The 88,873-nt window shown below is 70.8% G+C and carries 91 protein-coding genes and 8 pseudogenes (1 of these 99 running past the window's edge); 39 read left to right on the top strand and 60 right to left on the bottom strand.

Annotated elements, in window-relative coordinates:
- From D1J60_RS36150 to D1J60_RS36140, 3 genes are all read right to left on the bottom strand, one after another.
- Positions 1-536 (bottom strand): NAD(P)-binding domain-containing protein (locus tag D1J60_RS36150; RefSeq protein WP_164721122.1); only part of this gene is annotated, 536 nt, incomplete at its 3' end.
- Between the two features lie 84 nt (positions 537-620).
- Positions 621-1,865: a hypothetical protein gene (locus tag D1J60_RS36145; RefSeq protein ID WP_125824712.1), complete on the bottom strand. Its 1,245-nt coding sequence runs from the start codon at positions 1,863-1,865 to the stop codon at positions 621-623.
- A 54-nt stretch (positions 1,866-1,919) separates the two neighbouring features.
- Entirely contained in the window at positions 1,920-3,188 is a 1,269-nt protein-coding gene (locus tag D1J60_RS36140) for an aminotransferase class III-fold pyridoxal phosphate-dependent enzyme (RefSeq protein ID WP_164721121.1), read from the bottom strand.
- Between the two features lie 246 nt (positions 3,189-3,434).
- Between D1J60_RS36140 and D1J60_RS36135 the strand changes: the two genes are divergently transcribed.
- On the top strand, positions 3,435-4,817 hold the full coding sequence (locus tag D1J60_RS36135) for a helix-turn-helix transcriptional regulator (protein ID WP_125824710.1): 1,383 nt from the start codon (positions 3,435-3,437) through the stop codon (positions 4,815-4,817).
- Between the two features lie 410 nt (positions 4,818-5,227).
- Here the strand turns inward: D1J60_RS36135 and D1J60_RS36130 are convergent, their stop codons facing one another.
- The 3 genes and pseudogenes from D1J60_RS36130 to D1J60_RS36120 form a co-directional block, all read right to left on the bottom strand.
- On the bottom strand, positions 5,228-5,791 hold the full coding sequence (locus D1J60_RS36130; protein ID WP_125824709.1) for a hypothetical protein: 564 nt from the start codon (positions 5,789-5,791) through the stop codon (positions 5,228-5,230).
- Between the two features lie 88 nt (positions 5,792-5,879).
- A pseudogene (locus tag D1J60_RS36125) lies at positions 5,880-6,128 on the bottom strand (DNA cytosine methyltransferase); the annotation flags it as partial.
- A gap of 577 nt (positions 6,129-6,705) precedes the next feature.
- A complete protein-coding gene (locus D1J60_RS36120) occupies positions 6,706-6,954 on the bottom strand; it encodes a hypothetical protein (protein WP_125824708.1) in 249 nt (82 codons plus the stop codon).
- A 354-nt stretch (positions 6,955-7,308) separates the two neighbouring features.
- Between D1J60_RS36120 and D1J60_RS36115 the strand changes: the two genes are divergently transcribed.
- Positions 7,309-8,724 (top strand): ice-binding family protein, encoded by a 1,416-nt coding sequence (locus tag D1J60_RS36115; RefSeq protein WP_241253698.1) that lies wholly within the window; start codon positions 7,309-7,311, stop codon positions 8,722-8,724.
- 128 nt (positions 8,725-8,852) lie between these two features.
- Here D1J60_RS36115 and D1J60_RS36110 read toward each other — a convergent pair whose 3' ends face one another.
- Positions 8,853-9,755 (bottom strand): helix-turn-helix transcriptional regulator, encoded by a 903-nt coding sequence (locus D1J60_RS36110; RefSeq protein WP_125824706.1) that lies wholly within the window; start codon positions 9,753-9,755, stop codon positions 8,853-8,855.
- Positions 9,756-10,075: 320 nt separating this feature from the next.
- On the bottom strand, positions 10,076-10,657 hold the full coding sequence (locus tag D1J60_RS36105; protein WP_241253697.1) for an HNH endonuclease family protein: 582 nt from the start codon (positions 10,655-10,657) through the stop codon (positions 10,076-10,078).
- On the opposite strand from D1J60_RS36105, the gene D1J60_RS36100 reads away from it, so the two are divergent.
- Positions 10,637-12,043, top strand: coding sequence for an oxidoreductase (locus D1J60_RS36100; protein ID WP_241253696.1), 1,407 nt, complete (start codon positions 10,637-10,639; stop codon positions 12,041-12,043). The two genes, D1J60_RS36105 and D1J60_RS36100, sit on opposite strands and share 21 nt — an antisense overlap.
- Here the strand turns inward: D1J60_RS36100 and D1J60_RS36095 are convergent.
- Both D1J60_RS36095 and D1J60_RS36090 read right to left on the bottom strand, forming a co-directional pair.
- Positions 12,040-12,878 (bottom strand): IS5 family transposase gene (locus D1J60_RS36095; protein WP_241253695.1). Its coding sequence is split into 2 segments (ribosomal slippage): positions 12,040-12,515 and positions 12,515-12,878, totalling 840 coding nucleotides; the frame shifts between segments, so codons are not numbered across the junction. The two genes, D1J60_RS36100 and D1J60_RS36095, sit on opposite strands and share 4 nt — an antisense overlap.
- Before the next feature lie 117 nt (positions 12,879-12,995).
- A complete protein-coding gene (locus D1J60_RS36090) occupies positions 12,996-13,763 on the bottom strand; it encodes a transposase (RefSeq protein WP_125824704.1) in 768 nt (255 codons plus the stop codon).
- Positions 13,764-13,829: 66 nt separating this feature from the next.
- On the opposite strand from D1J60_RS36090, the gene D1J60_RS36085 reads away from it, so the two are divergent.
- Positions 13,830-14,432, top strand: a complete 603-nt coding sequence (locus tag D1J60_RS36085; protein WP_125824703.1) for a hypothetical protein — start codon at positions 13,830-13,832, stop codon at positions 14,430-14,432.
- Between the two features lie 162 nt (positions 14,433-14,594).
- On the opposite strand, the gene D1J60_RS36080 is transcribed toward D1J60_RS36085, so the two are convergent.
- From D1J60_RS36080 to D1J60_RS36035, 11 genes are all read right to left on the bottom strand, one after another.
- Entirely contained in the window at positions 14,595-15,335 is a 741-nt protein-coding gene (locus tag D1J60_RS36080; protein WP_125824702.1) for a DUF6193 family natural product biosynthesis protein, read from the bottom strand.
- A 336-nt stretch (positions 15,336-15,671) separates the two neighbouring features.
- On the bottom strand, positions 15,672-16,190 hold the full coding sequence (locus D1J60_RS36075) for a hypothetical protein (RefSeq protein WP_125824701.1): 519 nt from the start codon (positions 16,188-16,190) through the stop codon (positions 15,672-15,674).
- Positions 16,191-16,385: 195 nt separating this feature from the next.
- A complete protein-coding gene (locus tag D1J60_RS37615; protein WP_241253712.1) occupies positions 16,386-16,688 on the bottom strand; it encodes a transposase family protein in 303 nt (100 codons plus the stop codon).
- Complete coding sequence (locus tag D1J60_RS38495; RefSeq protein WP_241253694.1) at positions 16,601-17,047, bottom strand: hypothetical protein; 447 nt, start codon at positions 17,045-17,047, stop codon at positions 16,601-16,603. The genes D1J60_RS37615 and D1J60_RS38495 overlap by 88 nt, the downstream gene beginning before the upstream one ends.
- Before the next feature lie 122 nt (positions 17,048-17,169).
- Positions 17,170-17,625, bottom strand: coding sequence for a hypothetical protein (locus tag D1J60_RS36065; RefSeq protein ID WP_206436696.1), 456 nt, complete (start codon positions 17,623-17,625; stop codon positions 17,170-17,172).
- A gap of 173 nt (positions 17,626-17,798) precedes the next feature.
- On the bottom strand, positions 17,799-18,434 hold the full coding sequence (locus tag D1J60_RS36060; protein ID WP_241253693.1) for a hypothetical protein: 636 nt from the start codon (positions 18,432-18,434) through the stop codon (positions 17,799-17,801).
- Positions 18,435-18,720: 286 nt separating this feature from the next.
- Positions 18,721-19,323: an alkaline shock response membrane anchor protein AmaP gene (locus tag D1J60_RS36055; protein WP_125824700.1), complete on the bottom strand. Its 603-nt coding sequence runs from the start codon at positions 19,321-19,323 to the stop codon at positions 18,721-18,723.
- A 65-nt stretch (positions 19,324-19,388) separates the two neighbouring features.
- Positions 19,389-20,090, bottom strand: coding sequence for a DUF6286 domain-containing protein (locus D1J60_RS36050; protein WP_241253692.1), 702 nt, complete (start codon positions 20,088-20,090; stop codon positions 19,389-19,391).
- 27 nt (positions 20,091-20,117) lie between these two features.
- A complete protein-coding gene (locus D1J60_RS36045; protein WP_241253691.1) occupies positions 20,118-20,522 on the bottom strand; it encodes a hypothetical protein in 405 nt (134 codons plus the stop codon).
- Positions 20,519-20,698 (bottom strand): hypothetical protein, encoded by a 180-nt coding sequence (locus D1J60_RS36040; RefSeq protein ID WP_125824699.1) that lies wholly within the window; start codon positions 20,696-20,698, stop codon positions 20,519-20,521. The genes D1J60_RS36045 and D1J60_RS36040 overlap by 4 nt, the downstream gene beginning before the upstream one ends.
- 60 nt (positions 20,699-20,758) lie before the next feature.
- Positions 20,759-21,238: an Asp23/Gls24 family envelope stress response protein gene (locus D1J60_RS36035; RefSeq protein WP_125824698.1), complete on the bottom strand. Its 480-nt coding sequence runs from the start codon at positions 21,236-21,238 to the stop codon at positions 20,759-20,761.
- Positions 21,239-21,426: 188 nt separating this feature from the next.
- Between D1J60_RS36035 and D1J60_RS36030 the strand changes: the two genes are divergently transcribed.
- From D1J60_RS36030 to D1J60_RS36010, 5 genes are all read left to right on the top strand, one after another.
- The gene (locus D1J60_RS36030) at positions 21,427-22,068 is read left to right on the top strand and encodes a sigma-70 family RNA polymerase sigma factor (RefSeq protein WP_125824697.1); all 642 of its coding nucleotides are present in this window, start codon (positions 21,427-21,429) and stop codon (positions 22,066-22,068) included.
- Entirely contained in the window at positions 22,059-22,715 is a 657-nt protein-coding gene (locus tag D1J60_RS36025) for a hypothetical protein (RefSeq protein ID WP_125824696.1), read from the top strand. The genes D1J60_RS36030 and D1J60_RS36025 overlap by 10 nt, the downstream gene beginning before the upstream one ends.
- Before the next feature lie 7 nt (positions 22,716-22,722).
- On the top strand, positions 22,723-23,085 hold the full coding sequence (locus tag D1J60_RS36020; RefSeq protein ID WP_125824695.1) for a hypothetical protein: 363 nt from the start codon (positions 22,723-22,725) through the stop codon (positions 23,083-23,085).
- A gap of 720 nt (positions 23,086-23,805) precedes the next feature.
- The gene (locus tag D1J60_RS36015) at positions 23,806-24,081 is read left to right on the top strand and encodes an isoamylase early set domain-containing protein (protein ID WP_125824694.1); all 276 of its coding nucleotides are present in this window, start codon (positions 23,806-23,808) and stop codon (positions 24,079-24,081) included.
- A 163-nt stretch (positions 24,082-24,244) separates the two neighbouring features.
- Entirely contained in the window at positions 24,245-25,207 is a 963-nt protein-coding gene (locus D1J60_RS36010; RefSeq protein ID WP_164721120.1) for an IS481 family transposase, read from the top strand.
- 68 nt (positions 25,208-25,275) lie between these two features.
- Here the strand turns inward: D1J60_RS36010 and D1J60_RS36005 are convergent, their stop codons facing one another.
- From D1J60_RS36005 to D1J60_RS35995, 3 genes are all read right to left on the bottom strand, one after another.
- Positions 25,276-26,256 carry a follicular epithelium yolk protein subunit gene (locus D1J60_RS36005; RefSeq protein WP_125824692.1) on the bottom strand — a complete coding sequence of 327 codons (981 nt, stop codon included), beginning with the start codon at positions 26,254-26,256 and terminating at the stop codon, positions 25,276-25,278.
- A 452-nt stretch (positions 26,257-26,708) separates the two neighbouring features.
- Positions 26,709-27,332 (bottom strand): peptidase inhibitor family I36 protein, encoded by a 624-nt coding sequence (locus tag D1J60_RS36000; RefSeq protein ID WP_125824691.1) that lies wholly within the window; start codon positions 27,330-27,332, stop codon positions 26,709-26,711.
- A 210-nt stretch (positions 27,333-27,542) separates the two neighbouring features.
- Entirely contained in the window at positions 27,543-28,031 is a 489-nt protein-coding gene (locus D1J60_RS35995; protein ID WP_125824690.1) for a DUF4265 domain-containing protein, read from the bottom strand.
- A gap of 188 nt (positions 28,032-28,219) precedes the next feature.
- On the opposite strand from D1J60_RS35995, the gene D1J60_RS35990 reads away from it, so the two are divergent.
- On the top strand, positions 28,220-28,471 hold the full coding sequence (locus D1J60_RS35990; RefSeq protein WP_125824689.1) for a hypothetical protein: 252 nt from the start codon (positions 28,220-28,222) through the stop codon (positions 28,469-28,471).
- Between the two features lie 499 nt (positions 28,472-28,970).
- On the top strand, positions 28,971-30,236 hold the full coding sequence (locus tag D1J60_RS35985; RefSeq protein WP_125824688.1) for a tetratricopeptide repeat protein: 1,266 nt from the start codon (positions 28,971-28,973) through the stop codon (positions 30,234-30,236).
- Positions 30,237-30,320: 84 nt separating this feature from the next.
- On the opposite strand, the gene D1J60_RS35980 is transcribed toward D1J60_RS35985, so the two are convergent.
- Positions 30,321-31,483 (bottom strand): IS3 family transposase gene (locus D1J60_RS35980; RefSeq protein WP_125824687.1). Its coding sequence is split into 2 segments (ribosomal slippage): positions 30,321-31,196 and positions 31,199-31,483, totalling 1,161 coding nucleotides; the frame shifts between segments, so codons are not numbered across the junction.
- A gap of 234 nt (positions 31,484-31,717) precedes the next feature.
- On the opposite strand from D1J60_RS35980, the gene D1J60_RS35975 reads away from it, so the two are divergent.
- The gene (locus tag D1J60_RS35975) at positions 31,718-32,116 is read left to right on the top strand and encodes a hypothetical protein (protein WP_125824686.1); all 399 of its coding nucleotides are present in this window, start codon (positions 31,718-31,720) and stop codon (positions 32,114-32,116) included.
- Between the two features lie 253 nt (positions 32,117-32,369).
- On the opposite strand, the pseudogene D1J60_RS38490 reads toward D1J60_RS35975, so the two are convergent.
- Positions 32,370-32,635, bottom strand: a pseudogene (locus D1J60_RS38490) (hypothetical protein).
- A gap of 566 nt (positions 32,636-33,201) precedes the next feature.
- Positions 33,202-33,375 carry a hypothetical protein gene (locus D1J60_RS37605; RefSeq protein WP_164721119.1) on the bottom strand — a complete coding sequence of 58 codons (174 nt, stop codon included), beginning with the start codon at positions 33,373-33,375 and terminating at the stop codon, positions 33,202-33,204.
- A 95-nt stretch (positions 33,376-33,470) separates the two neighbouring features.
- On the opposite strand from D1J60_RS37605, the gene D1J60_RS35965 reads away from it, so the two are divergent.
- Entirely contained in the window at positions 33,471-33,818 is a 348-nt protein-coding gene (locus D1J60_RS35965) for a VOC family protein (protein WP_125824685.1), read from the top strand.
- A 323-nt stretch (positions 33,819-34,141) separates the two neighbouring features.
- Here the strand turns inward: D1J60_RS35965 and D1J60_RS35960 are convergent, their stop codons facing one another.
- The 3 genes from D1J60_RS35960 to D1J60_RS35950 are packed head-to-tail and all read right to left on the bottom strand — an operon-like array spanning position 34,142 to position 36,783.
- Complete coding sequence (locus tag D1J60_RS35960; RefSeq protein WP_347147218.1) at positions 34,142-35,359, bottom strand: multidrug effflux MFS transporter; 1,218 nt, start codon at positions 35,357-35,359, stop codon at positions 34,142-34,144.
- Between the two features lie 3 nt (positions 35,360-35,362).
- The gene (locus D1J60_RS35955; protein ID WP_125824684.1) at positions 35,363-36,007 is read right to left on the bottom strand and encodes an NAD(P)H-binding protein; all 645 of its coding nucleotides are present in this window, start codon (positions 36,005-36,007) and stop codon (positions 35,363-35,365) included.
- Positions 36,008-36,030: 23 nt separating this feature from the next.
- Positions 36,031-36,783, bottom strand: a complete 753-nt coding sequence (locus D1J60_RS35950; RefSeq protein ID WP_125824683.1) for an MBL fold metallo-hydrolase — start codon at positions 36,781-36,783, stop codon at positions 36,031-36,033.
- 81 nt (positions 36,784-36,864) lie between these two features.
- Here D1J60_RS35950 and D1J60_RS35945 point away from each other — a divergent pair, with 81 nt between their 5' ends.
- The 3 genes from D1J60_RS35945 (at position 36,865) to D1J60_RS35935 (ending at position 39,830) form a co-directional block, all read left to right on the top strand.
- The gene (locus tag D1J60_RS35945) at positions 36,865-37,494 is read left to right on the top strand and encodes a winged helix-turn-helix transcriptional regulator (protein ID WP_125824682.1); all 630 of its coding nucleotides are present in this window, start codon (positions 36,865-36,867) and stop codon (positions 37,492-37,494) included.
- Between the two features lie 1,257 nt (positions 37,495-38,751).
- On the top strand, positions 38,752-39,294 hold the full coding sequence (locus D1J60_RS35940) for a matrixin family metalloprotease (RefSeq protein ID WP_125824681.1): 543 nt from the start codon (positions 38,752-38,754) through the stop codon (positions 39,292-39,294).
- A 14-nt stretch (positions 39,295-39,308) separates the two neighbouring features.
- Entirely contained in the window at positions 39,309-39,830 is a 522-nt protein-coding gene (locus tag D1J60_RS35935) for a hypothetical protein (protein WP_125824680.1), read from the top strand.
- Between the two features lie 392 nt (positions 39,831-40,222).
- On the opposite strand, the pseudogene D1J60_RS38485 reads toward D1J60_RS35935, so the two are convergent.
- Positions 40,223-40,483: pseudogene (locus D1J60_RS38485) on the bottom strand (ATP-binding protein); the annotation flags it as partial.
- A gap of 71 nt (positions 40,484-40,554) precedes the next feature.
- Here D1J60_RS38485 and D1J60_RS38935 point away from each other — a divergent pair.
- A pseudogene (locus D1J60_RS38935) lies at positions 40,555-40,959 on the top strand (hypothetical protein); the annotation flags it as partial.
- A 371-nt stretch (positions 40,960-41,330) separates the two neighbouring features.
- On the opposite strand, the gene D1J60_RS35925 reads toward D1J60_RS38935, so the two are convergent.
- Entirely contained in the window at positions 41,331-41,786 is a 456-nt protein-coding gene (locus D1J60_RS35925) for a DUF3592 domain-containing protein (RefSeq protein WP_164721118.1), read from the bottom strand.
- A gap of 214 nt (positions 41,787-42,000) precedes the next feature.
- Between D1J60_RS35925 and D1J60_RS35920 the strand changes: the two genes are divergently transcribed.
- The gene (locus D1J60_RS35920) at positions 42,001-43,572 is read left to right on the top strand and encodes an alpha/beta hydrolase (protein ID WP_125824678.1); all 1,572 of its coding nucleotides are present in this window, start codon (positions 42,001-42,003) and stop codon (positions 43,570-43,572) included.
- A 147-nt stretch (positions 43,573-43,719) separates the two neighbouring features.
- On the opposite strand, the gene D1J60_RS35915 is transcribed toward D1J60_RS35920, so the two are convergent.
- The 4 genes from D1J60_RS35915 to D1J60_RS35900 all read right to left on the bottom strand — a co-directional run bounded on the left by D1J60_RS35915 (position 43,720) and on the right by D1J60_RS35900 (position 45,503).
- Positions 43,720-43,923, bottom strand: coding sequence for an EF-hand domain-containing protein (locus D1J60_RS35915; protein ID WP_125824677.1), 204 nt, complete (start codon positions 43,921-43,923; stop codon positions 43,720-43,722).
- Positions 43,924-44,062: 139 nt separating this feature from the next.
- Complete coding sequence (locus tag D1J60_RS38930; protein WP_347147217.1) at positions 44,063-44,863, bottom strand: arylamine N-acetyltransferase; 801 nt, start codon at positions 44,861-44,863, stop codon at positions 44,063-44,065.
- Positions 44,860-45,231: a DUF6247 family protein gene (locus tag D1J60_RS35905; RefSeq protein ID WP_125824676.1), complete on the bottom strand. Its 372-nt coding sequence runs from the start codon at positions 45,229-45,231 to the stop codon at positions 44,860-44,862. The genes D1J60_RS38930 and D1J60_RS35905 overlap by 4 nt, the downstream gene beginning before the upstream one ends.
- A complete protein-coding gene (locus tag D1J60_RS35900; RefSeq protein ID WP_125824675.1) occupies positions 45,228-45,503 on the bottom strand; it encodes a hypothetical protein in 276 nt (91 codons plus the stop codon). The genes D1J60_RS35905 and D1J60_RS35900 overlap by 4 nt, the downstream gene beginning before the upstream one ends.
- Positions 45,504-47,206: 1,703 nt before the next feature.
- Here D1J60_RS35900 and D1J60_RS35895 point away from each other — a divergent pair.
- Positions 47,207-47,841 (top strand): annotated as a pseudogene (locus tag D1J60_RS35895) (response regulator transcription factor).
- Positions 47,842-48,412: 571 nt separating this feature from the next.
- On the opposite strand, the gene D1J60_RS35890 reads toward D1J60_RS35895, so the two are convergent.
- Together D1J60_RS35890 and D1J60_RS35885 are read right to left on the bottom strand one after the other, a co-directional pair.
- On the bottom strand, positions 48,413-49,168 hold the full coding sequence (locus tag D1J60_RS35890) for a hypothetical protein (protein ID WP_206436695.1): 756 nt from the start codon (positions 49,166-49,168) through the stop codon (positions 48,413-48,415).
- 484 nt (positions 49,169-49,652) lie between these two features.
- Positions 49,653-50,180 (bottom strand): YcxB family protein, encoded by a 528-nt coding sequence (locus D1J60_RS35885; RefSeq protein ID WP_125824674.1) that lies wholly within the window; start codon positions 50,178-50,180, stop codon positions 49,653-49,655.
- A gap of 565 nt (positions 50,181-50,745) precedes the next feature.
- On the opposite strand from D1J60_RS35885, the gene D1J60_RS35880 reads away from it, so the two are divergent.
- Both D1J60_RS35880 and D1J60_RS35870 read left to right on the top strand, forming a co-directional pair.
- The gene (locus D1J60_RS35880) at positions 50,746-51,054 is read left to right on the top strand and encodes a hypothetical protein (protein ID WP_125824673.1); all 309 of its coding nucleotides are present in this window, start codon (positions 50,746-50,748) and stop codon (positions 51,052-51,054) included.
- Between the two features lie 1,751 nt (positions 51,055-52,805).
- On the top strand, positions 52,806-53,249 hold the full coding sequence (locus D1J60_RS35870) for a hypothetical protein (RefSeq protein ID WP_241253690.1): 444 nt from the start codon (positions 52,806-52,808) through the stop codon (positions 53,247-53,249).
- Positions 53,250-53,329: 80 nt separating this feature from the next.
- On the opposite strand, the gene D1J60_RS35865 is transcribed toward D1J60_RS35870, so the two are convergent.
- Together D1J60_RS35865 and D1J60_RS35860 are read right to left on the bottom strand one after the other, a co-directional pair.
- Positions 53,330-53,611: a hypothetical protein gene (locus tag D1J60_RS35865; protein ID WP_125824670.1), complete on the bottom strand. Its 282-nt coding sequence runs from the start codon at positions 53,609-53,611 to the stop codon at positions 53,330-53,332.
- Positions 53,612-53,629: 18 nt separating this feature from the next.
- The gene (locus D1J60_RS35860; RefSeq protein ID WP_125824669.1) at positions 53,630-53,926 is read right to left on the bottom strand and encodes a hypothetical protein; all 297 of its coding nucleotides are present in this window, start codon (positions 53,924-53,926) and stop codon (positions 53,630-53,632) included.
- Between the two features lie 764 nt (positions 53,927-54,690).
- On the opposite strand from D1J60_RS35860, the gene D1J60_RS35855 reads away from it, so the two are divergent.
- Positions 54,691-55,578, top strand: a complete 888-nt coding sequence (locus D1J60_RS35855; RefSeq protein ID WP_125824668.1) for a LysR family transcriptional regulator — start codon at positions 54,691-54,693, stop codon at positions 55,576-55,578.
- Between the two features lie 87 nt (positions 55,579-55,665).
- Positions 55,666-57,252, top strand: coding sequence for an AMP-binding protein (locus D1J60_RS35850; protein ID WP_125824667.1), 1,587 nt, complete (start codon positions 55,666-55,668; stop codon positions 57,250-57,252).
- 311 nt (positions 57,253-57,563) lie between these two features.
- On the opposite strand, the pseudogene D1J60_RS38475 reads toward D1J60_RS35850, so the two are convergent.
- From D1J60_RS38475 to D1J60_RS35805, 10 genes and pseudogenes are all read right to left on the bottom strand, one after another.
- Positions 57,564-57,719: pseudogene (locus D1J60_RS38475) on the bottom strand (GNAT family N-acetyltransferase); the annotation flags it as partial.
- A gap of 670 nt (positions 57,720-58,389) precedes the next feature.
- A complete protein-coding gene (locus D1J60_RS35840; RefSeq protein WP_125824666.1) occupies positions 58,390-58,707 on the bottom strand; it encodes an SCO5918 family protein in 318 nt (105 codons plus the stop codon).
- Positions 58,708-58,756: 49 nt separating this feature from the next.
- Complete coding sequence (locus tag D1J60_RS35835; RefSeq protein ID WP_125824665.1) at positions 58,757-59,161, bottom strand: CBS domain-containing protein; 405 nt, start codon at positions 59,159-59,161, stop codon at positions 58,757-58,759.
- Between the two features lie 46 nt (positions 59,162-59,207).
- On the bottom strand, positions 59,208-60,728 hold the full coding sequence (locus tag D1J60_RS35830) for a DEAD/DEAH box helicase (RefSeq protein ID WP_125824664.1): 1,521 nt from the start codon (positions 60,726-60,728) through the stop codon (positions 59,208-59,210).
- A 319-nt stretch (positions 60,729-61,047) separates the two neighbouring features.
- Positions 61,048-61,251 (bottom strand): cold-shock protein, encoded by a 204-nt coding sequence (locus tag D1J60_RS35825; RefSeq protein WP_007261735.1) that lies wholly within the window; start codon positions 61,249-61,251, stop codon positions 61,048-61,050.
- 695 nt (positions 61,252-61,946) lie between these two features.
- Entirely contained in the window at positions 61,947-62,339 is a 393-nt protein-coding gene (locus tag D1J60_RS35820; RefSeq protein ID WP_007261737.1) for a hypothetical protein, read from the bottom strand.
- Positions 62,340-62,667: 328 nt separating this feature from the next.
- Positions 62,668-63,324: a hypothetical protein gene (locus D1J60_RS38925; RefSeq protein WP_347147221.1), complete on the bottom strand. Its 657-nt coding sequence runs from the start codon at positions 63,322-63,324 to the stop codon at positions 62,668-62,670.
- Positions 63,273-63,977, bottom strand: coding sequence for a BTAD domain-containing putative transcriptional regulator (locus D1J60_RS38470; protein ID WP_241253689.1), 705 nt, complete (start codon positions 63,975-63,977; stop codon positions 63,273-63,275). Before D1J60_RS38470 ends, D1J60_RS38925 begins: the two co-directional genes overlap by 52 nt.
- A gap of 150 nt (positions 63,978-64,127) precedes the next feature.
- The gene (locus tag D1J60_RS35810; protein WP_241253688.1) at positions 64,128-64,340 is read right to left on the bottom strand and encodes an LPXTG cell wall anchor domain-containing protein; all 213 of its coding nucleotides are present in this window, start codon (positions 64,338-64,340) and stop codon (positions 64,128-64,130) included.
- 347 nt (positions 64,341-64,687) lie between these two features.
- Entirely contained in the window at positions 64,688-65,413 is a 726-nt protein-coding gene (locus D1J60_RS35805; RefSeq protein WP_125824663.1) for a peptidylprolyl isomerase, read from the bottom strand.
- A 161-nt stretch (positions 65,414-65,574) separates the two neighbouring features.
- Here D1J60_RS35805 and D1J60_RS35800 point away from each other — a divergent pair, with 161 nt between their 5' ends.
- Positions 65,575-65,952, top strand: a complete 378-nt coding sequence (locus tag D1J60_RS35800) for a PadR family transcriptional regulator (protein WP_125824662.1) — start codon at positions 65,575-65,577, stop codon at positions 65,950-65,952.
- Positions 65,949-66,506, top strand: coding sequence for a hypothetical protein (locus D1J60_RS35795; RefSeq protein WP_125824661.1), 558 nt, complete (start codon positions 65,949-65,951; stop codon positions 66,504-66,506). Before D1J60_RS35800 ends, D1J60_RS35795 begins: the two co-directional genes overlap by 4 nt.
- A 67-nt stretch (positions 66,507-66,573) precedes the next feature.
- On the opposite strand, the gene D1J60_RS35790 is transcribed toward D1J60_RS35795, so the two are convergent.
- Both D1J60_RS35790 and D1J60_RS35785 read right to left on the bottom strand, forming a co-directional pair.
- On the bottom strand, positions 66,574-66,972 hold the full coding sequence (locus D1J60_RS35790) for a hypothetical protein (RefSeq protein ID WP_241253687.1): 399 nt from the start codon (positions 66,970-66,972) through the stop codon (positions 66,574-66,576).
- Positions 66,969-67,826, bottom strand: coding sequence for an alpha/beta hydrolase (locus D1J60_RS35785; RefSeq protein ID WP_125824660.1), 858 nt, complete (start codon positions 67,824-67,826; stop codon positions 66,969-66,971). Before D1J60_RS35785 ends, D1J60_RS35790 begins: the two co-directional genes overlap by 4 nt.
- Positions 67,827-67,987: 161 nt before the next feature.
- Here D1J60_RS35785 and D1J60_RS35780 point away from each other — a divergent pair, with 161 nt between their 5' ends.
- The 6 genes and pseudogenes from D1J60_RS35780 to D1J60_RS35745 all read left to right on the top strand — a co-directional run bounded on the left by D1J60_RS35780 (position 67,988) and on the right by D1J60_RS35745 (position 74,343).
- Positions 67,988-68,596, top strand: a complete 609-nt coding sequence (locus D1J60_RS35780) for a TetR/AcrR family transcriptional regulator (RefSeq protein WP_125824659.1) — start codon at positions 67,988-67,990, stop codon at positions 68,594-68,596.
- Between the two features lie 1,919 nt (positions 68,597-70,515).
- On the top strand, positions 70,516-71,334 hold the full coding sequence (locus tag D1J60_RS35765) for a glutamate ABC transporter substrate-binding protein (protein WP_125824658.1): 819 nt from the start codon (positions 70,516-70,518) through the stop codon (positions 71,332-71,334).
- Positions 71,335-71,757: 423 nt separating this feature from the next.
- Positions 71,758-71,928 (top strand): annotated as a pseudogene (locus D1J60_RS38465) (LysE family translocator); the annotation flags it as partial.
- Positions 71,929-72,285: 357 nt separating this feature from the next.
- Complete coding sequence (locus D1J60_RS35755; protein ID WP_125824656.1) at positions 72,286-72,879, top strand: NAD(P)H-dependent oxidoreductase; 594 nt, start codon at positions 72,286-72,288, stop codon at positions 72,877-72,879.
- Positions 72,880-73,072: 193 nt separating this feature from the next.
- Entirely contained in the window at positions 73,073-73,960 is an 888-nt protein-coding gene (locus tag D1J60_RS35750) for a DUF429 domain-containing protein (protein ID WP_347147216.1), read from the top strand.
- Positions 73,927-74,343, top strand: coding sequence for a hypothetical protein (locus D1J60_RS35745; protein ID WP_241253686.1), 417 nt, complete (start codon positions 73,927-73,929; stop codon positions 74,341-74,343). The genes D1J60_RS35750 and D1J60_RS35745 overlap by 34 nt, the downstream gene beginning before the upstream one ends.
- 130 nt (positions 74,344-74,473) lie before the next feature.
- On the opposite strand, the gene D1J60_RS35740 is transcribed toward D1J60_RS35745, so the two are convergent.
- Positions 74,474-75,253, bottom strand: a complete 780-nt coding sequence (locus tag D1J60_RS35740) for an SDR family oxidoreductase (RefSeq protein ID WP_125824655.1) — start codon at positions 75,251-75,253, stop codon at positions 74,474-74,476.
- Positions 75,254-75,478: 225 nt separating this feature from the next.
- Here D1J60_RS35740 and D1J60_RS35735 point away from each other — a divergent pair, with 225 nt between their 5' ends.
- From D1J60_RS35735 to D1J60_RS35725, 3 genes are all read left to right on the top strand, one after another.
- Positions 75,479-76,405 (top strand): hypothetical protein, encoded by a 927-nt coding sequence (locus D1J60_RS35735; protein ID WP_125824654.1) that lies wholly within the window; start codon positions 75,479-75,481, stop codon positions 76,403-76,405.
- A 275-nt stretch (positions 76,406-76,680) separates the two neighbouring features.
- Complete coding sequence (locus D1J60_RS35730; protein WP_125824653.1) at positions 76,681-77,931, top strand: Vps62-related protein; 1,251 nt, start codon at positions 76,681-76,683, stop codon at positions 77,929-77,931.
- A gap of 303 nt (positions 77,932-78,234) precedes the next feature.
- The gene (locus D1J60_RS35725) at positions 78,235-79,062 is read left to right on the top strand and encodes a HEAT repeat domain-containing protein (protein WP_125824652.1); all 828 of its coding nucleotides are present in this window, start codon (positions 78,235-78,237) and stop codon (positions 79,060-79,062) included.
- 228 nt (positions 79,063-79,290) lie between these two features.
- Here the strand turns inward: D1J60_RS35725 and D1J60_RS35720 are convergent.
- Positions 79,291-79,737: pseudogene (locus D1J60_RS35720) on the bottom strand (IS110 family transposase); the annotation flags it as partial.
- 327 nt (positions 79,738-80,064) lie between these two features.
- Here D1J60_RS35720 and D1J60_RS35715 point away from each other — a divergent pair.
- The gene (locus tag D1J60_RS35715; protein ID WP_125824650.1) at positions 80,065-80,673 is read left to right on the top strand and encodes a hypothetical protein; all 609 of its coding nucleotides are present in this window, start codon (positions 80,065-80,067) and stop codon (positions 80,671-80,673) included.
- Positions 80,674-80,758: 85 nt separating this feature from the next.
- Here the strand turns inward: D1J60_RS35715 and D1J60_RS35710 are convergent, their stop codons facing one another.
- On the bottom strand, positions 80,759-81,142 hold the full coding sequence (locus D1J60_RS35710; RefSeq protein WP_241253685.1) for a peptidoglycan-binding domain-containing protein: 384 nt from the start codon (positions 81,140-81,142) through the stop codon (positions 80,759-80,761).
- A 337-nt stretch (positions 81,143-81,479) separates the two neighbouring features.
- On the bottom strand, positions 81,480-82,346 hold the full coding sequence (locus D1J60_RS35705) for a hypothetical protein (protein ID WP_241253684.1): 867 nt from the start codon (positions 82,344-82,346) through the stop codon (positions 81,480-81,482).
- Positions 82,347-83,348: 1,002 nt separating this feature from the next.
- On the opposite strand from D1J60_RS35705, the gene D1J60_RS35695 reads away from it, so the two are divergent.
- Together D1J60_RS35695 and D1J60_RS35690 are read left to right on the top strand one after the other, a co-directional pair.
- On the top strand, positions 83,349-83,600 hold the full coding sequence (locus D1J60_RS35695; protein WP_241253683.1) for a hypothetical protein: 252 nt from the start codon (positions 83,349-83,351) through the stop codon (positions 83,598-83,600).
- On the top strand, positions 83,597-84,625 hold the full coding sequence (locus tag D1J60_RS35690) for a hypothetical protein (protein ID WP_241253682.1): 1,029 nt from the start codon (positions 83,597-83,599) through the stop codon (positions 84,623-84,625). The genes D1J60_RS35695 and D1J60_RS35690 overlap by 4 nt, the downstream gene beginning before the upstream one ends.
- A 441-nt stretch (positions 84,626-85,066) precedes the next feature.
- Here the strand turns inward: D1J60_RS35690 and D1J60_RS35685 are convergent, their stop codons facing one another.
- From D1J60_RS35685 to D1J60_RS35675, 4 genes are all read right to left on the bottom strand, one after another.
- The gene (locus D1J60_RS35685; protein WP_125824648.1) at positions 85,067-85,624 is read right to left on the bottom strand and encodes a hypothetical protein; all 558 of its coding nucleotides are present in this window, start codon (positions 85,622-85,624) and stop codon (positions 85,067-85,069) included.
- Positions 85,621-86,580, bottom strand: coding sequence for an alpha/beta fold hydrolase (locus D1J60_RS35680; protein ID WP_164721115.1), 960 nt, complete (start codon positions 86,578-86,580; stop codon positions 85,621-85,623). Before D1J60_RS35680 ends, D1J60_RS35685 begins: the two co-directional genes overlap by 4 nt.
- Positions 86,570-87,436: a hypothetical protein gene (locus D1J60_RS37595; RefSeq protein ID WP_164721114.1), complete on the bottom strand. Its 867-nt coding sequence runs from the start codon at positions 87,434-87,436 to the stop codon at positions 86,570-86,572. Before D1J60_RS37595 ends, D1J60_RS35680 begins: the two co-directional genes overlap by 11 nt.
- A gap of 91 nt (positions 87,437-87,527) precedes the next feature.
- Positions 87,528-87,716, bottom strand: a complete 189-nt coding sequence (locus D1J60_RS35675; protein WP_125594457.1) for a hypothetical protein — start codon at positions 87,714-87,716, stop codon at positions 87,528-87,530.
- A gap of 475 nt (positions 87,717-88,191) precedes the next feature.
- Between D1J60_RS35675 and D1J60_RS35670 the strand changes: the two genes are divergently transcribed.
- Positions 88,192-88,392, top strand: coding sequence for a hypothetical protein (locus D1J60_RS35670; protein ID WP_125594456.1), 201 nt, complete (start codon positions 88,192-88,194; stop codon positions 88,390-88,392).
- A 103-nt stretch (positions 88,393-88,495) separates the two neighbouring features.
- A protein-coding gene (locus tag D1J60_RS35665; protein WP_125824646.1) for a lantibiotic dehydratase crosses the window boundary here: on the top strand, positions 88,496-88,873 show its start. The gene runs 2,706 nt beyond the window's last position; only the first 378 of its 3,084 coding nucleotides appear in the window; it begins with the start codon at positions 88,496-88,498; the stop codon falls past the right edge of the window.

The raw sequence follows: 88,873 nt of genomic DNA, 5'->3' as shown, positions 1-88,873 counted from the left end.
CCCCCAGCAGTGGTGGTCAGGCCCGCGATGAGGCGGTCCGGGCGCAGGGTGTCTTCCACGGCGTGGCCCTCGCGCAGGAACTCCGGGTTCCAGACGACATCGACGGCTTCGCCGGCGGGTGCCAGGCGCTGGGCGAGGGCGGTGACCTGGGCCGTGGTGCCGACGGTGACGGTCGACTTCCCGACGATCGTGCACGGCCGGTCGAGGTGGGGGGCGAGCTGGCGGATGGCGCCGTAGACCTGCCCGGTGTCGTAGGAGCGGCCGTCGGCGTCGATGGGGGTGCCGACGCCGATGAAGTGCAGCTCGGCGAAGGCGGCGGCCTCGCGGATGTCGGTGGTGAACCGCAGCCGTCCGCTCGTGGTGTGGCGGGCGAGCAACTCGGGGAGCCCGGTCTCGTAGATGGGGCATTCGCCGGCGTTGAGGCGGTCGACCTTGGCCTGGTCGACGTCGACGCCGATGACTTCGTGGCCGAGTTCGGCCATCGCGGCCGCGTGCGGGATGCCGAGGTGTCCGCAGCCGATGACTGAAACGCGCATTCCTTGACTCTCACTTCAGGAGGGGCCCGTGTGCGGGGCCGGGGAACAGCTCCCAGAGGCTAGCGCCGTTCCCCGGCCCGTGTGTCAGGCCTGGTCGGTTCCGAGGCTCAGCAGTCGCTCCAGCTCGCCGATCGCGGTGGCGGCCGTCTGGCGTACGACGACGTCACCGGTCTGCGGGGCCTCCAGCGGGTAGTGGAACCAGGATCCGTCCGGACGGGGGAACCCCTCGGGGTCGACGATGAACACCTTCAGTCCGGCCGCGCGGGCGCGCTTGGCCACCCAGCGCCGGTCGGCGTGCAGGCCGATCACGACCAGGGCCTTGGCGTCGGGGTGGAAGGTGACCGGCGGGATCCGCTGGTCGTAGCGGCGCATGAACTGCTCCTCGAACCCGGCGCGCGCACCCAGGCCGTCGAAGTTGTTCGTGATGAACGGCCCGACCATGTGCCCGGCCTCCTCCATGCGCTTGAGCGCGCTCAGGGCCGGAGTGACCTCGGCGTCGAAGCACGTCCGGTACATCTCCGACAGCTCCGCGACCTTGTCCTCGGTCTGGAGGAACATCTCCGCGAGCAGCGGGTCCCTCCCCGGGGCGAGCACGAAGGTGAAGCCCTTGCCGAGCAGTTCGTCCTCGATCGTGTTCACGTGGTAGATCTCGTGGAGGCGGTGCAGGGGCGGGATCCCGGCCTCGTAGGAGACGCCGCAGCCGACCTCGACCTGGAACGGCAGGAAGTCCGTCAGCTGCGCCAGGTCGTCGGCATAGACGGGCTGGCCGGGGGTGTCCTTGACGCGGACCCCGTGGTTGAGGACCTCCCACGGCCGACGCCGGACGGCCCGCGGGGGGAAGGTGTTCACCGACGTGAACGTGGTGTCGATGACCTCGTAGCCAGCCGGGAGCCTGCGGCCGGCCCGGAGGTCTTCCGGGTGCTCCTCGAAGCGGGTCATGTGCACGCGCAGGTCACCCAGCTCGAACCGGCCCGCCCCGGCCTGCTTCCAGCCGCCCTCGGCCAGCATGGCGTGGTTCTGCTCCCACGCTTCCTCGATCTCGCTCCTGGGCGCGGCCACCGAGTGGTACAGGTACATCTGGATCAGGGCGAGCGCGGGAGCCGCGGTGGTGTCCACGAGGCCGTACTGGTGCCAGTAGTGGACGATGCGCCGGCGGGCGTCGCCCGCCCCGCTCCAGCCGGAGTTGGCGGCGGTCTCCTCCTGCTGGGTGCGCCGCCAGATGCCCTCCTCCTCGAAGCGGGGCCGGTCGGCGGTCACGCCGTAGAAGTCGTGCCACTTGCGGAGCTGGTCCTCGTCGAGCTGGTCGATGACCGTGACGGGAAACTGCATGGTCTTCCTTCCGTCGAAGCAACCCGCCCTCGTGATGGGCGGGGCGGGGCTGGGTTAGCTGAGGGCGGTCACCGCGTCGGTGAGCGCGCCGGTCAGGAAGTCGATGTCCTGGCTGTCGCAGGTCAGCGGGGGCGCGACGACCAGGCCCTCGCTGCGCGGCTCGCCGGCCCCGGTGAAGGGGTAGAAGAAGACGCCTCGGCGCTCGCACTGCTGCATCAGGGGCCAGAGCAGGCCGGGGGCGACCTCCACCCCGTAGAGGTGGCCGATGCCGCGGACGTCCCTGACCGGCGCGCAGCCGGTCAGAGCCCGCAGGGCCACGCCGAGACGTTCGCCGCGCGCGGCGAACGTCTCGGCGTGGTCCATCGCCTCTAGCTCGTCCAGGACGCCGAGGCAGGCGGCCGCCTGGAGGGGGTGGGTGGCCATGGTTCCCATCGCGGGCAGGGGGTCCGCGTCCTTGTGGCGCAGCAGCGGCGCGAGCTCCGGCGCTACCAGGACCGCCCCGATACCGGTGTAGCCGGCGCCCAGGCCCTTGGACAGGATGACCAGGTCGGGCTCGCACCCGTCCCAGTGCCGGCTCGCCAACGGTGTGCCGGTGCGCCACAGCCCGGTCAGGACCTCGTCGTGGATGACCAGGACGTTGCGTTTCCGGCAGATCTCCGCGACCCGGCGCAGGTAGCCGCCCGGGGGTACGAAGGCACCGCCCGTGGTCCCGTTGACCGGCTCGATCAGGACCGCGGCAACGTTCTCGGCGCCCCGGCTGTCGATCGCCCGGGCCACCTCGCCAGCGCACGAGGCGTCGCAGCTGTGCCCCTCGTGGGCGTGGCCGTGCGTCGGCGGGTACGGCGCGGGAAAGGCGGGGCCGAGACCGCAGCGGTCCTCCGGACGGGGGTTGCGGATCTGATTGCCCGCCACTCCCAGGGTGAAGACGCTGTTGCCGTGGTACGAGAGGTTCGACGTCAGGATCTCCGCGCGCCGCTTCCCGTCACGGACCCGCACGATGTTCCGCGCCAGGCCCACGGCGACTTCCACGCCGAGGGTCCCGCACGTGGTCAGGGCGACGGAATCCTCCGGCCGGCCCACGGCCCGGCACAGGCGGTCCATCAGCTCCAACTGGATGTGCGGCTGGACGACGGCCGCGCCGCCGAAGGAGTAGCGGGAGAACTGCTTCTCGATGCGGGAGAACACCGCCGGGCTGCCCTGCCCGACGTTCACGCACAGCAGGCCGCTCGAACCGTCGAGGATCCGGCGCCCGTCGGCGAGGTGCAGCCAGGGGCCGTCCGATCCGACGGCCTCGAAGTCCGGCAGGGGCCTGGACGACGTCAATAGACGTTCGCGTTGCGGCAAGTACCGATCCACGGAGACATTCCCTTCCTGGGCGTGCACGGAGGAGGTGGGTGCCCGGCGCTGGTGAACCGCGGCAACTCCAAGACCACCGCAACGGAAGGCGGTACAACAGTGCGTAGCCCTAGGGCTGCAAGGAGTTTGCATCTCGTGCAAGTGCGGACGGCTGTGAGTGGCTCGGCGCCAGGAAGACCGCGCGGCCGTGGGGTATACCGGGGACGGGTGGTTATGGACGCAGGTCGAACGCCGCAGGTGAGCACCAGCGCGTCAGCGGCACCTGGCGAGGTGGTCCGCCGAACTCGCCGGACGCAGGGCATGACCTTGGCCCGGCTCGGCGCGCTGACCGGATACTCGGCCTCCCAGGTGTCCCGGCTGGAGCGCGGGGAATCGGCCATGACGGACGTCTCCGTTCTCCACAGGTTCGCCCAGGCCCTCGGCATTCCACCCCAGGACCTCGGGCTCGCACCGGGCTCCGGCGGTCAACCGGAGCCGTCCAGTCCCCCAACTGGGCCGTATCCGAACCTCCCCGCCCCTACTCTGGGATTCCCAGGTCACGACAAGGGGGAGGACCCGGTGCGCACGCGAAGGCAACTGCTCGCGAACCTCGCGGTCACCGCGGCGGCCGCCATGGGCGCCCCCGTCACCGGGTCCGTGCCGGGCAAGACCGAAGAGTCACAGCTCGGCGAGGCGCTCGTCGCCGGGCTGCGCGACGCGATGCTGGGACTCAGCCGCGCCCCCGCGGACACACCCCTGGAACTCCTCGCGGCAGAACTACGACGTGCCTCCGCCGAATTCAACGACTGCGCGTACTCCAGCCTCGCCCTCCGGCTTCCCCGTCTGATCCGCGCAGGGCACCAGTCCACCAGCGACAGCTTCCGCCTACTGGCGCAGGCGTACCTCCTGGCGACTCGAATTCTCGTCAAGCTCGACGAAGCGCAGCTCGGCTGGATGGCAGCCGACCGCGCGCGGCAGTTCGCCACCGCCGGCGGTGCACCGGTGGCGGTGGCGGAGGCAGCCCGTCAGCAGGCCGTCCTCGCCCGCAAAGCGGGCTGGCACGACCAGGCCCTCGCCCTCGCCCTGAACGCCGCTGACGACCCGGCCCTGCGTGAACTCGGCAAGACCGGGATCGCCCAGAAGGGCCTGCTGATCCAGTGCGCCGCCTACACCGTCGCCCACCAGCGCGATCAATCCGGCATGCGCGAGCTGACCCGCGAGGCCGCCGCCATCGCCAAGAGCCTGGGCGCCGTCACCCACCTGCGGGACACCAACGGCGGATTCAGCCAGGCGACCGTCCAGCTGCACCTGGTCTCGGCGGAGACCACCGCCGGGGACCCCTCAGCGGCCATCGCCGCCGCTGACGCCCTCGCACCCCAGGAACTGCCCACTACAGAGCGACGCGCGCTCTACTTCACCGACCGGGCGAAAGCCTTCGCCCAGTGGGGCCGGCGCGACGAATGCATCCGCGCCCTCCTCCAGGCCGAGTACTGGGCCCCTCAGGAGACCCACTCCCGTCCGGCCGTGAAGTCCCTCGTGTCCGGCCTGCTCGTATCCGGCCGGACCACACCCGAACTACGAGGCCTCGCGGCACGTACCGGCGTCCCGCACAGCTGAGCAGCTCGGCCTGCGACACGGTTCGGGTGGCGGGAGGGTGAGGCGGGAAGCCTGCGCTCGACAGCGAGGCGCACCGGGGCCGGCGACCACAGCCTGGTCGGCGCCCGCAATGCGATCCGCTTTGAGCCTTCGCAAACAGGGTTCGGACTGGCGGCTGCCGTCGCGCGCCGCGCGACCGGGGTGCGGAGCAACGGCGACAGGGTGCGTACGAGCGCCTGCGTGACCTCTCCGGCGCGCACGGGGGGATTTCGACGGCGACCGGGTGGCGCCTGAACCCGGTGGTGGCGATGGGTGCGCGGCCAGGGTCTGGTGCACGGGCAGGCCGTCGCATAGCGCCTGTGTTTGGGCATGGCGCTGCCCGGCCGGTGCTGTCGGCTCCGGCCGGGCGGGGTGGTGCGCGTCGGGGTGGGTTAGTTGGGGACGGCGAGGATGCCGTCGCGAATCTCCCAGCCGTCGGCGTCGACGAGCTCGCTGGGAAGGATCCAGTGGTCGCAAACGGGGCTGGTGCAGTGGAGGGCTGCAGTGCTCGGCTGGTAGGCGAAGTGCCCGACGTCGCAGCATCCGCAGCGCGGGTTGATCCATTCGGTGAAGACCGGCTGCTCGGCCTCCTGCGTGAGCAGGAACTCGCGGATGGCGCGGACCATCGCGTCGCCGTCCTGGGCCAGGTTGCGGGCGTCGTCCGTGCCGGAGTCGAAGACGATCCAGAAGTCGTCGGTGCCCCGGAGGGCGCATGCCTGGAGGCTGTGGTGGTCTCTGACGGGGTAGCAGATGTCGACGTCTCCGTTGGTGCGGCTGGTGCCGGTGACGGTGATCTCCCAGGGACCGACGGTGCTCGTGAGGAACTCCGCGCCGTGCACGGCCTCGAAGCCGTGGTTGGCGAGTGCGGGGAGGAGGTAGCTGTGGAGGGGCTGGCTGGCGGCGGTCTCGCCCGGTGTGGGGTGGTTCTCGGCGGTGGGGTTGAGCGGGTCGGTCACGGTTCTCCTTGAGGCTGGCGGGTGGCGTCGGGTGGGGCGGGTACCGGTCGCCCCACCCGACGGACGCAGTTCTTTCGGTGGGGGAGGCTCAGAGGACAGCGGCGACGCGCGCACCGAGCCACTGGGCGACGTTGCAGCTCACGGCGTTGCCCGCCTGCTGCGTCTGTTCCGTCTTGTTGCCGCGCATGATGTAGTCGCCGGGGAACCGTTGGGCGGCGAGCTGCTCGCGTGGCTGGAGCATCCGGAAGTGGCAGTCCTCGACGCTCAGAGCCTGCTCGACGGTGTCGGCCGGGGTGAGCACTCCGGCGGAGTCACGGGTGGCGAGGGTAAGCATCGGCCAGCAGCAGGCCCAGCAGCCGCTCACCGAAGCCCTCCGACCGATCCTCCTCGATCTCCTCGCCCATAGCCCGCTTCGCCGATCCTTCCTGCTACCACCCCGGTCACGCCTGCGCACAACGTGGCCTCGGAAGCCCGCTTGAGTGCCTCATTACGCCAAGCGCGGCATGTCGGCCCACGGCATCCCCCAGTTCGAACTGCTTATGGTGACGGACTCGGACCTCGCCCCCAGGCGGCCCAGACGCAGGTCCGTGTAACGGATCCCGCCTCCGGGGTGCCGCTCCATCGAGCGCAGCGCTGCCGTGTTCCGGGCACCGGGACATGGGGACGATGCCGCCACAGTCGTGCTGCCTGCACACGCACACACGCACTCTTCCTCGGGCCTGCGTAGGGAAGGCCGTGGCGGACCGGCCCCACCGAGCCCGCGCCTGCGGTGCGGCGCGCAGGCGGGCGGGCCAAGCCGGCGTCACGCGCAGGCCGCCCGACTTCCACTGGAACCGGCCGATCGCCCGCACCTCGCCGAGCGCCGCCGACGGCACCATGCCGGGTGCGGTCAGCCGCTGGACCGATGCCCCGGCCTACCCGGCCGCCAGTTCGACCAGCGCTTCGGCGTCCTCGACGGTGGAGCAGCCGGACAGCCGGTCCTCCCCCTCCACGTCGTCCGCCAGGACCAGCACCGGGTCGTCGAGACGCACGGTGCGCGTACGGCCGCGGGGGCCGGCCACGGGCGGCGTGACCGCGGGAAGGGCGGTGGGGATGCCGATCTTGTCGTGGGCGAGGAGCCAGGCGGGCCGGTCGAACTGCGGATGCGGCTCGGCGCCTGCCACGTATGTACTCCCTGACGCCACGTCACTCATGCAGACCCTTTTCGCGATTTGCAGACTATTGCTACGTAATATGCGGAAATGCTCCCCCGTGACGACCCATCACCACCTCTGGCACGGAGCATCTGCGCCCCTGCCGGGGTGAGCCCGCGTGCCGGCACAGGCGGTGGGCCGCCGGCCCTGACCAGCAACAAGAGAGGTCCTGCTATGGCATTGGATGTCATCCGGTCGGCTCCACCCGACACGAGCCCTCAACGCAGTCTGCTCAAACGGGGAGCCCTTGCCCTCCTCCCCGCAGCGCTCCTGGCGTCGGCCGCCCTGGTCCCGACCCTCGCCCACGCCGCAGAAGCCCCTGTATTGCTGGGGACCACCGCCAGTTACGGGGTCCTGGCCGGTTCGACGGTCACCAACACGAACCCCACCGTCATCAACGGCGACCTGGGCCTCTATCCGGGCACGTCGGTGACAGGCTTCCCGCCCGGCATCGTCAACGGAGTGACGCGCGTGGCCCCCAACGCCGCCGCCGCTCAGGCGAAGTCCGACCTCGTCGTCGCCTACGACGACGCGGCAGGCCGGGGGCCCGGGACCATTCTCGCTTCGGACGAGATCGGCGGACTAACGCTGACGCCCGGCGTCTACACGGCCCCGGCGACCCCGCCGTCCCTGCAACTCACCGGGACGGTCACCCTCGACGGCCAGAACGACCCCAACTCCGTCTTCATCTTCCGGATCCCCTCGACCCTGACCACGGCTTCGTCGAGTGTCGTGGCCCTCATCAACGGAGCAAGTGCCTGCAACGTGTTCTGGCAGGTGGGCAGCGCCGCCACCCTCGGCACGACCACCCAGTTCAAGGGCACCATCCTGGCCATGCAGTCCATCACGCTGAACAACAGCGCCGTGATCGAAGGCCGCGCCCTGGCGCGTGAGGCCGCGGTCACGATGGACAACAACACCATTACGAGGCCGACCTGCGCCGCCGGCCCGCCCGGACCTCCCGGACCGACGGGCTCGCCTGGCCCGACGGGCTCTCCCGGCCCCACCGGCCCTCCCGGCCCGACGGGTGAGCCCGGCCCTCCCGGCCCGACGGGCCCCCCTGGCCCGTCCGGTAGCCCCGGCGCGCCTGGTGCCCCCGGCCCGTCCGGCAGCCCTGGCGCACCCGGCGCACCCGGTCCCGCCGGACCCACCGGTTCTGCCGGACCCGTAGGACCCGCGGGACCTGCTGGACCCGCCGGACCGGCAGGACCGGCAGGACCTGCAGGACCGGCGGGTCCGGCGGGTCCGGCGGGTCCCAAGGGGCCTCGCGGCGACAAGGGCGAGAAGGGTGACTCGGGCGACCACGGCCACGGCCACGGCCACGGTCACGACGACGAGGGCGACGAGGGCGACGAGGGCGAGCACGGTCACGACGACGACCACGGTCGCGACGACGACCACGGCAAGCCGCCCGGCCACGGGCACGACGGCCCCGACGACCACGGCAAGCCCGGCCACGACCAGGGCAAGCCCCCGTGGGCCGACTTCCTGCCCGGCGGCCTCGACGACATCCTGGGTCAGTTCCGCCCCGGCCACACCGCCAAGAGCGTCAACTTCGCCCCCGTGAGCGCCGCCACCGACCGGCAGCCGAAGGTGGCGTCGCAGAACCTCGCCGCGACCGGCTCAAGCAGCGAGGCGGGCATCGCGGCCGCCACCGCAGTCGCGCTGGCCTTCATCGGAGGCTCGGCCTTCTTCGCCATGAAGCGGACCCGCCGAGGTGCGACAACCCGACAGGACTAGCCAGCACATGGCAGGCGTGACAGCCTCACGCCTCTGACCGACCGGTCTCGACATCGCCCGAAGCCGAGTCCCTGGACACGTCGTCCAGGGGCTCGGCTTTCGATGTCAGGATGCGTACCGCACAGCACTCACGGGTCCGGCGGGGACGGCGTGCGGGCGTCTGGGCCAAATTCCTTGCCGCCGTACGCCTTGTTGGCTTCGTTGATGAAATTCCGGGTACCGTCCGGGCTCAGCGCCTGAGCCTGCAGGTGTGCATACATATCGCTATAGAGCCTGACGTCGGATCGTTTCTCCAGATAGAGATCGCTGGTGAACCTTTCCAAATACACCAAGCTCGCGTCGGCGGCGTCGGCGAACTCGAGCAGCGCGAACTGCCCCGAGACGCCAGGGTGCGCCCCCACATCGTGGGGGAGAACCTGCACGGTGATGTGCGGCTGGGCTCCGATGTGGATCAGATGGTCCAGCTGCTCGCGCATGACCTCGCGGCTGCCTACGGCGCGCCGCAGTGACGATTCGTCCAGTACGGCCCATAAGCGCAGTGGGTTGCCCCTGGCGCCCAGCCGGCGTTGGCGCCGCAGCCGTACTCGAAGGCGCGTGGCGGCCTGTTCGGCGGTGACCCGAGGGATCGTTCCTGCAATGACCGCCCGGGCGTAGGCGGGGGTCTGCAGCAGGCCGGGGATCACCAGGGGCTCGTAGCATCGGATCGCCGCGGCCTCGGCCTCCAGGCCGATGTAGGCGCCGTAAGGGATGTCACCGTAGGCGTTCCACCAGCCCTGCTGCCCCGATTCCCTGGCGAGCTGCATCAGGTGGTCAACGAGCCTCCGGTCCTGGACTCCGTACAGCCTGCAGAGATCGCGCACATCCCGCGGCTTGATGAGGCGACGGCCGTTCTCCATGAGGCTGATCTTGGGCTGGGAGATCAGCAGGCTCTCCGCCACCTGCGGCGTCGTCATGCCTCTCATCTCCCGGAGCCGACGGAGCTCCGATCCCAGCCGGCGCCTGCTGACGGTGGGATTGACATTGACACCCACGGACCGTGTACCTCCGCTCAAAAGGACCTAGCGAGGCCAGCAGATTGTCACGGCCAGCGGCCACTCGGCTCCACCTTTTCAACGTGTCGCACATGGCAATGGACGCTGAGCAGAGAACCTCCTCAGCTTCGTACTATTTCCCACCTTCACTTCCTAAATAAATTCACACTGGCCATATTTTCCATTGTGGATAAACCGCATGCCGGTACAGGTTTCTGCGCAATATGCCAGGCCATGGAGATACGCCCCCGAGTGCGGCCAGATGCATACCCCGTCTTGTTGCCCGGTGGCCGGACAACAAGACGGAAGCCGGCCCCCTCCTACGCGGCCGGCTCGTAGACGACGGTGGTAGTGGAGCAGTCTTCGGCGAGTCCGAGGAGAGCCTGCCGCTCGGCCTCGTCGACGGCCGGGCCCCAGCGCAACTTCGTGCCGACCCAGGTCGCGGCGTAAGTGCAGTGGTAGGAGCCGTCCGAGGGCAGCCAGTCGGCCGGGTCCTTGTCGCTCTTGGAGCGGTTGGAGGCGGCGGAGACCGCGATCAGCGTGTCCGGGCTGTTTTGGTCGTTCGCGTACGCCTCCCGCCGGGCCGCACTCCACGGGGTCTGTTCCGAGTCGTAGACCGCGGCGAGCGGGACGAAGTGGTCGACGTCGAGGCGGGCCGCGTCGGTGACGACCAGGTTGTCGTATGCGCTGCGCCAGGTTCCACCTGTCAGCTTGCAGCCGGCCGCGACCTGCGGGGCGCCGACGGCCTCGGCGAGGATGACCTCTTTTCGGGTGTCACATCCGTCCGTAGATCCCGCGTGGACCTGCGCACGGGCGTGCCCGAGGACGACCGCGTGGCCGAGGGTGGCCAGTGGGGGCCCGGGCGGACGGTCCGGGCCGCCGTGATCGTGGCGCTCCTCCAAGGCGCGAACACCACGCAGACGGGCGCTGTCGCCTGCCTGCGGCTCGCCGGGGCACGGATATCAGGGCACCTCAACCTGGCCGGCGCCCAGATCGCTCACGCTCTCTGGCTGGAGGACTGCTGGTTCGAGGCGGGCGTGGACCTCTCCGGAGCGTCGACCCAGTCGATTGCGATAGTGGGCAGCCGAGTAGCGGGCGGCGTGGAAGCCGGCTTGATCCGCATCGAGGGACGCCTTGACTTGCGGGGTTCCCGCCTGGGAGGTGGCTCTGTTTCGCCCTTCCACCGCGGGGTCACCGCCTTGTCGCTCATCAACGCCCATGTGAGTGGCGCCGTGAACCTCAGCGGCGCTGAGATCACCGCACCCGAGGCATGGGCGGTGTCCGCCGGCGGACTGGTGGCGGAGGGTGGCGTCTACTGCGAGGACGGATTCGTGGCGAACGGTGAAGTCCGTCTCATGGGGGCACAACTGCCGGGCGGACTGCACATGCGGGGCGCACTACTGGAACGCCCCGGCCGGCGCGGGGTGGCGCTCGCCCTGGACAACGCCGTGGCCTCGACGCTCGACTTCTCCGACGGGTTCGTCGCGAACGGGACCGTACGGCTGCGGGGTGCCCGGATCTCGGACAACCTGACCTTTGAAGGAGCCGTCCTCAACGGGCCGCCCGACGGCCGCGGCCCGTCATTGGTCGCCCTGCTGATGCAGGCGGTCGACTTCGACTTCACCCTCGCCCGGCAACCGTCCGCCGCCGTGGACCTGCGGGGCGCGCAAGTCTCCTACCTCCACGACAGCGACCACAGCTGGCCGAAGGTGGTGGAGCTGGACGGCTTCGTCTACGGTTCCATCAAGGTGGATGAGGCGGGCGAGCGGCGGGAGGCCGTGGGACGGCGGGACTCCGTGGCCCGCCGCGTGGCGTGGATACGACGCAGCCCGGGCTGCAACCCCCAGCCCTATGAACAGTTGGCGAGCTGGTACCGGAAGGCCGGCCACGACGACGACGCCCGCCGCGTACTCCTGGCCAAACAGCGCCATCGGCGTCGAACCCTGCCCACGGCCGCGCGCGCGTGGGGGCACCTGCTCGACGCGACCGTCGGTTACGGCTACCGCCCCTGGCTGGCCGGCGTCTGGCTCCTCGCGCTGACCTTGCTGGGCACGCTGTCCTTCGGCACTCGCTCCCCCAACCCGGTCAAACAAGGCGAGGGCGCCCCCTTCCAGCCCCTTGTCTACACACTTGACCTTTTGATCCCCATCGGTGGTCTGGGTCAGCGCACGTCCTGGTACTGGTCGAACGACAGCCTTCAGGCGCTGGCCTACCTCCTGATCGCCTTCGGCTGGGTGCTGACGACCGCCGTCATCGCGGGTGTCACCCGTGCCCCGCAGAAGAGCTAGCGGGCGACAGCTGAGTTCAGGCGCCTCCAGCAGATGAGTGCGCATCCGAGGGTGAGGAAGGCTTCGTGGATGTCGTCGCGTATCTCCCAGCGGATCCGCAGGCGGCGGAACCAGTGAAGGTGGGCGAACGCGCGCTCCACGACCCAGCGTTGCTTGCCCAGACCGGAGCCGTGCTCGGTGCCGCGGCGGGCGATCAGGAGCTTTACACCGAGGTCCCAGACGAGCCGGCGGTACTTGTCGTAGTCGTAGCCGCGGTCACCGAGCACCATGTCCGGACGGCGCCGGGGCCGGCCGCGCTTGCCCCGGACCGGCGGCACGGCCTGGAGGAGTGGGATCAGCTGGGTGACGTCATTGCGGTTCCCGCCAGTCAGGGTGGCAGCGAGCGGGATGCCGGTGGCGTCGGTGATCAGGTGGTGTTTGCTGCCCGCCCTGCCCCGGTCAACGGGGCTTCGTCCGGTCTTGGAGCCCCCTTTAACGCCCGGATGTGGGAGCCGTCGACCGCCGCCCGGGAGAAGTCCAGAGCATTCGCGCTGCGGAGCTTGGCAAGGAGGACCTCGTGCAGCCGGGGCCACACACCGGCCTCAGTCCACTCGGCGAGACGCCGCCAGCAGGTCATGCCCGACCCGAAGCCGAGCTCCTGCGGCAGGTGTTCCCATGCGATCCCGGTGTGCAGGACGAACAGGATGCCCTGGAACACCAGCCGGTCCCGATGCCGCTTACGCCCGGGGTGCCGGGCCCGACGCTCGACCTTCGGCAGCAGTGGGCCGACCACCGCCCACAGCTCGTCGTCGACGTTCCATGGCTTCGGTCGAGCCACCCAGCACCCCCGGATCATCAGTCCCCGGGTGATCCAACCATCTTGAAGATCATTTCGTTAGGAGTTCTAAGGGCTGGCCCGTAAATGATCTTCGGGTCGCCTCGGGCACGGCTGGTCGCCGTTCGGCCCGTCGGCCTATCCGGCGGGGGCGAGGTTGTGCATGCGGGCGATGCCGAGCACGGCGTGGTGGACGCCGTCGCCTTTGAGCCGGCAGTCGCGGAGAATTTTCCAGGTCCTCATGCGGGCGAAGACGTGCTCGACGCGGGCCCGGACTTGCTTGTGGGACCTGTTGTCCGCCTCTTTCCAGCCGGGCAGGTCTTCGTCTTTGCGGCGTCGGTGGGGCATGACGAGTCCGGTGCCCGGGTAACCGGCGTCGGCGATTGCGGTGGTCTTGCCGACGGCGGCTTTGGCGCCGGATTCCTCCCATGCCTTGCAGTCGTTGCGGTTCCCGGGCAGGGGCCGGCCGACCACGACGACCAGACGGGTGTCGGCGTCGATGACGACCTGGTGGTTGGTGGAGTACCGGTAGTTCTTCGACCGCTCGGCCACGGCGTGGTCACGGGTGGGGACCAGGGTGCCGTCCACGATGAGCACGGTGTCCTTCGCGAACCGCTTGCGGGGCTGGAGCGCCAGCATCGGCCCGAGGTGGTCGATGATCCGGTCCGCCGCCGACTTCGACACCCCGAACAGAGGGGCGAGCTGGCGCATGGTCAGGTTCGTGCGCCAGTACGCTGCAACCAGCAGGACCCGGTCCTCCAGCAGCAGGCTCCACGGCCGGCCCTTGCGGACCGCGTCCGCACCCTGGCGCCGCAGTGCGGTCACCAGCTTTCCGAAGGCGCGCGGGGTCAGCCCGGTGAACGGGGCTGTCCAGGAGGTCTCCGACGCGGTGATCACAGCAGCCACACCAAGATCATCACATCCGGGATCGGCAGCTCCTGGGCAGCCTTGTGTCGACCGTAGAGTGCGGTCATGGACGAGATCCCCTGGTTCGAGTACGAAGAGGACGACCTGGACGTCGCCCAACGCGCCTTCGTGGACGTTCTGGCCGACCGTGCGGCATCCTGGCTGGTGGACCCACTCGACACTGTCGTCCTGCCCTCAGCACACACCCTCAACAGCCAGTTGATCGCCTATCTGGACATCGGTGACACGCAACGCAACTGCGGAGTTCTGACCGTGGGCGCCTGCTTTGACGGGTCCCTAGTCCGTGGGGGCAGACTTCACAATCAGGACTTCACTGTCCAGCAGGCCGCAAGTGAGTTCACCTTCGATGCAGCGGGATGCCCTGCGGAGCTGGGGAGCAAAGCGGCAGAGTGGTTCGAAGCGGTCCTCGCTCGACCTCTGGTTCGCTGGGAATGGCACCACAAGGGAAGGATGTACGCGGTCCGCTACGAGTACGCAGATACAGGGCGAGGCCTCAGTGAGGGCTTCGAAGACTCACTGGCCCCCGACGAACTACGGAAGAGGCTGGCCGCAGACGGCGTGACTCGAGGCCGAGGCCGGATCAATCGTGCCGGCCTCGGCCAACCAGACGTGATCGCACATGTCCGAGGCGTCCGCCCCGGTCAGTAGTTACGGGACAACCCTTAATGATCATCAAGTTTCGACGGCAAAGATCAAAATTCGATGACACAGGACAGCAGACGGGTCTGCACGGGTGGGGTGGCTCGCGTCGACTCGACCCAAAATTCGAGCATCAGATCTAATAGGAGGGGCGTCCGAACTGGGGCGGGGTCATCTGCCGAGCGCGACCGGGCCGAGGTCGGGCGGTAGGTGGCGTACGGCCAGTGCCACGGCCTCGTGCGGTGTGGCGAACAGGCCGAGGTCTGGAGTGATGAAGCCCCTTCCCACTCCGTACATGCCGTCGCTGCCCGCGGTCAGGCAGGGTCCGCCCAGGGTCAGGCTCGGGCGGGTGGTGGCGGAGAAGCGCAGCGCCCAGTGACTCGTGAACGGGTAGAGGGCGCGCAGCGCCGGCTCGGCGTACGCCGCCTCGATCAGGGCCTGGTACGACTCCTGCCAGGCGTACTTCAGGTCGGCCGCCTCCTGGCGCATGCCCTGCCACTCGGATTCCGTCAGACGCACGGGGTCGTTGTCGGGCACCTCGAACCGGCCGGTCAGGTGTACGAAGGGGGCCACCCGGCGGATGTCCTCCAGGGGCGCCCCGTCGTGCCACGCCCTCGCAGCCCTGGCGACTTCCGCCAGGTCCTTCGTCTCGCCGTCGACAAGGAGCAGGCCCTGGAACGGCTCCTCGCCCCGGATCGACCACTGTTGTTCGTGCTGCCCTGCGCTGATCCGCAGCGGCTCGCGGTGCGGCAGGGTGCTCGCGACGGACGCGTGGAGCAGCGGAGCGCTGTCCGAGGACGTGACGGGGACGGCGTCGAGGCGGCCTTCCGCCTCGGCCCGAAGCGCGGTGGCGAGGCTGCCGCAGGTCGCGACGTCGGGGTACAGAACGGCGGGATCAGGAAGGGCAGGCACGGCTCCTGAGTATGCCTGACCTGCTGATTCCAGGAGCAGGCAGACCGGCTCACTCACTGATCGCGGATTTCTGCCGCCTGGTCACCCTGGAACCAGCCTTTGCCCTCTTCCTCGCTCACTCCGCCAGCCAAGACGCTCATCCGCCATCTATCGCGCTCGGTCCCAACTCTGAGCATCGTTGTCCTTGGGGGCCAGATAGCGCGCTCAGTCACACATGACCACCCCCGCACCCACCCCGAACCGCCCCAGACCCGCGACCTGGGCACCGAGCCCGCGGGCGGGGAGCTGGCCGCGTGGGCGGGCGCGGCAGGAGCCCGGCTCCTTGCGCCGGGCGCCTCAGTTCCCTGGGAGCGGGCTTCGTCGAGCCCGTTGCCGTTCCGTGCAACGGTGATCGGGCAGTGACTCCAGGTTCGCGCACCGCACGGTCGTCCCGCAGGCCGCGCACTCCACCTCCCCCGTCGCAAGCCACTGCCGGTACCGGTCCTGTTCCTCCTCGGGCCTGTCCTTCCCCGCGGCCAGGGGGTCGGGTACCTCCACCAGATGGCCGATACCCCGGTCCAGGGCCTCCCGGACAGCCGGGGGAAGCCCGTACGCGTTGACGTAGCCGCGGCACATGGCCTCGCGGGTACCAGGCGGAACGTCCTCGCCGAAGGTGCGGTGACAGACCACGAACCCGTCCTGCTCCGCCCGGGTCTGGCTGATGAACTCGGCCCGGCGGCCGACAGGGAGCCGGATCGCGGTGCGTGCCGGGTTCAGCACGCAGGTGCCGCAGCGGTCTTCGAGGACGCGGATCTCGCCGGTGACCGCCTCCGCCACACCGCCGGCCGCGGGGACTTCCTGTGCGGCACGCTCCATCGCTCCGCCCCGCGCCAGCGTCAGGCACCCGGGGCATCACGACTCACCGGGAACGTCCAAGTCCACTCGACCTCACGGCCGACCGAGGGCACGGAGTTCCCGCCAACTTGAAGCCCCAGGTCAAGGGGCTGGTGTGATCGGTCCTCGGGGTACTCGTGCTGGTCGTGGGCGGGAGTCTGAGGAGAAGATCGTCCGTCAGCGGTTGACTTCGAGGTTCGTCAGGACGAGCAGAGCGCACAGGAGTCGGGTGGCCCGGGCTGGATCGGTTCGGAGCTTGGTGAGGACCCGCCAGTTCTTGAGGTGGGCGAAGCCGTGCTCGACTGGTGCCCGTCCGATGGCGAGGACGCGGTTGGCGGTCTTCTGGCCTGGAGTGAGCTTGTGGGTACGGCTGGCGGCGTATCCAGTGATGATCACGGGATCGCAGATGTCGTTGTCCAGGCCGCGGAAGCCGAGGTCGGCCAGTGCCCCGAGGCCAGCGGCGCGCAGGTGGGCCAGGATGTGGTCGTGGCGGGCGGCGGTGTTGTCGTGGGTGCGGCCAGGGCGGCGGATATCCAGATCAGGCGCGCGTTCTCGTCGGTCAGGGCGAGGAAGTGCAGGCCGTGGCTGCGGTGCTTACCGGAATAGTTCTGCCGGTCGGCTCTTCCGGTGCGGCGCCTGGTACGGATGAGGGTGCCGTCGACCAGGAACACTTCCCCGCCCTGCTCGGCGACCCGGTTGAGGGCGCGGTCCAGGCGCGGTGCCTGGGCGGCGAGCAGTCCGATCAGCTCGTCGCGCCAGCGGCGGACGGTGGACTCGGACACGTCGCTGCCGCCGGCCATGTCGGCCAGGCGCTGGTCGTGGACAGCGACAGACGGCACTGGTAGACAAGCTGGCAGGTGTCCTCGGCGCGCTCTTTGGTATTCGTCACACAATTCCAACGGCCACCGGGGGCGCCCTGGTTACGCCCGTTCCGAGCCGCTCCGAGTGGCCGTGTTGCTGGTCATAGGCGGGTGGTGAACCGGCCGTCGGGCTGCTTCCGCAACCAGCCGCGATCGACGAGTCTGACCAGCTTGCTGCGTAGCGGTTCCAGCTTGGCCTTCACGGTGACGTCCACCCCCACCACCTCGCCGACCTCGCGGGCCACGACCGGTCCGGCAGCTTGCCGTACGGCGGCGAGGATGCGCGGGTAGTCCGGCGGGAGCATCGCCTTCTCCGCGCTCGACGTGCGGTGCGGGATCAGCATCACCGCCTGCCCACCCACCTGCCCGGGCACTGGCGCTGCCGAGGCGCGTTCGCCGGCAAGCTGTTCGCTCACCCGCTCAAGGACGCGCTCGGCCACGGCGAGTTCGTCCCGCTCGACCCGTACCTCCGCCAGCTGCTTGGCCAGCAGTTCTTCGAGTTCGTCCAGTTCCGCGCGCCGCGCGGTGATCCGTTCCAGCAGCTCGGGATCCAGCATGCACCGGATCGTAGAAGATAGCCGATCTGTAGCGAGCGGGAATCGGATTGTTCAGCTACCTGAGCAGGAGCGAACCGCATCGTCCCAGGCACCAGGACTGCGGTAGTGGTTGTTGTGTCCTGCGGCAAGCACGTGACGCAGTTCGGCAAGGTACTGGGTGTTCGTGGGAAGATTTAGCTGGTCGAGGAGGGCCAGTGCGGCGGCCGGTTCCAGGTCACCGTAGATGTCGTGGAAGCTCGCCCGAAGCCCGCGGAAGAGAGCTGAGTGCAGGGCGGGAAGCAGCGCGGCTGTGCGGAAGCCGGCTCCTTCACCGTCCAGCGCACCGGGCCCGAACACTCCAGAACTCGATGGGCTCGGCGGAGCAGGGCTTCCGATCGCTCGGCCACCACTCGGTCGACGTCCTTACCGAGGACCTCAGCGAAGGCCGTCGCGGAAGTGGTGGGGTCCTCGAACCAGTCCACCCACAGCGAGTAGGTAACGGCCTCGACGTCCCGGTCCGCCTCCAGCCGCTGGCGGTAGCCGTCCCACAGCACGTCGGCCGGCAGGGGGCCCTCCGCGTTCCCATCCGCGAATCGGATCTCGCACGTGACCCAGTACTCGTCGAGGAGATCCAGCAGCCCGAAGGCCAACCGCACCTGGTCAGCTGCATTCAGGTCCTCGGCGAATACATCGCCAGCCCATGAATGTGCCACTTGGTTGGCGGTGAGCAGCACGTCCGGCTTCTCGTCACTCACCCACCCGTCGCGTACCTGGCGGATGCCCTGATCAGCCAGCCAACGCCGTGCCGCCTCCACGGCTTGCGTATCCATCCCGGCAGTATGGCAAGCCTCGCAAGATCCGAATGAAACAGCCGAACGCTATCGACAGAACCGGCGTGGAGCCCCGAATCACCCCTTGGCGGACGATTTTCCCCACAGACTCCCGCCTACGACCAGGGTGAGCACCCCGGGCGGGTCGCACCAGCCCTTTGACCTGCGACTTCAAGTTGGCGGAGGCTCACGGACCCGCACCACGCGTAGAGGGTGTGACAGGCCCCGGTGGATGGCGAGGGTGCCGAGGGCGAGGTTCACGTCGCGGGTCCGGCCGGTGGGGGCGCTATTCGGCGCGGTGGGCTTTGTGCGGGGTCACCCGCAGCTGTGCTTTCGCGGGAAGTCTCCGGCCGGTGGACCGGCGGGCGCGTTCCAGCGGTCCATCGTTCAGCGCCCTGAGGACGGGGCCGGGCTCGCTGTCGGGGGTGAGGGTGAGGTCCAGGTGGGCTTCGGGCCGGCTCGGCGGCCCGACCATGCGTGCACGGGCCCGGTGGACGCCGGGCAGGTGCCGGGCGTCGGCTGCGAGAGCGTCACGGAGGGCGCGCTCGCGCAGTTCCACCCCGTCCACGGCAGGGGGGCCGCCTATAGGGGTGTGGCCAGGTCGGGTGCGGCGCAGTTGCGCCAGCAGCCACCACAGGGCGAGCAGGAGGACGACGGCCAGGACGGCGATGACGGCGGGCCACCACCATCCTTCCTCCGTCCAGCGGGTGCGGTCGGCGTCGTCGAGCAGGACTCCGCCGGGTGTGGTCAGGGGCCAGCCGTCTGGTGGTGTCAGGTGCCGGCGCCGGTACAGGTCGAAGCTGCCTGTCAGTATCAGGAGGCCGGTGCCGAGCAGGACGATGCCGACCAGGGTCAGCAGGACTCGGTTGACGGCGGATTTCGTCTTCATGGGATCCCTCTTCTGTCACGCTCGCCGGCGACCGTCCGCGGACGGGTATTGCAGGTCGGTTCAGATCATTTCGGTCGGGCTCGGACCCGCACGTTGAGCCGGGGAGCGTGGGCGAGGGCACATCGGTCGAGTTCCTCGCGCAGGGCCACCACGAGATCGCTCTTGACCTCGGCAGCGGCGCGGAAACGCACGTCGGCGCGGGCCCGGACGCGGTGCTGGAAGACGCGGATCTTGGCGGCGCTGACGCCGGGGACGCGCATCGCGGCGTCCCGCAGCAGGAGTGCCGCGGCGTCGCGTTCCAGTACGGCACGCATCTGGGCGTCGGGAGTCTTGAGGGGAAGTTGGTTGCGCAGCCCGGGGGTGAGTGCCAGGAGGATCAGCCAGAGGCCGAGGAGGGCCATGACGGCCGCGCCGATCCGTATCGAGACGTCATCCAGCGGGCGGGTGGCCAGTTCGTCGGCCAGGCGCGTGCGCCAGGCTGCGGCCGGCCGGCCGGCCCGCACGCGGACGACGTCGAACAAGAGGGTCCCGGCCGCAACTGCGACGAGCAGGGCCGTCAGGGCAGCGGGTACGCGGCGTACGGACCACGGGCGCCTGGTGGTGGTCGGCAGCGGGCCGGCGGAAGGTTGCTTGGCCGGCTGCCCCGCCGTGCGGGAGGTGACCTCGTCGGCGGAGACGTGCTGCTCCCCTTCGGCTGCGGCGAACTGTCCGCGGTCGGCCGCCGAGGGGTGCTCCCGGTCGGCCGGGCGGTCTTGGTCTTGTTCCATGCCGGGCTCCTTGGGATGCGGGCCGGTTTACTCCACGCGTCGCTGTATGGGGCCCTCGGCCTGAACCAGACCCTCGATGGCGAGGGTGACCTCGGTGATGCGCATCCCGGTCAGATGGGCGACCCTGTCGCTGACGTACTGCTGCACCTGACGGGACGCAGTGGCCAGGTCCATCGGGTAGGGCATCTCCAGCGTCAGGCCCAGCCGTGCCGTGCCACCGCCGGTCGTGACCGATGCGTGGGGAGCGGCCAGTTTCGCGTGAACGGCTGAGGTGTCCGTCTGTTTGGCCAGTGCCTCCTGTGCGGCGCGGACCGCGAGCCGGGCCACGACCTTGTCCGGGATCAGCGTGGCCCCGCGTTCGGCCGTGGGCAGGACCCGCCTGGAGGGGCCTGATACTTCCCGGACCGCGGCGGGGGCAGGGTGCCGGCTCACAACCGGTTCCGGGAACGCGTGAAGTCGGACATCTCCAGGTCACCCTGCAGCACGCGGCCGACGATCAGGCCCACCAGGCCCAGGAACGCCACGAGCAGAAACGCCCAGAAGCCGCCGAAAAATGCGGCAAAGCCCAATGCCATGCCGGCCGCCAGGCCCACGGTTGCTGCGCTCATTTCACTCACCTGAATTTCGCGTCGGTTGATTCTTCGCTCGGCAGGTGCGGGATGCGAGGGTCACTGAACGCGCCCGTCGCCCGCCCCCTCGTCCTCGTCGTCGGGCAGGCGGACGTCGTCGACCGCGATGTTCACTTCCACGACCTCGAGGCCGGTCATACGTTCTACGGCCGTGATGACGCTGGTGCGCACGTCGGCGGCGATGTCCACGATGGCGACGCCGTACTCCACGACCACGTCAAGATCCACGGCGGCCTGCCGTTCGCCCACCTCGACCTTCACGCCGCGGGAGACGCTGCTACGGCCGCCGGCGACCTTGTCGCTCACCGCCCCGAGCGTGCGGGCCACACCCGAGCCGAGGCTGTGAATGCCCGGTACCTCGCGGGCGGCCATTCCCGCGATCTTTTCGACGACGCTGTCGGCGATGGTCGTCCGTCCCCGCGTCCCGGGGACCGTTCCTGCGCCGGTGCGGCCCGTGAGGGCGCTGCTCACAGCAGGCGACTCACTCCCGCCTCCGGCGGGGCTGATGGTGTCCGACATGAGGACCTCCCCAGAAGGTGCGTCCGGGCGCCGGTACGGCGCTCATTCCTTATGACACCTCGCACCGTCATTCCTCACACGGCATTCCTCACACGGCTCAAGCCGCGCACAGCGCCTACCATCGAGGAGTACGTACGCAAGCCGTGACCAGCGCCTCCAGCAGGTCTTCGGCAGGAAGCGAGCGGCGGATGCGCAATCGCAGCGATCCCCGACCCCCGCTCGGCGCAGGACCCCCGACGCGGCCGCCAAAGCCGCCGTCCGACGTCGCCGCAGAGCAGGCCCTTGCCGACACCCTGGACGACGGCGTGCTCGCGGTCCGGGCCTCGGAAGGCGATGAAGACGCCTTCGCCATCCTCGTCCGCCACCACAGCGGCCGGTTGCTCGCCCTCGCCCGGCATCTCCTCGGCAATCGGACGGACGCCGAGGACGCGGTCCAGGACGCCTTCCTCAGCGCCTGGAGGAGACTGCCGGAATTCCGGCACAGTGCCTCCTTCGGTACCTGGATGTACCGGATCGTGACCAACCGCTGCCTCAACACACTGCGCCATCCACCCCGCCCGCTGCCCCTGGACACCCTCCCCGAAGCCGCCGACGTGACCGCGGACACCTCACCGCCCCAAGTCGCCGAGACGAGCGCTGCGGCGGCCGCCCTGGCGAAAGCGCTCCTGGGATTGCGCCCTGAGCTCAGGGTGTGCTGGGTGCTGCGGGAACTGCACGGCCTGCACTACGACGAGATCGCCCACATTGTGGGCTGCAGCGAACCAACGGTGCGCGGCAGACTCTTTCGCGCACGACGCGCTCTGATGGAGGCGATGCGCCCATGGCGCTAGACGACCCGCACGCCACCTCCGGCCGCGCGCCCGAAAGGGCACGGGCCCTCGGGACCGAAGCGCCGCAGCGCCCCGACGCCGAGGCGCTGGCCGGCGGGGAGCTGCTGCCCTGCGGGCGCCCTCTGGGCCGTGCCTGGAATCAGGCCCGCGACGCGGCCGACGCCGCAGATCCGCACAGCAGCCAGTGCCCCTACTGCCGCGACGCCATCGAAGGACTGACGGCCCTGGACCGGGCGACCAGGGCTCTGCGCGCCGAGGAACAGTCCGACGGCCAAAGTCTCGCCACCCGGATCATCGATGCGGTCCGCGCCGAGGCTCGGCTGGGCAGCCTGCTGTTCCTGGACGACCCCGACCGCGACCTGCGTATCTCCGAGCGCGCCGCGGCGAAAGTCCTGCGCCGGGCTGCCGACACGGTGCCCGGCATCCGCGCCGCCAGCTGCCGCATGACCCCCGCGAAGGGCAGCCACGCCGTCACCATGACGTTGGCAGCCACCCTCGACCAGCCGTTGCGAGGACGAGCGCAGGAAGTACGCCGAGCCGTCCTCCACACGGCCGAGCACATCCTCGGCCTCGCCGTCACCACCGTGGACGTGGAGATCAACGCCGTGCTGGAACCCTCCCGCGTACCGGCGGACGGGCGGAGCTGAACCGACGATGACCACCTCCCACCGCGAGAACATCCACCGAGCGGCAGCGAGAGCCGCCCTCGACGCTCCGGGCATCGCCGCGCTCCAGCCCACGCTCGCCGACCGGCTGGCCCTGGCAGCCTTCCCCGCGCACCGGGCCAAGGCCGCAGGAGCCACCCCGTACCACGAGGCCGCCGGTATCCGCTGCGAACCCACTGCGGACGGCGGCTGGAACGTGGAGGTGCGCTGCATCCTGCACGCGGACCGCCGCGTCGTCGATGTCGCCCGACAGCTCCGCGAAGACGTGCGGACCGCCGTCGCCACCTACCTGGCCCGGCACGGCTCGGCCGCACCCGTCACCGTCATGGTCACCGTCACAAGCACCGTGTAGACCGCCCGTACTCCACACCCCGGATCTCGCGAATGGGAGGGACTGCAAAGAGAACCGGGTGCGTCGCTCCACTGACCTGATGAGCTGCGCGCAGGCCCAGGAGGCCGCCCTCCGTGTCCTGGCCCAGCATGACGTTCCCGCGGTCGTGGTCGGGGATGTGCTGACGGTGGTGAGCGAGCTCGTGTCCAACCGCTGCGGCACGCTGGAGGCTTCACCGGCCTGCGGACAACCGTCTCGGCCGGGCAGGTCATCGTCGAGGTGTCCGACCGCTCCACGCTCCAGCCCCAACCGCGGCCGCCCTCCCCTCACACGCCCATCATCGCCAACCTCCCCACCACCCACCCCGGTCACTCTCCCGCCACCTGAACCACAGCCCCTCGGAGCCTGCGGAGACGTCGGCCGCGCCCGCTGCGGTGAGACGGCCGGGTCGTGAGTACGGTGCACCTGCCCCGACTGGCCCACACCGCGGGCGGAGCCGACGGGCACCTGGCAGGGTGGCAGGGCGACGAGAGGTCCACACCGGACGGGGTCGGCCGGTCGACAGCCACCCCGGCCGGTCCCTGCCACCGGCTTCCCCGGTCCGGTCGTAGACGGACGTACTTGCACCGGAGCCCGGGTGGGTGACCTGGATACCCGCGTGCGGCACGTTCCGCCGGGGCCGGCCGCGCGCGGGGCGGGGATGCCCGCGCCCATCGACACCTTCTGCAATGGAGACAGCCCGTGCTGGAACGCAAGCAGGCCAAGGGCCGGACCCAGGTCACCTTCCGGCTGCCCGGGGACACCCCTGAGGGGCCGGTGAGCGTGGTGGGGGACTTCAACCACTGGAACCCTGCCGCCCACCCGCTGCAGAACCAGGGCGACGGCACCCGTAAGGCCACCGGCGCCCTCCCGGCCCACAGTGCCCACTCCTTCCGCTACCTCGCCGCCGGCGACTACTGGTTCAACGACCCCGCCTCCGACGGCCACGACGGCCCCAACAGCCGCATCCACACCTGACCGGCACACGGCCGACCGCACCCCCGGCGCCTTGCCCGGGACGGGGCGCTCTAGGTGTGTTGTCCCGGGACGTTGGTGACACGCGTGCTGGGTTCTTGAAATGGGTGAGGGCCTCCGGGTTCGGTGTGGATTGCGACATCTGCACCTAGATCAGGAGGCCCTCGTGGTCCACCGTAATGCCCCGCTGACCGAGACCGGACGACTTCGCCTGGCGCGCTGTGTCGTCGACGACGACTGGCCCGTGCGGCGGGCAGCGGAACGCTTCCAGGTCAGCCACACCACCGCGGCCCGCTGGGCCCGCCGCTACCGGCAGCTCGGCATCGCCGGAATGAGTGACCGCTCCAGCCGACCCCACCACCAGCCGCGAAAGACACCGGCCGAGGTCGAAGCCGAGGTACTACGACTGCGGCGCGAGCACCGCATCGGCCCGCTGCGGCTGGCCATGCGATGCCGCATCGCGGCCTCGACCGCCCACCGCATCCTGGTCCGCAACGGCCTGCCGCCCCTGGCCGCCCTGGACCGGGCGACCGGCGACCCCGTCCGCCGATATGAACGCGCCCGCCCGGGCGAACTAATCCACATCGACGTCAAGAAACTCGGCCGGATCCCGGACGGCGGCGGCCACAAAGCCCTGGGCCGCGCGGCCGGCAGCCCCAACAAGGACCGCCGCAACGGCGCCGGATACGCCTACCTCCACACCGCACTCGACGACCACACCCGCCTCGCCTACACCGAAGACCTGCCCGACGAGACCGCACCGACCTGCGCCGGCTTCCTCACCCGGGCCACGGCCTGGTTCGCCGCACACGGCATCACCGTCGAACGCGTCTTGACCGACAACGCCTGGGCCTACAGCAAGAACACGTGGCGCCAAACCTGCCGTGACCTGGGCATCCAGCCGCGCTGGACCCGGCCCTGGCGGCCGCAGACCAACGGCAAAGTCGAACGCTTCCCCCGCACCCTGCTCGAGGAATGGGCCTACCAACGGCCCCACACCTCAGACCACGAACGGATGGAAGCGTTCACCGACTGGCTGCACTGGTACAACTACCACCGACCCCACACCGGCATCAGCGGCCACACACCCGCCAGCCGCGGCACCAACCTGTCCGGACAACACACCTAGGACCTGTCCGGTCGATCACCCGACCACCCCGGACAGCCGTCATCACTCGCCCGCAGGACGCTCCCTCGTTACGCGATCGCGTGCTCGGGTTCAGCAGGGGCGCCCGCTTCCGCTACTTCGGCGGCCTCGGCCTCTCGTGCCTGCGGGGAAAGGTCGAAGGAGAGGGCCTCGCCCGGGGTGACGGCAGGGCCACCGTCGACCGGGATGGTGACCAGCGTCTCGCCGGTCCTGACGTCCTCCAGCACGACCTGGGCATCGGAGTAGTAGCCGATTTCGAGGGTCTCGGTGAAGGTCTTGCTCCGGTTCAGGCCCCCGGCCTGGAGGATGGTGTTGATGCCGGCGTTCCAGAAGTGGTGTCCGTTGTGCCGGGGGTTGTAATTCATGGCGACCCGGCCTTCGACCGTGGCCGCGTAGGTGACCTTGACCTCCATGGTGCCGCGGGTGGCGACCAGTGTGGCCTTCACCGCCTGACCGGGGTCGAGCCAGACCTCCACTCCGGTTTCCGAGCCCAGTGTGATCGTCTGACTCTCGGTCTTCGACTGGCCCCAGGTGTGTGTGTAGCTCATCGAGGTCTCGCCGCCGGCGCCGGTGCCCAGGAAGCCGATCTCGTAGGAGATCGACTGTTCCAGCGAGAAGCTGTTGGTCGAGGACCAGGTGTTGCTGACCGTGTTGGACACCTCCTCGGTGATCTTGACGTGGAATTTGCCGCCTACGCTGGAGTCGTTACGGAACGTCGCGGTCTTCACCGTCGTCGGCTTGCTGCTGATCCCGAGGATCTCGGCCTTGGTGGCCTTCAGGATCGTGGTGGTCTGCTGCCACCCGTAGCGGTTGTACAGGTCGTGGTCGGTCGGGCTCTTGATCCAGGCGCCATTGGGGCGCCGTCCCATGTACTTGGTGCACGCGTCCGTGATGCTGCCCCAGGGCCAGTTGAACCCGTCCCGCTCGCTGTCGGTGATGACGTGCTTCTGCTGACCGATGGCGTTGACGACGGATTCGGCCTCGCTGTCGCCGGCGGTGACCTTGGTGGAGAACGGCGTCACGACTGCCATGTGTCTTCCCTCTTTCTACTTGCCGGTCCAAGGCGGCGCTTCCCACTTCGTCGCGTTCCCGTCACCGCACAGATGTGTGGCACCGGGGCCTGCTGTCGGCTCCGGCACGCACCTCAGCGGCGTATTCCATCCTCTCGGCGGCATCGGACGCACCAACGCTCCCCCCGGACGGCACGACGCATCTCTTCGAAACGATGAGCGAGATACGCATGGATCAACGCCTCCTTGCTGCGGCCCCAGCCTCCTCCTCGTACAACCCCCAACGCCAGGAAAACGGGCTAATGTCCGCCAATTAGCCCAGATCGCCGTTAACTTCGCGTCCGCTCCTGGGGTCCCTCGGGAAACCCACCGGCCGCATCGGACGCCGAGCAAGTCCAGCCCGGGTGCCTGCGTTCCACCCTCGGAACATCCCCACCAGCCGCGTACGCCCACGGCCGTGAAGCGGACAAGTCCTAGGCGACTGGCACGGCGGGCACGGCGGGCACGACCGCCGTGTGCCCCGCCGGCAGGAAGTGCCCCATCGCATGGTTTTGGCCCCGGGTATCGAGCGGGGCCTTGTCCAGGAGGAGTGAGCCGACGTGGTCGTTCAGGTTCACGGCCTGGGGCTTGTAGTCGTACCGGTACGTACCCTGCTCCGTGCGGCTGTAGGAGGCCAGGCGGCCGCCCCACTCGCTCGTCACGTCGAGGCTGGGGAGCTTCTCCGCAGGGGCCAGGGCGATGACGTCGGCGGACTCCTGGATGGTCCACTCGTTGCGAAGGGTCACGGTGTAGGCCTTGGTGTTGTTGAAGGCCGAGCGGCCCTTGTGCGCGGGCTGCCTGTCCTTCAGGTTGTACTCGACCTGCTCGGCGGCGCCGTTGTTGCCGAACAGCCAGATGCGGGCGGGTCCGGAGGCGTTGTACTGCTCGTGTTCGTAAAGGCACAGGTGCGCTGTCGGGCAGGCGTCCAGGCCCTGGGCGGTCTTCACCCGGATCTCCGGGGTGGGAGCGGCGGCGGGGGCGGCGGTGCTGTTGCCCGCCAGGGCCAGGGGCAGCGCGGCAGCGGCGAGGACGCCGGTCAGCACGATACGGATCTTCATGCCGACCTAACCGGACCGCGCCGCTCACGGACACGGACAGCCAGCAGACGACGCCGCGCTAGCGCAGGCCAGCCGCCCAGAACGCTGATCCGCAGCTGACCCGTCTCAGCGAAGTTTGATCAGTCTCACCGAAGTTTGACCGCTGCTTCGAGAGGCGACCGCAGTGATCGAGCAGGTCCACATGGATGCTGACGCCGAGCTCCGAGGAGGTTAGGCGTTCCACCACTCGACGGTGCCGCAGCCGACTTCGTAGTGCCACCAGCCTTCGTCCTGCCCTTGGTCTAGGAGCGCTTTGATGCCGGCGAAGTCCGCGTCGGCCGGGACGTTGACGGCCACCATGGGGAAGTCGGCGCTCATGACCTCGCCGCCGAGGTCGAAGGCGGCCAGTCGCTGGTGCACCGCCTGAGGGCTGCGGGCCAGAGGCCCGGAGGGGATGGGCACGACGCGCACCGTGCAGTTGCCGGCTGAGCTGACCCGCCCGACAGCCCAGTGCAGTCCATCTGAGTCGGTCCGGAACTGTACGACGTCCCCCTCGGCAACGCCGTCCTGGAGGAACGGGACGTTCTCGATCACGGCCGTGCCAGCGCTGAGCCTTGTAGCCCACAGGCCCTCGATGTCCTGCGGGAACCAGCCCTCGCGCGGGACGAACCGGAACCAGACCTTGACCTTCTCGACCGTGTTCTCCACGGCGCCAATCATGCTCCACCCGGCAACATCTTCTTGCACTGCGGCTGAGCTGGGCAATCAAGGTTCGTTGAGACAAATCGGCAGGCCGTCAAACTTCGGTGAGACTGATCAAACTTCGCCGAGACGGGTCAGCAGCCACCACCGCGATGACGGGAGCGTGGCACTCGCAGAGAAAATCGAACACATGTTTCACTAGGGGTGTGAGACCACCGTTCCGTTTCCCCGAGGACCTGATCACGCTCGAAAGGGCGTGGCAGCAGACGTACGCCGAGCTCGCGCAGGCCGGGGCCGGCACGACCGTGCTGCGGCGCCGGCTGATCGCCCTCTCCGGAACCCTGTGCACCCACCCCTACTGGGCGGCCCCCACCGCCTGGCGGACCGGCAGCGTCGAGCTGCGGCGCGCCGCCCGCACCCACACCTCCGCCCCGACGGAAGGGGAGGCAGCAGCATGAGCGAGCAGACCACCACCAAGCCCCGCCCGCAGGTCGTCACCTGGGCTCCCAGCCAGACCGGCCCCTGCGCCCGGTGCCACACCTCGACGTGCCGCTACGGGGTGGGTGGGAACCCGCTCTGCACGGCCTGTAGGCAGGCCCGGCAGGAGCAGTTCGCCCGCCCCTGACCGTGACCGAACCCCCGCCACCACCCGCACCGATCACGCTGCTCCTGCCCGACGGACAGCGGTTCTCTGGGGCTATCCGTGTGGCATTGGCGTACACAAGGAGCGTTCGCACAGCTCAGCGCCGGTACGACGCACTGTAGCGATTGCAACAGGTGTAGCGGGATCGCTGAAACGAGGGATTCACCTCGCTGTAGCCGCCGGGCGCACAGGTGTCAGTGAGCCAGCCGATCACAGGTATGGATTCAGGCGGGGCGGTACTGACTGAGTTGCTTTCCTCACGAGGCTCCTGGATGTGCTGGTCGTGTCGGCGGCGCAAGTTAGGGTTCGCGACCATGGACAGATCCGACCTCGACCACCGCCATCGCACATACGACGGCTGGATACCGCCCACCGTCGCCGCGCTCCTTCACGAGTATGGCCACCACGACGTCCTGCGCCAGGCGGCGACCCACGGTGACTGGTTCTGTGCCCGTCGGCTTGCCGAGGCCGCTGCCGAGTCCGGCCCTGACGGGCGGACGACGGCGCTGGCATTGCTACAGCCGTTCGCGGCCACCGGCTGGTGGCCTGCCGTCGACGCAGTCGCCGGGCTGCTCGCCGAGTGGGAGCGGCACGACGAGGCCATTGTGTTGCTGCGTCCGCTCGCCGACACGGGGCACCGGTACGCCCTGCGCGACCTGGCGCGGCTGCTGGCTCGTCAGGACCACTTCGACCAGGTCGTCGCCCTGCTCGGACCGCGGGCCGCAGACCTGCTGCTCGCCGAGGAACTGGTGGAGCTAGCTGCGGGCCACGGCCGCGACGCCGAAATTGCTGCACTGCTCCCCGAAATCCAGTCCGGCCCGACGGACCCGTTCGAATCCTGGAGCTCGGATGCCGTGGACGCTGTCCCTCTGCATACCAGGTTCCTGGAACTCCAAGGCCGGATCGACGAGGCAATCCACCTGCTGGGCAGGCACGTTTGTGTCGATGGTGTCGTGTACGCAGACCACGCCGAGCAGCTTGCCCGTCTCCTGGGCCGCCACGGACGTGAGGCCGAATTGCGCGCGTTCCCAGCCGACGGCGGAGAGGAGTACGCCTTGGCCGCGCTAGCCCAATTGTTGGAAGAGCAGGACCGGATTCCGGAAGCGGTTGCCCTGCTCGGACAGGTCGCGGGGACCGGGGATCCCCATGCGGCCTTCGGCCTCGCCGAGCTCCTTGCCCGTCACGGCCGCCACGACGAGGCGGTCGAGGTGCTGAGTACGGTAGCGGAGACGGCCGGCGGCGACTGCGACTGGATCATTCACCTGCTCTGCCGCATCCTGGTCGATGCTGGGCGGGCCGACGACGCCCTCGCCTATATCGGCGACTACTTCACTCGCCACGGTGGAAACCACCATGAGCAGGCGCTCATGAGGGCCGAGGTAATGAAGTTGAGCGGCCGTGCCGTCGATGCCGAAGCGGAGCTGGCCGAGTTCGCCAGATCCGACGAGGAGCTCGTTCACTCCGGAACGGTGGATGGTGCCATCGCACTCGCTGAACGCCTGGTACGGCGCGGCCAGCCGCACCAAGCCGTCGTTCACCTCCGCGATCGCCTGGACGGGCCCAAGGTAGTACGCGGGTAGCTCCCGCGATGACTGACCTCCCCATGGAGTGCGGGTCTGCCGCACGATCGGGGGGTCTGGTGCAGGTTCGGGTGACAGGTTTGGTCACGCGGCCTGGAGGTCCGGTGTGGTCATGACGGTCTCGTATTCGACGGGTGTCAGGCGGCCGAGTGCGGCTTGTCGGCGGCGTCGGTGGTAGGTCCGTTCGATCCAGGTCACGATGGCGATTCGTAGTTCCTCTCGGGTGGCCCAGCGTCGGCGGTCGAGGACGTTCTTCTGCAGCAGGCTGAAGAAGGACTCCATGGCCGCGTTGTCGCTGGCTGCCCCGACTCTCCCTATGGATCCGGCCATCCGGTGGCGTTCGAGTGCCCGGACGAATTTTCTTGATCGAAATTGCGATCCTCGATCGGTGTGCACGATGCATCCGTCGACGTGTTCGCGCCGGGCCACGGCGTTGTCCAGAGCGGTCACGGCCAGGCGGGACTGCATCCGCGCGTCGATGGAGTAGCCCACGATCCTGTTGCTGAAGACATCCTTGATCGCGCAGAGGTACAGCTTGCCGTCGCCGGTGGCATGTTCGGTGATGTCGGCGAGCCAGAGTCGGTTCGGGCCGGCCGCGGTGAAGTCGCGACGGACGAGATCGTCGTGGACCGGCGGGCCGGCCTTGCCGCCGCGGCCGCGTTTCTTGCCGAACACGCTCCACCAGCGGTTGTCCCGGCAGATCCGCCACGCGGTCCGGTCCGCCATCGACGCCCCGGCATCGCGTGCCTCATCGGCCAGGAAGCGGTGGCCGAACTCCGGGTCCTCGCGGTGGGCGCCGAAGAGCGCGTTCGCGCGATACGCCTGAGCGAGGACGGCGTCGGCCACCGGCTTGTCGAGCCAGCGGTAGTACGGCTGCCTCGCGAGCTTCAGCACCCGGCACGTCACCGCGACGGGCGTTCCGTCCGCGGCCAGCTCCTTCACGAGCGGGTAGATCCTTTTCCCGGCAGATGCGCCTGCGACAGATAGGCCGCGGCCCGCCGCAGGACCTCGTTCTCCTGCTCCAGCAGCTTGATCCGCCGACGTGCCTCCCGCAGCTCCGCGTTCTCCTGACTGCTCACTCCGGGCTTGGCCCCGTCGTCGATGTCCGCCCGGCGCATCCATTTCCACAACGTCATCGGATGGACACCGAAGTCGGTGGCGACCTGCTCGACCGTCACGCCCGGACCGCGGTTGCGCGCGACCCGCACGACGTCCTGGCGGAACTGTTCCGGATAGGGCTTGGGCACAGCAACATCCTTCCCACCTGCCCTACAGGGCAAGCCAGTTCAGATGTCACCCGATCGTGCGGCAGACCCTCCGGCAACCTCGTCGGTTCGTGCGGGGTGGTTCCCGTCCGTGATTCGAAGCGCCAGAGAGGCCCGGTGCCGGAGGGGGTGGGGCGCTTGGCTAGGGTGAACACGTGTACGGGAGTTGACTGACCGACAGCTTCCCGGCATGTCATCGAAGGAGCGTCACCAGCCGTGAAGAAGATCAAGGCCGCCATCCTCGCGTTCGCCGCCGTGGCCGGACTCGCCGTCGCCGCCGCGCCGGCCCAGGCCGCCCCGTGCAGTACCGGGGGCGCCCAGTACATCTGCGAGTACGGCGTCACCAACCACACGCTTCCGGGGGACCAGCGGGAACAGTTCCTGGTCGGCACCGATTACGCAGTGTGGACCCGCTGGACCACCAATGGGCAGTGGTCCGGCTGGTACTCCCTCGGGGGAACCGTCTGGAGCAAGATCAGCATCAGGGAGCGGACCGACATCGCCCCCCACGCCATCGTGATCTACGCCAAGGGCTCCAACGCCCAGACCTGGGGCCTGCTCCGCACCGCTCCCGGCGCAGACTGGAGTGCATGGGACTGCCTCAGCTGCGGCTGAGTCCTTCCCCGTCGCGGATAGCGACTCGTTCGACCATTGCGAACGGCCCCGGGCGGGATGCGTTCCGCCCAGGGCCGCCCGTCGTGGCTGCCGGGCACAGCAGCGCCACGCCGGATGTGTTGTGCGGTGTCCTGGGACTGGCCACTGACGCTGCTCCATGTAGGGCGGCCCGGTGGTACTGCCCCCAGGATGGGCACCGGGCCTGGCCCGAACACGCCACGTCGGTACGGGCTACCCGCACCGTAGCCGCAGCTCACCGGCCCCGGGAGGCCGACTGCGGCCTACGACACGAACCCCCGGACGTCACCGGCACCAGGGCAGGGGCCGGTTGGTCCGGCGCGTAGTCGCAGCGGCCGCCGGGGCCGAACTCCCCGTGCTCCGATATCAGCAGCGCGCCGTCCACGACTTCTTGAGGGGGCCGCCCACCAGTTCCACGTAATCGTGACCCGGTCGCGGGCCCGGCTCCGCGTCGTCCGGCTCCGACCCGTACACCCACCGGTCCCACCACCCAGCATCCACCCCTTCGGGGTGGTCAGGGCGCGCAGGACCTGACCGGCCATGCGGGCCGCGAGCAGCAGCCAGACCCAGGTGGCCACCAGCACAGCGGTCTCCCCCGCTCGGAGCCCGATGTAGTCCTTCGCGATGGTCACCAGCTGGCTGTTCGCCGCCCCCGAGACGCCGAGCTGCTCAAGGGCGGCGGGCAGGTCGGACAGGTCCAGGCCGTTCGGAACGGTCAGTCCTTCAGTCAGCGTCCCCCGCATCGCGCGGGCGTCCGCACTTGTCACCACCGGCTCCGAGGCCCAAGCCGCAGCCGAGGCCGGACCGGAAGCGGCGGAGGCGGAACGGGCGGCGGGTATCCCGGCCGCCGGGTCGGTCGCGGGTGCGGCGGCGGCGCCGGGCTGAGCCAGGAGGGCGGCGACGGCCTGATCGACGCCGCCCCCCGGCCGTGCGCGGTGGTCGGGAACGCCGCGACGTCGACGCCTTGCCGGTCGAGGAGGGTCGTCATGGTCGCCATATCCGGCCAGGCCGAGGAGGCCAGGACCTCCTCGCGCACCGACCCCTCCGGCATCGCTGCCTTCGGCAGCTCAGCCCACCGGACGGAGCCCGCCGAGAGGATTGCGCACGGCGTTGGCCTCCACTACCTGGTAGACGGTCTTGGCTGCCTGGCCGAGATGGGGCAGGAACGCATGCAGGTCGATCCCGGCTCTCTGCAGCAGCACCCTCTGCCCCACCGTCGCCGGCCAGTCCGCGCCGGGCACCAGCCCGACTTCTTGCGAAGGTGTGTGCGGCAGAGGGCGTGCCGTAGTACTTGTGGAGGGTTCGAAGGCATGTCCGTTCTCACCTGGAGTCGTCGATGGCCGCTCGCCGTGTCGTGCCCAACATTCAGTCAGCGGCTGTGCAGGAGAGCCGGGAGTTCTATGGTCTGCTGGGCTTCGAGGAGGTCATGAACCACGGTTGGATCATGACGCTCGCCTCCCCGTCCAGTCCGGCGGCGCAAGTCAGCTTTATGACCTGCGACAAGACTGCTCCCATCGCGCCCGACATGAGTATCGAAGTGGACGACGTAGATGCGGCCTATGCGGCCGTGCGGGACAGCGGTGCGGAGATCGTCCACCCCTTGCAGGACGAGGAGTGGGGTGTGCGCCGGTTCTTCGTCCGCGACCCCAACGGCCGGGTGGTCAACGTGCTGGGCCACCGCTGAGGCCGCTCCCACACGACCGGGGAAGGCGCTGGTCACAGCCACTCGTTGATCACAGAGCATCCCCCACCAGGCCGCGTGGTACCCCGCGCACCCGTCGGCCCGGTGCACGCCGAACGACGAGAGCAAACAGCCTTGCCACCGGTGAACGCGACGAAGTCCGCCGACAGCAGTCCGAGCTCGGCCCGCACCACGGCCCGCGGTGACCGGAACACCGGACAGCCGCAACCCCTCAGCGGCGTTCCGGCCCGGCCGGAGAACATCCACCAGAGCGCCCGCTCCCCCTCCGCCCGCACCCCGACACCCTGCTGCCACAGGCCGGCCCGTCACCGGCTCCGGCCGTGGGCGCGGCCTGGCCGGGCGCAGCACCGGTGGGCATCGGCCGGGTGAGGACGCCGAGTGTGAGCAGAGCGAGCGCAGGCAGCACGGCGACGATGATTGCCATCGGCAAGGCGTCGGTGGCGCCACCTGCGCCGGCCAGCGGAGCAAGTGCCCCGCCGATCATGAACTGGCTGAAGCCGAGCAGAGCAGCTGCCGACCCGGCGTCCGCCGTGGTCGGCCAGGGCCTGGGCCGCGGCGTTCGGCATGACCAGGCCCACGCTGGAGACCAGGACGAACAGGCCGATCAGAAGCACGGGCAGGGGTGCCCGTGTCAGCACGGCGCCCAGCACCGTGGTGCCACCGGCTGTCGCGCCCAGCAGACCGGCGAGCAGCAGCACGCGGGCGCCGGCCCGGGCGACCAGCCGGCCGCTGATCTGGGCGGCCGCAACGAGTCCGGCGGCGTTGACGGCGAACACGGCGCTGTACTGCTGCGGTGACAGGCCGTGGATTTCCTGCAGGACGAACGGCGAGCCGGAGATGTAGGCGAACATCGCCGCGAAGACCAGGCCGTTGGCCAGGACGTACCCGGTGAAGACCCGGTCGCTCAGCAGTTGCCCGACGACAGCCGTCAGCGGCCGGCGTGACGCGGAGGACCGGGTCTCCGGCAGTCCTGCGGCGGAGGCCGCCAGCATCACGGCGCCGAGTACGGCCAGGCTCACGAAGATCCCCGGCCAGGCCGTGACGCGCAGTAGCTGGCTGCCCAGGACCGGCGCGAACACCGGCGCCAGGCCGGTGATCAAGGTCAGTGCGGAGAAGAGACGTGCGGTGCGGGTTCCGGAGGTGCGGTCGCGGACCATGGCGTTGGCGATGACGATGCCGAACGCCCCGCCGATGCCCTGGACCAGGCGCAGGCCCACGAAGGTCCCAAGATCGGGCGCCACCGCGCAGAGCGCGCTGGCGATCGTGTAGAGGGCGAGGCCCGCCAGCAACGGACGCCGCCGGCCGTAGGTGTCACTCAACGGCCCGGCGATCAGCTGCCCGATGGCCAGCCCGGCCAGGCAGGCGGTGATGGTGAGCTGGGTAGCCGCGGCGCCGGCGCGCAGGTCGCCGGCGAGGTCCGGCAGTCCGGGCAGGTAGCCGTCGATGGACAGTGGTCCCAGGGCCACGAGCGCTGCGAGCAGGACGATGAACCGGGTTTGCCGGCCGGCGGCGTCGTTGCTCATGGCTCAGTACGCCACGGTGATGCGGCGGCGGATCGCGGTGCCGCTCTCGATCGTGTCGGCCAAGGCGATCGCGTAGTCGGCGTACGAGATGCGGCTGTTGCCGTCGTCGTCGGTGAGCAGGGTGTCCCCGGCGCTGCGGTAGGTCCCGGTCCGCTCGCCCGCTCCGATGACCGCGGCGGGCGACACGTACGTCCAGTCGAGGTCGTGCACGCCGCGGTAGAGGTCGAGCGCTTCGGACTGGGCCTCGGCGTTGGCCTTCCACAGCGCGGGGAAGTCCGGGTCGTCCATGACCCGGGCGCCGGCCGGCGTGCGCAGGCTGCCGGCACCACCGATGGTGACCAGGCGGGTAACGCCGGCCCGGCGGAGTCCGTCGATCAGCGCACGGGCGGCACCGACGATCGTGGCGCGGTCGTTCTCCTGGCCGATCCGGGGGCCGACGGCCGACAGTACGGCGTCGTGGGAGGCGGCGAGGCCGGCGACCGCCGCGGGGTCGGTGACGTCACCGGTGGTCACGGTCAGGGCCTTGTGCCCCAGTCCGTCGACGTGGCCGGCCCGGGTGACCGCGGTGACGGTGTGGCCGCGCCGCAGTAGTTCCTCGGTGGCGGGCCGGCCGATGTTGCCGCCGGCACCGAACAGGACGATCTTCATGTGCTGCTCCTTGTTTCTGATGGTCACAGGACGGGCCGGCCGTCGGCGACGATGGCCGCGGTGATGCCGCGCTCGTCGGCGGCGTGCTGGAAGCGCTGCTCGATGTCGGGTTGTTCGGTGTAGAACGGCGGGTTGTGGAACAGGCCGTAGTGCATGGCGCAGACGGTGCCGGCGCCGAGTGCGACGGCGGCCTCGACGCCCTGCTCGGGGGTCATGGTCGCCGGGACGTTGGCCGCGTAGCCCTCGAAGTGGGCGATGACGCCGTTGACCGGGACGAACGCGACGTCGAACGGGCCGTGGTCGCGGGCGATCTGCCACCAGCTGCCGTGCCACTGGGTGTCGCCACAGTGGATGACCCGCCGGCCGGCGCCTTCGACGACCCAGGCGACCTGGTCACAGTCGTTGCCGCGCCAGTCCAGCGAGGTCACCGGGGTGACCGTCAGCTCTCCGATGCGGCGTGACCGGCCCAGGTCCTGGGCAACGGGGGTGATGCCCGCCTCGTGCAGCGCCGCCGCGCTCGGGGTGTGGCAGCCGATCGTTCCGGTCGCCGCGATCCGGGCGATCAGGTCGTGGTCGTAGTGGTCGGGGTGCAGGTGGGTGATCAGGGCGTGGGTGCCGGGCGGGGTGTCGACCGGGTCGACCGGCCGGTGCGGCGGCCCCATCACCGGCGCCAGCGGAGCGACGTTTTCGAGCGGGTCGATCAGCAGGCGGGTGTCGCCGAGACGGATCTCGACGCCGGCCCAGGCCAGTCGGCGCACGGAAAGGGTGGTGGTCATGGGCGGCGACGCTAGACCGACGTTGTTGAGAAAGTCAACAAGCAAGTTTTGAATCTCAACGCGGCGAGGTAGGGTGGTGGCATGCGCACCTACGGGCAGTACTGCGGCATCGCGAAAGCACTGGACACCATCGGCGACCGGTGGACCCTGCTGATCGTCCGTGAACTGTTCGCCCTGGGTCCGTGCCGGCACACCGACCTGCGCAACGGGCTGCCCGGGATCGCCAGCAACCTGCTGGTCGACCGGCTCCGCGAACTCGAGGAAGCCGGCCTGGTCCACCGCGAGGCCGCCCCGCCGCCGGTGGCCACCACCCTGTTCTCCCTCACCGAGCGTGGCCGCGAGCTGGAGCCGGTGCTGCGGGAGCTGAGCCGGTGGGGCGTGCCGCTGTTGCGTGAGCCGGGCGGCAGCGAAACCTTCCGCACCCACTGGCTGGACATGCCCGCCCGGGCACTGACCGACCACCGCCCCGACCAGCCGGCAATCGCCCTGCAACTGCACGCCGACGGCAACGAAGACCTGGTCATCGAAGTCAAGGACGGCTCGGTGCACACCCACGCCGGCCAGGTCGACCACCCCACCGCGTCACTGACCGGACCGCCGCACCTGCTGGCCGCGACCCTGCTCGGCGACATCGATCTGAGCACCGCAGTGCAGCAAGGCCTGCGGCTCAGCGGCGAACGCGAGGCAGTCCTGCGCATCCTGCCCCGCTGATCCGGGTGTGAGAGAGACTGGTAGACCGGTAGGCCCGCATGTCGAGGGGTCGCGTGTTCCGGCTTGGACGGCTCTCGCTCGGAAGCTGCCGCCTTCGTCCCTTGACCATGTCCTGCCAGGATGTGGGATGTGGCACGGGCGTATCGCTGGACGGTGTGTCGGCCCCAGCCCAGATGCCGTGCGGACAGCCCGCAGGCTCATGCCCTGGGCGCGGCTTCTCCTGCCGCTGTCTCCCAGAGGGGTTCCAGCTCAGGGGCTGGCAGCGGCAGGTCACGCAGGCTGGAGCGGTGGCGATTCCAGGGTGGGCCGCGAGCCAGGGGACGAGGGTGGCGGCATCACGCTCGGGCAGCAGGTCGAGAACCCGGTGGGTCTCGGCGTCGATCACGACCGTTCCGTAGACATGGCCGCGGCGCAACAGATCCATCACTCGCCGCAGCAGCGTGTTGCGGCTGGTCACGATGCCCGGATGCGCGGCGAGTCGTGCACCGGCCCGACCGGCAAGGGCCAGCCCGACCTTGCTCATCGTGGACCGCAGGCGCTCGGTGGTACGGCTGTGGCGCCTGGTCAGTCCCGCTACCTGCTCGACGAACGTGCGCCTCGGACAGGCCGGGGCTGCACGGAGGACCCGGCGGGCCTTCGGCAACAGCACGCACGACCGCCCATCGCAGGCCAGATCTGTGGGGAAACGCCGGTAGGAGCCGTGGACCCGAGCTGACCAGCCCCTGCACGCAGGACAGCAAGCGCCGCTCGCGGTGCCCCGTGCCTCGACGCGTATCGCTTCACCGTCCGACGCGACAGACGTGATCGCGACCGTCGTGTTCGACGGGAACAACAGCGCTTGAACCGTGAGCCGCCACCGGGTGTGGTGGACAGCCCGGCTTGGGCGTCAGAAGCTCTCAGACCTGGTCGTGGCCAGGCGGCGAGGCGCCGCCGCGGCCGCGTACCGAGGTCTACGGAGCCGGGTTCAGCCGCAGGTGTTGAGCATGACGCCCAGTTGGTCGCGCTCGGGCCGTGTTCGGCGGCGAGGTTGCTGGCGGTGGGGGGCGTTGAGCCCGGAGGAGTCGCAGAAGGACATATGCACGAGGTCGACAACGCCCCGCACCGGCCGCGGGCCTCGAACTCCGCCCGCTCACCGCCGCCGTCCTCGCCCACCTCGTGTTCGCTTACCTTCGGTGTCCCTCTCGCCCCGTCGAGATTCTGTCTTCACCGGTCCGAGGAAACGATCGGCCACTCCGGCCGGGCCCTAACGTGGACAGGATGAAGCGTCCCCTCACCGCGTTGTCGACGGCCGCCGCCCTGCTCCTCCTCGCGCCCGGCCCGGCACACGCCGTGGATCCGGCGCCGTGCGTCAAGGGCGAGTCCGAATCCAAGTCCCACAGCTCCGTCGACGGCAGCGAGCTGCGGTACACCGAGGTCTCGGAGTACGACCCCGAGATCAAGCACGCCATCGCCGCCTGGCAGTACGCCGGAGCGAAGACCAAAATCCTCAAGGACTCCGCGACGACCGTCAACGACCTCGAATTCGCAGACGTCGACAGCCTGAGCGGCGGAGCGGCCGGCGAGTGGCAGTACCGCGCCGCGCCCGGCTTCACGGACTACATCAAGTTCAGCAAGGCCAAGATGAAGAGCTACTCGCCGAAGAAGCGCCGCAGCGTCGCCGCGCACGAGCTGGGGCACGCGCTCGGCCTGTGCCACAAGGCGCACGCGACCACCGACTCTCTGATGTGGCCCAACGTGCAGGAGAACTTCGACGTGCCGCAAGCCGTTGACAAAGCCAACTACAAGAAACTGTGGGGCTGATCATGGGTGCACGGATGTGGACTGCCGCAGGCCTGGCCGGCGGACTGCTGCTCGCCGGCGGCGGCTGGTACGCGGTCGCAGGCGGGGCCTCCTCCACCCATGCCGTCTGCGGCGCCGACCTGACGAAGGATCCCGTCGTCGCCAGCGAGTTCCCCGACATGGCGGTCGTCGAGGTCGTGACGAACACGCGGGGCTGGGACAACGAAGGCGGCAGCTCGTTCCTCACCAGCGAGGTGAAGTCCCTCAAGACGCTGAAGGGCTCCGTGCCCGAGCGGCTGACCCTGACCCAGGGCGTCACGAAGGGCGGCACGGCGGCCGGGCGGTACGTCGACGACGACCCGCTGTACGCCGTCCTCGAACCCGGCAAGCAGTACGTCGTGGGCATCGAGACGATGGACAGCGACGGCCAGGGCCCGTGGGCCGGATACGTGACGCCGGCCAAACGCGGCGTGGAGGGCGAAACCGCACACTGGCGGGACGCCCAGAAGACCGCCGTGGCGCCGGTGTCGGCCTGCAACGACATCGTGAACGGTTGACCGGGCCCCCGCCGAGGTGCAAAGGCCCCCGAGGAGACCGAGCGGGAGCAGCTGGCCCTGCTGCGGCGCGCCGAGCGCTGGGCCGGGCAGGCCCCTCTCCGTGCCGGGCGGTACGAGCGGGGGGAGTCCGGGCGGCACCGGCCGACACGTGCCGCTCGGGCTGGCGCCCTGGCTGCGCGCCGAGCTGGAGCACCGCGGGCTGCTGAAGGAGTGGAAGCCCGTTCCCGCCGAGGGGCCGAGGGGCCGAGGGGCCGAGGGACCGAGGGGCCGAGGGGCCGAGGGGCAGTCGCTCGCGCGGCCGGTACCCGACCCGCTCTTCTCCTTCGGGTGGGGTTGGCGTCGAGGATGACCTCGGCGACTTCGAGGGCCATCGGGCGTACCCCGAGGAGCAGGGTCAGGAAGGAGTCGCTGAAGCGGGCCGCGACCTCGGGGCTGTGCTTCGCGTAGAGGCGCAGGGGGTCGAGGGAGACCTCGGCGGTGTGGTCGATGCGGATCAGCTGGGTGGTGCCGGGGCAGGCCTTCGCGAAGCGGGCCCATTCCTGGTCGGTGGTGCGGTCGACGATGACGGCGCGGACGCGGGAGCCCGGGCGGCCGAGCTGGTGGCCGCGGGCGAGGACGTTGCAGACGGCGCCGAGCTCGCCGAGCCACGCCATCGACGCGGAGGCGTTCTCGCGGGGGCACGGGCAGGGTCGATCAGGACGGGGCGGGCGCCGCCGGAGACGAGCTGGAGGCCGTAGAGGCCGCCACGTTCGTCGCCGAGCTGGGAGCCGAACCACGGCATGGCCATCGCGAAGTCACGCGCAAGGGGGATCGGCGTGTAGCCGACCATGACGCGGGGGGTGCGGCAGCTGGGCAGCATCGCCTGCCACAAGCGGCTCTGCTCCCCGGCGGGCCGGGTGAAGGTGTAATCGGTGGATCCGAAGTCGCTCGCGAGGACGGTGGGGACAGCCTCACGGCGCTGCTGACCCGGTCGGCCGGCGGCGCACTGCTGCTCGACGGCACGGAGGGCGCGCAGGCCCTCTCCGCCGCCGTCCGGCCCTGGGCGGACCGGGTCGCCGTCGCCCGTACCCGCGCGGACGGCCTGGAGCGCGCCCGCGCGGTCCTCGTCCGTCCGGACGGGCACGCGGCGTGGACGGGAGCCTCGTCGACGCCCGTGGACGCGGCCGCGGAGGAACTGCGGGAGAGCCTTGAGGTTGGTTCGGGTATCCGGTGCGGCACCCGCAGGCGGCCCAGGCCGTCCCTTCCGGAGCTTGTGGGTAAAGGCCGCTTCTTCCCCGGCTACCGCTGGGCGGGGCGCCCGCGTACTGGGGGTACTTGGTGCTCCGCCAAGGCGGCGAGGTGTGGTGCGGTGCCGGGCCGGGCCGTGCTGGTCTGGGGGCACCGCCCAGCAGTAGCCGGGGGAGCAGGATCCGGAAGAGACGGCCGGGCCTGGCAGAGTCGGAAGATACGGCTCGGCGCATCTGCGCGTGGGGAGCCGGACTGCAGACGAGCTCCCCTCCTTTACAACAGGCCTCCCAGGGCGAGCCCCAGCCCTATCGCGACGAACACCGCGCCCAGTGCGCTGAACAGCCACCAGAAGCCGGTGCCCTCGGCCGGGAGGATCCAGCGTGACGGGTCTGCCTGGTCGTACCGGACCTCGACGCGGGCGCCGACGGGAAGGGTCCGGTCCTTGGGCCGGGCGATGCCCGTCCTGGTTTCCATTGCGCGTCCGTCGCCCGTGCTCCAGCTGATGACCGGGTAGTACACGGTGGTTCCAACGCTCCGGCTGGTGCTGACGGCATCCGAGGCCGGCGCCATCCGGGTCTCCTCGAGACGTGTCACCACGCCCCGCGCGGTGCTGCCCTCCCTCAGCAGAAACCGAACGCGCCGGATCTTGAGGGAGGCGACGACGCCGACGACCGACCCCGCGGCGGTGAAGACCGATGCGAGGAGCCAGAGGATCTGGGAAGTGGACACAGGGTCGTCTCGATTCTGGAGCCGGAGGACTCCTGACAGCATGCCAGTGCGGCGATCTCCTCCTGTAGGAGGAGGCCCGACCGGGCCGCTGGTCCCGGATCGGGGGTGGACGGGACCGGAGTCCTCGTGCCCTTGGGCGATGTGCCGTACCAGGGCGGGTTCCTAGCCTCGGGGCATGCGATCACACGAAGCGGACGATGCTCAAGGAGACCCCGTGGCCACGGTCAGCCCCGCCGCACGCCGCGCCCTGGCCGTGGGCCTCGCCCTCGCCGCCTGCCTCACGTCCTCCCCCGTCCTGGCCGCGGCCGCCGAGACCCCCGCCCGGGACAGCGCCGGGGCCGGACTGGACCGGTACTACCGCCAGCACCTCGGCTGGGGCAGTTGTGTCAAGGGCCCCGACGACACCACGGGCCGCGATCTGGACCGGGCAGGCGTGCAGTGCGCGGACGTGACCGTGCCTCTGGACTACGCCGACCCCCGGGGGCGCACGATCACCGTGGCGGTCTCCCGGCTCAAGGCCACCGACACCCGCCACCGCATCGGCGCGATCCTCCTCAACAACGGCGGTCCGGGCGGCCCCGCGCTCCAGTCCCCGCCGCAGGCCCGCGCGTCGATGAAGGAGGTCGGCGCGCGCTACGACATCGTCGGCTTCGACCCGCGCTTCATCGGGCGCAGCACCGCGCTGGACTGCGGCTTGCCCGTCGGCATGACCTGGCTGTCCGCCGGCACCGGCCGGGCGGGCTTCGACCGCCAGGTCGCCCTGCAGAAGAGCCTGGCCGACAAGTGCCGGGCCACCGACGCCGCGGTGCTCCCGCACATCACCACCCGCAACACGGCCCGCGACATGGACGTCATCCGCGGCACGCTCGGCGAACGGAAGATCTCCTTCCTGGGCTACTCGTACGGCACCTACCTGGGTACGGTCTACACGCAGATGTTCCCCGGCCGCCACGACCGGATGGTGCTGGACGGGGCGATCAACCCGAGCGACTACCGCCCCCGGCTGCTGAAGGGCACCGAGCGCGAGAACGAGAAGGCGCTGTCCGACTGGGCCGCCTGGGCCGCGGAGCACCACGACGCCTACGGCCTCGGCCGCAGCCGCGCCGAGGTGCTCGCCGCCGTCGACCGCATCGTCGCGGCGGCCGCGCGCGGTCCGCTGACCATCGGCGCCGGCTCCGACGCCTTCCGGATCGACGACAGCCAGGTGCCGCTCCTCGTCTTCTCGGGCATCGCGGACGACACCGACCCGGCGCGGGCTTCGTTCGGCGAGCTGGTTTCCGTACTGGCCAAGGCCGCGGAGGGCCGGCCGACGACGGTGCCGCCGGCGCTCGTCCCGGAGCTCCGGTACGCGCTGCGCGGTGAGGGCGAGCCCACCGGCGCACAGTCCGCCGTCATCTGCGGGGACGTGGCCGCCGCACGCGATCCCGAGCTCTACTGGCGGGACATCGAGCGCAACCGCACCGCACACCCGCTGTTCGGCGCACTGACCAACAACATCAACCCGTGCGCCTTCTGGGACGCGCCGCGCGAGGAGCCCACCCGGGTGCGGCACGATGTCCCCGCGCTGATCGTCGCCGCCACCGGTGACCCCCGTACGACGTACAAGGGGAGCGTCGAGCTGCGCAAGCAGCTGCCGAGCTCCAGGCTGGTCACCCTGGAGGGCGCCAACCGGCACGCCCTCTTCGGGCACTACGGCAACGCGTGCGTGGACGACCAGGTCAACCGGTACCTGGCCACCGGCAAGCTGCCGGCGAGGGACCGGACCTGCGTCAAGCAGGCAGGGTAGCGGCCCGCGGTTCACGTTCCGGGTGCGGCTGCGGGTGCGCGTGCGCGGACCAGGGGCGCCAGCCCCCCGCAGCAGGGCGGGCAATCCGTTCCTGCGGGTGGCTTGCCCAGACTCCGCCAAGGCTTGCCCAGGCTGTCAGGCCTGCCGCTACTTCTGAAGGGTGCGGAACTCCTCGAAGTCGAGGACCCCGTCGTGGTTCGCGTCGGCCTTCATGGCCTTCTTGACCTCTTCGGCGAGGTGCCCCTGGGCACCCTCGGCCTTGAACCCCTCCGCCAGTTCGACGATGCTGATCCGCCCGTCGCCGTCCGTGTCGATCTCGGCGAACAGCGCCCTGAGCTCAGCCTCGTTCACGACATACCCCTCTCGCGTTCACGGGCCCCAAAGGCCCACATGCCCCACTACCCTGCCACACCGTCAACATCACGCTGACGGCCGGGCGATGGGCATGGGCGTCTGCACCCGCAGATGGCTTGCCCAGGGTGAGTCTCGATCAGGTGTGGCGGGCGACGAGGGCTGTGGTGTCCGCGGCGTCGAGGTGGATGCCGAACTCGCGCTCCAGGAGCAGGGGGAGTTCCTGGGCCGGGATCTGGTGCTTGGTGGAGGTCAGGTCCGGGCGCAGGGTGGTGAGTTCGAGGTTGTCGAGGATGGTTCTGCGGTCGGGTGACCACTTCTGCACGAGCGTCCTGCCGTGGAACGGCGACAGGGGGTGGGTGGAGGCGAAGTGGCTGGTGACGGTGTAGTCGACGGGAAAGCGGGGCTCGGTCCCGCTCGCGTACAGGTCGTGCCAGCCGTCCGGCCGCAGACACCGCAGGACCCAGGGCCCCGCTGTCCCCGGAGTCGGTCCCGGCTCCGGGAACAGCGTGTGCACCCAGGCATCCCGCCGCACGCTTTCGCCGTCCCGCAGACCACACCGCCACCGTGCCGCCCGGGGTGAACAGCAGTGCCCGGTGCCCGTCGAGCTTCTGCTCGTACGCCGCACCCGCACGCAGTGCGGCCGGGCCGGGGACGCCTGGAAGTCCGTGTAGGGCGGGATGACCCGGACGATCGCGATCAGCTTCATTCGGGGCAGGGGCAGGGCGTAGAACCAGCCGTCGTCGAGGAGTGGGATGCGGCGCAGGCCGCCGGGGGTGCCCTTGCGGCCGCCTTCGCCGATGTCGGTGATGTCGACGCCGACGTCCGCGAGGGCGACGAGTTCGTCCGCGAGGCGTTCGGCTTCGGCGGTGACGTGGGCGGGCAGGCCCTTGATGACTTCGTCGGCGTTGGGGTCGTACTCCCAACGCCAGCCGGTCATCCGGCTCCGCCGAGTGGGATGCCGGCTTCTGCCGCTGCCTTGTCGAGGATGTGGCCGATTTCCGTGGTGATCGCGGTGGCTTCGGCCGGGGTGGCGGCGTGGGCGGCGCTGGCTTCCAGGGTGCGCAGGCGGGCGGCCTGGTCGGGGTGGCGTTCGATGGCGACGTAGAGGGCCCACTGGCGCAGGAAGCGGCGCATGGGGGCGGAGCTGACCTGTTCCCTGGCCCGGGCGACCGCGGTGGCGCGTTCGGCGTCGAAGGTGGGCACGGCGTCCGGAGCCAGCCGGGCCAGGGCCGCGCGCAGGTCCTCGGCCGTCGCGGGCGGCTGCGGACCGGGCGTTCCGGAGGAGTGCTCGGGGGCCGTGCTCATGCCGCCTCCACCCCGTCTGCCGTTCCGGTCTGGGCGCGGTGGGCGGCGGCCAGAGTGGACACGTGCTGGCGGGACCAGCCGACCTTCACCGCCACCGCGGCGGGACCGCCGCGGTCGTAGCGGGCCGCGATCCGTCCGGCTGCCCGCCCCAAAGCGGTACGTGCCTGCTCCAATGCCTCGGCGTGCTCGGCCACGGCCGCCGCCAGGCGGTCCAGCTCCGCCGCCTCGTCCGGAGCCAGGGCCACACGGGTCGTGCGAGGAGAATCCGTCATGGCCACCAGCCTGCCCCACCCGACACCGCAACCGCAACCGCACTTGACACCGCTGTGCGAGACCACCAGCGCTCTGGGCGGGCGGCTGCATGGATCGGCGCCCGGTTCTAGGCTGGGAGGGTCGGTGGTTCAGGGCGGCCCCAGTGGACGGGGCGTGTGCAGATGGCGCAGCATCCCCTCGCGGTACTTCGGGTGTCGGTCGGCCTGTCGCATGCCGATTACGCACAGTTTTGCTCGCCGATACCCATGCGGCGCTCGGGTTCGGGCCGCTGGTGGCGCGGCGGGAGAAGGTGTCGCGCTGGGAGTCGGGCCGTGTCGTGCCGTCGCCGACCGCGCAGCTGGCGATCGCCCGTATCCATGGTGTGCCCGAAGCCGATGTGCTGAGGTTCGCGTGGCCTACGTGGCTGATGGTTGCCACGGGGAGCGGCTCTGCGCAGTGCGTGGCCGCAGGTGAGGGAAGTGCCTTTCCTCTCGTCCTCGTGGTGAGCGGTCCGGCGCCGCTGGCTCACGTCGAGGAGGCTCTGACCGCCCTGGAGCGTCCGCGGCCGGCGCCCGCACGCGAGGGGCATGCCGTGGCGTCGGAATCGCTGGACCGGGTGGAAGCCCGGCTGAAGGCGCTGGAAGCGCAGGAGGCGGGATCGGCCTCCACGCCGGGCGCGTTGTTCTACGCCGCCCGCGCCGAGCATCGGCTGGTCAGCGGGCTGCTCGGCGGCGCGGGTTACGACCGGCGGGCCGGGGCCCGGCTGCTGTACCTCGCCTCGCGGACCGGCCGGCTGTGCGCCTGCCTCAGTACGTGCCTGGGGGACTTCGCGGGTGCCGAGCGCTACGGTCTGGCCGCGCTGCGCGCAGCGGTCGCCGCGGGGGCGAGGCGCCAGAGCATCGTCTGCCTGGCGGATTTGGCCGGGCTCCATGGCGTGGCGGGGGCTCCGAAGGACTCCCTGTCGGTGCTCGGTGCGGCACGGACCGTCGTACGGCGTCCGTCCTCGCGTCTGGCGGTGCTGCTGGACAGCTGGGAGGCGCTGGCTCTGGCGCGGGCCGGGGAGGGGGCGCCGGGGGCCCAGGTTCTGGACAGGGCCCGGCGTACGCTGGGTGCGGCCCGGGAGCAGCTGCCCGTGGCGGACGGGCTGCCGGTCCGCGACCTCGACGACATGCGCCTGAGGCTGTGTACGGGGCTGTCGTTGCTGCATGAGGGCCGGCCCCGGGAGGCTCTGGAGTGGCTCGTGCCGCTCACGGACGCCCGGCTCGCGGCCGGCCCGGACGGGCCGGCGTCGTCGCCCTTCGCCGCGGGTGTCCTGCTGCACGCGGTGGACGCCCAACTGGCCCTGGGGGAGCTGGACCGGGCCGCGCACAGTGCCCGGTACGCCACGGTGCTGGCCGGGGGGCTGCCCGGGGCTCTGGCCGGGGAATACCGTCGGCGGTTCGACCCCCATCGCGGTGAGCCCGTCGTACGGGATCTGCTGGGTCTGCTGAGGGAGCAGCGCGCAGCGGCGCGCATTGTAGGGGTCGTCTCCCGTGCCGCCAGCGCTGCGGGGCACACGAGGCACGGCGCTCTGGCCTCTGGCGGCCTCGGCGGGGTTTGCTCCGGGGGAGGCTGCCCGCCGCGAGGAGGGCGGTCCCTCCGTCGGCGCGAGGTGCGGCGGAGGGGAAGACGAGTGGAGAGGTACGCCGGAATGCCGGTGCTGGCTTGTCCCGCCCTGCGGGTCATGGTCGTGGACGACGAGGAGCTGCTGCGGTCGGGGGTTTCGGAGATCCTCGGAGTCGCGCCCGATCTGCGGGTGGTGGGCGCCTGCCGGGGTGGTGAGGCGGTGGAGGTGGCGCGCGAGCAGCGGCCGGACGTGGTGCTGTTGGACGTCCGGATGCCCGACGTGGACGGGATGAGCGTGCTGCGGGGGCTGCGCGCGCTGCCCCGTCCGCCTCAGGTGGCGATGCTGACCACGTTCGACACGGACGAGTACCTCGGGGAGGCGCTGCGCCGGGGCGCTGCGGGGTTCCTCCTCAAGGACACCAGCCCGGCCGACCTGATCAGTGCGGTAAGGGCGCTGGGCACCGGCAGTGGGTGCCTGTCGGTGCCCCTGGTGCGCCGCCTGCGGGAGCAGGGACCGCCGATGTGGCCGGACCCGAGTTGGCCACGCTGTCGCCGCGCGAGCAGGAGGTGCTGGTGCTGCTGGCGGACGGGCTCTCCAATCCCGACATCGGCGCCCGCCTGCATCTGAGCATGGGGGCGGTGAAGGACCATGTCAGTGCCGTGCTGACGAAGCTGCGCGTCGACAACCGGGTCCAGGCCGCGGTCCTGGCCACCCGGGCCCGCCTGGTGGCCCCGCCGGTGGGGGGCCGGTGAGCGGCGCGCCCGGCCGGGTCGGCCCGCGCCCGTGGTGGGACCGGTACTTCGTCGCCCCCGACACCACCGCAGCACGCTGGACGGGGGATCTTCTACTCGCCGGCGTCGGACTGAGCGACTGCTGGTCCACGCTCGCGGCCGGCCCCTGGTGGCAGCAGGTGAGTGTGCTGGTGGCGACGGGCGCGCTCTGGCTGCGACGGCGCCGTCCCGTGGCCGCGTTCGCCCTCACCGGTCCGGCGCTCTTCGGCGCCCAGGCCATCACCCTGAGCTGCCTGGCCCTGTGCGCCCGGGCGTGCACCGGGCATCAGCGCCCTGGCCGCAGTCAGGACAGGTCACCTCATACACCCGCCACGGGGGCGGCGGCTTCGGCTGGTTCCGCTGCCGTTCCCTGCGTACGTCGATGATCGGCTGCAGCCGCTCGTCATGGGGCACGTGGCGCACCTGAGGGTCGCGGCTCCCGTTGTCGACGACGCACTCCTGGCCGCTGCCCGCCCGGCAGCGTGGACAGCTGGTCTTCATCCAGTGCCGCCGCGCGACCTGCTTGTGCAGCTGCGGGCGCTGATGTGGGCGCTCAACCGGCGCGCGGGGCGCGGCGGTCTGGGCAGGGGCCGGCTTGTCGAGGCCCGCGCGCGCCTTCCACACAGCGATCTGGATCTCCTGGCGCTGCCCGAGAAGACGGCCGGCTTCGGCCGCTGCCTGGATCAACTGCTGTACCTGGGGGCGCAGACGGTCGGCGGTCAGGTTCCGGGGGAGGCCGCGGAGGTCCTCCAGGAGGGCGTGCCTGCCCGGCGAGCGCGGCGACGTCGCCCCATTCGGCTTCGTACTCGATCCAAGGGTGCGCGACCTCGGCGGCGACCGAAGCGGGCCCGGTGATGCCCACGTCCCCGTACAGCGCGCACACGGTCCGCACGCCGTCTGGGTTCCCGGCCTGGGCCAGCGCGGTGGCGACGTCGCTGGCGGCCTTGCGTTTGTGGCTGTGCACGAAGCGGATCGTGCCGAGCGCGGTGTGCCAGTCCAGGGCCGGCCCGCGCGGGGTGTCCTGGTAGCCGCCCCACCGTCCGGGCGTGAGGTCCTCGGGAATCGGGCGCAGCAATACGGCGCCGCGGTGGGAGAACTCCGGGGTCCGGGCCGCCCACCGGTAGAGCTGGGCGCCGTCCCAGACCTCCTCGGGGTCCTTCCGGCCCCCGGGCGGGCTGAGCTGCTCGGGCGGCTCGGTCGGCTGGGGAAAGTTCTCGTACTTCCGTCCCAGCCGCCACAGACCGAAGGCAGTGATGCCCAGGACTGCCTGGACCTCCGTCTTGGACAGGTAACTGCTGCTCACGCCCATGCTGATGCTCCTCACCGCCCAGGGCCGGCGGTGGCCCCGGCCAGATCACGAGACCGACCGGCCACCGGCACGCGCAGACCTCCTGGGCCTGCCCGGATTCCCACGGGTATTGGCCGAGAAGGAGGTGTCGGTCGTGATACCGGAGGCTGTGGCCGCCCGCGTGGAGAACCGGTGTGGCCGAACTCAGCATTCCGGGGCGCGAGCTCCACCGTGCTGGCTAGCGTGACCAGCGGCGCTCCGCCCCATGGAGAGGACCAGCCTGTGTCTGACCTTGTCCTGCCTGCTCCCGCACAGCTGAGCCCGGTAGGTGATGACCACGCCTGGCACTTCGACGCGCACCGTCACCGCCTGCATGTGCGGATGAGGGCTTGGCCGACGACAGACGGCGGTCATCTCGTCATCGCCACCGTGCTGGCTTCCTCGCACGCCTTCGTACTCCGTCCACGGCAGGAGGACCCGACGCGGGAAGTGGGGGACGGCGCCCCTATGCCCGGCGGCCCTTGGGCCGGCCGACCCGGGTCTCCAGCAGCACGCCCATCAGCTCTGCCTCGCCGGCCCCGGCGAGGAGCCGCTTGGGCACGATCAGCAGGCCGGACTTCCAGCCGAGGCGGCCTGTCACGACGTACACCCGCTCCGTCTCGTAGGAGCGGTACATGCTGCGCCACGGCACGCGCATGAGTTCGTCACCGCCGCGGACGATGACGAAGCCGGCGGCGTCGATGGTGGCCTGCTTCTCGCCCTTGGCCTGGTCGGCACGGAACGCGCGGCCGGCGAGCAGCGGGGGCAGGAACAGGCCGAGCACCCCGTAGACCACGGCGAGGGCCAGCAGGCCGCCGTTGACCGGGCCGCCACCGGGAAGGAGCCGCAGGCTCAAGGCCGCCATCAGCACGGCGGCCACCACGATGAGCCACCGCAGGCGCCGGAAGGTCCCCGTGGCCGCGACCGCCTCGTCGAACTCCTCCCGCGTCAGGGTCCCGTTGAAGGTGATGGCTGCCTGTCGTATGTCGTCCACGAGTGCGGATCCTACCGATGCGGATGCAGTGAAGGGGCCGTTGCCCGTACCTCCGGCCGGCAGCCCCACGGCGGCGCCACGGTTTCCCGCCGAAGGTCGCGGCGCAGTGCGGCCGCCGACTGTCGCCGCCCTCTTGTGCAGGGGACCTCCTGCCGGGCGGCACGTGCCGGTCGAGTGGCGCGGGCAGGTCCCGGTGCCAGGGGCATGGCGGCGACCCGATCTGGGGGATGTCGGGGAAGCCGTCTTCGTCGGAATCTCCTGGCGGCCCACCAGGACGGCCGGGGGCATTCGGGAGGGTTGCGTCGCGGCGAATGTTCAGGGCACGAGGATGCGGCGGCGCGGCGGGCGGATGCCGCGTGGTGAGGGGAGTTCCCCGCGAGCGCGACGCGTTCGGGGCGTGCGTACGCGTCGTCGGCCGCCGTGCCGGACCGTACTCGCCCCAGGGTGAGCGAGTACGGAAGGCAAGTCAGATGACTGATGCCGCACGGACGAGTGCGACGGCACAGTGGAGTTGTTCCGCGGGCAAGGCCGCGGAACGGTGTCCACGACGAAGGAGATCCTGTTCATGAAGCGCATCACACGGGCCTCGGCCGCCCTCCTGCTGGCGGCGGCCGCGGCCACCGCGGCGCTCACCGCGAGCACCGGGACGGCTTCCGCGGCGGCCAACGTTTCGTACGCCAACGACCTGGTGCGCACCTACGACACGGGCGACAGCGCCGGCAACTGGAACGAGTGCAACAAGGCCAAGTACGTGGAGAACGCCCGCCTCGACCGAGTGTTTCCCCGGGATTCCCAGGAGTACTACTACTGCGCACCGGGATACTTCGGAAACGGTGTCCAGCGGGTGAACCTCTGGTTCAGGCACCGGGCCTGACGGTCGGCGGCGCCCATGGGCCGGGGCTCTTGCTGTGCCAGAACCCGCCCGCCGGGCCGGGGCGCCGTTCCGGACAATTCCGTCCAGGATCACCCGCCTCGCCACCTGGCCGTACCGGGAACGGGTGGCCCGGGCCCGGCAGCCCGGCCCCCGGCCGACCGGCTGCTTGGGCGCCGCCTCCTCACGAAGGCCGCCAAGCACATCGGTGCTTCGGCCGAGCTCATGCCGGAGGCCGCGTCCGTCTCCTCGTACGCGACGACGGGCACCGGGACCGGCGCCGGGTGGGCTGGCCGGCCGAGCGGCTCGCGGCCGTGGACGGCGTCCTGCACGTCGACAGCGCGCCCGGCGGACCCGCCACGGTCACGGCCGGGCCGTCGGCGCGTCCGTGACGCCGACCGCCGGTCACGGGGCCGTCAGCGCGTCCACCCGCTGCGCCGCACGCCCGCGCCGGAGCCCGTCGGTCCGCGTCGGCGCGTCAGGTGACCAAGTTCCCGATCAAGGTGACGCGGTTACCGTCGGGGTCGTGGAGGGCCGTGAACCGGACGGTGGCGGCGCCCGGGCTGCACCGGGCCGGCCGCCGGGCCGCGGGCCTCCAACGCTGCCAGGGCGCGGTCCAAGCCGTCCACGACGAGGTTGAGCACGATAGGGCAGACGGAAACGGCGGCCGCCACGGCGGCCCCGCTCTTCACCCAGATGGCCCCTACCGGTACTCGCCCTCGGGCCGCGTCGCGGCGTGCTCGCCGTACAGCCGCGTGGCGGTCAGCCGGAACCGCTCCGCGCGACCCCGGGGTCGCCGGACAGAGGCGGAGGCAAGGGCGGCTACTTCTTCCAGTACATCCCGAGTCCCAGCTGGTACTGACCGGCACTCCGTGCGAGGCCGAGGCGGGAGGCCGGGGCGCGTCGTGCGTCCCCGGCGCTTCCGGTCCCCCGGCGCATCGGGCCCCTGCATCAGCCCGTCCAGATGGTCGGGGGGCGAAGTGTCGCAACTGGCCGTCATGGGCGGCGATTGCCTTTGCACCCAGCGGACCCGCGACTGAGGGCCACCGAAGAACGGCCGCTGCCGGGGCGCGGCCGGCTCCGCCGCCTCGTGAGTGGTATCGGGTGAGAACCTGATCCGGGCTCCCTGGCCTTGTCCGTCAGCCCGCAGCACCAGGGGCAAGGGGCAGAGGCCGACGACGTCGCCGCGCGCCTGGCCGTCGTGGTCGATCAGCGCCTGCCGGACCCGGCGCCGGCCCGTCACCAGGACCCCTTTACGCCGGTCCGCCTGACCGACGTCCACGAGCGGCTGCTGTGCGACGCCCCCAGCTGCGACCCCCTTGCCCGCCACCGCCGACGCCGCCGGGGCCGGTGCCGCGTCCGGCTGACGCGTACGCGGAGCGGCCGCCGCCGGTAGCAGACCCAGGCGCGCCTCCCTGTTGCTGATCCGCGCATGACATAGAGTCCCGTGGAGCTACTCCGTCCGGGCGCCAGTTTCTTGTGCGTCACCAAATGCACAGCGGAGTGGGACCGGCGTGGCTGACCACGGCTCCTCCTGAAGGCTCACCCGCAAGGCGGCGGCATCCCTCGCGGGGGCGAGCAGGCCCACCGCCGGCGGAGGACGCGGCCCGCTCGTCTCCAAAAGCACAATCGACGGCATGACGACGCCAACGACCCCACAGCGCCTCCCTGTTGAACCCGCGCCCCTATGGGCCCGCCGCGCCGCGCACGCGATCGCCCTGTGCGCAGTACCGTCCGGGCTGTGGCGTCTGGCCATGGCTTCGGGGATCTACGTGGGCTACACCGACCAGGTGCTCCGCGATGTCTTCGCCATCCCGGGCTGGGGCATCGTCTACGTCGTCGGTTTGTCCGTCCTCGCCGAACTCGCGGCCCTCTTCCCCCTGCTGCTCGTCAGCGACCGCTGGCGGCCGCTGCGTCCCAGGGCTCTGGCCGCTGTGGCGTGGACGGCGTCGGGGCTGCTGGTTCTGTTCGCTCTGTGGCAGCTCGTGGTGGCCTTCACCGTGGAGAGCGAGAGCTACATGACGAGCGGGACGGCGCAGACGGTATGGGCCGGCGCCTTCGCCCCGCTGGCCGCCATCCCGGTCCTGATGACGGCGGTGACCTGGTCGTACTGGGACCGTAACCGCGCCGCGAGGGGCCTGAACTCCGGTCGGGGGCCGGTGTCGAAGCAGAGGGGCGGAGGGCATGCCGCCGGCTGACCGGTTCGGGTGGGGCCCGCGACCCGGATGCGAACCGGCGAGGACGCGGGCAGGCCCCTGTACGGCTACGGAGGTTGGTTTCAGCCGGCTGCCACGTCCCCACCCGGACCGAAGGGCGGAACATCGTCCACTGCCTGGTCCAGGCGCAACCGCTTGAGGCGGACCGGGTGGCGGTAGACTCCGCCGTGGTCGATCGCCCGGTCGGTACTGATCTCCACCACCAGCTCCGGAGGGACCGGAACCGCGTCGAGGACGTCGCGGTAGGCCCGCGCGGCCGCGAACCGCACCCCGGTCCACGGGTGCCCGCGGCCGGCCGAGGCGAGGTGCTCGGCGACCTGGAGGGCCTGGTCCGGGCGCGGCACGACGGTGCGGCCGGTGGATCAGCTCCTTCTGAACGCTCGACCATAACCCGAACCACGCACCAGCCTCGCAACCGGTGGCGGCCCGGGACCACGTGCACCAAACCGGCCGGTCTGGCGGCCGCCCATGTGGAACTTGGCACCGGCCGACGCCACGGGTTCCTTCAGCAGCAGCTCGCTGCCGGCGGCGGCCCGCAGCTGCACCGCCGCCTCGGCCGTGAACACCTTGGGATCCTCCCCCAGACGCTCCACCAGCTCCTTCAACGCCTGCACCACGGCGGACAACTGCGGCGGCGAGAGCGTCGCCGCATCGTCCAAGATCGCCGATACCGGGGTGGGGACGTGTACGCGGTGCCGGCGCGCGGGGTGCCTGCCGGTGCCGGAGGTCGTTGGGCAGTACGTGGCCGTGCGCGGCAGCAGTCCGCGCTGGTGCCCGAGGGCAGAACCGCATGCTCCACCACTCCCCCGGACCGGGCGGCCGTGCCCCGCAGCGCGGCGGGCCAGGCCAGCTCCAGCCACAGGCCGCTCGCACCCGGCCGGTCCCGGCCCGCGATCCGCAGTGAGCCACGGACCGCCATCGGCCGCGCAGCCCGGACCGTCAGCCGCTCCACCCCCACGCTCACGCTCGACTCGACCAGTACGGCGAGGGCCTCGGCGTCCTCCGGCGCGGCCCAGCCGGGCAGCCGGTCTTCGCCTGATGCGTCCTCGGCCAGGGCCAGCGCCGGATCCTCCAGCCGGACCGTCCGCGTCCGCGGGCCGGCCCCACGCACCACCAGCATCCGCAAGGGCGGGACGGTGGGCGTCGTAGCTTGCCGACCCCGCGCAGCCAGGCCACCAGCGCGCCCCGGTCGTCGAACGCCGTGCCCGCGCCGCAGCCTTGCGCCAGGTCGGGGAGGCCGGGCAGGGTCCGGCACCGGCCCGCCGGCGTCGTAGGACTTGCCCGCGCGATCCGGGCGGCCTCCGCCGACGGCACCGCGTCCGCTCCGCGGACGACCGGCGGCAGTATGAGCTGCGGGCCGGGGATTGCGGCCTTCTGCGCGAGCGCCGCCGTCGGACGCGATGGGCTCGTCGAGACTACTGCCATGGATCTCCTTGCACTTCGCTACTTCCAGGCCGTGGCCCGTCATCAGCACATCAGCCGGGCCGCGCAGGAGCTGCGCGTCGCGCAGCCCTCGGTGAGCCGGACGATCAGCCGGATCGAGTCGGAGCTCGGCGTGCACCTCTTCGACCGTCAGGGGCGTCGGATACGGCTCAACGACCGCGGCGCCGCATTCCTGAGGCGGGTCGACAAGGCCCTGGCCGAACTGGAGGACGGGCGGCGGGAGATGGCCGACGCGGCCGCCGGAGGTCCGGGGCGCGTGGCCGTGGCGGCGGAGACCCTGTTGCAGTTGGCCGGGGTGCTGGCTGCCTTCCGTGCGCAGCGCCCGGGCGTGCAGGTGCGGCTGTTCCAGGCTTCGCTGGAGGGGATGCGGCGGCACGTCGCGTCCGGCGAGGTGGACTTCGCGCTGGCCTCGCAGGCGCTTTCCGGGCCTGGTCTGGCTTCGGTGGAACTGTCCCGCGAGGAGGTGTTCCTCGCCGTTCCCCGCGGACACCGCCTGGCCGGCCGCGAGGACGTCCAGGTGGCCGAGCTGGCAACGGAGGAGTTCGTCAGTACGCGTACGGGGCACTGGCAGCGCGCGCTCCTCGACAGGCTGTTCGCCCGGGAGGGGCTGTGCCCGCAGGTGGTCTGCGAGGGTGACGAGGCGGCGGCCACGCCGGAGATGGTCGGTGCGGGCCTCGGGGTCGGGCTGATGCCCGCCGTCGCCCGGCGGGCGATCGGCGAGGACGGCCCGGTGGCCTGGGCGCGCCTGGGCAGCGCGGAGAGCCGACGCACACTGACCCTCGTCTGGCGGCAGGGCGCCTACCTGTCGCCCGCTGCGCTGGACTTCCGCCGGCTGACGCGGGAACGGCTCATGCCTGCCGCGTCATGAGCACATGGCGAGATCGGTCGTGGAGGTTATGAAGGGGCGGTACTAGCGTCAAGGGCGCCAGATGGATTCCGACGAGGGAGAACGGCGATGAGCGGGCAGTACGGCCCTGTGCGGGGCGAATTCGTCAGCTATGTCGATGCCATCCTCGACGTCTTGTCCGCCGAACCGCGGCGGACAGTGATCACCACTGCCGACGGATCGCAGATACGTGCGGCTGACCTCCGTGACCGTGTCCATCGTCTCGCCGCCGAACTGGGCGATCGCGGTGTGGGCCGCGGTACCACGGTGGCCCTGCTCACCGGCAGCACCGCCGAGGGTCTCGTCGCGCGTTACGCCGCCAACCTGGCCGGAGGCACGGTCGTCACCCTCTACGAGGGCACGAGCGCGACGACGATGGCGGCCATCATGGCGAGCGTGGACTGTTCGCTGCTCCTCGTGGACGGTCACCGGCAGGAGACGGGCGCGGAGCTGGCGGGCACGGCGGCGGCGTTCCGTACGTTGTCGTTGGGGCCGAGCACGTACGCCGAGGACGTCCTGGCCGTGGCCGACCTCCGCCCCGCCCGTCCACTGCGGAGCCTGGTCCACCCGGAGGACGACTGGCGCATCGGCCACACGGGTGGCACGACCGGGATACCCAAGGGCATCCGGATGAGCCACGGCGCGCACCGGCGCGGCCTCGATGACCGGCTCGCGGGTGCCGGCGATCCGCCCCGCTTCCTCGCCTGCACCTCGCTGGCCCACCTCGCGGGGCTCCTCGTCGACCGTACGCTGTACCAGCACGGGTCGGTGGTGTTGCAGGACGGCTTCGACCCGGGCGAGGTCCTGGCCGCTGTCGCCCGTGAACGCGTCACCCACACCTGGCTGCTGCCGCCGCTGCTGTACCAGCTCCTCGACCATCCCGGCCTCGCGGGCACCGATCTGCGCAGCCTGAGCCGGGTCACCTACGGAGGCACCGCTGCCTCGCCCGACAGGCTGCGCGAGGCGGCCGCGGTCCTGGGACCCGTCCTGTACGGCTGGTACGGCCAGGCCGAGGCGCAGCTCATCACCGAAGCGGGCCCCGGGGAACAGGAGCTGACCGGTCGCGACGGGCACCTGACGGTCGGCCGGGCGATGCCCGGTGTGGAGATCGCCATCCGGAGGCCGGACGGCACCGTCCTGCCGGCGGGCGAGCCCGGGGAGGTGCAGGTGCGCTCGCACCACGTGATGCGCGGTTACTGGAAGCAGCCGGAGCTGACCGCGGAGGTGCTGAAGGACGGCTGGCTGCACACCGGCGACGTCGGCTACCTCGACGAGGACGGGCGCCTCTACATCGTCGACCGGATCAAGGAAATGATCGTGGTCGTCGGCGGCCACGTCTATCCGGCCGATCTGGAGGAGCTGCTGCTGCGTCATCCGGCCGTCGCCCGGTGCACGGTCTTCGGCAGCAGTGACGAGCACGCACTGGAACAGGTGCACGCGGCTGTGGTGCCCGCGGTCGGGCACCGGCCCTCGCTGGAGGAGCTGCGAGAGTTCGTCACCGTACACAAGGGGGCTCTCTACGCTCCGCACGCCGTGCACTTCGTACCGGAGATCCCTCTGACGGCCGTGGGCAAGCCGGACCGGCGCATGCTGCGGTCCCGGTTCGCCCGCCCCTCGGCGGCCGGGGCGCCGCAGGCCGAGGCCTCACTTTCCTGAGCCCGCCCCGCAGAACGACTCTCCGAAGACCCCGCCGGCCGACTCCGCTCCCCGTCGGGCCTGGGGCCTGAGCCACGCGCTGTCAGCACGCCCGTTCGGTCAGTCCGGGCCTGTCACAGGCGTGTGGATCCCTCACTCTCACCCGCTCCGGCGCCGCGCGTCCGGTTGCAGGATGCGAGCTCGAAACGGAAGGCTGACTTCGAGGTCGAGATCGCCATCACGAGCGTCTTCACGAGTTCGGGTGCCCTGGAAGGGTGTCTTGATACCGCTCTTGGCCGCGCGTGTGGCGCCCCGAGGCGTGACCTGCGTTGTCATAGGGCAATCAGACCCGCTGCGGTCTCCTTGAAGCCGCAGGCGTCGAGGTAGAACGGGCGCAGGTGCTCCTCGAAGTCGACGTGCAGCCATGCGCACTTCGCGGCACGCGCCTCGCGTGCTGCCGCAGCGACCAGCGCGGCGCCCGGCAGGCCAGGACCGCATGGGGCCCGGCGGCGGGCCGCCAGAACGCGGCCCCCAGCCCGGCGGCTGCCCGCCCGGCGGCGAAGACGGATTCGACACCACGACTCCCTGACAGGCCGCGCAAGGGGCCGGTCACCCGGCTGGAACACCTCCAGCATCATCCGCCGCCCACCACCGCGCACCTCGCCGTCCTGCGGGAAGGACGCCGCCGCGGGTTCCGATGGGGGCCGCTTTACCCGCCTGCGCAGTCGCGGCCGGCTGGTCGCCGGAAGATCACACACGTGGAAGGCCGTGCCAGCCGGTGCATTCGGCGCCACCCGGCGCGCCCCGGACCGGCCAACAGGACGGGGAGCGCGCCCTCGATCTGCCGGCGGCGGGTCGCCACCGGCCGATCAGCCGCCGGTCGATGCCGGCGATCTCCCTGGCCGGGCGGCGGCCCGGCGCTAAAGGGGAGCGGCCGGGCGGGCATGCTTCGCCGGCTGGACAGCAGCCGAGCGCCCTTGATCCCGCGCTCGGCCGAACGTGCGCGGGGCCCGGAGATCACGCGACAGCTCCGGGCACCAGCCGCCCACCCACCCCACGAATGCCCAGTGCAACGAGGCGCTCTTGCGCGGCAGGCCGAGCAGGTCGACCGCTTCGGCCTCGCGTTCCTGCGTGCCGTCCGTGCGCCGGGCGCACTGGTCAGGCGGTCGCGGGGATGCCGAGCATGGCGGAGGCCTGCTGGAGGGGGCTGAGGGCGCGCGCGGGCCCGGGCGCGGCGGCCCGGGGCAGGCCGCGGCAGGTGAAGCCGAGCGCGGCCATGGCCCGCAGGACCTCGCCGGCGGTGAAGTCGCGGCGGTCCTGACGGGTGATGACTTGGCCGACCTGCTTGACGGGGTAGGTGCGGCGGCCGATGATCACGGACTCGCCGATGACCTGCTCGGGCTTGACGCCCTTCATGGATTCCAGGACGCCCGCCTTGGTGAGGTCGAACGGGAAGCGGGCGATGACGCAGCGCATGGTGCCTCACAGGGAGAAGAGGGGAACGGTCCGACCACGGTCAGGTGGTTCAGCGGGCGAGGGCGAGGACGCCCAGAGCGCTGCCTTGCTCGTCGATGACGGGCAGGGCGTCGAGCCGGCCGTAGCGCATCGCTTGTTCGGCTTCGGCCACCGGGGTCGTGGGTGAGGCGAACGGCCCGCGGCCGCCCAGGATCTCGCGCAGCCGGACCCGGTCCGTGTACGCGTCGCTGTCATGGATGGCGGTCAGCTGGGCCTGAGTGACCAGCCCGGTGCACACGCCGTCGTTGTCGCAGACGAGCAGATGTCCCGTAGGGGCGCTGTTCATGACGGACAGGGCCACTTCGACCGTCATGTCGTCGCAGACCTGCAGGCCGGCGGCCTTCATGGCGTCATGCACCGTCCGGTGCGCGGGCTCGGTGCCCTCCGGGCGGGGCTGCATCTGGACCAGCGTCAAAAGGTGCCTCCTGCAGAGATGGGTCAGTTTCCGGATCACGTTGGTCTCAGGCCGCCGTGTCCAAGGCGGACTGCCGCGCACTCGCGCGCCGGGCGGCCGAAGCCTGCCCGCGACGGCCACGGGAGGCCGTGGTGCGCTTGGGGCGCTCGGACACCGGCGCGGTGATGGTGACCGGAGTGCCGGAAGGTGCCTGGGCTCCGGTGATCCGGGCCAGAGCCGCGTCGCCCGAGCGGACCTGGGTGGTCTGCGCAGTGATGCCCGCGGCCGTCATCAGGCGGGCCATCTCGCGGCGTTGGTTGGGGGTGACCAGGGTGACGACGCTGCCGGACTCCCCGGCGCGGGCGGTACGCCCACCGCGGTGGAGGTAGTCCTTGTGGTCGGTCGGCGGGTCCACGTTCACGACGAGGTCGAGGTTGTCGACGTGGATGCCGCGGGCGGCGACGTTCGTGGCGACCAGGACGGTGACATGGCCGGTCTTGAACTGGGCCAGGGTCCGGGTGCGCTGCGGCTGGGACTTGCCTCCGTGCAGGGCGGCGGCGCGGACCCCGCTGTCGAGAAGGTCCTGCGTCAGCCGGTCCACGGCGTGCTTGGTGTCGAGGAACATGATCACTCGGCCGTCACGGGCGGCGATCTCCGTCGTCATGCGCTGCTTGTCGGCGCCCTGGACGTGCAGGACGTGGTGCTCCATCGTGGTCACCGCGCCCTGCGAGGGGTCCACCGAGTGCACGACCGGGTCCGTCAGATACCGGCGCACGAGAAGGTCGACGTTGCGATCCAAGGTCGCGGAGAACAGCATCCGCTGGCCCTCGGGACGGACCTGGTCGAGCAGAGCGGTGACCTGGGGCATGAACCCCATGTCGGCCATCTGGTCGGCCTCGTCCAGGACAGTGATCGCGACCTGGTTCAACCGGCAGTCACCACGCTCGATGAGGTCCTTCAGCCGGCCGGGCGTGGCCACTACGACCTCCGCGCCCGCGCGCAGTGCGCCGGCCTGCCTGCCGATCGACATGCCGCCGACGGCCGTGGTCAGACGCAGCTTCACGGAGCGGGCGTACGGGGTGAGTGCATCCGTCACCTGCTGGGCCAGCTCACGAGTGGGAACGAGGACGAGCGCGAGCGGCTGGCGGGGCTCGGCACGCTGCCCGGCGGTGCGGGCCAGCAGGGCCAGGCCGAACGCGAGGGTCTTGCCGGAGCCGGTACGGCCGCGGCCGAGGACGTCGCGGCCCGCGAGAGTGTTGGGGAGGGTGGCGCCCTGGATCGGGAAGGGCACGGTCATGCCCTGCGTGCCGAGGGTGGCCAGCAACTGGGCCGGCATGTCGAGGTCGGCGAAGGCCTCGGCGGCGGGCAGCGCGGGAGTGGTCGTCTTCGGCGGTGCGAACTCACCCTGGACCGCGGCGGGCCGGCGGCCGTAGCCGCCCGAACGGCTCGGACCTCCGGAACGGCTCGAGGCCGACGAGCCGAAACGGCTGCCCCGACCCGAGCCGGCGGCGGTGCCACTGCCGAAAGCGGGGCCGCCGGTGCGGCTGCGGGCGCGGGAGGAGCGCTCATTCGTACGTGCGGGGTTCATGCGGAACCTTCCTTGATACGGCACGTATCAAGGAATTCCCTCAGCGTAGGAGCGGCGCAGGAAATTGCGAGAACGAGCCGAATTGAATCGAAGCGGAGCTGACGGACAGGAAATCTGTGCATGCTCAGACGCTGAAAAAAAGGGGGCGCCATAGTGGCGCGGCAACCAAAAACAGTCCACGCGGGTGCGGCTCCGAGAGAGCCGGCCGGCCGAGTGTCTCCATGCTCACTAACGCGGGGGAACGCACCGCGGTAAATGCATGCAGCTGGGGCCCGCACCCCAAGGGATGCGGGCCCCAGCTGCGGAACGCGTGTCAGCGTCAGGCGGGAACGATGTTCTCGGCCGTCGGGCCCTTCTGGCCCTGCGCGATGTCGAAGTTCACCTTCTGGCCCTCGTTCAGCTCGCGGAAGCCCTGGGCGGCGATGTTCGAGTAGTGGGCGAACACGTCAGGGCCGCCACCGTCCTGCTCGATGAAGCCGAAGCCCTTTTCCGCGTTGAACCACTTCACGGTACCAGCAGCCATGTCATATCTCCTTTGGGGCAATACATCGGTGTCTGCACTGTGCGGACTCCGTGTCGCCGCGATGATGCCCCGCCCGGTAGATGACCGGGAAATATGAAGCGCTTTCAGCGGAAGGATTTCCCGACTGGAGGCGCCTGAAGTTCTTGGGTACCAAAACTGCAACCGAGATCGACAGTAGCACGCCGCAGCGGCTTGTGTGCGTCATTACTTTCCGCCGACTGCGTTGCGCCAGAAACTCTCCCCGCGAGATCCGGCAAATTCTCAGGCCGCGGTGACAGATATTGGCTCGCCCGATCCCTGCGGCTTGCCCAGGCCCCCTTGGGCTTGCTCGCGTGGCGCTGCCGGGGCGGGGTAGCCCGGCGTTGTCAACGCTCCCGCGGAATGGAGCGCGCCCTGCTGAACGGTTTGGCCAGCGGCCCCCTCGCCACCATGCCCGCTGTCCCTGCTCAGGGGGTGTTTCGCCGATCCAGTGGAACGCGCCACGCGGATCGGCTTCGGCAGGGCTGTACCGCGGACGCCCGCCCAGACCTACAGGCCCCGCCCGGTGATCAGGAGAGCGCCCTCGGCCGCTCCCCGTCCGTCCAGGACGAAGGCGCCCTCGCCGAGGCGCCCCCGTCGAGCTGGGCGGTGAGCTGGAGCTCCCAGCTACCCGTAACGGGGGCTCAGGGGCGCGGCCATCCCAGAAAGCTGCGCGGTCAGCGGCGCCGACCGCCGCCGATGCGGCGGTCGTCGGCCAGAGCGGTCAGCGGGCCGAACTCGCAGGCAAGCTGGCTCCACGTCAGAACCTCGCCACAGCGGGCCGGGAACTCCTTCGGGTTGAACTCGGGCATGGTCCAGGTGCCAGTGCCCCGGTCCCGCAGCCACAGGTCCCCATCACCGTCGACCACAGTCGGCGGGACCGGAACGGGCTCGGCCTGATCGAGGGGCTCCCAGGTGACCCGGCCCGGGTGGGAAACGCGGCGCAGCTCGGTGGTGGCCACCCGCGCGGCCAAGTCACGGGCGGACTCTTCGGCGTCCTTGACCGACGCGAGTCGGAACGCGTCGTCAAGTACGGGCAGGGCTGGATTCTTGCTGCGCTTTGAACTCATACGCTGGCTACCTCCGGTGGGGGGCGTCACATCCGTTGTGGCACCCCGTAGAGCAACACGGTATCCGAGGCGGGAGCCGGGCCGGTTCCGACCACTGTCCAGGTGGAGGCGCCGGCACACCGGGCGGTGGGGCCGGGCCGTTTCTCTCGGATCATCTGATCGTTGGTTGATGTGTGTCGTTGACTGACGCGCAGGGGGCGCGGATCAGCCCATCCGATCGGCCATCGGCCTGCTCGGCCGGGGCCGCGAACTGCTGCCGGCCGCGCACCGCACCGCGACGACCGCGGAAACCGCCGAGGCGGCCGTCGCAGGACGCTGACCCTGCCGCCTACCCCGTTGCCAGCATCAGGTCGCGGTCGGCCTGTGGTTCGCGCTGGGCGCACTCGGCCGTGTAGATCCCGATGAGGCCGTGGAAGCGGTAGTAGTGCGGGGAGACCCTTTCCATCAGGTGGGCGTGGACGAGGACGTCGAGGAGGCAGCGGGCCGTCGGCCCGGACGTGCCGGTCAGGGTGGCGGCCTGGTGCACGCTGATCAGGCTCGTGGAGAGCAGGGCCAGGGAGTGGAGCATCCGGGCCGCCTCGGTGGGGAGCGCCTGGTAGGAGGCCTCGAACGCGGCGCGCAGGCCCGCGTTCTCGTCCCCGTCGGCCGTTTCGGCGTAGCGTCCCTCCGCCGCGGCGGGATAGGCGTCCCGTGCCTCGATGAGCCGTTCGACGGCGCCGCGCAGGGCCAGGGGCAGTCCTTCGCAGATGCGGGCCAGGCGCACGATCATCGTCCGGTCCACCCGAAGTCGGTTCTCGCCCAGGAAGGTGAGGAGTTCCACCGACTCGGCTTCGGACAGCGGTCCGAGGCGGAACTGGTGTGCTCCGTCGCGGATGGCGAGTCCGGTGAGCCGCTGTCGGCTGGTGACGATCACGGAGGAGGCGCCGCGGGGGATCAGAGGGCGGACCTGCTCGGCGGTGAACGCGTCGTCGAGGACCACGAGCATCCGCTGGCCGTGCAGCAGGCTTCGGTAGAGGTTGACGCGGCCGACCAGGTCGCGGGGCAGGCGAGCGTCGTCGATGCCGAGGCTGCACAGGAGCTGGGCCAGGGCGTCGGACGCCGTGAGCGGTTCGCCCTGCACTCCCGTGCCGCGGAGGTCGACGAAGAGCTGCCCGTCGGGGAAGCGTCGGCGAGCCGGTGGGCCAGCCGCAGGGCGAGCGCCGTCTTGCCCATGCCCGCAGGACCGCCGACGACGGCCACTGCGGTGTCGGCACCAGCTCGGGCCTCGTCCCCTCCCAGTAACCTCTCCAGCTCGTCCAGTTCGTCCAGTTCGGCCTTGCGGCCGACGAACCCGCGTGCCACGGGCGGAAGCTGGGCGGGGCGGGGCAGGTGGGGCGGAGCCGCTTCGGGGAGGTCGGCGGCCGGGGCCAGGGCGGGCGGCTGCTCGCGGCAGGCGGTGACCGCGCGGCCGGCCAGGATGTCCTGGTGGAGGTTGCTCAGCTCGGTGCCGGGTTCGATGCCCAGCTCCCGGTTGAGCAGCCGGCGGGTCTCGGTGTACACGGCGAGGGCGTGGGCCTGCCGGTCGCAGCGGTACAGGGCCAGCATCAGCAGCCAGCGGAGCTTCTCGCGCAGGGGCTCCTCGGCGACCGCGGCGGACATCACTCCGCGACCTCGTCCGTACGGCCGGAGACAGTGATCAGGGCGCGGGGGCGGGCACAACCCATAGCCCCTCTGCGGCGGCCGGACCGCTACTCGCTCCGTCCCGGCGTGAATGCCGGGACGGAGCGTAGTGACGGTCCGGGGTAGGGCTCAGTGGGTGCTTGCGCGCCGACGCCGGCGGAGTACGACGGCTGCGCCCGCGAGGGCGAGTGCCGCGCTGGAACCGCCGGCAAGGAGCAGGGCGGAGGACGAGGCGTCGTCGTCCGTGCGCGGGAGGCTGTAGCCGGTGGTGTCGTACTCCGAGCCGGGCAGCTTGTCGGCGTAGCGGGCCTTGACCAGCTTCTGGTAGTCGGTGAGTGACACCGACGCCTGGCCGCCGAGTCCCTGACGGGCCTGGTCGTTGAGGGGCTCGACAGTGGTGAGCTTTTACGTGCAGGCTGCGCAGCCGGACACGAACGTACCGTCACGAACCAGCCCACACAATAGGTCTAGGCCAATCCGGTCTGTCTGGGATCACCCGCGCTCTTGTCAGGGCACCCCGGCACAGAATCCGCCCCGTGCCAGTGAAACCCGCCCAATTCCAGACGACCGGGCCCCCACCCGGCCCCGCACCAGCTCAACCCCCGGATCCCGCAGGTGCGGGGAGCCGGGTGGTTGGGGCTTCCGGGCACGGAGCCGTTTGCGTGCCCGGAAGCTTCGCCTGGGTTGCGTCAGGGGCGGTGGGAGGGGCGGGCCCGGAGGAGTTCTGTTCTGAGTGTGGGGGTGCCGTCGACCGGGGTCGGGTTCTCCGTGGTCGGCTCGATGCCTCCGGCGGCGACCTTGTCAAGGGTCGCCAGGCCGTCGGCGTCGACCGTGCCGAAGACCGTGTAGTTCGGGCGCAGGGCGGAGTCGCCGTAGACGACGAAGAACTGCGAACCGTTCGTGTCCGGGCCCGCGTTGGCCATCGCCAGCAGGCCGCGTCCGTAGAGGCGTCGGGTGCCGGTCGGGTCGGTCGGGGCCGGGGGCAGGTCCACCGGCAGCTCGTCCTTGTACTTGTAGCCGGGTCCGCCCTCACCGGTACCGGTCGGGTCGCCGCACTGCAGGACCTTCAGCGTCGGATACGCCGTCAGGCGGTGGCACACCGTGCGGTCGTAGAACCCGTGGCGTGCCAGGTGCAGGAAGCTCTGGACCGTGCACGGCGCCTTGGCCCGGTCCAGGTTCAGGGGGAGCGGGCCCTGGCTGGTGGGAACCGCCATGGCGACCGTGCCGCGGCTGGGGGTGCGCCGCGGGTCCGGCGGCAGCGGGACGGGGCGCGCCGGCGGCTCGTCCGGGGTTTGTGCGTACTGGCACGGGCCGTGCGTGGTGCGCGGCGGAGCGCCGTCGGAAGCGGTGGCGACGCTCCCCCCGGACACGACTAACGCCACGGCCGCGCCTGTGCTGATCAGTGCTCGTTTCATACCGCACGCCCTCCCGATGGTCTCCAGGTCTTGGAGCGGACGCAGTCTAGGGGGTTCCCTGGCTCGAGCTTCCCCGATCGCCGGTTTGTGGTGGGTGTGGTTGGTGTGGTGGGTATGGTGGTTTCTTGTGGTGCATGGTAGTGGCCGTTATCTTGTACCGCATGACAAAGGAACTGTCCGCGACCGGTGACCAACGGCGCAGCCAGCTCCTGCGCGGCGTGCTCGACCTGTGTCTGCTCTCGCTGATCGCCGAACGGCCGCGGTACGGCTTCGAGTTCACCGAGGCTCTCGCAGCCGGGGGGTTGGAGCTGGTCAGCGACGGCAGCATCTATCCGCTGCTCGCCCGGATGGAGCGGGCGGGGCTCGTCTCCTCGTACCGTGCTCCGTCCCCGAACGGCGGTGCCCCGCGCAAGTACTACCGGCTGACGGAGGCGGGGCACGCCGAGCTGAGCGGCGGGCGGGCCGACTGGGCGGCCTTCGCCGGGCAGGTGAGCCGGGTCCTGACCGCCACGGAACCCACGGGGGAAACCACACCATGACCAACGCGCAGATCCTCGCCGCCTGCCGCAGCAACTGGGAGTACCGGGGGATCGACGACGCCTCCATGAGGGAGATGCTCGACGAGCTGTCCGCCCACCTGGAGGACGCGGAGGCGGCCGGCCGCACGGGGCAGGACGTCGTCGGCCACGACGTCCGTACGTTCGCCGCCGAGTGGGCGCGGGCGCGCACCCCGCTGCCGCGGCGGGTGCTGCGTACGGCGTCCCTGGGGTGCTTCGTCACCGGCTGGGTCCTGCTGTTCGCGCATGCGGTCCGGTGGACCACCAGGCTGGACGTGACCCCCGGCCACCTCGCCCTCTGGGCGGTGCTCGGCACGGCCACCGTCGCCTGGAAGATGCGGCGCGGCAGCCTCGGCGTCCGCCGGAGCTGGGCCGTCGCCCTCGCCGCCTTCCTGACCGCGGCGCTCCTCGACCGGCTGGCCGGCGACATGGTCCTGTTCGAGCTGCCGCTGTGGGCCGCCCCCCTCCTGCTCCTGCCCGGACTGCCCTACGCCGTCGGTGACGCGCGCGCCAGGAAGAGCGGCGTCCGGCCCTGACGCGGGGCCGCGCGTGCGGGAGGGCGGCCCCGGCTCCCGGGGGTGGGAGCCGGGGCCGGGTTTTCGGTCAGGCCGTGGTCTCGTGGCCGTCGTGGACCGGGAACTCGCCGGTGCCGGTGGTGGCCGTCGCGGTGCGGCGGGGTGCCGGCCCGGTCCAGGGCGCGGCAGAGTTCGTGGGCGAGGAGGGCGCCGATGCTGTGTCCGAACAGGACGGTGGGGGTTTGGGGGCGGGCGGCGCAGGGGTGAGGGCGCCGATGATCCCGCCGAGGCGGGTGGCGGGCGGCTCGGCCGGCCGGCGTCCGTGGCCGGGGAGTTCCACGGCGTGGAGTTCGGTTCCGGCCGGCATGGCGGCGGCCCAGGTGCGGCAGGTTCCGGCGCCGCCGCCGGCGTAGGGCAGGCACAGGACCCGGGCGGTGGCTGCGCCGTCGGGGGCGGGTGGGGTCCACCGCTGGATCCAGGCGTTCACGGGGTCTCTCCCGCGAGCGGGGCGAAGGCCTGGGGGTGTGCCTCGCAGAGGAGTGCGTGGCCGCGCTCCAGGATCCTGGTGAAGGCGGCGGGGTCGCTGATGGACATGTCGTGCGGGCCGCGTACGTGGAACAGCCGGGCGTATCCGCCTCCGGCTCGGACGGCTGCGACGAACTGCTTCTCCTGGGCGCGGAAGAGGGGGTCGCCGAGGCCGTTGACGAACAGGACGGGCAGCCGGCAGCGGCCGGCGACGTCGAGGAAGTCGCGCCGGGTGAGGTCTTCGACGACTTCGGGGAAGGCGTGCAGGGCGAGTCCGCCGCCCGTGACGGCCTCGTAGCTCTCCTCGGGCAGCCGGCGCTTGAGGGCCCGGTCGCCGAGGCGGGCGGCGCGGGCCGGGCCGAGTACCCCGATGGTGCGGGCGGCTGCGAGGTAGATCTTGCCGGTGAACCGGTCGGGCCGGGCGGTCGATCCCTGGACGAGGACGGCGGCGGCGGTGGCGGGGTGTGCGGCGCCGTAGGCGAGGGCGACGTATCCGCCGAGGGAGGCGCCGGCCACCAGGGGGCGGCGGCCGGTAGTGAGGGTGGCCTCCTCCACGGCGAGGCCGACCCGCGCGACCGCCTCCTCCAGGCTGAAGGGGCGGTCGCGCTGGGTTCCGTGTCCGGGCAGGTCGGGGGCCGTGATCCGGAAACGGGGGGCCAGCCGGCGGGTGTGGGGGTTCCACATCCGGGCGGAGAGCCGGATCCCGTGGACGAGGACCAGGGGAACGCCCTCGGCCGTGCCAGCGGTCCAGATGCCCGGACGGCCCGGCGCGGGACCAAGTCCCGTGACCGGGGCCGCCGGTCGCTCTGCGCTCATGCTCTCCCCCAGGGCAGGTGCGGCGCCGGTGCCGGGGGCGGAAGCCGCCCAGCCCTCTCAACGCAACGTTGCGTTGCACATTAGGGGGAGGGGTCCGCAAAATGCAACACCACGTTGCGTTGCACTAAGCTGACCGCCCACTCGCACGGAAGGGGCAAACGGTGACGCGGAGGCAAGACGGGGACGGCGGCGGGCCGCGGCGCAGGGCCGAGATCTTCACGGCCACGCTCGACATGCTGGGCAGCCTGGGGTTCGACTCCCTGACCATCGAGGGCGTGGCCCAGCGCTCCGGGGTCAACAAGACGACCATCTACCGCTGGTGGTCGTCCAAGTCGGAGCTGCTGCGCGACGCGCTGCTGCACTCGCACGTCCTGCGCTTCGACCCGGCCGACACCGGCAGTCTGCGCGGCGACCTGACGGCGATCGCCGAGCAGGTCCAGCAGCTGCTGGACGACGAGCACCGGCGGACGATCGTCGAGGCCGCGCTGGTCGGGGCGGTGCGCCACCAGGCCATGAGGGACCTCGTGGTCTCCTTCCTCGACGACCGCTTCGGCCGCCACCAGGCGGTCTTCGAGCGCGCGGTGGCCCGGGGCGACCTGCCGCCCGACGCCGATCCGGCGCCGCTGGTGGACGCCATGGCCGGCGCCCTGTGGATGCGGATCCTGGTGCGCCGGGGCGCGGTCGCCGACACCTACACCCGCGACCTCGTCGCCATCCTGATGGACGGGGTCACCGCGGCGGCCCGGCAGGCCGGCGCACCTGCTCGGTGACGCCGCGCAGGTGCGCCAGGACCTCAGCGCAGCGCCTGATTCGTCGCGTGATCCGCGAGACACCCGCGGCAGAAGTCAGTTCGGGCCTGTTCCCGTCCCTGATCACCGACACCCGGCCGCGCGCGAACGGGTGCCGCACCTCGCGGTCCCCCGAAGCGGTACTCCCGGCCGCGGAGTACGTTCGGGAGTACGGGGTGCGGCCTGGCCACCTGGGCCGCGACGGGGGCCGCACCCCGACAGCGTCATGTCGGGCGCAACCGCGGCCGGAGCCGGGCCCCGAGACCGCCTGCGAGCGCCTCGCTCACGCGCCGTAGTCCCGCCCATGCTCCGACGCACGTTCCTGACCGACGTGGCGGGCACCGCCATAGCCCCCGTGCTCGCCTCCGACCTCCTCGCGCGCAGCTTCGCCGCACGGCCGGCCGGCTGGCCCTCCACGGAAGAGCGGGAAGCGAAGCCGGCCGCGTATGGGACGTCGGACCAGCCAGTCCGCCGGGCCTCGGCTGCCGTTCCGCGCAGTCCGGCCGGCAAGGCCAGCGTCAACCGTAGGCCGCCCGACCCGGAACGGAACCGGTCGATCGTCCGCACCTCCCCCATGACCCCCGACAGCCCGTACCCGGCGCGGCCAGCCGGCACGCCGCCGCCCCCGACGGCCCGGCCTCCAGCCCGGCCAGTGCGCCGGCGTCTTCGTCGGTGGACCAGCCCGACAGCGTGTCCTCGCCGGCCGGGTCGTCGGCCAGGGCGAGCAACGGGTCATCAGCTCCCCCCCCCCCCATCAATATCGGAGGCTGACTGGCCAGGACTCTCCAGCAAGGTGGCCAGGCATTCGGGGCGCTCTTCGACCACGAGGTGTCCGGCCTCGGGGACCACTACCGGCTCAGCGCCGAGTGTGCCGCGCACTGCCGGGCCGAGCCGCCTCGGAGGGAGGAAGACGCCATGCTCCCCGGTGACGACCAGGCGGGGAATCGACCGTCAGGCGCAGGCCATGGGCGGGTAGATCATCACGCCGCCGACCGTAGGCACGCACCGCGTGCCCACCGGCAGCTCCCCCCCCCGGCCACTGCCTTTGCGCCCCGTACCTGGTTCGGCCACACCTTTACGGGCCGGTCGGGGCGTATCTCGACGAGCGGGAAGTCCGTGTACGTGCACGCCCAGGCGGTCGTGCCCGACACGTTCAGGGCGTAGCAGTCGAAGAGGCCGGGAATGCTTGCGCCGTCGGACGCCCAGTAGAGGTGGCCTGTGGGGCTCCAGCGGCGGATTCCGGGGGGGGGATGGCCCGGACTCCCGTGATGTCGGGGTGGCCAGTTCCTCGGCATCCTCGTCGGTGGACCAGCCGGACAGCTGGGCGTCGGCGGCGGCACCGTCGGCCTTCTCGGCCAGGCCCGGATGCGGGTCATCGAGCGGGGAGCGGGACCTACGGCGCCGGCCTGCCCCGCCGCGCGCGACCGACGAGGCCGATGGCGGGGCCACCGACGCAGGCGCAGCGCGCGTGGCTGACCGGCCTCGGGGGGAGCGCGCCCGGGTGGCCGCCGAGCGACCGGCCGTCCTCACTGGACTCGGGGCTCTCTGACCGGGCCACACTCCGCCCCGGCATCACCGGCCGAAGTGTGCGGCGGCCGCGCAGCCGGCGGCTGCCCGTTGAACGTCCCGAGGGGTGGTCGGAAGCCTGTATTTCCATCGACCCGTACCGAATTGTCACCGCGGACGTCTCCCCGTTCTTCCCTTTCGAAGCCAAGCGATAATTGGCGCGAAAACGCCGTTAAGCCGGTGTTACCTCAAGTTTCGCCAAGATCCAGTGACACCGGGCGTCAGCGTTCTTAGCTTCCTCGTACACGCGTTTTGACGGTACTCCGTATCCCGCGGTTCCACGCGCACCTGCGATCCCGCTCCGCGTCCCGCGTCCCCGAGGAAAGAGTTACAACATGAAGGTCCCCAAGGCTGGTGCGATGGCCGCTGTGATCGGCCTCGTCGCCCTGACCGCCACCGGCTGCGGCGACGAGGGCCCCAAGGGGACCCTCTCCATCGGCGTCGCCTTCGACCAGCCCGGTGTCGGCCTGCGTGAGGCGGGGGGCGTCTTCTCCGGCTTCGACGTGGACGTCTCCAGGTACATCGCCAAGGAGCTCGGCTACAAGCCGGAGCAGATCGAGTTCAAGCGGGTCGACACCTCCGACCGCGAGCTGCTGCTCCAGTACAACGACGTCAAGTTCGTCGCCGCGACCTACTCGATCAACGACAAGCGCCGGGAGAAGGCCGACTTCGCGGGCCCGTACTTCACGGCCCACCAGGACCTGCTCGTCCGCGCCGGCGACCCCACGATCACCAAGGCCGAGGACCTCAACAACAAGAGGCTTTGCTCCACCGTCGGCTCCACCTCGGCGCAGAACGTCAAGCAGAACCTCGCGCCGAAGGCCAGCCTGCTCGAGCTCGAAGGCTACTCGGAGTGCGTGATCGCCCTCCAGGAGGGCTCGGTCGACGCCATGACCACGGACAACGCGATCCTGGCCGGTTACGCCGCCCAGAAAGGCAACACGGGCAAGTTCCGCCTCGTCGGGCTGAACCTGAGCAACGAGAGCTACGGCATCGGCATCAAGAAGGGCAACCGGGAGCTGCACGCCAAGATCAACGCCGCCCTCAAGAAGATGGTCCAGGACGGCTCCTGGGACGCGGCCGTGAAGAAGAACTTCGGCCGGGCCAACTTCAAGCACGAGCCCGCCCCGCAGGTCACCTCCGCGGGCAGCTGACGCCCCCAGTGCCAGCACGCCCGCGCGAACCTCGATGCGCGGAGTCGGCCCAGGGGTTGACGACACGGGTACCGCTTCTGGCGATGCGCACGGGAGCTTGCCTCCAGCCTGGGGGGGGCGAGGGTGTAGAGGCCTCCATGAGTACGCTCGAAGCGCCCTGGCGAGCCGTGCTGGACGCGGACGGCTGCCCGTACACCGTCCACGAGCACGCCGCCGCGCACAGCGTCGCCGAGCGCCAGTCCCTGCCCTTCCGCTGGTCGCAGGCGGTCAAGACGCTCGCCTTCACCGCCCCGGACAACCCGCTGCTGCTCGTGGCACTGCGGGCGCAGGACCGGGTGGACTTCGCCCGCCTGGCGGCCGTGCTCGGCACCAGCCGCTCCCGGCTGCGCACGGCGGACGCCGCCCTGCTCGCCGCCGAGGGCCGGCCTGACCCCGGCCGGTATCGGTCTGGTCTGCGACACGCTCTGGGGTCTGGGCGCCTCGGCCGCGCGGTCCTGGTGTGCCGGCTCGGACCGGCGCCTGTCGATGTTCGGCGGCGCGGGCGGCATCGCCCTGATCGGCCTCGGGCTCACCGTCGCCGCCACCCGCCACTGACCCCTCCTGGACCAGGTCGGCCGCCGCCGAGCCGTACGGAGCCGCTGCCGGACGGCGCCAAGGTCTTCAACACCGCCGGCGCCATCCTGATGGCCACCTGGACCGGCGTGCGAACCGTCGGTATCACCGACTCGACCGACTGGGCCCCACCGGTCTGGGCGGGTGCGAGGACCGACGGCCGTCGGCGCGCCCGACGACGGGACCAGCGGAATCAACTCTTCGGCAGGCGCTCATGCCGCGCCCGGAACACGCTCCCGCTGCCTCGTGCCCTCGTGGAAATGGCGACAACCGCCCCTCCACGAGGCCTAGGCTCGTGCTTGCGACCGCCCGACGGCGTCGCGGCTGAATGGGGGAGAGATGCAGATCGGTGTGTACCTGGCACATCCACGGCCGGGCAGTTTCAATCACGCCGTGTTCGATGCGGTCGTGGAGGAACTGCGGGCAGGAGGGGCCACCGTGCTGGCACATGATCTGTGTGCCGAAGGGTTCACCCCCGTGCTGTCCGCCGACGAGACGGGGACCGTCGAGTCCGCCGGACGTGCCCACGACGCGCAGGTGGCGCTTCACCGGACGGAAGTGGCCACACTCGACGCGATGGTTTTTGTCCACCCGAACTGGTGGGGTATGCCGCCCGCTGTTCTCACGGGCTGGGTGCAGCGCGTGTTCGCGCCCGGCGTCGCCTACAAGCTCGGTACCGCGGAGGGTGAACCCGCCGGCCTGCTGAAGGCGCGCAGGGCACTCGTGCTGAACACGTCCGACACGCCCGCCGACCGCGAGGAGGACGAGTTCGGGGATCCTCTGCAGAGGATCTGGGCCGCATGTGTCCTGCCCTACGTGGGAGTTACCGACGTCCGCCGACTCGTCTTCCGGACCGTCACCGACTCGGCCGACGAGGAACGCGCGGCCTGGCTGACGCAGGCGCGCGGGGAGGCGGCCGCGCTCCTGGCCTGACCGGGCCGCGGCGATCGGTCAGGGGCTTCACCGCATCGGCACCGCGCGCTGATGGGCGATCACTGCGGGTTCAGACACTTCGCCATCCAGGTCGAGGCTAAGGGGGTACACCGAACAACACCAATGCCTGTGGCGACAGCGACGTTGACAGGAATCGGCATGGGGAAAGGAAGCGGGGACCAGGTTGGACGTCGTGACCGCGGACGAGTGGCCCGAGACCGCCGCCACAGACCTGCCCATGGTGACAGTGGGCATCGACCTGGCCGGATACTCCAAGACGACCGGGGTCTGCCGGGTCACCTGGGCGGAGCAACCAGTCGTCGAGCTGCTCGATGCCAGGAACGACGAAGACCTGCTGGCGGCCATGCGCAGTGCCGACAAGACCGGCCTGGACTCGCCCGTCGGCTGGCCGGTGGCGTTCATGTCTCTGCTCGCCGCCCACCAGGCCGGCACGAAGCTGCCGGCACGGACCCGGTACGTGCCTCACCCGGGCGGTGCTGACGGGCTGGGAACGTTCACCCATCGTCTGACCGACGACCTGGCCTGGAAGCGCACGGGTGCCGGGAAACAGCGCCCCCTTTCGGTCGCTACCGACAAGCTGGGCGTCGTCGCCATGCGAGCAGTGGACCTCTTGGAGCGTCTGGCCGAGGCAGGCCCCTCTGTTCCCCGCGACGGCTCCGGCTCGGTCGCCGAGGTCTACCCGGCGTTCGCACTGATCCAGTGGGGGCTCGCCAACAAGGCCGGTTACAAGGGCTCCAAGCCCGGCGCTCTGGCTGCGAGGGCCGAGATCCTTGCCGGCCTCGCCGACGGCTTGAACCTCGATCTCAGCGAATGCGTGCGCGACCGGTGCAGGCGCAGCGACCACGACCTGGACGCCCTGATCTCCGCGGTCGTCGCCCGGGCCGCGGCGTGCGGGATGACCCACTTGCCGACCACGGAGGAGGAACATGCCCTGGCCGCGGTCGAAGGCTGGATACACCTCCCCCGGCGAGACCTTCCGCTCTCCGCCGTGCGGGACGGAGCAAGCAGCGGCGTACGCTCGGCTGCGTGCCTCGCCATGCGAAGAAGCCCCGCCGACTGATCGCCGACGGTCGTGTGTACATGTGGACGATGCGCCACAGCCATCGTAGGGACGACGACGGCCGGTCCGTGGACTGCCGCCACGTCGTGACCCTGACCCCGCAGCCGGCCGGCGCCGGCGGCCCGCTGCGCATCGTCTTCGCCGACGGCCCCGGCCGGTACGTGCCGGGCGGGGCCCCCTTCGGCTCGGGGGACGTGGGCTTCACCCGGGGTGCAGACCTGAACCTTCACGAGCCGGGCGCCGTCCGGGCCCTGCTCGACGTGGCGCTGGCCCGCGGGTGGCAGCCGGGCGAGCGGCGGGCGGCGGAGGTCGACGGCTGGTCCCTGCTGGAGGCGGCGGCCGCCGCGAGAGGCGGGGCAACCGCCGCCTCCGAGGGCCCGTAGGGGCGGCTCCTCTTCGGCTGACTTCATTGGTCCTCGCAGGAGCGCTCCGCTGGGCGATGGAACGTCGGTGGGATCGGTCAGACTCCCTCTGTCCGGCGTCAACGCCCCGGTGCGCGCCCTGGCCCGCGGATCACCCGGCCGTGATCGGTCCGAGGTAGGTGCCGCCGGAGACGTCGATGGTCTGACCGGTCACCCAGCGGCCCCGCGGGCCCGCCAGGAAGCCCACCACATCCGCGACGTCCTCCGGCTCGCCGATCCGTCCGAGTGCGGTGATCGACTCAAGTCCGGCCATCGCCTCGGGAGCGCCGGTCCACCCGGCGGTCAGGTCGGTCAGCACCACCCCGGGTTCAACCGTGTTCACGGTGATCCCGCGCCCGCCCAGTTCGTTGGCGAGCGACGGGCCGAGGGCAGCCAGCGCGGCCTTGGTGACGGTGTAGCCGATCTGGAGGGGATTCGCGATCCGGGTGGCCGCCGAGCCCACGTTGACGATCCGTCCCCCGTCCCGCAGCAGGGGCAGCGCCCGCTGGAGCACGAAGACCGGCGTGCTCACGTTCACGGCCAGAAGCCGCTCCCATTCCTCCTCGGTGAGCTGCCCGAGCGAACTGACCGAGTGGATACCGGCGTTGTTCACCAGGACGTCCAGGCCGTCCGCGCCGTGGTCCGCCAGCCCGGCGGTGAGCCCGTCGAACAGTGAGTCCACCGCGCCGCCCTCACCGAACCTGGCCCGCACCGCGAACGCCCGGCCGCCGGCCTCGGAGATCCGCGCCAAAGTCTCCGCGGCAGCCTCCTCATTGCCCCCGTAGTGGACCGCGACCAGCGCCCCCTCCGCGGCGAGCCGCAGGGCGACCGCACGCCCGATCCCCCGCGAGCCGCCCGTCACCAGTGCGGTCTTACCGTCCAACTCCCCCACGATCGGATCCCCTCCTCACGCCCCGGTCGACTCCGGGAACGGTTCACCCTATGGGGCCACGGTGAAGTGCGGTACGGGTCCTCCCGCGCCCACCCCGGCCATGCCGTGCCAGCCCGGGATCAGCACGTGTCTTCGATCAACGGGCCCATAACACCCGCCACGGGCAGCGGAGTTGACTACCAGGCTCGGGGCAGCAGGCCACAGCCGCCGGGCAGGGACACGGACGTGCTCAACGCGCCCGACGCCGAGGTGCTGCACCGGGTCCGGCTTCGGCCCCGCCCGCCCCAGCAGGCTGCCCCGGCGCCGACCTGCGGAGCAGATGTGCCGACGCCGCCAAAGCCCCGCCGCAGCGTGAACCACCGCGACGCAGATCTGCGTGCCGCGCCCCGACGAGGAGTGCGGCTGCACGCGGCCTCCGCGGCCGCGACGGCGGTTCCGGCGGAGAAGGGCGCGGCCGGCGACATCGACTGGCTGGTGTCGGTCGGCTCGACGATCGTGCGGGCCCACCAGCACGTCGTGGAGGGCTTCCGAGGGCATCTCGGATCGGTCACCATGGAGGTCCGTCGGCGATCCGAGGGTGGGATGAGCGAGGGTGGGAACGTTCCGGAGGGGCAACGGAGCAAGCCGGAGCAGGTCGGGCCCGCCCCTTGGCTGGCGCTGGCCTGTCTGGTCGGGCTGGTTCTGGCCTACGTCGTACTGACGAACTTCACCGCCGAGCTGCGGGCGGCGCTGTGGGGCGAGCCCGGCACCGTGACCGGAGCCGACTGCCGTACGTACGACAACACCGTGGCCAATGCGGGAACGTCCACGTCCTGCTCGGGCGCCTTCACTCCGGACGGCGGCGGCTCGTCGTTCGAGGTCCCCGTCGAGGGCGACGTCGATGTGCAACCGGTCCGCGCGTGGCTGGTGGACGGCACGTCCGGCACCGCGTACGTCTCACCCACGCTGTGGGCGGGGGTGGTCCCGGTGGGGCTGTCCCTGCTCCTGGCCGGCTTCCCGGCGGCAGTGACGGTAAAGCACGTGCGCCGCGTCCACGCACAACGCCCGGGAGAGCCGCCGCACGGACCGCGCGGGCGTACTCCGAGCAGCATGGGACGCTCGCCGCGCCGAGGCGTGCGGCCGCCCTGGACAAGCCGACGGGGCAGTGGCTGACCGACGCAGTAGCTCTGCGATCAGAGCCTCACGCCTTCTCCGTCCCGCGTCACGCAGGCGGGGTGCCTGGGGGCATGTTCGACCCGGGAGCCCCTGCGGGGCCGGCAAGAGGAACTGCCGCCGTATCCGGGCTTGCGCCGTGAACGTGCTCCCGAGAGCCAGGTGGTGCGCTCCGCCGGTGGAGTGAAGGCGGTTCCTGTGCGGGGAAGGCGCGTGGCCGAATTGGATCAAGGAATTCCGTCAGACGCGGATGAATCCGCTACAAGGGAGCAGCCTTGACCAAATCGATGGTTTTCGGTGAGCTGGAGCTTGCCTTCACCGACCAGTACAGCTGGCGATGGGATGACGAGGACACGGGCGGCAAGTACTGGGTGAGCTTCTGGCACCCCAAGCCCCCACAGGGCTTCCACGCGCTCGGGACGGTCGCGCTGCCGGCGTGGGGGTCGGAGAACCTGAACCCCAAGACCCCCAACACCAAGGTCAAGGAGCACGTCGTCTCGCTGTGCGTGAAGGACGGGCCGGCCAAGGCGAGTGCGGGCAAGAAGCCGCCGCTGGCGCATCCCGAGGACTACACCGTCGTGTGGAAGGACGTGGGCAGCGGCGGCAAGCACTACGGCGCGTGCTGGCGTCCGGTCGCGCCCGGCGGCTACGTGGCGATGGGCTGTGTCATGTCGGAGAACAGCTACGACAAGCCCGCGCTGACGGAAGTGATGTGTGTGCGGGAGGACCTCACGCACCTGGCGGACCTGAAGTGGGTCTACGAGGACAAGGGCACCGGGGCGAAGGACTACTTCAGCGTGTGGGCGAACCAGGTCCCGCCCGCCTACCGGGACGGACGAGACGGCGGCCACCGGGCGCTGGTCGCGCCGAACACCTTCACCGCGGCATCGAGCTGGGACGAGCCCTCGAAGGGGGCGCCGGAGCGGCGGGTGCTGTGCATCGAGATGCCGGTGGAGGAGAAGTCGCATCCGGACGGGTTCCCGAAGCTGACGGGCACGACCCGGCCGGCCGACCGGACGCCGGAGACGACGGTCAACGCGGTGTGGGTGCCGTTCATGGCCGTGAAGGACGACGACAAGTCGGCGTCGTGGAAGCTCACGAACTCCCCGTTCTACCGGATCGAACGCCGCGCGTCGTGGTTCATGCACCGTTTCATCAACAACACGACCAGCACCGCGCAGTCGGTCTCGGAAACCGTGACGGTCGGCGTGGAAAGGGAAAGGAGCGACACCTTCAGCGCTGAAGTGGGCATCTCCGTCAGCTCACAGGTAGGCGTCAGCTCCGGCATCGCGAGCGCCTCGGTCACCACCACCTACAGCCTGGCACTGGGCTACTCGAGCAGCACCGCCACCAAGAACCTCGAGCACAAGGCCGTCACCCACACCCTGACGGCGCCCCCGAACAAGGCGGCAGCCATGTGGGTCGGCGATCACACCATCCAGGTCACCCGCCAGGACGGCACCCACGTCGGCACCCCCCTCACCTTCCACGGAGACAGCGCGCACTTCGACGAGTTCCCCGACTGACCAACCACCCCCACGCCGGTCAAGGCCCCCGCAGCAACGCGAGGGCCTTGCCCCGCCCCGGACGGCATGCTGTCCCTCGGGCCACCTACCGTGCTCAGTCACACCGGGTGTGACTGATTCCCAATCGTTCTTGTCAAGGTCGCGGAGACCTGCGCGGTCGTTGAGAGAGTCTGAGCAGCTGAGTGGGCTGGCTGCCACGAACGCCGTTGTCAGAGGCCTGTTGGACAATCCGTTCCGTGACCGCAGCGGAGAGACCTGCAGTGGCAGGTTCGGTGCGGTCTGAAAGATCACAAGGAGGACGGGTTGGAAGACCAACGGGCAGCGGATGATCTCACTCGGCGCCTTGATGAGCTGGCGGCCGGACTTACGGATCAGGACTGCGACCTCGACGACCTTGCAGAAATCGAAGAGGAGCTCGTAGCCGCCCGGCGGCGGGAGCTGATTCCGCACCTGGAACGGCATCTCGCGACAGCCGTGGAAGCGGGCAACTGGTACGCCCGTCATGTACTCGCCCGGATCCTGGCCGAGACCGCTGGCCACACGTCCCTTGCCGCCCTGCTGCGGGCCTACTCCCGCGATCTGGGTGACGACCAGGACTCCCTCTCGACGAGGCTCTATGTACTCGCGCAGGAGGACCCGGCCGCCGCGCGTGAAATTCTCCTGCCGTGCGCCGTTGGCAACGATGAAGACCATCGCAGGGCAGCAATCTGGCTGCTCGGCTTCGTCCCCGAACCCGGTGATCTCGATCTGCTGGCCCACGCTGCGCAGGACTCGGACGAAGGAGTCCGCAACGCAGTCGTTGGCACGCTCGGCAGTCACGGGACAGAGTCGGCGGCCATCGATCTGCTGTTGGACCTGCTGAACGACCCTTCCCCGCAGGTGCGAATCTCCGCCCTCAGCTCCCTCGGCTTCCTTCAGCAACCCAGAACCCTGCCGAAGATCCGCTTGCTCGCGAACGACGACAACCCCCGTGTCCGAGCTTGGGTCGCGATCGCCTTGGGCCGCTTTCCCGCCCCAGAGTTCGCAGACCCCGCGACCTCAGCCGTGCTCGACCAGCTGGCAGCAGACGCCGACCCGTACGTTCGCGACCAGGCAACCGAGGCCCGTCAGCGCAAGCCCCTCCGCAGCTGACGATCACAGCAACCGGGCTGGGGAACGACGAGCGGTCTGGGGAAGATTCGGGATCCGCATCAAGGGCGGAAGGCGTGCGCTTCATGCGGCGTCGGCCAGGCCCGGCTGCGGTGGCTGGGCTGTCCATTGGCGTTGGTCGCGTATGAGGGCCCACAGAACATCGAGGCGACGGCGGGCGAGGGCGAGGATCGCCTGCTTGTGGCTTTTACCCTCGGCTCGTTTGCGGTCTGCCCGGGTGCGGTCGGCTGCGAGGTCGTAGCGGCGGGCGGTGAGGATCTTCAGGTCCACCGCGATCTCATCCCATTCCTGCAAGGGCTGCAGGTCTCGACGCATCCGTGCTTGGTCGGCGATGACGTAAGCGTCCTTCGCGTCGGTCTTGCCGTCACCTCGGTAGCCGCGGGAGGCGTGGTGGACGGTCCGGCCAGGAATGTAGAGGAGCCGCTGTCTGTGGCTGGTCAGGAGGCCGATCAGCAGAGCGCCCCCTCCGGCGTTCAGGTCGACAGCCCAGGTCACCGGGCTGTCCTCGGCCAGTGCCAGGACATCGCCGATCAGCTCCAGGAGCTCGGGCTCGTTGTTGGGAACCCGGCGCGAGAGCACCTTCGTCCCGTCCGTGTCGATCACTGTGCAGTGATGCGCGGCCTTGCCGGCATCCGTCCCCGCCCAGAGCTCGGGCACCCGAGCCTCCCTCGTCGTCCGGTTGACTGGTCCCTGCAGACGACCACGCCGACGTGTCCTTACGAAGCGATCTCTGTTCGCTTATCCCAATGAGTGGCCGTGTCGTCGCGGGGCACTGGGCGGCCAATCAGTCAAAGCCACACCTTCGGCAGGAGCGCCGTCTAGCCACGCCCAGGCCCCTGGGTCTCCCGATCGTACGAAGGACCGGAATCAACCCGTCAACAAGGTAAGGAGCACGGTAGGTGGCAAGTGAGCGCCATGCTTGGCGGGCGAGTGTGGGTGTCGGGGCTGGCATGATCGCCTGGTGACAGATCTTCGCTCCCTCGCATGCCGGGGATCGGTGCGGCCGTGCTGCCGGGGTGGGTGCTGATGGCCCGGTGGTTCCGCCGACGGTCAAAACCCGACGAGGAGCTGGCCGAGCTGGTGGTCGAGGCGGAGCTGGGCGACGACGTGGCGATGGGGAACCTGGCGACGGCCCTGCATGCGAAGGGTGACCGCGTCGGCGCCCTTCGCTGGTGGGGCCGGGCGTGGGCGGCCGGGAACGTGGTTGCCGGCTTCAACCTGGGCATGCTGTACGCGGTGGCTGGTGACGCGAACCACGCGCAGGTGATCTGGGAGAAGGCCGCAGCGCTCGGTGATCCGGACGCCATGCTGGGCCTCGTCAGGCAGGCGCTCGATCGTGGGGATACGGCTGGTGTCGATCGCTGGGCACCGGTGATCCTCGCGCAGGACGAGGCGTTCCCGATCACTGCGTTGGGCGTGGCTTTCCGGGACCACGGCGATCTGACGCGGGCTGTGCAGGCGTTCCTGCGCTCCGAGGATCTGGGCGACGGGTACGCGATGGAGTACCGGGCCCGAATCCCGGCTGCCCAGGGGCTGGACGAGGAGGCTGACGCGCTGCGAGCACGGGCGGCGACGGCGGAGCGGATGCTCTGAGGTGGGGGCCGACCTCGGCCGCGCACACGCCCGGCGCCACACAGCCCGTCGGCAGGGAGGGCTCAGCCGGAGGAGGAGATCGCCCTCAGCGGTCCAACGGCTCCCCACGCAGCCGGTCCCACGTCTTCGCACTCACGATGCCGTCGGCCTTCAGCCCATGGCCCCTCTGGAGACGCTTCACCGCCGACTCGGTTCCCGCTCCGAAGTAGCCGTCCACACCCTTGGGCCCCACCGCGTAGCCATGATGCTGGATCAGCAGCGCCTGAATCTCCTTCACCTTCGCCCCTGCGTCACCGCGATCGGTGTACGCCGACCCCGAGTAGTAGCCGCAGTACGTCCCCTCCAGCGACGACTTGCACACCCCCGCCTTGGCTCCGGCGGCGAATGTCTCACTCGCCAGACCAGCCGGCACCACAACCCCAGCAAGCACGGCGGCCGCAGCCACCGTCATCCCCACGCGATTCAGCACGTCGGCACTCCTTCCATTCCGGCGGGGCCGGCCCGCCACTTGGGACATTTCACAACGAAGCCATCCCCGCCCCGGCCGCAGAGGCGGTAGACCGAGGGGGCGCACAGGAGCACACGCCGCATCACCCCGGCGCGCGACACACCAGCGGCACAGCGCGCCCCTTGACGGCGACTCTGTTCCAGTCAGGCGTCCTCCTCCCACCCGGCGATACCGTCAGAACGCGCTGACTACTGCACTACCCCAAGGTCTGAAACGCGCCAGGCAGAGCGGCCGACGTCGTGAGCGCGCGACCTGTCCACGCGTCCCTGAGCCCGAGGGTGCACCCTCTGCCGGACGGTCAGACCCGTAGGACGGTGAACAGCACGGGCGTGTGGATGCCGAGGTGAGCGGCGGAGTCGGCCACGGTTGCGGCGAGCCAGCCGACAGCGTCACAGGACCACTCCGCCAACTCACCGGAGAGTGTCATTCCATGCAGGGGCGGACCGTTCCAGAAGCCGTCTTCGAACGGCGGCGCCGGAAATTCTCCCAGGGGAAGGGCCTCGTCGATCTCGCCGGCGAACATCTTCTGCTCCGCAGCGACGACGTGGCGGGCGAGCTGCGGCGCCACCACGGGGATCGACGGGTCGACGCCGCCGTCGATGCGGACCTTCACCGGCACCCGTGCCCGGGGGTTGCGCTCGCCGAACCAGTCCGAGGTCCGCATCGACGGCACCCATGCGTACGGCGGGCGTGCCGAGGCTTCGATGCCCTGCACCGGCAGAAGGATTTGGACCGCGGTGAGGTGCACGGTGCCGACCCGTTCTGTCGTGTCCTGCGCGCAGTGGAGGAACGGCTGGACGGGGAGTGGCCGGTCGTCGGCCAAGGCGCTCGCCTCGACCTGGAACCACGAGATCAGGTTCGGCTGTGGAGCGGCCAGGGGGTGGATCCAGCCCGCGTCGTTCATGGCCCACAGCCCCGGCGCGGCGTGCGTGCGCCGATCGGCGACACTGCCTTCCTCGGCGCCCGCCCTGTCGTCGAGCCAGCCCATCGCGAGCGATCGCTGATGGAACAACTGGTACGCATCGTGTTCCGACGCGGGATCCCGCCACGCGTGCGGGACTAGTTCTCCGTAGAGTGCGGCGAACATGGTTCCCGTAGTGCGACGAGCAGAGGGCGCCACACCCGGCTGCGCGACGGCATCCTGCTCCGACATCTGGTCCGACATGTCGCTCTCCCTCTGGATAGACTCGACGACCTGCCACTGGAGGGGGCGGACAGGGCCTCTCAGTACACTCGGCAGTTCACTTCAGCCTGGTTCACAGGCTTCTCTCCTGTGTCGGTCTCGTCGATCACATCGACGTCCACATGGTTGCGCCATGAGGTGCGACGCTCCCGCCACCCGGCTTGAGCGTCTTGGTCTCCGGGCCTGCCTGCTGGCGCCAGGTGTTGTCGGTGTGCCACTCGTGCAGGCAGTTGAACACCGTGGCGCGGTCGCTCCTGCAGTTGCCCTTCTCCCACCACCCGTGACCGGAGGCTGCCGCTCCAGTGCTCGACCGGTGGGGATTGTCCCTCCCGCTGACCGGCGTGCATCCAAGCGCAGCAGCGTTCCGAGTCGTACCTGATTCATCGGCCGCATCCGTGTCGATCACCCGACCGGCGGCGTCCAAACAGACCGCGGCCGTGCCGGGACCAGAAAGCGCGACACCCGGCGCCGCAGTGTCCGCCGGCACGTCACCGGCTCGGTCGGATGCAGCTGTCGTCCCAGCCGATGCGCCGCCGACCAGCCGCGCGCTTGACCTACGTCCACGGCCGCCGAGCTGTACGCCACCTTCGCCTCCGACGCCAACCTCGCGGGCGCCGTCGCGTCACCTAGCACGGCCGTGCGGGCCTCCGCAGGTCCCCTCCACCCGACCCGCGCGCCTCCCGCCCATCGTGTCGGGCCGCCTGGCGGCCTGAAAGTGCCGCGCGAACGGTCCGGGCGAAGCGCTCGTGCACCGACTGCCGGGTACAGCCCAGGGGGCCGTGGGGCGGATGGTTGACGGTGAAATCTTCGGACGCCCTCGTATCTCCCCCGGCGCCTTAACCTCCGTGCTTCGGTGCTTACTTGAACGCTTCACTATGCGCTCCGAACGGATGCGCCCCCGGTACGACGGTGGTTCAGTGGAAGAAGAGGCAATCCGCAATCAGGACTCGGGGGCGAGAGAAACAGTCGAGGGAGGCCGTGATCATGAACGGCTTCAAGCTGGGCGAACCTTTGGACCAGAGCAGTGAGGGCTTCCACAACATGGCCCCGCCCGTGGTGTTCAGCACCCAGGCCACCGGATTCGTGGAGCTGAAGACCCCTGAGGATCTGCGCGCCTGGGAGGTGGCCCTGCGCACCACCACCGGCATGGAGATCTCTGCCGAGGCGCTGGCCGGCCACACGTGTGAGACGGGGTGCGGCCCCAACTGCTGCTGCGACAAGTGCGACGCGGCATGATCCTGGCCCTGTCGTACCACGAGGACCTGCACGCCCTCGCCGTCCAGCTCGCCGTCCGCGCCCGTGGCGAGGAGTTCCACGTCGTGGAGTGCGACTCGGTGAGCGGCAGACCGGGCCTGTCCTGGGAGCTGGCCGGAGTGCTGCCGGAAAACGGCTCGGGCTCCGGCTCAGGCTCCTCGGCCGCCGTGCTGACGTCGGAGGGGCGGACGGTGGCCCCCGGTGAGGCGGAGCTGCTGTGGTGGCGGCGGGCACGGGCGGACCAGCTCGCCATGTCCGGCGTGACATCGGGTGACGGGGAGGTCGGGGCGCAGCAGGTGACTTTGGTGAACAACGACTGCCGTGGAGCGCTGGCGGGCATCCTGGCCGCCTCGTTCCGCGGCGAGTGGATCTCCCCGCCGGAGGCGACCGACCGGGCGGGGGACAAGGTCTACCAGCTGTGGGTGGCCCAGCAGGCCGGATTCCGCGTGCCGCGGACGCTGATCACACAGTCGCGTGACGAGGTCGTCGACTTCGCGCGCGAGGTCGGGCGGGTCATCGTCAAGCCCGTCGTGGGTGCGCCGGGCCCCTCCCTCCTCACCCAGCGGATCGACGACCCGCTGTCGCTGCCCGCGGAGTCCTTCGCGGTGTGCCCGGCGACCTACCAGGAATACGTGCCGGGGCGGCACCACATCCGGCTCAACTGCTTCGGCGACCGGATGTTCGCGGCGCTGATCGAGACGGAGGAACTGGACTGGCGGCCCGACCTCCGCGTCCCGATCAAGCGGTGGCCGGTGCCCGAGGACCTGGCCCGGCTGGTCCGCAGGACCCTCGACCGGCTGGAGCTGCCGATGGGGGTGATCGACCTGAAGCTCACCCCGCAGGGAGAGGCCGTCTGGCTGGAGGTCAACCCGCAGGGGCAGTTCCTGTTCCTGGAGCCGATCACCGGCGAGCCGCTGACGGAGCACTTCGCGGACTATCTGGTCGACACCGCAGCGAAGGCCGCGGGGGCGGCTACGCCTGTGGCGGTGGGCGGCGGCCGCAGTTGAAGCGCTTGCACGACACGCGGCGGACGACCGCCGTCGTGCGCGGCCGGGCCAGGGCCGTGCGGGCGCAGGACTCCGCCGACGTGCCACTCCGTCGCCGGGGTGGCGTGACTCCCGTGCGCCCCGCACCGGCCCACCGGGCCACCCCGCCGGAGAAGATCGCGTTCCAGATGAAGGCCCCGATCTGGTGCCGCAGTCCAGGGCGCGTTGTGCGACGGTCAGCGCCAGTGCGCTCATGCCCACCCCTGCCAGCCCGGCCACGACGACGACCCGGGCGGCCGCCAGGACGACGACCCCCCACCGCACGGAACGCCCCATGGCAGCACGATGACACCACGTACCGCTGCGCCGCGCCGGAATCGGCGCAACCGGGCCGCCCGCCGTGCGCGCGGTACGGAAGGGGTCGTCGAGACCAGCCCGGCTTGACGAAGGACCTATAGCCCACTAGCCGTGTTCGAGCGGCGAGACGAACACGCACTGCGGAGTGACGCCCTCGTCGTAGCCGGCTGCGCTCATGATCATGAACTGGAAGCCTTCCGCGTCCGGGTGCCGCTCGTTCGTACGCGTACGGAGCCAGTCCCGCAGGATCCGGTACGCCGGCTTCTCGTCCGGGTCGGGTAGGCCCTGTGCCGCGTGGAAGGACAGTTCGCGGCACAGGTCGAGGACGGCCTTCTGCTCGCGCCGCTCGGGGAACCACACCATGTGCCGGGCCGTCCGTTCCGCGATGCGCGAGACGACTTCCCAGTCGGAAGCGCTCCCCCCTCTCGTCGGGCGGTACAGGAGGTGGAGGTCGTGCGTGACCGGCACCGGGGCGAACAGCCGCCAGTCGGGCAGGATCAGGCCGGTCCGGTCCAGGGCGCGCAGCCGGTCGAAGACGCGCAGGGGGTGCTGGCTCAGGGCGGTGGCGGCCAGGGCCGCCCCCAGGATCACTTCCACCGCCAGGGCGATGTGGGGCCGTGTCCTGGTGGCGGTCTCGCCTCCGCGGTGGAACATCGGGCTCATCGCGGCACGTCTCCGTCCGGGAGGCCCGCGCAGAACGCGGTGATGACGGCTGCCGTCCGCGTCGCGCTCCCGCGCGACAGGAGCAGGTGTCCGGGTCGGGCGCCCGGCACGACGTGCCCCGCCACGGAGCCGGGCAGCGGGAGCTGGGGGGTGTGGGCGGCGGAGACCAGGCAGACCGGGGCCGCGGAGCGTGCCAGCATGGCGGGGGTGACCGTGCCCAGGTCGCCCATGGTGGTGCTCTCGTGCCGCCCCGTCCGCCACATGCTCGGGTCGCGGTACTGGTCTTCGCACCGGGCGCGGGCGTTCTCCGGCAGGCCCGCCACCCAGTCCGGGGTGGTGAGGAGGCCTCCCCAGCCCAGGCGCAGCGACCACAGGACCAGCGGGGAGATGCCGCCGTGTCCGGTCCCGTCGGTGGACGCCACCCCGTCGGGCCGCAGCACGGGTTCGAGGAGGACGACGCCGGCGGTTCGGCCGGTGAGGCGTTCGGCGGCCCGCACGGCCAGGCCCGCCCCCAGGGCGTGGCCGACCAGAACCAGGCGGCGCTCGCCGCACACGTGTCCCACGAGGTCGACGAGGTCCTCGACGGCTCGGGCGGTACGGGGCGTGCCACCGCGGGCCGGGCGACTGCGCCCGTAGCCGGCCCGGTCGTAGAGCAGGTGTGACGGCCCGCTGTCGGCGGATGTCAGCGCGGGGGCCAGCCAGGCCCAGTGCTCCATGGTGGCCAGCGAGCCGGTCGCGAACACGAGCACCGGTGGCTGTGGGTCCGCCGGGTTCTCGCGGGAGGTGTCGGCGAAGCGGTACGCGAGTTCGTTGCCCGATCGCACCGTGAGCAGGCGTTCGTCGGCGTGCGCGGTGAGGATCCGGCGGCGGCGGGCGGCGCGATCGGCGAACCCGGCCAGCGCGGCCGCCCCGATGCCGCCGGCGGCGATCCGGACGACCCGGGCCTCAGCGGACATCGCCGGACCTCGCCGAGACCCGACGCGCGGTGTAGAGGATCGCCGGGTAGGTGGCGACGAAGGCGAAGAGGAAACGGCCCAGTCCCATGGCGCGCGCGTTGACCAGGTGGAAGACCGTACCGGCCGAGACGAACACGGGGGCGTACCTGCCCCGGCCGAGGAAGTAGAGGAGCCCGAAGCCGCATTCGCCCAGCACCACCGCCGTGCCGGCCGTACACGCGGTACGCGGATGCGTGCGGACCAGTTCGAAGGCCTTGCGGTCGCCGTACGTCTCGGTGCGCAGCACGCCCGGCAGGGCCTCGCCGGAGCGCCACTCGGCGCCCGCGAGCTTCGAGTAGCCGGCGACGGTGTACGCCAGGGTCGACTGGGCGGCGATGTACCAGAGGCAGGCATCGGTGACTCGGGGTCCGCCGCCCGCGAGGCTTGCCAGTGCGGACGCGGCCTGGACCTGGAAGAGCAGTTGCTCAGAGCCGTCCGACTGGACGGTGTGGCGTCGGTGGGTGACCGCCGAGGACACCGCGAGGAGGGCCAGCGCCGCCGAGCGCGTCGTCCGGCCGGGTCGTGCCACGAGCAGGGTCACGGAGGCGGCCAGCCGGATCGTTTCCAGGACCTGTTCCGTGCGGCGTCCCGATGAGGCCTTGACCAGTGCGGAGAGGAGCTTCGCGTCCGCGGGGATCCGCCGGCTCATGAGATCGCCGCGCAGGACGGTGCCGTCGCGGTGATCGGCACGTGCCGATACGAGGGCTTCGAGGGAGCCGACGACTGCGGCGGCGGCCGCCAGGCGGTCCGTCAGCCTCAGTGCCGTCTCGGGGCGGGTCGTGCTCTCGGCGTACGCGGCCCTGAGCGCTCGGAACATGTTCACCTCGTCGGTCGGGGTCTTCCTCGGCGGTGCGGCAATGACGAAGCGGCTGCCGGCACGGTGCGTGCGGGCAGCCGCTGTGCGGGCGTCAGACGCAGCAGGGGAACTTGTTCACGACCAGGTCGCCGCCGGCCGCGGAGCGGTCACCGGACGCCTGCACCGCGTAGGAGGCGCCTTCGGTCTGCTCGGTCCGCTCCGCCGCGGCGGCGGGACCAGCGGCCAGGACGCCGACCGTGAGAACGCCGCCGGCGATGGCGAGAATGCGCGATCGGTCCATTTCAATGCTCCATTCTGAGGCTTTTTCAACGAGAAACGAAGCGGGGGTTCGGCGGGCGCACGCAATGACGTGAGCATTCGCCAAAGAAGAGGAATCCCCCGTGGATCCGGACTCGATGGCCCGACGGGACAGATCGAGTCACCGTCAGGAACTCCGGTCCGCTACGGCAGCCACAGTACGCGGCCGACGCGGCCGCTGTTAATGACCGGAGAGTAACTTGAGGTAGATCTGAGGATCACCTGAGGCTCCCCCAAACGCGCAGGTCAGAGCGCTTCGACAATTCGGAACTTTTAATTCCAGTGAAATATTCGACCCACCCAGGGTGATCGGTGCACGGAATAAAGGATTCAAGATCACGTACCCTCAACTCTTGCTCAAATGAATTGAGACAGCCCCGATCCATGAACAAGACTCGAATCCAGAACGGCCCGGGGAAAAACTTCTCCAGGGCCACGCAATCAAGAGGAGAATTGTCATGGCTGTCGCCACCCTGATGCCCGCCACCGCTGCCGACCTTTCCGACTTCGACCTCGAGCTCGACCTCGCGGTCTCCGCGGAGCTCGACGCCTCCCTGCAGCCGATGGCGGGCTTCACCAAGATCACCTGCGGTTCGAAGTCGGCGACCTCCACGATCATCAGCTGTGTGGACGAGCTCGGCCCGACCTGCTGCGCCTGACGCCGAACACGTACCAGGGCCAGCAGTGACGGGGCGCCGCGACCCGGCAGGGTCGCGGCGCCCCGGCGCTCCCCCACACCCCACTCCCCGGAGGGACCCCGCCATGGCATCGCAACCGGACTTCTCCGCCACGGGCCCGATGCTGCTTCGGCTGGCCGCCCTGGAACGCGGAGCCCTCTGCGTTCCGCTGCCGCGCCCCGACGCAGCCGGTTCCTTCGCCGACGAGGACCTCACCTCCTACGTACGCGCGCTCGCGGCCCACCCCGTCTTCCGTGAGACCGTCGAGGTCTCCAGTGGCTCCCTCGCGGCCCTGCTCCGCAAGGTCGAGTCGGGTGCGCGGGTCGAACGCAAGCACCTGCTCAAGGCCTGCCTGTCCATGTCGCGCTACGCGCTGCGCGTCACCGGCAGGCCGACACCCTTCGGGCTGAGCGCCGGGGTGACGGCGCTCCACAGCGCGGACCGCGCCCGTGCCGTCATCGAC

Origin of the sequence: Streptomyces sp. W1SF4 (assembly GCF_003950035.1) — a bacterium.
GTDB lineage: Bacteria > Actinomycetota > Actinomycetes > Streptomycetales > Streptomycetaceae > Streptomyces > Streptomyces racemochromogenes.
The sequence above is the reverse complement of the archived record's forward strand: the minus strand, read 5'-3'. Positions and strand labels throughout refer to the sequence as shown.

Coding starts and splice junctions, on each gene's coding strand:
- D1J60_RS36145 (WP_125824712.1), bottom strand. CDS start 1,865: ATGCAGTTTCCCGTCACGGTCATCGACCAGCTCGACGAGGACCAGCTC.
- D1J60_RS36135 (WP_125824710.1), top strand. CDS start 3,435: ATGGACGCAGGTCGAACGCCGCAGGTGAGCACCAGCGCGTCAGCGGCA.
- D1J60_RS36085 (WP_125824703.1), top strand. CDS start 13,830: ATGGACGAGATCCCCTGGTTCGAGTACGAAGAGGACGACCTGGACGTC.
- D1J60_RS36075 (WP_125824701.1), bottom strand. CDS start 16,190: ATGGAGCGTGCCGCACAGGAAGTCCCCGCGGCCGGCGGTGTGGCGGAG.
- D1J60_RS36065 (WP_206436696.1), bottom strand. CDS start 17,625: ATGCTGGATCCCGAGCTGCTGGAACGGATCACCGCGCGGCGCGCGGAA.
- D1J60_RS36060 (WP_241253693.1), bottom strand. CDS start 18,434: ATGGATACGCAAGCCGTGGAGGCGGCACGGCGTTGGCTGGCTGATCAG.
- D1J60_RS36055 (WP_125824700.1), bottom strand. CDS start 19,323: ATGAAGACGAAATCCGCCGTCAACCGAGTCCTGCTGACCCTGGTCGGC.
- D1J60_RS36050 (WP_241253692.1), bottom strand. CDS start 20,090: ATGGAACAAGACCAAGACCGCCCGGCCGACCGGGAGCACCCCTCGGCG.
- D1J60_RS36040 (WP_125824699.1), bottom strand. CDS start 20,698: ATGAGCGCAGCAACCGTGGGCCTGGCGGCCGGCATGGCATTGGGCTTT.
- D1J60_RS36035 (WP_125824698.1), bottom strand. CDS start 21,238: ATGTCGGACACCATCAGCCCCGCCGGAGGCGGGAGTGAGTCGCCTGCT.
- D1J60_RS36030 (WP_125824697.1), top strand. CDS start 21,427: ATGCGCAATCGCAGCGATCCCCGACCCCCGCTCGGCGCAGGACCCCCG.
- D1J60_RS36025 (WP_125824696.1), top strand. CDS start 22,059: ATGGCGCTAGACGACCCGCACGCCACCTCCGGCCGCGCGCCCGAAAGG.
- D1J60_RS36020 (WP_125824695.1), top strand. CDS start 22,723: ATGACCACCTCCCACCGCGAGAACATCCACCGAGCGGCAGCGAGAGCC.
- D1J60_RS36005 (WP_125824692.1), bottom strand. CDS start 26,256: ATGGCAGTCGTGACGCCGTTCTCCACCAAGGTCACCGCCGGCGACAGC.
- D1J60_RS36000 (WP_125824691.1), bottom strand. CDS start 27,332: ATGAAGATCCGTATCGTGCTGACCGGCGTCCTCGCCGCTGCCGCGCTG.
- D1J60_RS35995 (WP_125824690.1), bottom strand. CDS start 28,031: ATGATTGGCGCCGTGGAGAACACGGTCGAGAAGGTCAAGGTCTGGTTC.
- D1J60_RS35985 (WP_125824688.1), top strand. CDS start 28,971: ATGGACAGATCCGACCTCGACCACCGCCATCGCACATACGACGGCTGG.
- D1J60_RS35965 (WP_125824685.1), top strand. CDS start 33,471: ATGGCCGCTCGCCGTGTCGTGCCCAACATTCAGTCAGCGGCTGTGCAG.
- D1J60_RS35960 (WP_347147218.1), bottom strand. CDS start 35,359: ATGAGCAACGACGCCGCCGGCCGGCAAACCCGGTTCATCGTCCTGCTC.
- D1J60_RS35955 (WP_125824684.1), bottom strand. CDS start 36,007: ATGAAGATCGTCCTGTTCGGTGCCGGCGGCAACATCGGCCGGCCCGCC.
- D1J60_RS35950 (WP_125824683.1), bottom strand. CDS start 36,783: ATGACCACCACCCTTTCCGTGCGCCGACTGGCCTGGGCCGGCGTCGAG.
- D1J60_RS35945 (WP_125824682.1), top strand. CDS start 36,865: ATGCGCACCTACGGGCAGTACTGCGGCATCGCGAAAGCACTGGACACC.
- D1J60_RS35940 (WP_125824681.1), top strand. CDS start 38,752: ATGAAGCGTCCCCTCACCGCGTTGTCGACGGCCGCCGCCCTGCTCCTC.
- D1J60_RS35935 (WP_125824680.1), top strand. CDS start 39,309: ATGTGGACTGCCGCAGGCCTGGCCGGCGGACTGCTGCTCGCCGGCGGC.
- D1J60_RS38930 (WP_347147217.1), bottom strand. CDS start 44,863: ATGACCGGCTGGCGTTGGGAGTACGACCCCAACGCCGACGAAGTCATC.
- D1J60_RS35905 (WP_125824676.1), bottom strand. CDS start 45,231: ATGAGCACGGCCCCCGAGCACTCCTCCGGAACGCCCGGTCCGCAGCCG.
- D1J60_RS35900 (WP_125824675.1), bottom strand. CDS start 45,503: ATGACGGATTCTCCTCGCACGACCCGTGTGGCCCTGGCTCCGGACGAG.
- D1J60_RS35890 (WP_206436695.1), bottom strand. CDS start 49,168: ATGGGCGTGAGCAGCAGTTACCTGTCCAAGACGGAGGTCCAGGCAGTC.
- D1J60_RS35880 (WP_125824673.1), top strand. CDS start 50,746: ATGAAGCGCATCACACGGGCCTCGGCCGCCCTCCTGCTGGCGGCGGCC.
- D1J60_RS35870 (WP_241253690.1), top strand. CDS start 52,806: ATGGCTTCGGGGATCTACGTGGGCTACACCGACCAGGTGCTCCGCGAT.
- D1J60_RS35855 (WP_125824668.1), top strand. CDS start 54,691: ATGGATCTCCTTGCACTTCGCTACTTCCAGGCCGTGGCCCGTCATCAG.
- D1J60_RS35850 (WP_125824667.1), top strand. CDS start 55,666: ATGAGCGGGCAGTACGGCCCTGTGCGGGGCGAATTCGTCAGCTATGTC.
- D1J60_RS35840 (WP_125824666.1), bottom strand. CDS start 58,707: ATGCGCTGCGTCATCGCCCGCTTCCCGTTCGACCTCACCAAGGCGGGC.
- D1J60_RS35830 (WP_125824664.1), bottom strand. CDS start 60,728: ATGAACCCCGCACGTACGAATGAGCGCTCCTCCCGCGCCCGCAGCCGC.
- D1J60_RS35825 (WP_007261735.1), bottom strand. CDS start 61,251: ATGGCTGCTGGTACCGTGAAGTGGTTCAACGCGGAAAAGGGCTTCGGC.
- D1J60_RS35820 (WP_007261737.1), bottom strand. CDS start 62,339: ATGAGTTCAAAGCGCAGCAAGAATCCAGCCCTGCCCGTACTTGACGAC.
- D1J60_RS38925 (WP_347147221.1), bottom strand. CDS start 63,324: ATGCTCGTGGTCCTCGACGACGCGTTCACCGCCGAGCAGGTCCGCCCT.
- D1J60_RS38470 (WP_241253689.1), bottom strand. CDS start 63,977: ATGTCCGCCGCGGTCGCCGAGGAGCCCCTGCGCGAGAAGCTCCGCTGG.
- D1J60_RS35805 (WP_125824663.1), bottom strand. CDS start 65,413: ATGAAACGAGCACTGATCAGCACAGGCGCGGCCGTGGCGTTAGTCGTG.
- D1J60_RS35800 (WP_125824662.1), top strand. CDS start 65,575: ATGACAAAGGAACTGTCCGCGACCGGTGACCAACGGCGCAGCCAGCTC.
- D1J60_RS35795 (WP_125824661.1), top strand. CDS start 65,949: ATGACCAACGCGCAGATCCTCGCCGCCTGCCGCAGCAACTGGGAGTAC.
- D1J60_RS35785 (WP_125824660.1), bottom strand. CDS start 67,826: ATGAGCGCAGAGCGACCGGCGGCCCCGGTCACGGGACTTGGTCCCGCG.
- D1J60_RS35765 (WP_125824658.1), top strand. CDS start 70,516: ATGAAGGTCCCCAAGGCTGGTGCGATGGCCGCTGTGATCGGCCTCGTC.
- D1J60_RS35755 (WP_125824656.1), top strand. CDS start 72,286: ATGCAGATCGGTGTGTACCTGGCACATCCACGGCCGGGCAGTTTCAAT.
- D1J60_RS35715 (WP_125824650.1), top strand. CDS start 80,065: ATGCCGGGGATCGGTGCGGCCGTGCTGCCGGGGTGGGTGCTGATGGCC.
- D1J60_RS35705 (WP_241253684.1), bottom strand. CDS start 82,346: ATGTCGGACCAGATGTCGGAGCAGGATGCCGTCGCGCAGCCGGGTGTG.
- D1J60_RS35695 (WP_241253683.1), top strand. CDS start 83,349: ATGAACGGCTTCAAGCTGGGCGAACCTTTGGACCAGAGCAGTGAGGGC.
- D1J60_RS35690 (WP_241253682.1), top strand. CDS start 83,597: ATGATCCTGGCCCTGTCGTACCACGAGGACCTGCACGCCCTCGCCGTC.
- D1J60_RS35685 (WP_125824648.1), bottom strand. CDS start 85,624: ATGAGCCCGATGTTCCACCGCGGAGGCGAGACCGCCACCAGGACACGG.
- D1J60_RS35680 (WP_164721115.1), bottom strand. CDS start 86,580: ATGTCCGCTGAGGCCCGGGTCGTCCGGATCGCCGCCGGCGGCATCGGG.
- D1J60_RS37595 (WP_164721114.1), bottom strand. CDS start 87,436: ATGTTCCGAGCGCTCAGGGCCGCGTACGCCGAGAGCACGACCCGCCCC.
- D1J60_RS35675 (WP_125594457.1), bottom strand. CDS start 87,716: ATGGACCGATCGCGCATTCTCGCCATCGCCGGCGGCGTTCTCACGGTC.
- D1J60_RS35670 (WP_125594456.1), top strand. CDS start 88,192: ATGGCTGTCGCCACCCTGATGCCCGCCACCGCTGCCGACCTTTCCGAC.